Origin of the sequence: Paraburkholderia graminis C4D1M (genome assembly GCF_000172415.1) — a bacterium.
GTDB lineage: Bacteria > Pseudomonadota > Gammaproteobacteria > Burkholderiales > Burkholderiaceae > Paraburkholderia > Paraburkholderia graminis.
The window spans coordinates 56,936-158,681 of sequence record NZ_ABLD01000016.1; the positions used below are offsets into that span (position 1 = coordinate 56,936).

At 65.2% G+C, this 101,746-nt stretch carries 62 protein-coding genes and 1 tRNA gene (1 of these 63 only partly in view); 22 read left to right on the plus strand and 41 right to left on the minus strand.

Annotated elements, in window-relative coordinates; all coding sequences use genetic code 11:
- The 4 genes from hutU to BGRAMDRAFT_RS22470 form a co-directional block, all read right to left on the minus strand.
- Window positions 1-1,497: the 5' portion of a urocanate hydratase gene (gene hutU / locus BGRAMDRAFT_RS22455; protein WP_006051130.1), read on the minus strand. 192 nt of this gene lie to the left of the window's left edge; only the first 1,497 of its 1,689 coding nucleotides appear in the window; the start codon lies at window positions 1,495-1,497; its stop codon lies off the left edge, out of view.
- 65 nt (window positions 1,498-1,562) lie between these two features.
- Window positions 1,563-2,258: a histidine utilization repressor gene (gene hutC / locus BGRAMDRAFT_RS22460; RefSeq protein ID WP_006051131.1), complete on the minus strand. Its 696-nt coding sequence runs from the start codon at window positions 2,256-2,258 to the stop codon at window positions 1,563-1,565.
- 21 nt (window positions 2,259-2,279) lie between these two features.
- Window positions 2,280-3,803 (minus strand): histidine ammonia-lyase, encoded by a 1,524-nt coding sequence (gene hutH / locus BGRAMDRAFT_RS22465; protein WP_006051132.1) that lies wholly within the window; start codon window positions 3,801-3,803, stop codon window positions 2,280-2,282.
- Between the two features lie 300 nt (window positions 3,804-4,103).
- A complete protein-coding gene (locus BGRAMDRAFT_RS22470) occupies window positions 4,104-5,048 on the minus strand; it encodes a LysR family transcriptional regulator (RefSeq protein ID WP_006051133.1) in 945 nt (314 codons plus the stop codon).
- Between the two features lie 113 nt (window positions 5,049-5,161).
- Here BGRAMDRAFT_RS22470 and BGRAMDRAFT_RS22475 point away from each other — a divergent pair, with 113 nt between their 5' ends.
- Window positions 5,162-6,073 carry an NAD-dependent epimerase/dehydratase family protein gene (locus BGRAMDRAFT_RS22475; RefSeq protein ID WP_006051134.1) on the plus strand — a complete coding sequence of 304 codons (912 nt, stop codon included), beginning with the start codon at window positions 5,162-5,164 and terminating at the stop codon, window positions 6,071-6,073.
- 166 nt (window positions 6,074-6,239) lie between these two features.
- Complete coding sequence (locus tag BGRAMDRAFT_RS22480) at window positions 6,240-6,422, plus strand: hypothetical protein (RefSeq protein ID WP_006051135.1); 183 nt, start codon at window positions 6,240-6,242, stop codon at window positions 6,420-6,422.
- Window positions 6,423-6,494: 72 nt separating this feature from the next.
- Here BGRAMDRAFT_RS22480 and BGRAMDRAFT_RS22485 read toward each other — a convergent pair whose 3' ends face one another.
- Window positions 6,495-7,877, minus strand: a complete 1,383-nt coding sequence (locus BGRAMDRAFT_RS22485) for an NCS2 family permease (RefSeq protein ID WP_006051136.1) — start codon at window positions 7,875-7,877, stop codon at window positions 6,495-6,497.
- A 553-nt stretch (window positions 7,878-8,430) separates the two neighbouring features.
- Between BGRAMDRAFT_RS22485 and BGRAMDRAFT_RS22490 the strand changes: the two genes are divergently transcribed.
- Window positions 8,431-9,447 (plus strand): PRC-barrel domain-containing protein, encoded by a 1,017-nt coding sequence (locus tag BGRAMDRAFT_RS22490; RefSeq protein WP_006051137.1) that lies wholly within the window; start codon window positions 8,431-8,433, stop codon window positions 9,445-9,447.
- Window positions 9,444-10,700: an MFS transporter gene (locus BGRAMDRAFT_RS22495; RefSeq protein ID WP_029969112.1), complete on the plus strand. Its 1,257-nt coding sequence runs from the start codon at window positions 9,444-9,446 to the stop codon at window positions 10,698-10,700. Before BGRAMDRAFT_RS22490 ends, BGRAMDRAFT_RS22495 begins: the two co-directional genes overlap by 4 nt.
- Window positions 10,701-10,790: 90 nt before the next feature.
- Here BGRAMDRAFT_RS22495 and BGRAMDRAFT_RS22500 read toward each other — a convergent pair whose 3' ends face one another.
- Complete coding sequence (locus BGRAMDRAFT_RS22500) at window positions 10,791-12,149, minus strand: MFS transporter (protein WP_409372862.1); 1,359 nt, start codon at window positions 12,147-12,149, stop codon at window positions 10,791-10,793.
- A gap of 79 nt (window positions 12,150-12,228) precedes the next feature.
- Entirely contained in the window at window positions 12,229-13,401 is a 1,173-nt protein-coding gene (locus tag BGRAMDRAFT_RS22505; protein ID WP_006051140.1) for a M20 aminoacylase family protein, read from the minus strand.
- A gap of 116 nt (window positions 13,402-13,517) precedes the next feature.
- Here BGRAMDRAFT_RS22505 and BGRAMDRAFT_RS22510 point away from each other — a divergent pair, with 116 nt between their 5' ends.
- Complete coding sequence (locus BGRAMDRAFT_RS22510; protein ID WP_006051141.1) at window positions 13,518-14,468, plus strand: LysR family transcriptional regulator; 951 nt, start codon at window positions 13,518-13,520, stop codon at window positions 14,466-14,468.
- 14 nt (window positions 14,469-14,482) lie between these two features.
- Here the strand turns inward: BGRAMDRAFT_RS22510 and BGRAMDRAFT_RS22515 are convergent, their stop codons facing one another.
- Complete coding sequence (locus tag BGRAMDRAFT_RS22515; RefSeq protein WP_006051142.1) at window positions 14,483-15,376, minus strand: LysR family transcriptional regulator ArgP; 894 nt, start codon at window positions 15,374-15,376, stop codon at window positions 14,483-14,485.
- A 97-nt stretch (window positions 15,377-15,473) separates the two neighbouring features.
- Here BGRAMDRAFT_RS22515 and BGRAMDRAFT_RS22520 point away from each other — a divergent pair, with 97 nt between their 5' ends.
- On the plus strand, window positions 15,474-16,094 hold the full coding sequence (locus BGRAMDRAFT_RS22520; protein WP_006051143.1) for a LysE/ArgO family amino acid transporter: 621 nt from the start codon (window positions 15,474-15,476) through the stop codon (window positions 16,092-16,094).
- A 77-nt stretch (window positions 16,095-16,171) separates the two neighbouring features.
- On the opposite strand, the gene BGRAMDRAFT_RS22525 is transcribed toward BGRAMDRAFT_RS22520, so the two are convergent.
- The 5 genes from BGRAMDRAFT_RS22525 to wecB form a co-directional block, all read right to left on the minus strand.
- On the minus strand, window positions 16,172-17,107 hold the full coding sequence (locus tag BGRAMDRAFT_RS22525; protein ID WP_006051144.1) for an alpha-amylase family protein: 936 nt from the start codon (window positions 17,105-17,107) through the stop codon (window positions 16,172-16,174).
- 35 nt (window positions 17,108-17,142) lie between these two features.
- Window positions 17,143-19,803, minus strand: a complete 2,661-nt coding sequence (locus BGRAMDRAFT_RS22530; RefSeq protein WP_006051145.1) for an NfrA family protein — start codon at window positions 19,801-19,803, stop codon at window positions 17,143-17,145.
- Window positions 19,800-21,959, minus strand: coding sequence for a glycosyl transferase family protein (locus BGRAMDRAFT_RS22535; protein WP_006051146.1), 2,160 nt, complete (start codon window positions 21,957-21,959; stop codon window positions 19,800-19,802). The genes BGRAMDRAFT_RS22530 and BGRAMDRAFT_RS22535 overlap by 4 nt, the downstream gene beginning before the upstream one ends.
- Window positions 21,956-24,199, minus strand: coding sequence for a cellulose biosynthesis cyclic di-GMP-binding regulatory protein BcsB (locus BGRAMDRAFT_RS22540; RefSeq protein ID WP_006051147.1), 2,244 nt, complete (start codon window positions 24,197-24,199; stop codon window positions 21,956-21,958). The genes BGRAMDRAFT_RS22535 and BGRAMDRAFT_RS22540 overlap by 4 nt, the downstream gene beginning before the upstream one ends.
- A 276-nt stretch (window positions 24,200-24,475) precedes the next feature.
- On the minus strand, window positions 24,476-25,702 hold the full coding sequence (gene wecB / locus BGRAMDRAFT_RS22545; RefSeq protein ID WP_044021688.1) for a non-hydrolyzing UDP-N-acetylglucosamine 2-epimerase: 1,227 nt from the start codon (window positions 25,700-25,702) through the stop codon (window positions 24,476-24,478).
- Between the two features lie 734 nt (window positions 25,703-26,436).
- Between wecB and BGRAMDRAFT_RS22550 the strand changes: the two genes are divergently transcribed.
- Window positions 26,437-26,598, plus strand: a complete 162-nt coding sequence (locus tag BGRAMDRAFT_RS22550) for a DUF1328 domain-containing protein (protein WP_006051149.1) — start codon at window positions 26,437-26,439, stop codon at window positions 26,596-26,598.
- Window positions 26,599-26,776: 178 nt separating this feature from the next.
- Here the strand turns inward: BGRAMDRAFT_RS22550 and BGRAMDRAFT_RS22555 are convergent, their stop codons facing one another.
- Window positions 26,777-27,691: a LysR substrate-binding domain-containing protein gene (locus tag BGRAMDRAFT_RS22555; RefSeq protein WP_044021706.1), complete on the minus strand. Its 915-nt coding sequence runs from the start codon at window positions 27,689-27,691 to the stop codon at window positions 26,777-26,779.
- A gap of 98 nt (window positions 27,692-27,789) precedes the next feature.
- Between BGRAMDRAFT_RS22555 and BGRAMDRAFT_RS22560 the strand changes: the two genes are divergently transcribed.
- Window positions 27,790-28,680, plus strand: a complete 891-nt coding sequence (locus BGRAMDRAFT_RS22560; RefSeq protein WP_006051151.1) for an EamA family transporter — start codon at window positions 27,790-27,792, stop codon at window positions 28,678-28,680.
- A 50-nt stretch (window positions 28,681-28,730) separates the two neighbouring features.
- Here the strand turns inward: BGRAMDRAFT_RS22560 and rfbC are convergent, their stop codons facing one another.
- The 4 genes from rfbC to BGRAMDRAFT_RS22580 form a co-directional block, all read right to left on the minus strand.
- The gene (rfbC, locus tag BGRAMDRAFT_RS22565; protein ID WP_006051152.1) at window positions 28,731-29,282 is read right to left on the minus strand and encodes a dTDP-4-dehydrorhamnose 3,5-epimerase; all 552 of its coding nucleotides are present in this window, start codon (window positions 29,280-29,282) and stop codon (window positions 28,731-28,733) included.
- A 105-nt stretch (window positions 29,283-29,387) separates the two neighbouring features.
- On the minus strand, window positions 29,388-30,383 hold the full coding sequence (locus BGRAMDRAFT_RS22570; RefSeq protein ID WP_006051153.1) for a GlxA family transcriptional regulator: 996 nt from the start codon (window positions 30,381-30,383) through the stop codon (window positions 29,388-29,390).
- Window positions 30,384-31,114: 731 nt separating this feature from the next.
- On the minus strand, window positions 31,115-37,057 hold the full coding sequence (gene uvrA, locus BGRAMDRAFT_RS22575; protein WP_044021707.1) for an excinuclease ABC subunit UvrA: 5,943 nt from the start codon (window positions 37,055-37,057) through the stop codon (window positions 31,115-31,117).
- Window positions 37,058-37,248: 191 nt separating this feature from the next.
- A complete protein-coding gene (locus BGRAMDRAFT_RS22580) occupies window positions 37,249-38,145 on the minus strand; it encodes a LysR family transcriptional regulator (RefSeq protein ID WP_006051155.1) in 897 nt (298 codons plus the stop codon).
- Window positions 38,146-38,274: 129 nt separating this feature from the next.
- Here BGRAMDRAFT_RS22580 and BGRAMDRAFT_RS22585 point away from each other — a divergent pair, with 129 nt between their 5' ends.
- Window positions 38,275-39,018 carry an SDR family oxidoreductase gene (locus tag BGRAMDRAFT_RS22585; RefSeq protein WP_006051156.1) on the plus strand — a complete coding sequence of 248 codons (744 nt, stop codon included), beginning with the start codon at window positions 38,275-38,277 and terminating at the stop codon, window positions 39,016-39,018.
- 111 nt (window positions 39,019-39,129) lie between these two features.
- Here BGRAMDRAFT_RS22585 and BGRAMDRAFT_RS22590 read toward each other — a convergent pair whose 3' ends face one another.
- Together BGRAMDRAFT_RS22590 and BGRAMDRAFT_RS22595 are read right to left on the minus strand one after the other, a co-directional pair.
- Window positions 39,130-40,155 carry an aldo/keto reductase gene (locus tag BGRAMDRAFT_RS22590; protein ID WP_006051157.1) on the minus strand — a complete coding sequence of 342 codons (1,026 nt, stop codon included), beginning with the start codon at window positions 40,153-40,155 and terminating at the stop codon, window positions 39,130-39,132.
- A gap of 95 nt (window positions 40,156-40,250) precedes the next feature.
- Window positions 40,251-40,820: a DUF4142 domain-containing protein gene (locus tag BGRAMDRAFT_RS22595; protein ID WP_006051158.1), complete on the minus strand. Its 570-nt coding sequence runs from the start codon at window positions 40,818-40,820 to the stop codon at window positions 40,251-40,253.
- 369 nt (window positions 40,821-41,189) lie between these two features.
- On the opposite strand from BGRAMDRAFT_RS22595, the gene BGRAMDRAFT_RS22600 reads away from it, so the two are divergent.
- Entirely contained in the window at window positions 41,190-42,164 is a 975-nt protein-coding gene (locus BGRAMDRAFT_RS22600; RefSeq protein WP_006051159.1) for a chemotaxis protein, read from the plus strand.
- 61 nt (window positions 42,165-42,225) lie between these two features.
- Here the strand turns inward: BGRAMDRAFT_RS22600 and BGRAMDRAFT_RS22605 are convergent, their stop codons facing one another.
- The 3 genes from BGRAMDRAFT_RS22605 to BGRAMDRAFT_RS22615 form a co-directional block, all read right to left on the minus strand.
- Window positions 42,226-43,320: an asparaginase gene (locus BGRAMDRAFT_RS22605; RefSeq protein ID WP_006051160.1), complete on the minus strand. Its 1,095-nt coding sequence runs from the start codon at window positions 43,318-43,320 to the stop codon at window positions 42,226-42,228.
- A gap of 99 nt (window positions 43,321-43,419) precedes the next feature.
- Window positions 43,420-44,064 carry a pyridoxamine 5'-phosphate oxidase family protein gene (locus tag BGRAMDRAFT_RS22610; RefSeq protein WP_006051161.1) on the minus strand — a complete coding sequence of 215 codons (645 nt, stop codon included), beginning with the start codon at window positions 44,062-44,064 and terminating at the stop codon, window positions 43,420-43,422.
- 206 nt (window positions 44,065-44,270) lie between these two features.
- Window positions 44,271-45,542 carry an MFS transporter gene (locus BGRAMDRAFT_RS22615; RefSeq protein ID WP_006051162.1) on the minus strand — a complete coding sequence of 424 codons (1,272 nt, stop codon included), beginning with the start codon at window positions 45,540-45,542 and terminating at the stop codon, window positions 44,271-44,273.
- Between the two features lie 251 nt (window positions 45,543-45,793).
- Here BGRAMDRAFT_RS22615 and BGRAMDRAFT_RS22620 point away from each other — a divergent pair, with 251 nt between their 5' ends.
- Window positions 45,794-47,971 carry a TonB-dependent siderophore receptor gene (locus tag BGRAMDRAFT_RS22620; protein ID WP_006051163.1) on the plus strand — a complete coding sequence of 726 codons (2,178 nt, stop codon included), beginning with the start codon at window positions 45,794-45,796 and terminating at the stop codon, window positions 47,969-47,971.
- Between the two features lie 66 nt (window positions 47,972-48,037).
- On the opposite strand, the gene fhuB is transcribed toward BGRAMDRAFT_RS22620, so the two are convergent.
- The 14 genes from fhuB to BGRAMDRAFT_RS22680 form a co-directional block, all read right to left on the minus strand.
- On the minus strand, window positions 48,038-50,029 hold the full coding sequence (gene fhuB / locus BGRAMDRAFT_RS22625) for a Fe(3+)-hydroxamate ABC transporter permease FhuB (protein ID WP_006051164.1): 1,992 nt from the start codon (window positions 50,027-50,029) through the stop codon (window positions 48,038-48,040).
- The gene (locus BGRAMDRAFT_RS22630; protein ID WP_006051165.1) at window positions 50,026-50,994 is read right to left on the minus strand and encodes an ABC transporter substrate-binding protein; all 969 of its coding nucleotides are present in this window, start codon (window positions 50,992-50,994) and stop codon (window positions 50,026-50,028) included. The genes fhuB and BGRAMDRAFT_RS22630 overlap by 4 nt, the downstream gene beginning before the upstream one ends.
- Before the next feature lie 46 nt (window positions 50,995-51,040).
- Window positions 51,041-53,233, minus strand: a complete 2,193-nt coding sequence (locus BGRAMDRAFT_RS22635) for a TonB-dependent siderophore receptor (protein ID WP_006051166.1) — start codon at window positions 53,231-53,233, stop codon at window positions 51,041-51,043.
- A 206-nt stretch (window positions 53,234-53,439) separates the two neighbouring features.
- Window positions 53,440-54,054: a thioesterase domain-containing protein gene (locus BGRAMDRAFT_RS36150; protein ID WP_006051167.1), complete on the minus strand. Its 615-nt coding sequence runs from the start codon at window positions 54,052-54,054 to the stop codon at window positions 53,440-53,442.
- 20 nt (window positions 54,055-54,074) lie between these two features.
- Window positions 54,075-55,673: a condensation domain-containing protein gene (locus BGRAMDRAFT_RS36155; RefSeq protein WP_415857593.1), complete on the minus strand. Its 1,599-nt coding sequence runs from the start codon at window positions 55,671-55,673 to the stop codon at window positions 54,075-54,077.
- Entirely contained in the window at window positions 55,655-59,455 is a 3,801-nt protein-coding gene (locus BGRAMDRAFT_RS36160) for an amino acid adenylation domain-containing protein (protein ID WP_415857592.1), read from the minus strand. The genes BGRAMDRAFT_RS36155 and BGRAMDRAFT_RS36160 overlap by 19 nt, the downstream gene beginning before the upstream one ends.
- 330 nt (window positions 59,456-59,785) lie before the next feature.
- Complete coding sequence (locus BGRAMDRAFT_RS22645; RefSeq protein ID WP_006051170.1) at window positions 59,786-76,510, minus strand: non-ribosomal peptide synthetase; 16,725 nt, start codon at window positions 76,508-76,510, stop codon at window positions 59,786-59,788.
- Between the two features lie 103 nt (window positions 76,511-76,613).
- Entirely contained in the window at window positions 76,614-80,207 is a 3,594-nt protein-coding gene (locus tag BGRAMDRAFT_RS22650; protein ID WP_006051172.1) for a condensation domain-containing protein, read from the minus strand.
- Window positions 80,208-80,443: 236 nt separating this feature from the next.
- A complete protein-coding gene (locus BGRAMDRAFT_RS22655) occupies window positions 80,444-81,268 on the minus strand; it encodes an ATP-binding cassette domain-containing protein (RefSeq protein ID WP_006051173.1) in 825 nt (274 codons plus the stop codon).
- Window positions 81,269-81,284: 16 nt separating this feature from the next.
- A complete protein-coding gene (locus BGRAMDRAFT_RS22660) occupies window positions 81,285-82,931 on the minus strand; it encodes a cyclic peptide export ABC transporter (protein WP_006051174.1) in 1,647 nt (548 codons plus the stop codon).
- A 39-nt stretch (window positions 82,932-82,970) separates the two neighbouring features.
- On the minus strand, window positions 82,971-83,855 hold the full coding sequence (locus tag BGRAMDRAFT_RS22665) for a YqcI/YcgG family protein (RefSeq protein ID WP_006051175.1): 885 nt from the start codon (window positions 83,853-83,855) through the stop codon (window positions 82,971-82,973).
- A gap of 167 nt (window positions 83,856-84,022) precedes the next feature.
- Window positions 84,023-85,459 (minus strand): cupin domain-containing protein, encoded by a 1,437-nt coding sequence (locus tag BGRAMDRAFT_RS22670; protein ID WP_006051176.1) that lies wholly within the window; start codon window positions 85,457-85,459, stop codon window positions 84,023-84,025.
- Between the two features lie 70 nt (window positions 85,460-85,529).
- Window positions 85,530-86,408, minus strand: a complete 879-nt coding sequence (locus BGRAMDRAFT_RS22675; protein WP_006051177.1) for a thioesterase II family protein — start codon at window positions 86,406-86,408, stop codon at window positions 85,530-85,532.
- A gap of 18 nt (window positions 86,409-86,426) precedes the next feature.
- Window positions 86,427-86,660 carry an MbtH family protein gene (locus BGRAMDRAFT_RS22680; protein ID WP_006051178.1) on the minus strand — a complete coding sequence of 78 codons (234 nt, stop codon included), beginning with the start codon at window positions 86,658-86,660 and terminating at the stop codon, window positions 86,427-86,429.
- Between the two features lie 355 nt (window positions 86,661-87,015).
- On the opposite strand from BGRAMDRAFT_RS22680, the gene BGRAMDRAFT_RS22685 reads away from it, so the two are divergent.
- The 3 genes from BGRAMDRAFT_RS22685 to BGRAMDRAFT_RS22695 all read left to right on the plus strand — a co-directional run bounded on the left by BGRAMDRAFT_RS22685 (window position 87,016) and on the right by BGRAMDRAFT_RS22695 (window position 88,623).
- Window positions 87,016-87,639 (plus strand): nitroreductase family protein, encoded by a 624-nt coding sequence (locus BGRAMDRAFT_RS22685; protein ID WP_006051179.1) that lies wholly within the window; start codon window positions 87,016-87,018, stop codon window positions 87,637-87,639.
- 214 nt (window positions 87,640-87,853) lie between these two features.
- A tRNA-Ser gene (locus BGRAMDRAFT_RS22690) sits at window positions 87,854-87,944 on the plus strand.
- Between the two features lie 376 nt (window positions 87,945-88,320).
- Window positions 88,321-88,623, plus strand: a complete 303-nt coding sequence (locus BGRAMDRAFT_RS22695) for a hypothetical protein (RefSeq protein WP_232292337.1) — start codon at window positions 88,321-88,323, stop codon at window positions 88,621-88,623.
- A 127-nt stretch (window positions 88,624-88,750) separates the two neighbouring features.
- Here the strand turns inward: BGRAMDRAFT_RS22695 and BGRAMDRAFT_RS22700 are convergent, their stop codons facing one another.
- From BGRAMDRAFT_RS22700 to acs, 3 genes are all read right to left on the minus strand, one after another.
- A complete protein-coding gene (locus BGRAMDRAFT_RS22700) occupies window positions 88,751-90,769 on the minus strand; it encodes a sodium:solute symporter family protein (RefSeq protein WP_006051181.1) in 2,019 nt (672 codons plus the stop codon).
- A 4-nt stretch (window positions 90,770-90,773) separates the two neighbouring features.
- Window positions 90,774-91,229, minus strand: coding sequence for a DUF4212 domain-containing protein (locus tag BGRAMDRAFT_RS33865; protein WP_006051182.1), 456 nt, complete (start codon window positions 91,227-91,229; stop codon window positions 90,774-90,776).
- A 170-nt stretch (window positions 91,230-91,399) separates the two neighbouring features.
- The gene (gene acs / locus BGRAMDRAFT_RS22710; protein ID WP_029972064.1) at window positions 91,400-93,382 is read right to left on the minus strand and encodes an acetate--CoA ligase; all 1,983 of its coding nucleotides are present in this window, start codon (window positions 93,380-93,382) and stop codon (window positions 91,400-91,402) included.
- A 714-nt stretch (window positions 93,383-94,096) separates the two neighbouring features.
- Between acs and BGRAMDRAFT_RS22715 the strand changes: the two genes are divergently transcribed.
- The 8 genes from BGRAMDRAFT_RS22715 (at window position 94,097) to BGRAMDRAFT_RS22750 (ending at window position 100,652) form a co-directional block, all read left to right on the plus strand.
- A complete protein-coding gene (locus BGRAMDRAFT_RS22715) occupies window positions 94,097-94,663 on the plus strand; it encodes a TIGR00645 family protein (protein WP_006051184.1) in 567 nt (188 codons plus the stop codon).
- 51 nt (window positions 94,664-94,714) lie between these two features.
- Entirely contained in the window at window positions 94,715-96,238 is a 1,524-nt protein-coding gene (locus tag BGRAMDRAFT_RS22720; protein WP_006051185.1) for a fumarate hydratase, read from the plus strand.
- A 179-nt stretch (window positions 96,239-96,417) separates the two neighbouring features.
- Entirely contained in the window at window positions 96,418-96,897 is a 480-nt protein-coding gene (gene bfr / locus BGRAMDRAFT_RS22725) for a bacterioferritin (RefSeq protein WP_006051186.1), read from the plus strand.
- A gap of 144 nt (window positions 96,898-97,041) precedes the next feature.
- Window positions 97,042-97,929 carry a glutamate racemase gene (gene murI, locus BGRAMDRAFT_RS22730; protein ID WP_006051187.1) on the plus strand — a complete coding sequence of 296 codons (888 nt, stop codon included), beginning with the start codon at window positions 97,042-97,044 and terminating at the stop codon, window positions 97,927-97,929.
- 239 nt (window positions 97,930-98,168) lie between these two features.
- Window positions 98,169-98,402, plus strand: a complete 234-nt coding sequence (locus BGRAMDRAFT_RS22735; RefSeq protein WP_029972066.1) for a (2Fe-2S)-binding protein — start codon at window positions 98,169-98,171, stop codon at window positions 98,400-98,402.
- 313 nt (window positions 98,403-98,715) lie between these two features.
- The gene (locus BGRAMDRAFT_RS22740; protein ID WP_044021691.1) at window positions 98,716-99,450 is read left to right on the plus strand and encodes an energy transducer TonB; all 735 of its coding nucleotides are present in this window, start codon (window positions 98,716-98,718) and stop codon (window positions 99,448-99,450) included.
- A gap of 27 nt (window positions 99,451-99,477) precedes the next feature.
- The gene (locus BGRAMDRAFT_RS22745; protein ID WP_006051190.1) at window positions 99,478-100,206 is read left to right on the plus strand and encodes a MotA/TolQ/ExbB proton channel family protein; all 729 of its coding nucleotides are present in this window, start codon (window positions 99,478-99,480) and stop codon (window positions 100,204-100,206) included.
- A gap of 26 nt (window positions 100,207-100,232) precedes the next feature.
- Entirely contained in the window at window positions 100,233-100,652 is a 420-nt protein-coding gene (locus BGRAMDRAFT_RS22750; protein ID WP_006051191.1) for an ExbD/TolR family protein, read from the plus strand.
- A gap of 159 nt (window positions 100,653-100,811) precedes the next feature.
- Here BGRAMDRAFT_RS22750 and BGRAMDRAFT_RS22755 read toward each other — a convergent pair.
- Window positions 100,812-101,746: reverse transcriptase domain-containing protein (locus tag BGRAMDRAFT_RS22755; RefSeq protein ID WP_044021693.1), on the minus strand; the 935-nt coding region annotated here is incomplete at its 5' end.

Here is a 101,746-nt window from a genome sequence, read left to right on the forward strand (position 1 = left end):
GACACCGCCGCCGTGATGCAGCGACACCCACGACGCGCCACCCGCCGTATTCAGCAGAGCGTTGAGCAGCGGCCAGTCGCTGACCGCGTCCGAGCCGTCTTTCATCGATTCGGTTTCGCGATTCGGGCTCGCGACGGAACCGGTATCGAGGTGATCGCGGCCGATCACGATCGGCGCCTTCAGTTCGCCGTTCTTCACCATTTCGTTGAACGCCTGGCCGAGACGATAGCGATCCTTCACGCCGACCCAGCAGATACGCGCCGGCAAGCCCTGGAACGCGATGCGTTCGCGCGCCATGTCGAGCCAGTTATGCAGATGCGGATCGTCGGGAATCAGTTCCTTGACCTTCGCGTCCGTCTTATAGATGTCCTCGGGATCGCCCGACAGCGCGACCCAGCGGAACGGCCCCTTGCCTTCGCAGAACAGCGGGCGGATATACGCCGGCACGAAGCCCGGAAAATCGAACGCGTTTTCAACGCCCATTTCGAGCGCCATCTGACGAATGTTGTTGCCGTAGTCGAGCGTGGCCGCGCCGCGCTGCTGCAACGTCAACATGGCCTGCACCTGTTTCGCCATCGACTGCTTCGCCGGCACGACGATCGAATCGGGCGCGGTCTTCATGCGCTCGCGCCAGTCTTCCACGCTCCAGCCTTGCGGCAGGTAGCCGTGAATCGGATCGTGCGCGCTCGTCTGATCGGTCACGCAGTCCGGCGTGATGCCGCGCGTCACGCACTCGGCGAACACGTCGGCGGCATTGCCGAGCAGACCGATCGACACCGGCTTGCCCGCCTGCTTCGCTTCGTCGAGCATGGCAAGCGCTTCGTCGAGCGTCTTCGCTTTTTTGTCGACGTAGCGCGTCTTCAGACGGAAGTCGATGCGCGTCTCGTCGCACTCCACTGCGATCATCGAGAAGCCGGCCATCGTGGCCGCGAGCGGCTGCGCGCCGCCCATGCCGCCGAGACCGCCCGTGAGAATCCAGCGGCCCTTCGGATCGCCGTTGAAATGCTGGTTCGCGACCGAGAAGAACGTTTCGTACGTGCCCTGCACGATGCCCTGGCTGCCGATGTAGATCCAGCTACCCGCGGTCATCTGCCCGTACATCATCAGGCCCTTGCGGTCGAGTTCGTGGAAATGTTCCCACGTCGCCCAATGCGGCACCAGGTTCGAGTTCGCGAGCAGCACGCGCGGCGCGTCGGCATGCGTGCGGAACACGCCGACCGGCTTGCCCGATTGAATCAGCAGAGTCTCGTCTTCGTTCAGGTCCTTCAGCGATGCCAGGATCTGATCGAAGCAATCCCAGTTGCGCGCCGCGCGGCCGATGCCGCCATACACGACGAGCGCATGCGGATGCTCGGCTACTTCGGGGTCCAGATTATTCTGGATCATCCGATACGCGGCTTCCGCGATCCAGGTCTTGCAGGTCTTTTCGGCGCCGCGCGGCGCGCGGATCGTGCGAGTGGGATCGAGACGCGGGTCGATGTGTTTCGGGTTGTTCATGGTGGCCCTCGGAATGCGTAAAGATGATCAGAATGTGTCGGGGAAAATCGCTCGGAAAAAGCGGATCAAAAATGTCCGGTGAAACGGTAGCGGCTGCCTGGATGCCATAAATTCGCGATCGACGCGACCTGGCTTTGCGACCACGTTCGCCGATGCAGCACGAGACAGGGTTCGAGTTCGTCCATGGTCAAAAGCTCGCGCGTGTCGCCGTCCGCCGCCAATGCCTCGATCCGGTATTCAACGCGCTGCAGCGGCGCGACGCGAACGAGGTACTGATTCGGCGTGGTGTTCGTGAAGTCCTGCAATGCATACTCGGGCGCGACGGCCGGATTGACCCAGCGCTCCTCGAGTTGCACGGGTTCGTCGTTTTCGAAATGCAGCACGCGCGAGAAAAACACCGGACTGCCCGCGCTAACCTGCATTTCCTCGGCGAGCGCGGCGTCCGCAATGCTCGCGCCGATGTGCAGCACCTTCGCCTGATAGCGATGCCCGCGCGCGACGATTTCGTCGGAAATACTGCGGATCGCCACCAGCGTCGACTCGTACTTCGGACGTGCGACGAACGTGCCGGAGCCCTGCACACGCGTCAGAACCTGCTCCGAGGTCAACTCGCGCAACGCGCGGTTAACCGTCATGCGCGCGACGTTGAATTCGCGTGCGAGCTCGTTTTCGGACGGCACCTGGTCGCCTTCACCCCATTCGCCCGCATGAATGCGCGCGAGAATAAAGTCCTTGATGCCCTGGTAGGCCGGTGCGTTCATTGGCTGCCGCTCGCTGTCCGCTTACTGTTCGGAGACGAAGGAGAACGGGCTCAGCTTCGCGATCGTGCCGTTCTGCACGAGACGCGTCACCGCCGCGATGTCCGGCGCGAAGTAATGATCGAGCTCGTAATGCGCGACGTCGTTGCGCACCGCGTCCATCACCTTTTGCAAGCTCGGGCTGGTCTTGTGCGGCGCGCGCAGATCGACACCCTGAGCGGCGGCGAGCAATTCGATGGAGAGAATATTTGCCGTGTTTTCGGCGATGTCGCCGAGCTTGCGCGCGGCGAACGTCGCCATCGAAACGTGATCTTCCTGGTTGGCCGACGTAGGCAGCGAATCGACGGAAGCCGGATGCGCGAGCGTCTTGTTTTCCGACGCGAGCGCGGCAGCGGTCACGTGAGCGATCATGAAGCCGGAGTTCACGCCGCCGTCGCGCACGAGGAACGGCGGCAGGCCCGACAGCGTGGCGTCAATCAGCAACGCGATGCGGCGCTCGGCCAACGCGCCGATTTCCGCGGCGGCGAGCGCGAGATTATCCGCGGCGAAAGCAACCGGCTCCGCGTGGAAGTTGCCGCCCGACAGCACTTCGCCGGTGTCGGGAAAAATCAGCGGATTGTCGGAGACGGCGTTCGCTTCGAGCAGCAGCACGTCGGCGGCATGACGCATCTGATCGAGACACGCGCCCATCACTTGCGGCTGGCAGCGCAGGCTGTACGGGTCCTGCACCTTGTCGCAATCGGCGTGCGATACGTTGATGCCCGAGCCTTGCAGCAGCGAGCGATACGCCGCGGCGGCGTCGATCTGTCCTTGATGGCCGCGCAGGTCGTGAATGCGCGCGTCGAACGGCTTCACGGAGCCAGCCGCTGCATCCACCGACAACGCGCCCGCCACGAGCGCGGTGCGGTACAGGTCTTCGATTGCGAACATGTTGTAGAGCGCGAGCGCCGTGGATGCCTGCGTGCCGTTCAGCAGCGCGAGACCTTCCTTCGCTTGCAACGTGAGCGGCTTGAGGCCGACGAGCGCGAGGCCTTCGGTGGCCGGCAGGCGTTCGCCCTTCGCGAACACTTCGCCGACGCCGAGCAGCACCGCCGACATATGCGCGAGCGGCGCGAGGTCGCCCGATGCGCCGACCGAACCCTTGACCGGAATCACCGGCAGCACGTCGGCGTTGTACAGCGTGATCAGCGCTTCCATGACTTCGCGGCGAATGCCCGAATGACCGCGGCCGAGGCTCGACAGCTTCAGCGCGATCAACAGACGCACGACGGGACGCGACATCGGCTCACCCACGCCGACCGCGTGCGACAACACGAGATTGCGTTGCAGCAGTTCGAGCTGATCGTGCGGAATGTGCGTGCTGGCGAGACGCCCGAACCCCGTGTTGATGCCGTAGGCCGGCTCGCCTTTCGCGGCGATGTCCGCGACGGCTTTTGCGCAGGCGTCGATGGCGGCGTGGCTGGCGGGATCGAGCTTCAGCGGCACGTGGGCACGCGCGATCTGGCGCAGTTGCGGGAGGGTCAGGTGGCCGGGCTTCAGAGTCATCATGGTTGTTGTCCTGTCTATACAATTTCAGAAAGTCTAGCGGCTGCGGCTTGTATATACAACTTGTTTTTAAGATTCGAGGCCCAGGGCTTTCCACTAAGGCAATGCTGGCAGTTGATGTAGGCGTCAGGCCCGCCGTACCGCAGGCGAAGCGACTAAGAGCGCAGCGCGCTCAATCGCGTATAGCTTGTATATACACCTTCATAATTTACGCCGCCACATGGACAAAACACCCACGTAAAAAAGCCCGCGCGCTCGTCAGAGCCGCAGGCTTTGTTTATGGCGGTGGCGTCGAACGCGCCGCTACAGGCGCACGCGCACCGCGATGAAATCCAGAAAACACTGCACGCGCCCGGCAAGCGACGCGCTCTGGTAATAGACGGCGCTGACCGGCTGACGCTCATCGAGCAGCACATGGCCGAGGATCGGCACGAGCCGTCCATCGCGGATGTCGGCGGCGGTCATGAAATCGGCAAGACAGGCGATGCCCCAGCCGGAGAGCGCGAGTTGGCGCAGCGTCTCGCCGCTCGACGCAGTTATCGACGGCTCGATTTTCAGCGGCTCGGGCTTGCCGCCGGCACGACCGGCACGGCCGCTAGCACTCGTGCCTTTGCCCGCCCGCTTGCCGCGCTCGCGCAACGGCCAGCGGTTCAGATGCTCGGGCGCCGTGAAGCCGATCAGCCGATGTTCGCGCAACGCGTCGACCGATTTCGGCTCGCCATGCTCGGCGAGATACGCAGGACTCGCGACCACGCGCAGCTTGCTGCTGCCGAGCGCACGCGCATGCAGCGTCGAATCCTGCAACGCGCCGATGCGGATCGCGATGTCCACCTTCTGCTCGAGCAAATCGACGATGCGCTCGCTACTGGTCAACTCCAGCCGGATCTCCGGGTACAGCGCGGAAAACGCCGTCATATGCGGCGCGATGCAGTGGAGCATGAAGGGCGACGCCGCATCGACACGCAGACGCCCCGACGGCCGCCGACGCTTGCGCGCAACCGATTCCTCCGCTTCTTCCATCGCGTCGAGAATCGCGCGGGCGCGCTGCAGGAAGCCTTCGCCCTCCTCCGTCAATTGCAGACGGCGCGTGGTGCGCCGCACGAGCGCGGTGTCGAGCTTCTTTTCGAGGCGCGTGAGCGCGCGGCTCACGCCGGAAACCGTCTGCCCGAGTTTCTCGGCGGCCGCCGTGATCGAGCCGCTGTCGATCACGCTGACGAACACCAGCAACTCGTCCGTGGAAGTTTTCATTATTGATTTCAAGTCAAGATTGATTTGAGACTAACACGCTTTTTGCGAGAATCAAGACGGCGGATACTGCATGCCTGTCATCGTGTTTCCACTCAGGCACTCAGGAGAACGTCTTGAAGATTTTCATTACAGGCGCAAGCGGTTTTATCGGCGGTTCGATTGCAGCGCATCTGGTGCGCGCCGGTCATCAGGTGCGCGGTCTGATCCGCAAGCCCGAACATCGCGACGAGTTGAAGCGGCTCGGCATCGAACCGGTTATCGGCACGCTCGACGACCGCGCGTTGCTGATCGCCGAAGCGCAAGCCGCCGACGCCGTCATCAACGCGGCAAGCAGCGATCACGAAGGCGCGGTGAGCGCGCTGATCGAAGGACTCGCCGGCTCGGGCAAACCGTTTCTGCATACGAGCGGCTCGAGCATCGTCGGCGATGCGTCCGGCGGCGAAGCGGCGCAGGCGCGCATCTATCACGAAGACGCGCTGCCCGAACCGACCGCGGACAAAGCGGCGCGCGTCGCGATCGACCGTCAGGTGCTCGAAGCGGCACAGCGCAATATCCGCTCAGCGGTGCTCTGCAATACGCTGATCTACGGACACGGCGCGGTGGCGGGCAGCGCGAGCGTGCAGTTGCCGCGCCTCGTGCGGCAGGCGCAAAAGAGCGGCGTGGTGCGCCATGTCGGCAGCGGCGGCAACACGTGGTCGAACGTGCATATCGACGACGTCGCGGAACTCTATCGGCTCGCGTTGGAGAAAAGCCCTGCCGGCATGTTCTATTTCGTCGAAAGCGGTGAAGCGTCGTTCCGCGAGATGAGCGCCGCCATCGCCCGCGCGATGAAGCTCGGCGAGCCGCAAGACTGGCCGCTCGACGAAGCGCAAAAAGAATGGGGTTACGAAATGGCGTCGTACGGACTCGGTTCGAACAGCCGCGTGCGCGGCGAGCGCGCGCGCAAACTGCTGGGCTGGCAGCCGAAGCGCACGTCGGTGATCGAATGGATCGAGCGCGACATGATGGCCGGGCTCGCGGCTTAAGCGGCTTAAGCGGTGTATTAAGCGGTGTAAGTTGTGTAAGCGCCGGCGTTGCTAATCCGTAAGCTCAACTCGATAGAATCGCGCTCAGCTAAACCACGCAGTTTTGCGCGTGAAGCTGAGCCCCGCGGTTCGACATTCGAGCCGCCCATGAGCCCGGATTGGATCGATGACTTTGGCGCTGAATTTCGACTGGCTGACGAATCTGCTGGCGATTCTGTTCGTCGTCGCGTGCCTTTACGATGCACGCTACGACGAGTACGGCACGTTGACCTTGTCGGCGGCCCTGATGAGTCTCGCCGTGATGGCGATCGAACTGTTTCTCAAGCCTGCATTCGACATGGCGTTGTGAGCGCGGCGCGCGGCATTCGTTAGCACGGGCCGCACGCGCGCGCTGCATCAACTATCACATCATGCGATCAGCTCAGATCGCCCAGCCGCCCAGATAAAACCCCACCAGCACGAGCGCAATCGCCACTGTTCCCACATTCAGCTTGCGATATTCGCCGCTCACCACGCGGCCGATCACGAGCGTCGCGAAGCCGAGCATGATGCCGGTCACGATGTTCGCCGTGAGCACGATAAAGACCGCGCACATGAGACCCGACATCGCGTCAACCATATCGTCCATATGCAGCTTGCTCACGTTCGAGAGCATCAGGAGTCCGACATACATGAGCGCGGGCGCCGTCGCGTATGAAGGCACGAGGCCCGCGAGCGGCGAGAAGAACATCACGCCGAGAAACAGCAGGCCGACCACCGCCGCCGCCATGCCGGTCTTCGCGCCGGCCGCCACGCCGACCGTCGATTCGATGTAGGCCGCAGCCGGCGCGCCGCCGAGCAGCCCCGAGAAAATCGAACTGACCGAATCCGCCGTCAGCGCGCGTCCGCCGTTGATGATGCGGCCGTTTTCATCGAGTTGACCCGCTTGTCCGGCGACCGCGCGGATCGTGCCGGTCGCGTCGAACACCGCGGTCATCACGAGCGCGAGGACACTCGGCAGCACCGCCATCGAAAGCGCGCCCTTGATGTCCATCGCGCCGATCAGCGACTCGTGTCCCGGCGCGCTCAGCGACGGCACCGCGAACACGCCATGAAACGACACGGCCGGATCGACGAGCAGCGCGATCGCCGAAATGGCGACGATGACGATCAGGATCGAGCCCGGCACGCGACGGCGCACCAGTCCGAAAATCGCCGCGAGTCCCGCGACCGACATCAGCGCCGGCAACGCGGTGATATTGCCGAGCGCGACCGGCAAACCGGCGCCCGGATTCTTGACGACGAGACCGACTTCGTTGGCGGCGATCAGCAGCAGGAAGAGACCAATGCCGATGCCCGTGCCGTGCGCGATGCCCGTCGGCAGATTGCGAAGAATCCACGAACGCACGCCGGTTACGGAGATGCCCGTGAACACGACGCCCATCAGAAACACCGCGCCGAGCGCGACCGTCGGATGCAAGCCTTTGCCGAGCACGAGGCCGAACGCCGTGAACGCGGTCAGCGAAATGGCGCAGCCGATCGCGATCGGCAGACGCGCCCACACGCCCATCAGCAGCGAGCCGAACGCGGTCGTGAGGCACACGGCGACGAACACCGCGCTCGTGTCGAAGCCCGCCTTGCCGAACATGCCCGGCACGACGAACACGGAATAGACCATCGCGAGAAAGGTCGTAATGCCCGCGACGATTTCCTGGCGCTGCGAACTGCCGCGCGCGGAAATCTGGAAGTAGCGGTCGAGAAAGCCCTTGGTGTCGAATGACTCGGCGCCGGCTTCGGAAAGCGGCTGGGCGTGGGGTTCCATCATGATGAGTGCCTCCTTTATCAGCATGCTGAAACGGCCGTCGAAGTGGCCGTCATCAGGTTCGTCTCGTTGCGTTGGTTTAATTGATGTGTGCGTGCGATGAAGCGCGTTGTCTGCGTCGGCCCGCTTTGTGTTTTTTGTGTCTCGTTTTGTGTCTCGAAATGTAGGCCAATGCAGATATATCTCCCATCGCATGGATGGCATGCCCGGCATGTCGCGATGCTTATATCGTTTAAGCGACGGCGAAGGTCGTCGTCGATCCGCGTGTTTACACCTACCGCCTGGCTGTCTGTCTTCGCGGCTGAGATAGGACAGATGAAAGCCTTTTGAGAGCTTTGGACTCTGCAATGTCTGTAAAGCAGGAACGCGTGGGCGAACATTCAGCCTTGCATTCAGCCGCGTACCTTTGCAGCGCGCTGCGGCACGAAGCGTGCTTGCCGCATCGCGCTCGCCACGCCCCGAAAACGGGCCCCGCCGACGTCGCGGGTTAAACTCTTGGCCGTACTGTCCAACCGCGGCCCCTCGAAAGCCGCACCGGTCCATGGAGTTTTCCCCGATGAGTGGCGGCTTTTCGCTTCCCGCATGGCGTCAAACCCTTCTCGCCGCGTTCGCGCTGCTGGCGCTGCTCGCGCTGTCCGGTTGCAGCAGCCTGCTGTGGGGCACGCAGCAGGCGCCGATCGTCGAAGCCACGGTGATGCCGGTCGAAGCCGCGAGCGCGCCGGTGGCCGCATCGGCGCCGGAGCCCGTCGAAACCGAAGCCGCCGAGCCCGAGCAGCCGAAGAAGCCGAAGAAGCCGGTCGTCAAGCCGCACAAGGTCGAGCCGCCGCCGCCCGTCGTCGCGCCGCCTCCCCCGCCGCCGCCTCCTCCGCCGCTGATCCTCGTGCGCACGATCGAGCGCAACGACGCGCATACGCTGCTCGACAGCCAGGTGCAGAAGCCGGACGGCAAGGTCGTCGGACGGGCGGTCGACATGATCGCGGACGCGAGCGGCAAGCCGCGTGAAGTCGTCGTGAATCTGCAAGGCTTTTTGGGTGTCGGCGACCGCAAGGTCAATTTCGCGTGGAACGCGTTCCGCTTCACGCCGGCAGCAAAGACCGCGCCGATCACGCTGAATCCGTCGGCGGTGCCGGTGAATCCGGCCAAGTCGAATGCGGCGATGCAGTTGCCGCTGATCGACGCGACCGTCGAGCGTTCGAACGGCGCGAAGGTGGGCCGCGTGATCGACGTGCTGATCGACGCCAGCGCGCAGCCGCAGGCGGTCGTGCTCGACGTCAACGGCATGGTCAGCACCGAGCGGCGCACGATTGCCGCGAACTGGTCGGCGCTGCGCTTCGTCACGAAAGACAAGGAGCTGCATCCGCTAATCGATTTGAGCGATGCGCAGATCAACGCGGCGCCGCCCTACGCGAGCGATAAGCCGATCCGCGCGGTGTCGCCCGCGCCGCCCGCCGCTGCTGCTGCGCCTGCATCCACAGCGACCGCGCCTGCGGCTGCAGCGGCGGCGACGCCCACTTCGGCTCCTGCTTCCGCGGCAACCTCCGCGGCCGGTTCAAACGCACGGGCGGTCCGATGACAGGCCGCACTATGGTTACCGCGCGAAGTCTGCGCGCACTCGACTGGCTGAACTTCTTCGTTGCAAACGTGCAGACGGGCTTCGGTCCGTTCATCGCGTCGTATCTAGCGTCGCACAAGTGGACCCAGGGCGAGATCGGCATGGCGCTTTCCGTGGGCACGATCAGCGCGATGGTGAGCCAGGTGCCGGGCGGCGCCGCCGTCGACGCGTTGCGCAACAAGAAAGGCGCGGCCGCCTGGGCGATCTTCGCGATCATCGTGAGCGCGGTGCTGCTCGCCACGAGTCCGACGGTGCTGCCGGTGATCGCCGCCGAAGTCTTCCACGGATTCGCGAGCTGCATGCTGACGCCGGCGCTTGCCGCGATTTCGTTCGCGCTCGTCGGGCGCGCGAATCTCGGCGACCGGCTCGGGCGCAACGCGCGCTGGGCGTCGATCGGCAGCGCGGTCGCGGCCGGCCTGATGGGCGTGTTCGGCGAGTACTACTCGCCGCGCGCGGTGTTCTGGCTGACCGCGGGGCTCGCGGTGCCCGCGCTGGTCGCGCTCTCGATGATCCAGCGCACCGACACGATCCAGTTGCCGAAAGCCGCGCCGACGCCGGAGCAGATCGAGCGGCGCGAAAGTCTGCGCGAGCTGCTGCGCGACAGGCGCATGCTGCTGTTCGCGGCCTGCATCGTGCTGTTTCACTTGTCCAACGCGGCGATGCTCAATCTCGCCGCCGGCGAAGTCACTGCGGGCATGGGCGACAACGTGCAGCTCGTGATCGCGGCGTGCATCATCGTGCCGCAAGCGATCGTCGCGATGATGTCGCCGTGGGTCGGTCGTTCGGCGGAACGTTGGGGACGCCGGCCAATCCTGCTGCTGGGCTTTTCCGCGCTGCCGATCCGCGCGCTGCTGTTCGCCGGAATCAGCAGCCCGTATCTGCTCGTACCGGTGCAACTGCTCGACGGTCTGAGCGCTGCCGTGTTCGGCGTGATGCTGCCTCTGATCGCCGCCGACGTCGCCGGCGGCAAGGGGCGCTACAACCTGTGCATTGGCCTCTTCGGGCTGGCAGCGGGCATCGGCGCGACGTTGAGCACGACGGCGGCCGGTTTCATCGCCGATCATTTCGGCAATGCGGTCGCGTTCTTCGGACTCGCTGCCGCGGGCGCGCTGGCCGTGCTGCTGGTGTGGGCGGCGATGCCCGAGACGCGCGATGCCGCCGCGGAGGAAGATGGCGAAGCGGTAGCGGGCGGCGGCGGCTCGGCGGTCAGATAAAGCGAAGCCGCGAACGAACGCGGCTGAACGCGGCTGAAGAAAACCACCCGGTCTGCGGCGCGCGATGCGCCGCAGACCTCACGCTGTACATCAATCTATCGCCCGCCCCGCCGTTTCGCGCATGAACGGCAGCGGCACCAACGACACCAGTCCGCAGCCGATCAGATACCACGCGGGCGCAAGGTTGCTGCCGGAAAGCTGAATCAGCCACGTCGCGAAAAACTGCGCGAATCCGCCGAAAATCGACACGCCGAGACAATAGACAATCGACATCCCCGTCGCGCGGATTTCGCGTGGAAACAGCTCCGGCAGCATCACGATATTCGGCACCGCCGTGAACGCGACCAGCACGGCCAACGCGGCGACCACGGCGAGCAGCACCGGCACCGTCGGCGACGCGTTGATCGCGATGAACGCCGGATAGACGGCTGCAATCAGCAACACGCGCGAGACCAACAGAACGGGTTTGCGTCCGACGCGGTCCGACAACGCGCCCGCGAACGGCGAGCACACCACCGTCACCGCCGCGGCGGTCCATGCGGCCCACAGCGCCGACGACATCGGCAAATGCAGGATGCGGATCGCGTAGGTGGACAGATAGAACAGCACGATGTAATTCGCCGCGGTCCCGCCGATCGTCGTGACGACGCCCGCGGCGATCGCGCGCGAATGGTCGCGAAACAGCTTGCGCACCGGCTGCGTGGCCGCGTCAGCGTTCACGGGCGCGTTGCCGTCTTCGACGCCGGGCAGCGTCTCGTTCAGATGACGCCGGATATAGATGCCGATCGGCCCCATCGCCATGCCGATCACGAACGGCACGCGCCAGCCCCAGCTTTCGAGCGCCGCGGTCGACAGCGCGGCGGCGAGCGCAACGCCCAGCAGCGAACCGCAGACCGTGTTCATGCCCTGGCTCACGAACTGCCAGCTTCCGTAGAAGCCGCGCGTTTTATCGCTGCCGTACTCCATCAGCAGCGACGTCGAGGCGCCGACCTCACCGCCCAACGCAAAGCCCTGAACCAGACGCGCGACGATCACGAGCACGGGCGCGGCCACGCCGATCGCGGCATAGGTCGGCGCGAACGCGATGATCGCCGAGCCGAGCGTCATCAGCCACAGCGTGAGGCTCATCGCCGCCTTGCGGCCGGCGCGGTCCGCGTAAGCGCCCAGCACGACGCCGCCCACCGGACGCATGATGAAGCCCACGCCGAACGTGCCCACCGCGAGCATCAACTGCGCGAGCTGTCCTTCGACCGGAAAATACAGCTTGCCGATGATCGTCGCGAAGAAGCTGTAAATCGTGAAGTCGAAAAACTCGAGCCCGTTGCCGAGCGTGATCGCGGCGATTGCCTTCGCGCGGCTCGCGCGCTGCGTGTCGTGGGCAGGTTCGTCGCTGGACGCGTCGTGCGCGGCGGGGTGCTGTGCGGCTGAATAGTCCATCCGTGTCTCCATGATTTCTTTACGTCGATGCCGATGCGCGGCAAGCTGGCCTCAGCGCCTCAGCGCCTCAGCGCCTCAGCGCCTCAGCGCGTCAGGCGAGGAACGTCTGCGCAAGCCGAACCCAATAAGCCGCGCCCGTCGCAAGGCACGCGTCGTTGAAGTCGTAGCCGGGGTTATGGACCATGCAACCGCCCTCGCCGTCGCCATTGCCGATGATCAGATAGCTGCCCGCACAGCGCTCGAGCAGGAACGCGAAGTCCTCGCTGCCGGTGAGCGGCTGCATGCCGTCGATCAATCCTTCTTCGCCCAGCCAGTCGAGCGCGACCTGGCGCGCGAGATGCGTCATTTCCGTATCGTTGACGAGCACCGGATAGCGGCGCTGATAGTCGACCCGCGCCCGCGCGCCGTAGACGGCCGCCTGTCCGCAGGCCACCGCCGTGATCCGCTCCTGCAGATGGTCGCGGACCTCGGGCCTGAGCGCACGCACCGACAGGCGCATCTCGGCGGTTTCGGGGATCACGTTCGGCGCGTCGCCGGCGTGAATCGCGCCGACGGTGATGATCGCCATATCGAGCGGCGCGATGTTGCGCGACACGATGGACTGCAACGCCAGCACGATCTGCGCGCACACGACGACCGGATCGACCGCCTTGTGCGGCATCGCGCCGTGCCCGCCGCGCCCGGTCACGGTAATGATCACCGTATCCGATGAAGCCATGAACGAACCCGGCAGGAATCCGAACTTTCCGGTCGGAAAGCCCGGCATGTTGTGCATCGCGAAGACGCCGTCGCAGGGAAATTTCTCAAAGAGACCGTCTTCGAGCATTTTGCGTGCGCCGGCGAGGCCCTCTTCGGCCGGCTGAAAAATCAGATTCAACGTGCCGTCGAAGCACTTCTCGCGCGCCAGATGCTTCGCGGCGGCGAGCAGCATGGCCGTGTGGCCGTCGTGACCGCATGCGTGCATCTTGCCCGGCACCTTGCTCGCGTACGGCAGACCCGTCGTTTCGTGGATAGGCAGCGCGTCCATGTCGGCGCGCAGACCGAGCCGGCGCGTCCCGTTGCCGACTTTCAACTGGCCGACAACGCCGGTCTGTCCCAGTCCGCGATGCACGGTGTAGCCCCACTCCTGCAAGCGTTCGGCGATGAGATCGCCGGTCGCAAATTCCTCGTACGCAAGCTCCGGCTGCGCGTGGATGCGATGCCGCAGCGCGATCATCTCGTCTTCGAGTTCGGCAATGCCCGCTGGAATGGCCATGGTGTTCACGGTGCGTCTCCTTTATCAATGCGTGAACCCAGCATAGCGACGCGCTTTTTTGACAGGCAGGCGTAGAATCGTTGCGGCGGCAACTTCCGGTTGCCACCTCACTCGACGTCTCTTAGATGAAACTCCATCAGCTCAGCACCTTGGCGGCAATCGCGGATACCGGAAGTATCCGGGCGGCCGCGCGTTCACTCGGACTGTCGCCGGCCGCGGTGACCAAGGCGATGCGCGAACTGGAAGCGGATCTGCACGCGCCGCTCGTCGTGCGCAGCGCGAGCGGCGTCGCCTTCACCGAGTTCGGCCGCGCGCTCGTCGTACACGCGCGCGTCGTGCTCGGGCAATTGCAGCGGGCGGAGGCGGAAATCGAGGCGATGCGCGGCGCGGCCGCCGGCAAGCTGTCGATCGGCGTCACGCCGTGGGTCGCGTTGACGTTCCTGCCGCCCGCCGTGCAGCGCTTCCGCCAACGCATGCCTGAAGTGCAACTTGAGTTCTTCGAAGGCTTGCTCGCGGTCGTGCAACCACGGCTGCGCGACGGCAGCCTCGATTTCTCGATCGGCCGTCCGCCGCCTGCGTCGCCGGTATCGGAATTTCACAACACGCCGCTGTTCTCGACGCATTCGGCGGTGGTCGCGCGGCGCGATCATCCGAAAGCCGGTTGCCGCAGCCTGCTCGAACTCGAGGACGCCGAATGGGTGCTGAACTGGGACCCGGCGAGCCGCGAGTCGATCTCCGATAACCTGTTCCGCAAGCGCGGCATGCGCGTGCCGCACACGATCCATCTCGCGCATTCGCTCGCGGTCGTGCTGGGGCTCCTCGCGCATACCGACATGCTGAGCATCTTTCCGTGGCCGCTCGTCGAAGTGACGCTCGCGAAAGAGAATCTGTGGGCGCTGCCGCTGCGCGAAACGGTCGACGAAACGATGGTCAGCATCACCGCGCGCCGCGGTGCGCCGGAAAGTCCGGCGGCGACCTGTTTCCTGGGCTGCCTGCGTGAAGTCATCGACGAAGGCGCGCGCTCGCAAGATCCCGAGCAGCGCCGGCTTTTTCACTCGATCGAGTTGCTGCTGTAACGCGGCCTGCGCCTCTAATCGAGAAACTCAGCGGCGCGCTTGCGCAACACGGCGCTGAAATCGTCGAGCCAGCCAATCGACAGACGCCAGCTCTGCCAATAAAGATCGACGTCGATATGCTTGCCGGGCGCCATCTCCACAAGTTCGCCGCTCGCGAGATGCGCGGCGATCATGCGCTCGGGACACATGCCCCAGCCGAGCCCGGTCACGCAGGCACGCAAAAATCCCGCGACGTGCGGAATCCAGTGCAACGGCGGGTCCACTTCCGCCCGCGTGATACGGCGCATGAAGCGCTTTTGCAACTGGTCCTTCGGATTGAAATCCACGCACGGCGCGCGGCGCAGACTGTCGCGCGTGACGCCGTCCGCGAAATGACGCGCGAAAAGCGCGGGCGAGCAGACCGCGAGATAACACATGCGCCCAAGACGCGTGGAACGGCAGCCTTGCACCGGCTCCGCCTGAGTGGTCACCGCGCCCTGCACGCTGCCGTCGCGGATGCGCTGCGCGGTGTGATCCTGATCGTCGATCACGAGGTCGAGCAGCATTTGGCGCTCGGCGCAAAACGGCGCGACCGCATCGATGAACCAGGTGCCGACGCTGTCGTCGTTGACCGCGACGCGCAGCGTCGGCCATGCTTCGACGAGACCGCCCGGCAACGCGGGCACGCGGCCGGTCAGTTCGGCTTCGAGCAATTGCACGCGCTCGGTATGACGGCACAGCAACGCGCCGGAGGTCGTCGCGACGCACGGCTGGCCGCGCTTCACCAGCACACTCCCCACCCGCTCCTCGAGCAGCTTGACGCGCTGCGAGACCGCCGAGGGCGTGACGTTCAACTCGCTCGCCGCGCGGTCGAACGAACCGTGCCGCACCACGGCGGCGAGCGCATCGAGCAGCGCATAGTCGAGCATTAGCGTTCCTTAATCGACGTTAGCTAAATTAGCTTCTCTTATCCGGTCGGAATCCGCAGACTAGCCACATTCGCTTCTCCCGTCTACTGGATCGACTATGAACTGGCTGTCTTTTTCTCATGGCGCGGCGTTATGCGCGTCGCTGATCGTGACCATCGGCGCACAGAACGCCTTCGTGCTGCGACAAGGCATCATGCGCTCGCATGTCGGCAAGATCGTCGCGGTGTGCGCGCTGTCGGACTGCATTCTGATTAGCGCGGGCGTCGGCGGCGCGTCAGTGCTCGTCGAGCGCTATCCGGTCTTCGTGCACGTCATGCTGTATGTCGGGCTCGCCTATCTCGTGTGGTTCGGCATTAACGCGCTGCGCCGCGCGGTGCGGCCCGGGCATGCGGTCATGGACGCCGGCACCGGCGACGGCGCGCCGCCCGCGCAACGCGCGCTGCCGATCGTGCTGATGACGCTCGCCTTTACATGGCTCAATCCGCACGTGTATCTCGACACGTTCCTGCTGATCGGCACCGCGGGCGCGCGCGAACCGGACGGCGCACGCGTGGCGTTCGCGGTCGGCGCGATGGCGGTGAGCTGTGTGTGGTTCATCGGGCTGGGCTGGGGCGCGCGTGCGCTCGCGCCGCTGTTTCGCCGCGCGACTGCGTGGCGCGTGCTGGACGGCGCGATCGGCAGCATGATTTTGTTGCTGGCGGTGACGCAGTTCCGTTGAATCAGGTGCGTTGAATCAGTTGCGTGAAGCCATCGCGTCCAAGCGGTCACAGCCTGGCGCAACGCGCACCAGCGCCGTTAACTCCGCGGACGCTCGACAGCCAGCAACTCTTGCACAAGCTGAGCGGACACATAATGCGGACCGTCGAACAGATAGACCCGATGGCCGCGATACGCAAACAGTTGCGGCGCGAGTTCCGCCGCGCTCGCCGGCCGAAACTCGCCGCCCGTGCCGGGACGAAACGCCTCGGCGATGATCCTCACGCGGCGCTCGCCGAGCCGCGCCGCCAGCGCGTCCGCATAAGCGCGCGCGGCGGCCGGGCCGCGCGTATAGACGCCGCAACCGTCCTGGAAAAATACGCCGACGTCGTGCGGCAGCCAGCCGTCGAGCCACGCGGCAAGCGCTTCGCCGCCGCGGTTCGAATTGTCGTAGACGCTGATCCACAAAGGCCGCGGCAGCCGGTCGAGCAAAGGCCCGAGCGCCCTCGCGCCTTCCCACGTCGGATCGACTTCCACCGGAAAGTAATAGCCCGCGACGCGAACCGGCGGCCGCGCCGCGAGCAGCCTGCGCGATTGCTCGATCAGTTGCGCCGCTTGCGCGCGCGCGGACGTTTCGTCGAAGCGGCCCGCAAGACCGACGATCACATTGCGCGCCCACGGCTCGTCGGCAATGCGTGTCCAGTCGGGCAAACGGCGGGCGGCTTTCAGGCCATCCGACGCGTCCACGCCTGACAGATAAGCGGTGCCGTCCACCGCCGTCCACTGCACGAGCAACTCGCTTACGCCAAGACGCTGCCAGTCTCCACGCGGATCGAGATGATCCGAGTCCGGCTGCCACACCACCCCTTGCGCGAGGCTGTCCGCACCGCCGGGACGGTTCGTTGCACAGCCGCCGAACACCGCCGTCAACGCACCCGCGGCGAGCAGCGTGCGACGGCGCGGCGAGCGCGGACCCGCGGCCCGCGCACTGCCCTCGCGTGAATCCGATGCGTGTTTGTCGTCAGCCTTCGACATGCAACTCCATGACACTGGAACGGAACTGCGCTGGCTCAATACGCGAACACAGCGCCAAAGAACACGCCGCGAGCGCGATCGTCGCCGGAAATTTTCAGCCGGTACTGCACCGATAGATCGACATACGAGCGCGGCGCGTCGTACTGACTGTCGCGGAACCAGTAGCGCGTCGAGATGCCGACCCCCGCGCCGAGCGGAATGCTGTGATCGACGCTCGAATCGTAGTCGGCCCCCACCACCAGATACGGGAACACGGTCCACTTCGGACTATAGCTGTCCATCCGGAACGTGCGGCCCACTTGCACGTTGGTGGTTGCATACACGGAGCCGGCGTTCAGATACGCGCCCGTTTCCGCGTAAATGCGCGTAGTCCACCAGGCAGGTACATCCACGCGACGCTCGGTGCCGAAGCCGCCCGAATATGCGAGCCGCGCGAGCCAGTCCGGATTCACGCGCGAGCCGATCGGAATGATGCGCTCGAACGCGACGATCGCGTCGATCTGCGTGAACGGTTTGGCGCGCGCGCCGACCGTCGCCTGCAACGTATCGACGCCGCTCGCGCCGCCGTTCTTCACGCCGAAGCTTTCATAGCCGCGCGCATAGACTTCGAACATCCGCTCGCCGAGACTGCCGAACGGCCGCCAGTACGCTTCGACACCGCCTTGCCAGTTGTTCGACGTACCCGGCGTCGGCGACGATGCATAACCGGGCTGCATGCCCGCGCCGCGATAATTGAGCGACGCGTTAAAGCCCCAGTTGCGCGTGACGTCCGCGTGTGCGCTGCGTATGTCGTTCAGTTGGGCGGGCGTCGAAGTGGACGTTAGCGTGGGCGTCGGCGTCGCGACGCTTTCCGTGTCCGGCGACGGCGCCGCGCTCGCGTCGACGGCCCGCTCGAAGTACCGCGCGGCCTCGCGGTTGCGATGCGCGTGCATCGCGGCATAGCCGGCATCCGCGGTCGCGCCTGGCGGCAATGCGCCGGCCTTGTCGGCCATCGTAAAGCGCTCGTACGCAACGCGCCCATTGCCCGCGCGTTGCGCGACGTAGGCAGCCGTCATGTCGGGCAGCGCGTCGAGCATGCCCGCGTTCACCATGTAACGGGCTTGGTCGTTTGCTTCGCGCGCATCGCCCTTGTCGCCCGTGGCGGCCAGCGCGTTGATCAATCGCACGCGATGCTGCGGATCGTCCGGCGCGGCTTGCACTGCGTCGCGGGCATCGCGCAACGCGCCGGCTTTATCGTTCGCCGCCGATGCCTTCTGCGCTGCGCGCGCCGCGGCAAAGCCCGGATCGGCAGCATAGACATAGCAACTGGAGCCGTATTCATCGAGCAGACATTCGATGATCGGCCGCCGCAGCGGATCAAGCGAACTCGCGACCGGATGGCTCAACGAAGCTCGCGCCCGCGCGCGACGCAGCGCGATCGCGGCATCCGTATCGTCGCTTTTCGTCGGCAACGGCGCGAGCAGATCGAGCGCGCGTTGCGGCTCGGCGGCGGCGATCCATACATCGGCGATGATCGTGCGCGCCACACGCTGGTCTCGCTCGCTTGCCTGGTTCACCCTCAACGCGCGAGCGAAGTCCGCGTCGGCATCGGACGCGCGGCCTTGCGCGGCGAGTGCGTAGCCGCGCAACGTGAGCGGCATGAGCGACGCGCCATCGGCCGGAAAATCGGTGATTGCAGCGCTTGCGGCGGCCTCGACAGCCGGCAGATCGTTCGCGGCAAAGAGCGCGTCGATCAACTGCATCCGGTAGCCGACGCGATCCGGCGCATACGACACCGCATCGCGTGCGAGCAACGCGGCGCGTGCGTCATCGTGCTGCCGGCGCGCTTCATACGAGGCGGCCGCGGACTTCGGCGCGAGCCTGCTGCCGATAAAGCCACGACGCAAGCGCAACTCGTCGTTATCGCCGAAACGCTTCATCGCATCGAGGTAGGCGGCCCACGCATTCGCATCGTCGCCGGCCGCGCTGGACGCGTCGATCAGCAGCAAGTGCAGACGCAGCAGATCGGGACGCAGCGCGAGCGCGTCGTTGGCATACTTGACCGTGGCCGCGAAGTCCTTCGACGCATACGCCTTGTACGCATGCTGAGCGGCGTTCAGCGCCGCGCCGCTCAGCGCATTCGGATCGCCCGCCTGCTGACGGCTGCCGCGTGCGACGGCGCGGGTCGACACACTCAAAGCGTCGATCTGCTTGCGCCGCGAGGTCAACGCGGGGTCGGCGCCGAGTTGCGCGATCGCGTCGCCGAGCGAGCGGCTCGCTTCGCCATAACGACGCTGCGCGGCGAGCGAATTGGCCAGCAATACGCGCAGCGAAACGAGATCGGGCCGCTGGCGAATGGCCTCGCGAGTTCGCGCGACGGCGCCCGCATAATCGCCGCGAGCGTAAGCGGCATAGGCTTCCTGCGCGACACGATAGGCGGCGCCGCTTAGCGGCAGCGCGTTCGGTGCGTTCTGCGCGCTTTGCGCGTTCGGTGCCGAAGCGGCTCCGCTCTGCGCATACGCATTCGACGCCGCGCCTGATGCACCGACAAGCACCACCGCAGCAATCGCGTGCAACACGAATGGCGTCGCGCATGCGCTGAGCCGACGCTCGCGCACATCGCGCGTTGCCGCAAAAAGTCCCCGAAAACGCAGCGAAACAGCAGCCGCGTCCACGCACAGCGCGTCTGCGCGCCGCATAAAAATCGAGTCGATCATTGTGTTGCCGCCAACGCGGCCTGCAGGCGGCGCTGTTCCTGGATGACGTTGTCGAGTGCGGCAAGCGAGATCACCTCGCGCGCCACCATATAGTCGCCGATACGGCCGTGGCGGTCCGGACGATAGTGCTGCATCGCGGCTTCGAAAGCCTCGCGGCGCACGTGCCCATGTTCGATCAGCAGATCGCCGATCAACGGCACGCTGCGCACGGGCGTCGCGCCCGCGTCCACGTCTGCCAAAGCGGCCACATCGACGCCGCGCAGCAGGCGCAAACCCGCCGCAACCTCGCCCTCGCGAACGATTTCCTGAACCATCGGCCCAGCGATCAGCGCGCCGAGTTCGGCGAGCACATCGTCGGCGAGCGGACTCGCGCTCAGCAGCTTCGTGCGTCCCTGTGCCGCGTCGATCTGCGGCAGCACGCGATGCCGCACGATCGTCTCGAGCGGCAGACACGCGGCATCGTCGTGAAGCTGGACGGGGTTCAGTCGACCGCGCGGCAGATCCGTCTGAAACGCGATCGCCTCGGCAAGCGTCTCCTCGTCGAGCCAGCCCTTCGCCATCAGCACGCGGCCAAGCGGCGCCTCGCGCGCATGACTCTCGCCGAGCGCCTGCTCGAGCCGGTCGGGATCGATCGCCTGCCACGACAGCAGCAGCTCGCCAAGACGTTGACGGCGATTGTTAAAACCATCCGCCGACGGAAAATCGTGCATGGTCTTGTCCCATGCGAGCCGCTTGCCCGTCACGAGATGCACGATGAACATCTTCCACGCCCGCGCAACGGCCATGAAATTGATGAAGTTGCCGACCACCATGCGCGGCACCGCCAGCACGCCGTGCTCCCAGCCATACAGACGCGTGACGAAGTAGATGCGCTGCACGACGCGCAACACGAGCGCCACCGCGTTGGCCCACAGCAACGCGCGCAGCCACGGCGAGTCGGCGAACGGCGAGGCGATCAGGCCGGGCATCAGGCCGAGCAGATCGGCGCCCGCGAACAGCAGGAACTGGATCACGAGCCCATACGCGATCATGCCGACGAACGCGGTGACGATTCCCTTGCGGTCGCGAAACAGCAGATAGCGATTCGCGAGCGAACCGCTCCAGCCGGTCTGCTTCCACCCTTGCAAGCCGATGCCGAGCGTCCAGCGCGCGCGTTGCCGATAAGCGGTACCGAACGTATCGGGGAAAAACTCGCGCACGCATAAAGGCATCGTCACCGTGATGTCGCGTTCGCGGCCGAAGCCGAACCATGCCTTGCGGCGTGTCGCGAACTGCACGGGAAAGCGCGCGAAGATGGATTGCATGCCCATCTTCGCGAGACGCGCGCCGACGTCGTAGTCTTCGGTGAGACTCTCGGTGTTGAAGGGCTGGTTGTCGGTCTCGGCGATCAGCGAAAGCAGCGCGCGCCGCGAAAAGCAGGTGCCCACGCCGGCCGACGGCACCGAGCCCACCAGGCTCTCGCGCACCACGAGGTCTTTGGCGTGCCACTCGGCGAATTCATCCATATAAGTGCCGGCCACAAGCTCGAACCAGTTGCGTTCGAGCGATGCGACCGGCAACTGGATCATGTCCTTGCGCGGCAACAGGTAATTGAAAAAGCGCAGCTCGACCGGATGCAGCACGTCTTCGCTATCGTGCAACACGACGCCCGCGAATTCGATGTCCGCTTCCTGCTCGTAAGCGAAGATCGCCTGAATCACCCAGTTCAGGCAATCGGCCTTGCACGTCGGCCCGTCATGCGGCACTTCCACGCGGCGCAACTGCTTGTAGCGGCGGCGCATGCGCTCGACTTCGGCGATGGTCTGCGGATCGTTCTGATACGTGCCCACGAACACGACATAGTTGCGGTAGTCCATCACGCGCACGAGATCTTCGATCATCGCCGCGACCACGTCATACTCGTGCCACGCGGGCACCATGATCGCGAGCGGCTGCTCTTCGCGCTGGTAGAGTTGCGCGGCGGTCAGCGGCTTATAGGTGCGCTCCACCGTCACGCGGCGATAGAGCATGCGGCTCCAGTACCAGAGATCGATGAAGAGATCGTCGATGCTCGAGAGCACGATCAGGAATGCCACCAGCGCCGCGAAGTATTCCAGGCCGTGGTAGTAGTGAGCGACCGCGTAGCCCGCATACCATTTGATTAGCGCGATGCTCACGGCTTGTTCCGCGAGTTGTCGCGGCTTCTGCGGCGCGCGCCGTTGGCGATCAGCACAAGCAAGATCAACAAGCCGATCAGCGCGGCGGGCAAGCCCCAGCGCACCCAGCCTCGCATGAACCACGGACCTTCGATGTCGCTCGCGTCGACCACCTGCCCCGGATGACGCGCATCGAACTGGCGCAGCGTGCCGCTGCCGTCGACAATCGCCACGTCGCCGCGCGACAGTTGCAGCGAAGCCGGCAGCACGGCCGGCGCGTCGCCGACGCTCCGGTAGGACACGCCTTGCACGCTGCCCGAACTCACCACCTCGATCACGCCGACGCGGTTCAGACCCGACAGATCCGCGAGCATCTTGCCCGACGAATCGGTGAACGACAGGCGGTCTTTGGCCAGACGCGCGAGGCTCTTTTCATCGGCGAGCGCGACATCCGCGGCGAGAAACGCGCCTTGCGGCTTGACCGCCTCGCCGTCGCGGGCCACGCTGAAAGTTGCACGCGTCGGCGCAATGCCGTTCGCGTTGGCAAGACGCGCGACGCGCGGCAGCGCGCCGGTGGCGTCGCCGAGATAAGCGGCGGGCACGATTACTTCGGCCTGCGATGCAAAGCGCGCCACCATGCCGGTGAAGTCGTCGCTGAGCGTGGCGTCGGCGAGGCGCAAGTGGCTGCTCGCGAGAACCGCGATCGGATGGCCCGGATCGCGTGCACGGCAACCGCCCTCCGGCGGGCGCTGAAATTCGACCCGCAACTGGTTGCGCGGCGCGAGCGCGAAACGCGGCACGTGCGCGGTGATGCGCTGCGGCTTGCCGTTGGCGTTGAGCAGTTGCGAGCCGATCAGCACGTCGTTGAAATAGACCGAAGCGGTCTGCGCGGAATTGTCGACGGTCGGCGCCGCGCTCACGTCGAGCACGACGGCGTCCGGCAGCTTGCCGTCACGCGAGGCCGCGCCGAGATCGAAGCTCGCGTCCCAGCTTGCGCGCCCCTGCACGTCGAGCGTGCGGGGCTCGCCGCCGAGCAGCGACAGCGCGATCTGCTCGCCGCGCGCATCCGGCGCGTTGTCGATCTGATGAACCACGAGGCGGCTCGCGACGTCGATGGAACGCCACGTATGCGCGAGCACCGCGACGCCGTCGTTATCGCCCACCACGATCGCCGCCTGGCCGCCCACGTGCGCGACGCGCACTTCGCCGGCCGCAAGCGGCTTCGCGACCGGATCGATGGCGCGTGCGCGCCAGGCGTCGAACGCATCGGCCGCGGCCGGCGATGCGCCCGCCACCTGTTCGCGCAACGCGTCGAGTGAAGTCTTCAAGCTCGCACGCAGCGTGTCGTCGACGACGATCACGTCGGGCGCGAACGCAGCGCCAGGCGCGACAGCGATCAACGCGCCGGCTTCGGCAGCATTCGCGAGCTTATGCGAGCCGCCCGCGGCGAGCGCGGCGAAAGCGGGAATCGCGCGCAACGGCGCAGGCACGTCGATGCCGCTCAGATCCACCGTATCGCCGGCAGCGGGCCACGCGCGCGTGAGGGGCGCGCGGCCTTCGCGCTGCAGCAGCGCCTCGACGCGCCAGCCCGCGTCGAACGCGGGCGCGGCGACGCTGCGCGCGCCGAGCATCACGACCGGCTTGTGCGGCAACGCGCTCCATGCGCCGCGCAGATCGACGATCGCGTCGGGATCGTAGCGATAGGTCAGGCGCGAGGTCGGCGCAACGCGCCATACGTTGCCGATCGCGGTTTGATCCGTGCAGACGTTGTCGTTGATCACCGACGACCAGTCGAGACCGACGCGCACGAAGCCGCTCGGCCGCGCGGCGCCGTCCACGCCGAGCGTCGCCGAGCCGTCGCCCTGTTCCTGCGTGGGACTGCGCGACAGCACGGGCGAGCCGTCGAGCGAAACCAGCATCGTGACGCGGCCGCCGTTGCCGTGCAGATAGCCGCCGTCGATCTGCAGGCTTGCGTCCGTGAGCGGCACGCCGGCCGGCACCGGCAGATAGAGTTCCTGGCGGGCGTCCGGCGCGCGCAGCACGAGCGGATCGCGCATGCCGAGTTCGGCCAGCGATATGCTGCGGCTCGCGAGACGGCCGTGGCCGAGTTGCGCGAAGCTGCCGGCGATGTCGGCGGGCTGCTGCGCATGAGCACTGCACGCGAACAGCAGCAGGCCGGCGAACGCGGTGAGCCGGGGGCTTGGGACGCGGGTTTGGCGGCCATCGCGGGCCTGGATTCGCAGCTTGGTAGTGAGCATCATGTTGTCTTGACTCGGATCGGCCAGCGGCCGGCAAAGCCGGGATTGCCCGGCGTGGGTTGAATCAGCAAGGAGTGACGAGTGAGGCCGCGATCTGCCGTGGGCTGCGCGATTTGCCGGAGTTCGACGGCGCCGCGGAGCATGCCCCGTTGCGTCAGTCGTGCTATCTGCAAGATCGGCATCGCGGCGTGTCCGCGGACCGCGCCCTGAAGCCGCGCCGTGCGTAGGCGTGCGCTGCTCCGGTGAAAAACCGCTGCCTGCTCGCGCGCGGCTTTGGCTTTATTTCGCGAACTCGGTCTCGGCGATGCGAGGCGCCGCATTTGCCGGTGAGTTGACCAACGAACTGGCCGACGAACCGCCCAACGCTTCGGGCGAAAATTCGTCGAACGGACGTCCGGTCAGCGCGGCCACGATGCGCCGCGACGCCTGTCCGTCGCCATACGGATTCATGCGATGGGCGAAACGTTCGCGCTCGGATGGATCGTCGACCAGCGCGCTGACGGCCCGCACGATCGCCGCGCGCTCGGTGCCGACGAGGCGCACGGTGCCGGCCGCGACCGCTTCCGGACGCTCGGTTACGTCGCGCATCACCAGCACCGGCTTGCCGAGCGCCGGCGCTTCTTCCTGCACGCCGCCCGAATCGGTGAGGATCAGCGACGCCCGCTGCATCAGGCGCACAAAGCCGAGGTAGTCGAGCGGATCGATCAGATGAACGTTGCGCCGCGCGCCGAGCGATTCCTGCACGGGGCCGCGCACATTCGGATTCAGGTGAACGGGATAAACGATCTGCACGCTGCCGCCGTCGGCCAGATCGCCGAGCGCCGCGCAGATGTTCGCGAAGCCCGCGCCGAAACTCTCGCGCCGGTGGCCCGTCACGAGCAGCATGGGCCGCGCGCCGTCGATCGACGGCAGGCGCGCGTCGAGCGAAGCGCGCAACGCCGGATCGCTGTCGATGCGCGCCGCGGTCAGATTCAGCGCGTCGATGACAGTGTTGCCGGTGACGACGACACGCCCCTGCAGCGTTTCCTCCGCGAGCCGTTCCTTCGAACTGGGGGTCGGCGCGAACATCAGATCGCTCATCACGTCGACGATGCGGCGGTTCATTTCCTCCGGCCACGGCTGCGTCAGATCGCGAGTGCGCAGACCCGCTTCGACGTGAGCGATGGGAATGCGGCGGTGAAACGCGGCGAGCGCCGCGGCGGATGCGGTGGTGGTGTCGCCGTGCACGAGCACGCGATCGGGCTGGACGGTGGCGAGGATCTCGTCGAGCGACGCGATCAGACGCGACGCGAGGCCGTTCAAGGTCTGGTTGGCCGTCATGACCGCGAGATTGTGATCCGGCTCGATTGCAAAGAGCTCGAGCACCTGGTCGAGCATCTGCTGATGCTGGCCGGTCACGCACACCACGGAGTCGATTCCGGCATCGGCCTCCATCTGTTTGACAAGCGGCGCCATTTTTATGGCTTCCGGCCGCGTGCCGAAAATCGACAAAACTCTAATTGACATAGCCACCCCGGCCTTTATTTGATTTTATGCGTCACCCCGCGCCCGCCGCGAAATCGGGAAAATGCAACCCACCGCAGCGTGCGTTTCTTTTTTTTGATTCGTTTATCCCGGAGCCGATTTTCCGCGCAGGCTCCTGCGGATTTTTCCGGCCTCCGTTTTCGCCTCAAACTTTTTTAATGATGGCGGCGAAGCACTAGCGGAATCTGTCTAGCGACGCATTCTGGCTTGGCACTCAAGCGCTTGGCAAGGAGGTTCGCGGGATTTTTTGCAGTTGTTTGCAAACGAACGGCTCATTAAAGCCGTAAAAGCATTACATGTTTAGACTTTTAGCCGTCAAATGTTAAAGCTTAATTAACGTTTTCAGATTTGAGCAGCGCCCTTTTATCCGGCAAAGTATATTTGTAACGATGAAATTGTTTAATCCAGCGACGTTATTCATGCGCGCAAACGTTGCCGTCAAAGCAAAAGCGCATAGGTGAGTTTTTTCGGTCGGCGACGCATTACAAATTAGTCAGCGTCGCTTTACCTTGCAATTGGATTTCATGCGGCCTGGGCAGCCGGAGCGCGCGTTGTTGCACGGAAGCGACAACTCGAGGCCGCTTGCGCGTGCTTTACCCGTGGGCACACGTATTGCTCGACTTCGCTCGCCGGCAGATCGCTCGCGGCAGGTGCGCCATACCGTCTGCGAGCCGCCGTTTTACGTCAATCCAGCATTTCTATCGGTGGGAGGCCTCATGCTTCGATACGCTGCAATCTTCTTCGTCATCGCAATCATCGCCGCGGTATTCGGCTTTGGCGGCATCGCCGCCGGCGCGACGGAGATCGCCAAGGTGCTGTTCTTCATCTTCGTGGTGATTTTCCTCGTCACCTTGCTGATGGGCGTGATGCGGCGCTGATCGCCGCATCGCTATGTAAGCGGAGGAATACCCGGCCCGGCGCGCGTACCGGCAACCTGTTGCAATAGCTGCCACGGTCTATTGCAATAGTTGCCGCCCGGCCGGGTCTCCCGCAACGCAGCACATCTGTTTTTTGCTCGTCGCGGTGCTGTCCGTCAAAGACAACGTCAAACGCTCGTCATTCCGCCGATTGCAGATGCACTTCGCTTTCGCGCGTGAATGTCCGCGAGCCAAGATGCAGTTCCTCGCATAGAAAGCGTTGCAATGTCTGCACCGCCGCCGCATGCGCGCCCCCGACGTCGCGCATGAACAGGCCGAAATCCGCAACGGGCGCATCCGGCAAGCCATCGGCGTGTCCGATTATCCTCATGGACTCCGAACGAATATTGCCTTCGAGCAATACCGATACACCCAACCCCGCTTCGACCGCCGACTGCACCGCCGGCAAGCTCGTGCTCGTGCAGACGACCCGGCAGCCGATGCCGGCCCTGCGCAGCGCCGTCAAGACGTTCTGTTGCCACAGACAGGTTTCGCCGAACGCGACCAGCGGCAACGGGGCGCTGGCCTCGCGCAGATAGCCGCGCGCGCCGACCCAGAACAGCGGCTGCGTCCATGTGAAGAGCGGCGTGCCGGTCACGAGCGCGGGATCGGCGACGACGACGTCGAGGCCACCATCCGCGAGACGCTTTGACAACGCGGCGCTGCTGTCCACGACGATTTCCAGCGCAACGCGCGGATACGCAATCGAGAAGCGCCGCAACGCGCGCGGCAAACGCCCCACGGCGATGTCCTCGAGCATGCCGAGCCGCACCGTGCCCGAGACTTGCCCGGCGCTCAACGCGCGCCGCGCATCGGCGCTCGCGCCGAGAATCGCGTGCGCATAGGGCAGCAGCAGATGACCGGCCTCGGTAAGCTGCACGCCGCGTGGCGAACGATCGAGCAGCCGCTGGCCGAGATCCTCTTCGAGACGGCGCAACTGCATGCTCACAGCGGCCTGGGTGCGCGCGAGGCGGCTTGCCGCCGCGCCCACCGCGCCGGTCTCGGCCACGGTCACGAAGGTGCGAAGCAGACTGCTGTCGAGGTCACGGGTCATCACGATTCTTGAAGCCTGCATAAGAAATATCAACTTATCTTAGTAGCGTGCGAGCCGATAAGATAGGTGGACCTTTCCCATCGACGCGAAGATGACCCATGCAGGACACGACGATCAAGTGCGCAGCCGACCCGACGCCCAACGTGACGAAGCCCACGCGCGCGGCAGCCGGCGCCGCGTTGCTGTGCGTGCTGTCCATGTCGAGCGTGCAATTCGGCGCCGCACTGTCCGAACCGACGATGGCCGTCTACGGTTCGCTCAGCACGACATGGCTGCGTCTCGCCTGGGCCGCGCTCGTGCTCGCGGTGCTGGTGCGCCCGCGCTTTCGCAGCTACTCGCGCGCGCACTGGTTTGCCGCGGGCGCGCTCGGCGCCGCGATGGCCGGCATGACGTTGTGCTTTTTCGCGGCGCTTCAGCGCATTCCGCTTGGACTTGCGGTAGCGATAGATTTTCTCGGCCCGCTGGCGGTCGCGACGTTCGCGGTGCGCCGCGCTCGCGCGCTGCTGTGGCCGGCGCTCGCGATCGTCGGCGTCGTGCTGCTTTCGCGCGATGGCGCCGGCTGGGTCGGCGAACCGCTCGGCGTCCTGCTTGCATGCGCCGCGGCCTGCGGCTGGGGCAGCTACATCGTGTTGATGAAAAAGACCGGCAAGCTGTTTGCCGGACTCGAGGGCTTGTCGGTTTCGCTGATCGCGGCGGCGCTCGTCGCCACGCCGTTTGGTCTCGCCGAAAGCGGCATGCACGTCGCAGTTGGCCAACTCGTGGCGACGGCGGGCCTCGCGATACTCGTTCCGCTCTTGCCGTATGCGCTGGAAATGGTGGCGCTGCGTCATATGCCGGCGGGATCGTTCGGGATCCTGATGAGTGTCGAGCCGGCGATCGGCGCGGTGGCCGGCTTCATTGTATTGCATCAGCCGATGGGCGTTTTGCAGATTACCGGGATGGTGCTCGTGGTCGCCGCGAGCGTCGGGGCGGTGACGACTGGGCGTTAGATGTAGATGGACTTAGGGCTGCGGTTGCGGGGTGGCAACCCCCGCTGCCCTTACACCATGTTCTCCGCTTCGTACAAACGCCGCCCGCCGGCATCCTTCGCGCCGACGATCGGCTCGAAGCCGATCGGCCATTCAATGCCGATATCCGGATCGCTCCACAAGATGCAGCGCTCGAGTTCCGGGAACCAGTATTCGGTCGCCTTCCACAGACATTCGGCGACCTCGGAAAGCACGACGAAGCCGTGCGCAAAACCAGGCGGCACCCACACCTGCCGATGATTTTCCGCGCTCAGATAAGCGCCGCACCATTTGCCGAAGTTGGGCGACTTGAGCCGCACGTCGACGACCACGTCGAAGATCTCGCCGACCACAACCTGCATCAGCCGGCCTTGCGGACGCTGCACCTGATAGTGCAATCCGCGCAGCACGCCGTGCACCGCACGCAGATGCCGGTCCTGCACGAACTCGAAGCCGCGCGCGACGTCGTCCATGAACTCGTCCGCGCTGAAGCTCTCGTAACAGAAACCGGATTCGTCGCCAAACACCTCGGGTTCGATAAGTTTCACTTCCGGTAGTGCCGTTGCCAACACCTGGTTGCCCATTGCCACTGTGCCCGTAAGAAGCTGCTCGACAAACACCCGGATGCCGCCGCGCTCGCGCGTGGCGGTTGTAAAACGCGCGTGCCTCAAAGGCGCGCTGATTGATTGTCAGAGCTCGGACGCGGCGAGCCGGCTGCGGGCGCGATATTCGGTGGGCGACAACGCCATGCGCTTGCGGAAGATCTTGGCGAGACGGTCGCCGTTGCCGGTGCCGCTGCGACGCGCGATCTTGTCGACCGGCAGTTCGGTTTCGGTCAGGAAGTTGCATGCAATGCGCAGCCGCACCTGCAGCAGATAGTCGGACGGCGTGACGTGCATTTCATGCTTGAAGCGGCGCAGGAAATTGCGCTCGCTCATGGCGGCGACCTGCGCGGCGTCCGCGACCGAGACCGGGCGGTCGCAGTTCGCTTCCATCCAGCGCGCCGCCGCGCGAATCTTCTCGGCGACGCTCAGCGTTCCGCCCTCGGACGGCAGCGGCACCCACGTCGCGGCCATGCCGGGCATCACGCGCTCGGCGACGCTGCGCGCGAGTTCGGCGCCCAGATCGCGCTTGATGAACATCAGCGCGCTGCGGGCGCAGTCGTTGCGATCGTTCGCCGCGCTGAGGATGGCGTCCGCAGCGCCGTGGCCATAGCGATTGATCTGCAGCGCTTCCGGGTCGCCGGGGTTCGCCGCCTCGAGCACGAGCCGCCCTTCCCCGATGGTTTCGATCGCCCGCGTGCGCGCCTGCACCGTGCGCAGCCAGCCAAGCAGCCGCTGGTCGCGGGCCGCCTGATGCGCGCCGTGTCCGCCGGCGATGAAGAGAACGTCGAAGCCGGTTCCAAAACGCGTGTCGATACGGTCGGTCCAGATGCGCGCCGCCGACGAACTCGGCACGCTGCCGCCGTCGAGCGACAGGAACTGCACTTCATACGGCGGCTCTTCGCCGGGCCGCGTGCCGGCCAGTTCGTTGGCGGTCTGGAACATTTCGACGACCGTGCCGGGGCCCAGCAGCCAGAACCCGTCGAACAGCAGCACGCCGATGCGGCGCGCGGCAGTGCGAACGTTGACGGTCGGCGTGTGTAACCAGGTAACCCTCGCGGAATCGACGTGAATGTGGGACATGGTCTTCCTCAAAATGTCTACATGGTTGGACGAGACGCGCGTTGCTCCGACGATATCAGTGAATTGATAATCGCAATTCGACATCGGCAAACGCCGCTTCAGAGATTATCAGCGATGTTAGCCGAATGAACCGCATTAGTAAATTTGAAAACTATCGAAATGATCATCGAATAAAAGTACGACGAAAAATATTCTCATTTGATGCAAGTAATAAGTGACAATGCATTCACATGCAGCGGAAAAACATACCGTCCGCGCCGGCGGCGGGCCCGCGCAGCCGCACACGCCGTGCGTCTCCGCGCCGCGCTGTGGTAACGTGTCGATTCACCGCGCATCAGCCGCTTCAGGCCGCATTCGGGCGATGACGAAAAATGTTTCAAAGCTGAACACACGGGCCGCCGACGTTGGCCCTTTTAATTGCATCGGTAATTCGCGAGTCTCGAATCAGCGCCATTTCTATTGGCAATTAGGCGCGCGGCATTCCACTCGTGGAATTAACGCGTTAATATGCGGCGCTTCGACGCATCAAAAAATGTTTCACTTTTGAAACATCAATTTTGATTCGTCGGATTAATAACGCGCAAAGTCCTTCATTTCGCTTTCGGGATTCGTCGGAGTTAATGCCCGGTCGGCGGAGCGGTTCGGGACGCAATTAGGGACACAGACAGGCGGCAACAGTCCCGCGTCTCTCCATCGAGACGCGAGACCGTTGTGCAGCAGGAAACGGCGCGCTAGCCGTTCGTACCTTCGCCCGGTTCGCGCACAGCGCCGACGCCTGCGCCGCTGCCGGCGCCTGCGTTGGCCACGCGCTCGAGCACCGGCCTCAGCGCGGCTCCGGTGTGACTTTCGCGGACCTGCACGATGCCCTCGGGGTCGGTGGCCGCGACGATCGCACCGCCGCCCACGCCGCCTTCCGGACCCAGGTCGATGATCCAGTCCGCCTCGGCGATCACATCCAGATCGTGTTCGATGACGACGACGCTATGCCCGCCGTCCGCGAGACGATGCAGCACGCGAATCAGCTTGGCGACGTCGGCCATATGCAGGCCGACAGTCGGCTCGTCCAGCACGTACAACGTATGCGGCGGCTTCTGACCGCGCCGCGTCACGTCGTCGCGCACCTTGCTCAACTCGGTGACGAGCTTGATCCGCTGCGCCTCGCCGCCCGATAACGTCGGCGACGGCTGACCGAGCGTGAGATACCCGAGCCCCACGTCCTTCATCAACTGCAACGGGTGCGCGATGTTCGAGATCGGCGCGAAGAACTCGACTGCCTCGTCGATTTCCATGGTCAGGACGTCGCCGATATTCTTGCCGCGCCACGTCACCGCCAGCGTTTCCGGATTGAAGCGCTGCCCGTGGCACACGTCGCACGGCACCTTGACGTCCGGCAGGAAACTCATGCCGATGGTGCGCACGCCCTGCCCTTCGCAAGCGGGGCAACGGCCTTCGCCCGTATTGAACGAGAAGCGCGACGCGGTGTAGCCGCGCGCCCGCGCTTCGAGCGTGCCGGCGAACAGCTTGCGGATTGCGTCCCACACGCCGATATACGTGGCGGGACACGAGCGCGGCGTCTTGCCGATCGGCGTCTGATCGACCTCCAGCACACGGTCGATGCTTTCCCAACCCGTGATCGAATCGCAGCCCTGCCAAGCATGCGTGACGTTCAGCGGCGCACGCGGCGCGCTGCGCGCGAGCACGCTCGACCGGCGCGCGGCCTGCTGATTCGCGGCCTGCTTGTCCTGCGCCGCGGCGCGCGCCCGCCGCGTAGCCGGCGACGACAACACCGAACGCCCGACCGCGTCGAGCAGGTTGGCCATCAGCACGTCGCGCGCGAGCGTGGACTTGCCCGAACCGCTGACGCCCGTCACCGCGACGAGCCGCGACAGCGGGATATGCACCGTCACGTTGCGCAGATTGTGCAGCTTGCCGCCATGCACGGTCAGCCAGTTCTCCGGCACCGCCGCCGCGCGCTTGCCCGGCGCGACGACCTTCCGGCGCGGCTGCAACGGATGCACGATGGGCGAGGCCAGGAACTGCCCGGTCAGCGATTCGGGCTGCGCCGACAGGTCGGCCACACTGCCCTGGGCGATCAGCGTGCCGCCGCGCTTGCCCGCGCCGGGACCAATATCGATGATGTGATCGGCCCGCCGGATCGTATCTTCGTCGTGCTCGACGACCACGAGCGTATTGCCCTTGTCGCCGAGCTTGCGCAGCGCGTTCAGCAGAATCTGGTTGTCGCGCGGATGCAGGCCGATGGTCGGTTCGTCCAGCACATAGCAGACGCCTTGCAGATTGCTGCCCAACTGCGCGGCAAGCCGGATGCGCTGCGCCTCGCCGCCCGACAGGCTCGGCGCCGCGCGGTCGAGGCTCAGATAACCGAGCCCGACTTCTTCGAGAAACTGCAAGCGGCTGCCGATTTCGCTGACCACGTCGCGCGCAATCTCCGCATCGCGCCCGGTCATGCGCAGACCGTCGATCCACGCACGCGTGTCCGACACCGTCCACTGCGCGACGTCGGTGATCGCATGCGCGTCGAACGTGACCGCGCGCGCGGTGAGATTAAGCCGCGTGCCCGCGCAATCCGGACACGGTTCGTCGACGAGACCCTCCGGTTCCTGCTCTTCCGACGGCAAGCTCTGTTCACGGCCGCGATTGTCGTCGACGACGATCGTGTCGTCATACGCGGCGCGTTGCTCGCGCGTGAGCGCGAGGCCCGTGCCGACGCAGGTCGTGCACCAGCCGTGCTTGCTGTTATACGAGAACATGCGCGGGTCGAGCTCCGGATAGCTCGTGCCGCACACCGGACACGCGCGCTTGGTGGACAGCACTTTCACGGCGCCGAGTTTCGCGGTGGGCAGCCCGCCGTTCATCGCGTGGTCCAAGCCGTCGAGCGGCGCAAGCAGATGCATCACGCCCTTGCCGATTTCGAGCGTCTGGTCGAGCGCATGACGCAATTGCGCTTCGTCGTCCGCCGATACCACCAGGTCGGCGACCGGCAACTCAATGGTGTGTTCGCGGAAGCGGTCGAGCTTCGGCCACGGGTCGACCGGCACGAATTCGCCGTCCACCCGCAGATGCGTATTGCCGCGCGCCTTGGCCCACTTCGCCAGATCGGTGTACACGCCCTTGCGGTTCACCACCAGCGGCGCGAGGAAGCCGACGTGTTGCCCCTTATGGTCGCGCAGCAACTGCGCCGCGATCGACTCGACGCTCTGCGACGTAACCGGTGTGCCGTCGTGAATGCAATGCTGCAAGCCGAGCTTCACATAGAGCAGACGCAGGAAGTGCCAAACTTCGGACGTGGTCGCGACGGTACTCTTGCGACCGCCGCGCGACAGGCGCTGCTCGATCGCGACGGTCGGCGGAATGCCGTACACGGCATCGACCTCGGGCCGCCCCGCCGGCTGCACAATGGAGCGTGCATACGCATTCAGCGATTCGAGATAACGGCGCTGGCCTTCGTGGAAAAGAATGTCGAACGCGAGCGTCGACTTGCCCGAACCGGACACGCCGGTGATCACATTGAACTTGCCGTGCGGAATGTCGACGTCCAGCGCCTTCAGGTTGTGCTCGCGTGCGTTGACGATGCGCACCACGTCCTCGCCTTCGATCGCACGCCGCGCGCGCGCCGCGCTCAGCGCCTTCTGCAACGGGATGCCCTGCGAGGCCGCGTCTGCAGGTTCTGCCGCCGCGTTCATTGCGCGGTCGTACTGCAGCAGCGCCACACCGGTATGCGATTCGGCACAGTGCTTGACGTCCTCGGGCGTGCCCGCGCACAGCACGCGGCCGCCGCCGTCGCCGCCTTCGGGACCGAGGTCGATGATCCAGTCGGCCGCGCGGATCACGTCGAGGTTATGCTCGATCACGATCAGCGAATGGCCGCTTGCGAGCAGTTTGCCGAACGCCTGCATCAGCTTGGCGATGTCGTCGAAATGCAGGCCCGTGGTCGGTTCGTCGAACATGAAAAGCCGTTTGGCGACGGCCTGCTTCGCGCTGCGCGCACTGCGCGCCTGGGCCGATTCGGCGAGAAAGCCGGCGAGCTTGAGCCGCTGCGCTTCGCCGCCCGACAACGTGGGCACCGGCTGACCGAGCTTCACATATTCGAGGCCGACGTCGACAATGGGCTGCAGCACGCGCAACACTTCGGCGTCGTTCGCGAAGTACGCGGCGGCTTCGCTGACGGTCAACTCCAGCACGTCGGCAATGCTCAATGCGCGCGCCGGTTCGCCGCGCTCGATCTTCACCTCGAGCAGCTCCGCGCGGTAACGGCGCCCGTCACAGTCCGGACAGCGCAGGTACACGTCGCTCAAAAACTGCATTTCGATGTGCTCGAAACCCGAACCGCCGCAAGTCGGGCAACGTCCGTCGCCGGAATTGAAGCTGAACATGCCCGGCCCGTAGGCGCGTTGTTGCGCGAGCGGCGCCTTCGCAAACAGCTTGCGGATTTCGTCGAACGCGCCGACGTAGCTGGCCGGATTCGAGCGCGCGGTCTTGCCGATCGGCGACTGGTCGACGAACACCACGTCGGTAACCTGATCCGCGCCGGTCAGGTTGCGGAATGCGCCCGGCGATTCGGTGGCGAGGCCGAAGTGCCGCGCCATGGCCGGGTACAGCACGTCTTGCAACAGCGTCGACTTGCCCGAGCCCGACACGCCCGTCACGCAGACGAGCCGCTGCAACGGAATTTCCACCGTGACGTCGCGCAGATTGTGTTCGGTCGCGCCTTCCAGCACGATGCGCGGCGTGCTCGCGTCCACAGGACGCTGCGACCAATGCGCCGCGTCCGCGACGTGGCGGCGCCCGCCGAGATACTCGCCGGTCAGCGTGCCCGACGAACGGATCAACTCGGGCGCGCCGTCGAAAATGATCGAGCCGCCACGCTCGCCCGGTCCCGGCCCCATGTCGATCAGCCGATCCGCCGCGAGCATCACCGACGGGTCGTGTTCCACCACCACGAGCGTATTGCCCGCGTCCCGCAGACGATGCATGGCCTCCACGATCCGGTTCAGATCGCGCGGATGCAGGCCGATGCTCGGTTCGTCCAGCACGAACAGCGTTTTCGTGAGCGATGTGCCGAGCGCCGTGGTCAGATTGATCCGCTGCACTTCGCCGCCCGACAACGTGCGGCTTTGCCGGTCAAGCGTCAGATAACCGAGCCCGACGTCGCACAGATATTTCAGGCGCGTGCGCACTTCGGCGAGCAGCAGCTTGAGCGCGTCGTCGAGCAGCGCGCTCGGCAAACTGATTTCGTCGAAGAAGCGGCGGATGCGCTCGATCGGCATCAGCATCAGGTCGTGCACGGTGAGGCCCGGCAGCGCCTCGAGCTGCGCGCGATTCCATTCGACGCCGCGCGGCATGAAGCGCTGCGCGGGCGCCAGCACCTGGTCCGCATTAGCCTTGCTGCCGAGACGCCACAGCAGCGACTCCGTTTTCAGACGCGCGCCGCCGCAGGTTTCGCACGGCGTGTAGCTGCGGTACTTCGACAGCAGCACGCGAATGTGCATCTTGTACGCTTTCGATTCGAGATATTCGAAGAAGCGTTTGACGCCGTACCACTGGCTTTGCCACTTGCCGTTCCAGTCCGGCGAACCGTTGATGACCCAGTCGCGCTCCGCGTCCGTCAGTTCGCCCCACGGCGTGCCGCGGCGGATGTCGGCCTTCGCCGCGTAGCGCATCAGATCGTCCTGACACTCCTTCCACGCGGGCGTTTGCATCGGCTTGATCGCGCCGTCGCGCAGCGTCTTGCGCGCGTCCGGGATCACGAGGCCGAGGTCGACGCCGATCACGCGGCCAAAGCCGCGGCAGACGTCGCACGCGCCGTACGCCGAGTTGAACGAGAACAGCGCCGGCTGCGGATCGGCATAACGCAGGTCGCTTTCCGGGCTATGCAGCCCGGTTGAGAAGCGCCAGATTTCCGGCTCGGCCGGCTGCGCCTTTGGCGCGAGCGGCGCGTCTGAAGCCGGCGGCAACACGTAGATATTGACGCGCCCGCCGCCGCGCTTGAGCGACGCCTCGATCGCCTCGACCACCCGTTGCTTGTCGGCCTGCGCCACGCGGAAGCGGTCGGCGACCACGTCGAGCAGCTTGCGCTTGCCGGTGAGCGAATCGACCTCGCGCTGTGCCTGCACGCGCGTATAGCCGCTTGCCGACAGCCATTGCTCGACTTCCTGCTCGGAAGCCGACTCCGGCAACTCGACCGGAAACGTGACGACGAGCCGCGGATCGCTGCCGGCCGTGCGTTCGAGCAATTCCGCGTAAATGGTCTCCGGCGTGTCGTGACGCACCTGGCGCGCCGTCTTGCGGTCGAACAGCTCGGCCGCGCGCGCGTACAACAGCTTCAGGTGGTCGTTCAGCTCCGTCATGGTGCCGACGGTGGAGCGCGAACTGCGCACCGGATTGGTCTGGTCGATCGCGATGGCGGGCGGCACGCCGTCCACCCGGTCGACCTGCGGCCGGTCCATGCGGTCGAGGAACTGCCGCGCATAGGCGCTAAACGTTTCGACGTAGCGCCGCTGCCCTTCCGCGTAAAGCGTGTCGAACACGAGGCTCGACTTGCCGGAACCGGACGGCCCGGTGACGACCGTCATTTCGCCGGTTTTGACGTCGAGATCGACGTTCTTCAGGTTGTGCTGGCGCGCGCCGCGAATCTTGATAATGCCGTTGGATGACAATTTTTCGACCGTCTGAATGAGTGGACCACCTCTCACGGACGCCTCGCGACCGCGCAAGTTCGGTGCAAACGGAGCGGCGGCGTTCGCGCCGCGGCTCGCGTGCAGTTGGACACTATACTGTATATCTATACAGTTTTCCACGAGCCGCGCATGCGCGTTTGCGTAGGCGCACGGGCCGCGAACTACGCCGCTTACGCGGTGGCCGCCGTCTCGAAGATGTCGCGCAGCCACTGCGCGAACACGCGCACCCGCGACGACAGTTGCCGGTTCTGCGGATACAGCACCGACACCGGCAGCGACGGCGGCGGGAAGCCGGCGAGGATGATCTTCAGGCGCCCCGCCGCGAGTTCGTCGCGCACGCGGTAGCGCGGCACCTGCACGATGCCGAGCCCGGCGAGCGCCGAGCCCGTGTAGAGTTCGACGCCCGTCACCGACACCGCGCCCGGCAGCAGCATCGGCGTATTGCGTCCTTCGATGCTGAATTCCAGCGGCACCGGCTTGCCGGTCGCGCTCGACACATAGTTGACGGCGCGGTGCGCCGCGAGCGCCGACGGGTCCGCGGGCTCGCCATATTTTTCCAGATAGGCCGGGCTCGCTACCGTGACTTGCGGCAGTTGCGCGACGCGCCGTCCGACCATCGACGAATCCTGCAGGTTGCCCGCGCGCAGCACGCAGTCGACGCCCTCGCGCACCAGATCGACCAGCCGGTCGTCTTCGCCGATCGTCAGTTCGATGTCCGGGTAGCGCGTCAGAAACGCCGGCAAGGACGGCACGACGAAGTGGCGCGCGAGCGTGCCTTGCAGGTTCACGCGCAGCAGGCCCTTCGGCGCGAGGTTCGAGAACGAGCCTTCGGCGTCCTCCAGATCGGCGATCAGCCGCACGCAGCGGCCGTAGTACGCCTGGCCGTCCGGCGTCAGACGAACCGTGCGCGTGGTGCGCTCGAGCAGCCGCGCGCCGAGCCGCTCCTCCATCCGCTTGACGAGATTGGTGACGGTGGCACGCGGTATCTGCAGGTCGTCGGACGCCCGCGTGAAGCTCTGCCGCTCGGCCACCCGCACGAAAACGCGCATTTCCTCGAAACGGTCCATGTTTGGCGTGCCCTTTGATTCGTTTTGTTAAAGCAAGTGGAATGATGATGGTGAGGCCGGCCCGATTATCTCAGAACAGAAAGCGTTCATCATTCACTCACCGATCCACTACCGACAAGGAAACGCATCATGAACACGACAACAAACGCCCAGATCGCCATCGTGACCGGCGCCTCGCGCGGCATCGGCGCGGCCATCGCACGCCGTCTGTCGAACGACGGTTTCGCCGTCGTCGTCAATTACGCGGCAAGCTCGAACGAAGCCGAAGCGCTCGTCGCCGAACTGAAGGCGGCGGGCGGCCGGGCGATCGCGGTCAAGGCGGACGTGTCGAAAGCCGGCGACGTGCGCCGCATGTTCGAGACAGCCGAGCAGCAACTGGGAAAGGTCGACGTGCTGGTCAACAACGCGGGCGTGATCCAGCCGACGCCGCTTGCCGACACCAGTGACGAGCTGTACGACCGCACGTTCGACATCAACGTGCGCGGCACTTTCAACACGCTGCGCGAAGCGGCGGGCCGCATGAACGGCGGCGGGCGCATCGTCAACTTTTCGAGCACGACCGTCGCGCTGAACATGCCGGGTTACGCGATTTACAGCGCGACGAAGGCGGCGGTCGAAACGTTCACGCACGTTTTCGCGAAGGAACTGCGCGGGCGCAACATCACCGTGAACGCGGTCGCGCCGGGGCCGGTCGCGACGTCGCTCTTTTTCGACGGCAAGACCCAGGAGCAGATCCAGCACTTCGCGAAGATGCCGCCGCTCGAGCGCCTCGGGCAACCGGAGGATATTGCTTCGGTGGTGGCGTTCCTCGCGAGTTCGCAGGCCGGCTGGGTCAACGGCCAGGTATTGCGCGCGAACGGCGGGCTGGCTTGAGGATTGGGCATTGAGGGTTGAGCATTGAGGGTTGAGGCGCGCGTTGGTTTCGGGCGCTGCGGAAGCGGCGCCGGCAACCAACGCACCTAAAAAGCGCCCCGACTCGCCCGCTTAAACCGCTTTCGGATTGCGCTCGGCGAATCCTTCCTGATGCCAGTACGGATAAGCGGGCCGCACCGCGCTCGCCGCATCGAGCCGCGCGACCTGCTCGGGCGTCAGATTCCAGCCGACCGCGCCCAGGTTCTGCCGCAACTGCTCTTCATTGCGAGCGCCGATCAACACCGTCGACACGGTCGGGCGCTGCAACAGCCAGTTCAACGCAATCTGCGGGACGGTCTTGCCGGTTTCGACGGCGATCTCGTCGATTGCGTCGAGCACCCGGAACAGGTAGTCCTCCGGCACCGGCGGGCCCATGTCGGCGGTCTTGTGTAAGCGGCTCTGCTGCGGCAGCGGCTGGCCGCGCTTGATCTTGCCCGTCAGACGTCCCCAGCCGAGCGGGCTCCACACCACCGCGCCCACGCCCTGATCGATGCCGAGCGGCATCAGCTCCCACTCGTAATCGCGGCCGACGAGCGAGTAATACGTCTGGTTCGCGACGTAGCGCGGATAGCCGTAGCGGTCGGCGGTATCGAGCGACTTCATCAGATGCCAGCCGGAAAAGTTCGACACGCCCGTGTAGCGGATCTTGCCCGCGCGCACGAGGTCGTCGAGCGTGGACAGCACTTCGGCGACCGGCGTACGGGCGTCGAAACCGTGCAGCTGAAAGAGGTCGATGTAGTCGGTTTGCAGGCGCTTGAGCGCCGCGTCGACCGCCTGAATCAGATGAAAGCGCGACGAGCCCACGTTGTTCGGGCCGTCGTCGAAACGAAAGGTCGCCTTGGTCGAGAGGATCGCCTTGTCGCGCTTGCCCTTGAGCGCTTCGCCGAGCACCGACTCGGATGCGCCGCGCGAATAGATGTCCGCGGTGTCGAACATCGTCACGCCCGCATCGAAACAGATGTCGATCAGACGGCGGGCTTCGGCGACGTCGGTCGCGCCCCACGCCTCAAAAAATTCGCCCTTGCCGCCGAACGTCCCCGTGCCGAAACTCAGCACCGGCACCTTGAAACCGGAAGCACCCAGATGTCTGTATTCCATTGATGAATCTCCGTGGCATAGCCGTCGTTTGAACGGAGGTTCAGTTTACGCCGGTCGGCGCGGACGCGTCGCCGGCGTCGCCCGCCTCCGCAAACTCAGTGCGCTGCTGCCGGCAGATGCTTGCGTTGCGCCAGTTCCTGCGCCATCGCGTAATGCTCCTGCAGAACAGGCAACGCCTTCTTCGCCGCATCCTTCAACTGCGGATCGCGGCCCGAGGCGATTTCCGCCTGGAACGCCGACAGCGCCTTCTGCTCGCCGGCCAGCGCGACCTGCTCGATATAGGTCTTGTCGAACTCGGCGCCGCGCAGGTTGTTGATGCTCGCCAGCACTGCCGTGTCCGGGTCGTTCTTCGGCACGTCGACGCCGCGCGGGCTGGCCGCGCGCAGTGCGTCGGTGATTTTGGCGTTGTCGGCCGAGACGCGCTCGGCGAACGCCTTCACGTCGCGGTCGGTCGAGCGCGACGTCGCGATGCGCGCGGCATCGCGTTGCGTGGCGACGGCCTGCGTGCCCTCGGCGATGAACGTCTGGTCGGCGGCGTGCAGACGGCCCGCGTCCGGCGCGGCGGCGGGCGCCGTCTGGGCGCTGGCCGTCGTGGCGGAAGCGGCGAGCATCAGCAGACTGGCCATGCAGGCGCTCGTGATGGTGGCGAGAGGCAAGCGGGTCATACGTTCTCCTTGGATTGGAAGCGAAACGGCAACGATGCGGCGCGCGAGGACATGTGAGCGCGAGATGCCGCGGCCGGCTCGTCTGCTGCCGTGAAGCGCCGCAAAGCGCCGCATTCGATCGTCGGAAAAAATTCTAGAAGCCGCGCCCGATGCCATGTGATACGACGCTGTCGCTTGTGTAACGTTAGGTAACCTTCACACGAATGCCGTCCGCTTGTGAGCGAAAACCGCGTGCACCCAGGGATTGCCAGCAAAAGCCGGCGAGCCGCTGAATTTTTCGGCAGCCGCGCCGATAACAGAAAGTAAGAAGCGCGTCGGCATCAACCAACGCAAGCGCGCGCCCACGCACCGCAATCCCGGAGAGATTCGATGGCAGTAGATAACCGCGCGCACGACGAACGCACCAACCTGACCAGTTCCAACAAATTCGAGTTGCTGCTGTACCGTCTCGGCTCGGTGCCCGGCAGCGACGCGCACGAGCTTTACGGCATCAACGTGTTCAAGGTGCGCGAAATTTCGACGATGCCGCCGGTCACGCCGATCGCCGGTTCGTCGCCGTTCGTGATGGGCGCCGTCGATATTCGCGGGCAGATCATTCCCGTGATCGACCTGCCGCGGCTGATGGGCTGCGAGCCCACGCGCGGCCTGAACATCCTGCTCGTCACCGAATTCGCGCGCTCGACGCAGGCGTTCGCGGTCGAGGAAGTCGACGACATCGTGCGCCTCGAATGGAATCAGGTGCTGTCCGCGGAAGGCGCGGCCGGCGGCAATCTCGTCACGAGCATTGCGCGGATCGACGGCAATACGGGCGACTCGCGGCTCGCGCAGGTGATCGACGTCGAGCAGGTGCTGCGCGACGTGTTCCCGTCGCAGCATCCGAGCGTGGACCCGACGTCGGTGGGCGATGCGCTGGGCATTCGCCCGGGCGCGAAGATTCTTGCCGCCGACGACTCCGGCTTCGCCCGCAAGCTGATCGAGCAGGCGTTGACCGCGATCGGCGCCGAGTTCGTGATGACCAAGACCGGCGAAGAGGCGTGGCAGACCTTGCAGCAGGTCGCGGAAGAAGCCGAGGCCAACGGCGTGCGCGTGAAGGACAGCATCGCGCTGGTGCTGACCGACCTCGAGATGCCCGAGATGGACGGCTTCATGCTGACGCGCCAGATCAAGGCGGATGAGCGGATGCGCGACGTTCCGGTGATCATCCATTCATCGCTGACGGGCGCGGCGAACGAGGCGCATGTGAAGAACGCCGGCGCGAACGGCTATGTCGCCAAGTTCCAGGCGGGCGAGCTCGCGCATGCGATACGTACTGCGCTGATGTCCGCGGCTGAGGCTGCTGCGTGACGATGTGAGGCGGCCGCGCGGCCGCGCCGCGCCGAGCCAGCACTAACGACGCGCACCCGCCTTATCGAGCCGCTGCGAGCGCAACCGAAAACACGACGCGGCTCGTCGCGACGCCCATCGTGTTGAGCGTTCTGGGCGCATGAAAAGCGTCGAGCTTCGCGCGCTGTCCGGCCGTGCCGATATCGAGCAGCGCGAGCACTTCGGCGACCACCGCGTATAGCACGCTGACGTTGCCATCCTCGACTTTCACCGCGATGCCGAGCGCGCCTTGCGCGCCCTCCTTGCCTGTGTGCGCCGCCGTCTGCTTCGACGCGCGCACGCCGATCGCATAACTGCCGTCTGCACCGAGCTTGCCGACCAGCGCGCCTTCGAACGCGTTCATCAGCAGCGTGCAAAAGCGGCCCTCTCCTGCCACCAGTTCCGGATAAGCCGTCATCGCACGATAGATGCGCGCGAGCGCCGCTGTGCGCGAAGTAGGCTCAGCGATGGACGCGCCGGAGGACACTTCATCCTCGGCAGCGGCCAGCTTGACGAAGAGTCGCGCAAGACGGTCCAGCGCGAAGGCCGGCGTGGGCAGATTGCATCCGTCGATCGCCCATTGCACGCCCTCGTCCGGCAGATCGCAGACGTTGGCGACCGTGTGCTTCACGCGCACTTGCAACGGGTGATCCGGCTCTTCGTAACCGCTCAGCGCGGCGCCGATCGAACGCGCGCCGGCGAGCATGCCCGCGTGCTTGCCCGAACAGTTGCTGCACACCGCGCCCGGCTTGAAATCGCGTTTGATCCAGTCCGCGTACACGGCATCGGAGAGCGGCGGATGACCGCCGCAGCGAAGATCCGCTTCGCTTGCCTGCGCCTTGGCGAGCATGCCGCGCGCACGTTCGATGTGACGCGGCTCGCTGCTGTGCGACGCGCACATCAGCGCGAGGTCCGCATCGTCGAAACCGAAGCGCTCCAGCGCGCCGGTTTCCAGCACCGCGAGCGCTTGCGCCGGCTTGGCCGCGGAACGCGCCAAGGTCACGCGCGACGGATCGCCGAACGAATACAGCAGGCGGCCGGCGGCATCGACAACCGCGACATGCGCGCGGTGCGTGTTTTCAACAGAATTGCCGCGATAAACGGTCGCCGCGATCGGCTCCGTGGTGTGCAGACTCATGCGCATTCTCCTCGTGATCGCGCGAATCGTTGCGCTTGCAAGCAAGCGTCATATGTCACGCGCTAAGCGCCACGATTCTACGGAACGAGTGCGCGCGCATCAATCGCCGCGAACCGCTGCCTCGCGTTTAAGCTCGGCCACTTGCGCCTCGAGTTGCTGGATGCGCTCGTCGCGTTCCTGCAGCGCGGCGGCTACATCCGCCGCTTCGAAACGCTGCGGAATATGCTTCGGACAATTGACGTCCCACGCGCGCACCGTCATCACGATCACGCGTTCGCCGCGCGCCTTGTAACCCTCGGGCATGAGCTTCGCGAGCAACGCGGGATCGTCGTCGACCACGCGCGCCTCGCCCCAGATCTTGATGCGCCGGCGATGCGCATAGTCCATCAGAAACAGATGCGCCTTCGGATTTTCCGCGAGATTGCCGGCCGTGATGTACTGCCGGTTGCCGGCGAAATCCGCGAACGCAATGGTGTGATCGTCGAGCACGCGCAGAAAACCGGCGGGACCGCCGCGATGCTGGATATACGGCTGCCCTTCCGAGCTGACGGTCGCAAGAAACACGCTCGTCTGCTGCTCGATGAAACCCGCGACGTCGGGCGTGAGACGCGTCTGCCAGCCGTGTTCTTCTTCCATGCGCGCGTACGCGTCGCGCGAACCGTTGCGGCTTTGCAATGCCTTGACCGTGGGCGTGAACGCGATGTCGCTCGGATAAGCGTGCTGGTGCGAGTCAGGGTGTGTCATGAAGCGGCTCCTTGGCGGGCATTCCCGCAAGTGACGCGCTCAACCTTACGCGCATGAGCCGTGGCGCGGTAGCCGGCCTGAACGAGAAGCCGGTTCTCATCGAACGAGAATAGCGCGTCGTGCCAGGCCGCGTGCCGTGCAAAGCCGCGTGCCGTGCCAGGCCGCGTGCCGTGCCAGGCCGCGCGCCGTGCAAAGCCGCGTGCCGCTCAGGCGCTCGGCGCCAGTTCCTCTTCGCGTTCGAGCGAACGCGTGTTCCTCAGTTCGGGGAAGAGCTTCATCCACAGCAAGGCGACCGTGATCGTCGCGATGCCGCCGACCAGCACCGCCGTTCTCGCGCCCCACCAGCCGGCGGTGATACCCGATTCGAATTCACCCAATTGATTCGATGTGCCAATGAAAAGCGAATTGACCGCACTCACGCGTCCGAGCATTTCATCCGGCGTGCGAAGCTGCACGAGCGACAGACGCACGACGACGCTGATGGTGTCCGACGCGCCGAGCGCCATCAGCGCGAGCAGCGACACGATGAACTGATGCGACATGCCGAACACGAGCGTCGCCACGCCGAACGCGATCACGCCGCCGAACATCGCCGCGCCCGGCCGGTTGCGCAGCGGAAAATGCGCGAGCCAGATGGTGCCCGCGAGCGCGCCGATCGCGGTGCCCGAGCGCAACAGGCCGAGCCCGAGCGGCCCGGCATGCAGCACATCGCGTGCGAACACCGGCAACAGCGCGGTCGCGCCGCCGAACAGCACCGCGAACAGATCGAGCGACAACGCGCCGAGTATCACCGGTTGCTTGCGAATGAACGCGATGCCGGAGAACACCGATTCGAGCGTGACGGGCGCGCGGCTCGCCGGCTTCGCGCGCAGCGGAATGCCCCACACGGCTGTGGCCGCGGCGGTGAACGACAGCGTGCACGCGAGATAAGCGGCGCCCGGACCGATGCCGTAAAGCAGACCGCCGAGCGCGGGACCGGCGATCTGCGCGGTCTGGTTCGCCGAGGTCGCCCACGCCGTCGCCTTCGGCAATTGCCCGCGCGGCACGACGCCGGGCAGCAACGACGCGACCGCCGGCGATTCGAAGGCGCGCGCCGCGCCCACGCAGGCAGCGAGCACGTAGATCACGGGTGCGCTGATCCATCCGCCGAAGGTGCCCCACGCGAACAGCAATGCCGCGACGCTTTCGAGGCTTTGACAGATGGCCGCGATGCGCCGGCGATCGTAGCGGTCCGCGAAATGGCCGACGACGAGCGTCAGCAGGAACATCGGCAGGAACTGCGCGAGTCCGACGAGGCCGAGCGCGAACGCGCTGTGCGTGAGCGCGTAGATGTGCCATCCCATCGCGACCGCGAGCATCTGAAACGACAGCGACGAGAGAATGCGCGTGCACCAGAAGCGTTGAAACGCCGGTTGCTTCGGCAGGCTGACGGTGGAGGAATCGGCGGTGTCGCTGGAGTCGGTTGGAACGGGAGGCATCGAGGTCGTGAGTGTTGGCGTGGCTGACGTGACTGGCGTGGCTGGCGTGAGCGGCGGCTAGTTTAGAGCAACGCAGCCGGTCTTGCTGGCGCGGTGGGCATCCGCGAGTCCGCGTCATTATGTTTTGATTTGATAATCATTCTCATTTACATTATCCTCTCGCATCCTTAATAACAACCGACGCCGCTGAGCTGCCCGGCCGCTCTGGTGCGGGATACGCGTCGTCCAGGAATCTGTCGTTCAAACCATCCATGCGCTTCGTCAAAACCTCCGTGCCGCCAGGCCGCTTTCGCCGCCGCGGCCTCCGCATTCCCCTTTCGATGTTGATGTACATGGCGACCGCGCCCGCCGCGATGGCCGCTGCCGCTTCGCCGGATGTCGCGAGCGCCCCGCCCGCCGCCTCGACCGCCGCCCCCACCGAACTGCCGGCGGTCGCCGTGCAGGCCGCCGCGCTCGCCGACCCGACCGCCGGTTATCGTCCGCGCACGAGTGAAACCGCGAGCGGCATCGCGACGAAAATCAGCGACATTCCGCAGTCCGTCGCGGTGGTCAGCTCGAGCGTGATGCAGGACCAGCAGGCGCGCACGCTCGACGACGTGCTCGGCAACGTGAGCGGCATCACGCAAACGAACACGCTCGGCGGAACGCGCGATGCGTTCATCAAGCGCGGCTTCGGCTCGAACGACGACGGCTCGATTCTCGTCGACGGCATGCGCTCGCCGACGCTTCACAACTATCTCGCGACGATCGACCGCGTCGAAGTGCTCAAGGGCCCGGCTTCGCTGCTTTACGGCATTCAGGAGCCAGGCGGCGTGATCAACCTGATCACGCGCAAACCGGAAGACACTTTTCACGGCTCGGTCTCTGCGAACTACACGAGCCATCGCGGCAGCGGCACGAGCTTCGACCTCACCGGACCGATCGGCGAAGCGGGCCAGGTCGCGGGCGGCACGCTCGCGTTTCGCCTGACCGGCGAGTACAACACCGCGCGCTACTGGCGCAGCTTCGGACGCCAGCGCGACGCGCTGATCGCGCCGTCGCTGTCGTGGCACGACGCGAATACGTCGATCGACGTGAGCTACCAGTACGTCGACTACACGACGCCGTTCGACCGCGGCACCGTCCTCGTCAACGGTCATCCCGACGATGCGCTGCGCTACACGCGCTATGAAGAAGCGTGGGCACAAAACTCAGGCGAGCAGGAAACGCTGCGCGCGAAAATCGAACACCGCTTTTCCGACGAATGGCGCGTGCGCGCAACCTACGGATGGAGCCGCGACCGCTACGACCAGTACATCACGCGCGCGACGGCGTTCAACAGCAAGACCGGCATCATGAGCCGCTCGTCGGATGCGAATCTGCAGCGCAACGATTCCGACGAGATCGCGACCGTCGGCGTGCTCGGCAATCTGAAGCTCGGCGGCATGCGTCACGAGTTGTACGTCGGCGGCGAGTACGAGCGTCAACGCAGCTTCCGCGGCGACACCATACGCGGCAAGGCGGTGTCGGGCTTCGATCTGTTCGACCCCGTCTATGGACAACTGTCGCCGGGCGGCACGCCGAGCGCGACGCAGAGCGACAGCTTGTCGAAGGTGCATACCTATTCCGTCGTGACGCAGGACACGGTTCATCTGACGGACAGGCTGATCGCGGTCGGCGGCCTGCGTTGGGAGAACTGGCAGCAACTGTCGGGCGTGGGCCGTCCGTTCGTGATTGCCGGTCACTCGCATGGGCAGGTGTGGTTGCCGCAATTCGGCCTCGTTTACCGGCTCACGCCGGCGCTGTCCGCGTACGCGAACTTCAGCAAATCGTTTGTGCCGAACGTCGCCACGCAAGTCAGCGAGCCGCTCGCGCCGGAGCGTGGACGCGTCTATGAAACGGGCCTCAAGTTCGACGCGCACGGCATCACGGGCACGCTCGCCGTCTATCAGATCGACAAGAACAATGTGGCGGTCACAGTCGGCGATACGACCGAGACGGTGGGCAGCGCGAGGTCGTGCGGCATCGAACTCGATGTGGCCGGACGGGTCACGCAGCACGTGAGCGTGATCGGCAGCTATGCGTACACGAACGCAACCGACCGCGACAACGGCACGCGCCTCGTGAACGCGGCGCGCCATACCGGCAGTGTCTTCGCTGTCTACGACACGATGCTGCCGTATCTGCCGGGGCAATGGCGTTTTGGCGGCGGCGCGCGGCTAGTGAGCAAGCGTCCGGGCGACACGGCCAACAGCTTCACGTTGCCGGGTTATGTCGTGGCAGATCTGTTCGCCGCTTATGACACGAAGATCGGCAAGATCCCGACGCATGTGCAACTGAATGTGAAGAACGTGTTCGACAAAACGTACTATCCGTCGAGCAACAGCAATCTGATTATCGCGGTCGGCGAAGCGCGGCTCGTGATGTTGAATACGACGTTTTCGTTCTGACGCAGCGGGGTTCGTCGAGAGTCATGAGGCGCGCGATGCGCGCCTCGGCTCAACTTGTTCGACGCATCAACGACGCAGCAACCACATCAGATAAGGCCCGCCCAGAAGCGTCGCAATGACGCCGGCCGGCAGTTGCTGCGGAAAGATCATGTTGCGGCCGAGCCAGTCCGACAACACCATCAGCAAGCCGCCGATCAGCGCCGCGACGAGCATCTGCGAACGCGCGCGCGGAAAGCCGAGCAGCCGCGCGAGATGCGGCGCCATCAGGCCGACGAACGACATCGGGCCGATCACGACCGTCGCGCCCGCCGTGAGGATCGCGGCCAGCGCGAGCAGCATGAGCCGCGCGCGTTGCGCGCCGACGCCGAGCGCATTCGCCACGTTCGCGCCGAGCGGCAGGATCTCGAGCCAACGCGCGCCCAGATACGCGACGACCACCGCGACGACCGTGCACGCGCCGACGGCGATTGCCGTCGCGGGCGCGATCAGGTAGGTCGAGCCATATTGCAGCGGACGCAGCAGGTTCGCGTACGCGCCGCCGCTCGCCGTCGCGAGCATCACCACGGCCTGCGAAAACGCGCTGAGGGCGATGCCCGCGAGCAGCACATGCTCCGGCGCAAAACCGCTGCGGCGGCCAAGGGCGACGATCGTCACGAGGCAGATCAGCGCGCCCGCCGACGAGCCCGCGAGCAGCACGGGCGTCGACGGCGCGCTCGCCATGACCGCCGCGGCCAGCATGCCGAGCATCGCGCCGCCGCTCACGCCGAGCAGATCGGGGCTTGCCATCGGATTGCCGGTGACGCGTTGCAGGATCGTCCCCGCGAGCGCCACCATCACGCCCGCGCCGAGCGATGCGGCGAGGCGCGGCACGCGCCAGAACCACACGTCGCTCCATTGCTGCGCGCCGGTCCATTGCCAGCCGTGCAGCGTCGTCGAAAAGAGCAGCGACACGACGACCGCGGCTACAAGCAGGCCGCCGAGCAGCAGTGCGGGCATCGTTAACGCACGACGCGGCGGCGCGTTCTCCGCAGACGCGGGACGCGGCGCCTCGATATGCACGCGGCGCAGCATCCACAGCAGCAGCGGCCCGCCGCAGAGCGCGACCGCCGCGCCCGTCGGCAGCAGTTCGCCGAGTACGCTCGGCAAACTCTGCACGGCCTGATCGGCGATCGCGAGCAACAGCGCGCCGACGAACGGCGCCCATAGCAACTGATCGCGCACGCGCCGTGCGCCCATCAGACGCGCGAGCACCGGCCCGCCGAGTCCGATGAAGCCGATCACGCCGACCGCGCTCGCCACGAACGCGCTCAACGTGACGGCGACGCCGAGCGCGAGCGGACGCGTCCATTTCAGCGACATGCCGAGCTGGCTCGCGCTGCCGTCGTCGAGTGAAAAGAGCGTTAAGGGACGCACCAGCAGCGCCGTGGCGACGCCGCAGGCGAGCACGCGCGGCAGCAGCCACACGACGCTCGCCCAGCCGTTTTGCACGAGCGAGCCGCCGCCCCAGATGAACACCGACGTCAACGAACGCTCGAACACAATCGTCAGGATCACTGACAATGCGCCGCAGTACAGATTCACGATCATGCCCGCGAGCACGATGGAGACCGCCGCGAAGCCCTTGCGCCATGTCATCGCCATGGTGGCGAACATCGCGAGCGCGGCGCCTGCCAGCGCGACCGCGAAGCGCATATCGACGGCGAGCGCGGGCGCGGCCACCGCGGCGATCGTCAACGCGAGATACGCGCCCGCCGACACGCCGAGCGTGAGCGGCTCGGCCAGCGGATTGCGCAGCACCTGCTGAAAGACCACGCCCGCCAGCGACAACGCCGCGCCGGCGATCAGCGCGATCGCGAAGCGCGGCAGCCAGCCATAGCGCACGACAAGCTGCGGCAACGTGGCATCGGCACGAGGCAGCAGCGCGCTGGGCCATTGCGCGACAGGCAGCCGCGCGGACAGGGTGTGATAAACGAGCCACGCGGCCAGCATCAGCAGCAGCGCGGGCAGCCGCCACGCGCGCGGCGCGGCCGCGGTGACAGTCGCCGTCGAGCGGTTCATTGGGTGACTCCTTGCAGCGCGCCGGCGAGGCTGTCGGCGAAACGCATCGACGCGACGAGGCCGCCGAGCGCCGGCAACGGGCCGATGTGCCGGACGCGGTTTTGCCGCACGAACGGCAGCGCGCCCCATAACGGGCTGCGCGCGAGTTGCGCCGCGACGCCGGGCGGCACGCCGATGGTGACGACTTGCGCATCGGCATGTCGTGCGAGCGCGCCGAGGTCCGCTTCGGTCATGCCTTGCGGATCGGCGAAGTCCTGCCACGCGTTATCGATTCCGAGCGCGTGGAGCACGCCGCCGAACAGGCTGTTTCTGCCGAATACGGCGATGTGACGGTCGTCGATCGGACGCAGTAGATAGACGGGACGCCGCATCGCGCGAAAGTCCGCGAGACGCGCGGACGCATCGGCGACGCGGGCATCGGCTTGCGCGAACAGCGCATCGGCCGCCGCGTTGCGGCCGAGCGCGTCGGCGAGCTTGCGGGTCGCGGCGTGAACGGCCGGATAGACGTCGATGCCGGGGCCGAACAGTTGCACCGTCAGCGTCGGCGCGATGCGTTCGAGCAACCCGCGCAGCGGCGCATGCCACGGCGTGATGACGATAAGCTCGGGCTTTAGCGCAGCGAGCACTTCGAAGTTCGGCTGATACAGCAAGCCGGTATCGACGACCGACGGCGGCAACGCCGGAACGCCGTCGAGCTTCGCATACCACGCGGGACGCGACACGCCGACGGGCACAACGCCGAGCGACAACACGACTTCCGTCAGCGGCCAGTCGAGCACGACGACGCGAGCGGCGGGCGCCGCTGCGGAGCCTGCGGCCGAGCCTGAAATCGAAGCGGCCGCAGAAACGGCACCCGCCGCATCCGCCGCGCGCGCCGACCGTGCGCCCGCCGCCATAAGCGCGGCCGCGCCCAACCCCGCAAGCGCGAGGCGCCGCTTGCCGTTAAAGCGCACGCCTGTCGTCATGGCAACGTGTGCCGCATGCGATCCGCCGGGCCCTTCGTCATGCCGATCACCATTGATAGCGCGCCGTGCCGAGCACCGTGCGCGTCGCGCCCCAGTAGCACACCGAGGCGGTCGTGCAGTACGAGATGTACTCGCGATCGAACGCGTTGTTCAGATTGAGCGACAGGCGCCAGTTCTGAATGTCGTAGTGCGCGCCGAGGTCGACGAGCACACGCCCCGGCACCGTGAAGGTGTTGGCTGCATCGCCCGCCGAACTGCTCATATAACGCACGCCGGAGCCGACGCCGAAGTTGCGCAGCGGTCCGCGGTGGAACGTGTAATCGGCCCACAGCGAAGCGGTATTGCGCGGCGCGATGGTCGGACGCTTGCCGAAACTGGTGGGCGTCGTGGTGCTCGTCACCTGCTGGTTCAGATAGGTGTACGACGCAATCACTTTCAGATCGGCGGTGACGTTCGCGTGGGCTTCGAACTCGACGCCGCGTGAGCGGACCTGGCCGGTCTGTATCGTGTAGCCCAGATTATTCGGATCGACCACCGACACATTGTCCTGCGTGAGCGTAAACGCCGCGAGCGAGAAGAAGCCGTCAAACCATTTCGGCTGATAACGCACGCCCGCTTCGACTTGCCGGCCCTTCGTCGGCGAGAACGGAGCGCCGGAAAACGTCGCGCCCAGGACCGGTTGGAACGACCGCGAATAGCTGACATACGGCGCGATGCCGCTTTCGAATTGATACGCGAGGCCCGCGCGCCACGTGAACGCATGATCGTTCGTGTGGTAAATGCTGCCCTTTCCCGTCGTGAGCAAGGTGGTCTGCTGATTGCCGCCCGTCCAGTCCTGGCGCACGCCGAACGTGAGCACCCAGTTACGCCAGCGCGCTTCGTCCTGCGCATACACGCCGACCGTGCTCAACGAATAATCCAGGCGCGTGTTGGCCTGCTGCATCGGCAGCGACGAGAAGTTCGGGTTGTACAGATCCACCGTACCGAGGACGGAGTTGCCTTCCGTGTCGCCGAGCATCGAGCGCTGATAGTCGAGACCGAACAGCAACGTGTGCTGAACGGCGCCCGTCGCCACCTTCGCCTGCGCGTGCGTGTCGACCTGGAATTGCGTGTAGTGCTCGTTGTCGACGTTGCCCCACATCGACACCGTGCGCTGATCCGCGCCGAGCGCACTCGTCACCGAGGTCTGGTAATAATGCTGGTCGATATGCAGATAACGCAGATTCTGCGACACGCTGATCTTGTCGTTGATCGCGTGATCGAACTGATAACCGAACCAGTACTGCGTGCGATGCATGCCGTCGCGATCAGGATCGCCGAAATATTTGTCCGGCCCGAGTTGACCGTTCGGGTTACTAAACAACGTCGCGCCGGCGGGCACCGGGTTGAACAGACCGCCGTTCGGGTCGCGCTGGAAGCTGCCCTGCAGCGTGAACGTCGTGTCGCGGTTCGGCCGGATCGTGACCGACGGCGCGATTGCAAGGCGCTGGTCCTTGATGTCGCTGACCTGCGTCTCCGCAGTGCGCGCGACACCCGTGAGCCGATACAGCACGGTGCCGTTCTTGTCGACGGGACCGCTCAGGTCGAAGCCCAACTGATAGTTGTTGTGGTTGCCGATCTGCATCATCACTTCGTGATAGGGCTGCTCCATCGGCAGCTTGCTCACGTAATTGACGAGACCGCCCGGACTGCCCTGCCCGTACAGCACCGACGCCGGGCCATGCAGCACTTCCAGGCGCTCCATGAAGTACGGGTCGATGCGCGGCGTGGCGAAGCGCGGCGACTGATACAGATGCAGTCCGTCCAGATACGAGTCGAGCGGAAAACCGCGGCCGTAAAGCTGATCGAAACGGATGTCGGTGCCGTCCTGCGAATAGACGCCCGGCGTGTAGCGCAGCGCCTGGTCGACGGTCTGCGCGCCCTGGTCGTCCATCTGCTGGCGCGTGACGACGGACACGCTCTGCGGATTCGTCAGCAGCGACGAATCCGTCTTGGTGCCGGTCATCGAACGTTTGGCGACATAGCCGACGCCCGGCCCTAGCGGATCTTCAGCAGAACTGCGCACCTGAACGGCAGGCAATTCCTTCGCGGCGTCCGTGCCCGATGCAGCGGCCGGCGATTCCTGCGCGTGCGCGCCGAGGCTGGCCAGACCCAGCATCAACGCGACGTAAATCGGACGCGGGTGCGGCAAGCCGCGCTCCCGCAAAGCAACGCATTTCCCGGCTTTCTCAACCTTCATTCTTCTTGATCCCCTTTCTTCTATCCCCGAATCAAGCCAGACGCGCGGACGCCGGCCTGGTGCCCGGTGATTCTCTCAAGACGGGATAGTAATGTAAACAATAATCGTTCGCATTCAATGCGAATAAAACTGTGGGGAACGGGAGACACAGCCGTTGGCGCGATGCGGGCGAAAACGCGTGCCCGCCGCGCCAGCGGCTGGGGGTGCTAGCGGTGAAGATCGGCGACGGGATCGGGCTGAGTGCGTGCCGTCGCCTCGCTTTGCGGCGCCGATGGTGCGAACCACTGCTCAAGCTGCGCGGCAAGAATCGGATGGTGGACGATGCTCGAGTGACTCGCGTCGACGTCGAACTCGTGCAGCCGGCCACGCGTGCGGTCCGCCCACGCCATCCTGCGACGCGGATCGGCGATGCGCAGCGCGCGCCACACATGCAGATCGCAGGCGATGCGCGGCAGCACATGCCGCGACATCAGATCGGCGTGCAACGCGTCGGCGGCGAGCGCGTCGCCGAGCAGCGACGGGCCCGCGTTGTCGAGCAGCGTAAGCGCGGCGGCCGGCCGACTGTCTTCGCCTTCGTCTTCTTTGACGGTGGTGGCAGAGCCGGCGCCCTCCTCCCGATGCGTCGCCGTATCGACGATACCGACGAACGACACGCGCATGCCGCGCCGCTCGAAATGATCTGCGATGGCGATCGCGAGCCGGCCGCCGAACGACCAGCCGAGCAGCGCGTAGTCGCCGTGCGGCTGGAGCGCTCCGATGCTGTCGGCGTAGTGCGCGGCGAGCGCTTCGAACGTCTCGCCTTGCCACGGCTCGCCGCGCACAGCCGGGGCCTGAATGGCGATCAGCTCACGCGGCCGTTCAGCGCCTGCGCGAGCGTGCGGTATTCGCCGACCATGCCGTAGCCGGGGTGCAGACAGAACAGCGTGGCCGGCGCGCCGAGCGCGTTGAGCGGCACGGCCGGCGATGGTGCGGCCAAGGGGCGAGCGTTTGCAGCTTGCGGCCGGCGTCGCGCGAACCAGGCGGCGAGCGCATCGGCAGGAGGCACGGGCAGGCTGGCTTCGTAGACGGCGCGCGCGGTCCAGCTTGCGGCGATGGTGTCGCGCTGCGCCAGCGTTTCGACGGAATCGGGAACGGGTGGGCGCGGTTTGGGGGCTTGTGGTTGTTGTGGCTGTTGCGGTTGCTGTTGCGATGTGGCGGTGCGCAGATGTTCGACCAGCGCGACGAGCGACGACTCGAACGACGCCAGCAATTTTTCGGCGAGCGCGTCCGACGCGAACTGCGGCGCGTAGCCCCAGTTGAGCGCGAGCGAATCGCCGGAAATCCAGCCGTTGATGTCGAGCGCACGGTCGGGCAGCCGCGCGCGGGGTGCGATGGCGTCGCCCGGCGTTTCGGCCGCGAAGCCGAAGCGGCTTGCATCGTCGAAAGTTTGATCGAAGCGGCCCAGATAGTTGAAGCCGATCTCCGGCGTGGGCAGCGCGCGCAGCGCCGACCGACTCGCGGCGTCCGCGCAGCACGAGAGCAGGCCCCAGCCGAGGCCACGCAACGGGACGGCCGCGAGACGCTCGCGCACCTGCAGCAGCGCATCGGCAGGGTCGGTGCCGCGCGGCAACGCGAGCGGATACTGGCTCGTGAACCAGCCAACGGTGCGGCTCAGCTCGGCACCATCGATGACATCCTCGCGACCGTGGCCTTCCAGTTCGACGAGCACTTCATCACGCGACACCGCATCGCCGATGGCGCGCGCGAGCGCCGCAAGCAGCACTTCGTCGACGCGCATCCGGTACACGCGCGGTGCTTCATGCAGGAGCGCCGCGGTGAGTTCGGGCGAGAGCTTTTTCAGCAGCGTCTTTTGCGGCTGCGGATGCGGCTCGATGGCCGGAAACAGCGGGCCGGCGCGCAATGCAGGCGCGTCGAGCGCGGTTTGCCACCATGCGAGTTCAGCGACACGCTCCGATGATTCGGCATACTGATGAAGTTCACGGACCCATACGCGCCAGGGCATCGACGGGACTGGTAGGTGGATGGGCTCGTTGCGTTCGGCTTGTTCATAGGCGGCTTGCAATTCGTCGAGAAGCACGCGCCAGGAGACGCCGTCCACTGACAGGTGATGGATCGCGATTAGCAGACGGGTTTCGTTTGGAGTCTCGAAGCAGCCGATGCGCCAGAGCGGGCCGCGCTCGATGTCGAGGCTCGACTGGATGTTGGTGCAGGCGGTTGCAAGGTCTGCGAGCGACGAGAGTTTTTCGTGGCGGACGATGGCGGTGGCGGGCTGCGATACGTGTGTGGTCCGCGGTTCCTCTGACGACAGCGATACTTGTGAGCCTTGCGACGCTTGTGACGGTTGTGAATCGTGCGTCGCTCCTGTCAGTGTGTCCGCAGACTCTCCGCTCGCTACGGTCTGCTTCCACTCGCCCGCCTCTTTTACGAAGCGCAGACGCAGCGCGTCGTGGCGCGCCTCCGGGCAGCGACCGCGCGCTCGAGCGCCTCAGGCACGAGCCGCCCCTTCACCTTCAGCAGCACCGCCTGGTTCCAGTGCGATTCCCCTTGCGGATAGCGCTCGAAGAACAGCCGCTGGATCGGCGTCAGCGCGAGCGGCGCGCCGTCGTCGGCCTCATGCGCGATATGCGAATCGAGCCGTTGCGCGCGCTGCGCGAGACCGCTCACCGTCGGATGCTCGAAGATCTGCCGCGGTGTCAGCCGCCAGCCCGCCTCGCGCGCCCGCGCGATGATCTGCAGGCTCTGGATCGAGTCGCCGCCAGCTTCGAAAAAGTTGTCGGTGACGCCCAGATCGTCGCGTCCGAGTACCGCGCTCCAGATCGACAGCAGCACCGATTCGATCTCGTTCGATGGCGGCACGCACTCGCGTGCGCCCGTCTGCGGTGCGGGCAGTGCGGCGCGGTCGAGCTTGCCGTTCGGCATCCACGGCAGACGCGCGAGTATCGTCACCGATGAAGGGACCATGTAGGCCGGAAGCTTGTGCTCGAGTTCGCGGAGAAGGCGTGCGGTGTCGAGGGTGGGTGATGTGGTTGTGGTGGTCTTTGCTATCTCTGCACCCGCTACGCCGACCTGCGCTGCATCGGTACTCGCGACGCCCGTCGCCGCCACGTCAGCCTCTACCGCGCCACCCTCGCCCGCCACATACGCCGCCAACCGCTGCGTCTGCCCTTCGCCGACGACAATCACCGCCGCCTCGCGCACACCCTTGCACTGACGCAACACCGCCTCGATCTCGCCAGGTTCGATGCGCTGCCCGCGCAGCTTCACCTGCTGATCGAGCCGTCCGAGAAACTCCACGGTGCCGTCCGCGCGCATGCGGCACAGGTCGCCGCTGCGATACATGCGTGCGCCCGGCGCGCCGTGCGGGTCGGGCACAAAGCGCTCGGCAGTGAGACCCGCACGGCCAAGATAACCGCGCGCCACCGTCGGCCCGCCGATGCACAGTTCCCCGAGCCCGCCGACCGGCGCTTCATCGCCGAATGCATCCAGCACGCGCGCCGTGCGGCCCGGATACGGATGGCCAATCGGCACCGTCACGTCGTGGACGTCCGCGGCCACAGTGCGGCGGCATAACGCGGCGACTGTCGTCTCGGTTGGTCCGTACAGGTTATCGAGCCGGATGTCCGCGAGCGGTCCGTCGCACCAGCGCGCGAGCGCGTCGCCAGGCAGCGCCTCGCCGCCGACCGTCACCTGACGCAGCGCAAGCTGCGCGCGCGGCGGCGCATGACGATGCCACTGCTGCCACAGCGCCGTCGGAATCCGCGCGAACGTCACGCGGCGCTTGACCAGTCGCTCGCTCAGGCTTTGCAGATCCCACGGCTGTACGCCGCGCATTTCCACCGTCGCGCCGCGCAGGAGTGCGGGCAGCGTTTCGTGCAACGCGACGTCGAAATTGATCGTCGATGAGTGGAGGACTGTGTCGTCGTCGCTGATTCCGTAGGTTGTGAGGAAGTCCTGCAGGTGGGTCCATAACGCGCCGTGGCTCACGCCGACACCCTTGGGTCTGCCGGTCGAGCCCGAGGTGTAGAGCACGTAGGCGAGCTGGTCGGGGTGCAGCGCGATGTCGGTGTGCGGCTTCGACTCTTGCTCGGTGGCTGTGCTTATCATCGTTTCTGCGTCAGAGTGTTGCGGTGTCTCAGTGCCCATCAGTGACTCGCGCGCTGCGCCCGTCCGTGGCGCCGCTGAAGCAACGTTCGACTGCGACTGTGACTGCGCCTTCGCGTGCGCTTCCGCAGCAGCCGCAGCTACCGCCATTGCCCCTACCTCCACTACTTCACACCCCGCAAGCACCTCAGCAACCCGCGCCGCGCTCGCCGCATCCGCCACCACCTGCACGATCCCGGCATCGCCGATCATCTGCGCGAGGCGCGCGGCCGGGTAATCCGGGTCGAGCGGCACGAACGCACCACCGGAGCGAATAATTCCAAGCAACGCCGCAATCAGCGCCGGTCCTCGCGCAACACACAATCCCACGCGCCGCTCAGCACCCACACCTCGCGCGACAAGCCGTGCAGCCACCGCCGCCGACCACGCATCAAGTTCAGCATACGTGAGCGACTCATCTTCGCAGCGCAGCGCAATCGCCTGCGGCGTACGCTTTGCCTGCGCCGCAAGCGCCATCCCAAGCGACTCGAATGCATAGGACGTCAGCGGCTTCGCTTCATGCTGCAAAGGCAACGCCAACGAGCCAACCCGCCGCCGCACATCATCAACCATCTGCTCAAGCACCGCTTCGTACTGCGATGCAATCCGCTCCACAGTGCCAACATCGAACACATCGGCCGCATAGTTGAACATCAGGCGCAAGCTGCGCCCATCGTCGACGACGTTCAGCACCAGATCGAAACGCGCCGTATCCGTGCCGCCCGCCTCCGGCTCAACGACGAGACCGGGCATCGCAACCGATGCCTCGCTCGTCGCCTGCTCGAGATTGAACATGACCTGGAACAGCGGCGAGCGTCCGAGCTCGCGATCGATCCGCAACGCGTCGAGAATGCGGCCGAACGGTATCGAGTGATGCGCATGCGCCTCGAGCACGCGCTCATGCAGTCGCGACAGCAACGTCGCACACGGCATGGTGCCGTCGACGTGCACATCGATCACAAGCGTGTTGACGAAAAAACCGATTAGCCCTTCGCTCTCGCTGCGCTGCCGTCCCGCCGACGGCACGCCGATCCGCAAGCCCGGCTGACCGCCGTAGCGGTACAGCAGCGCGGCATAAGCGCCGAGCAACACGGTGAAAAGCGTCGTGCGCTGTGCGCGCGAGAGTTCGCGAAGACGCTCGGCAAGCGCCGGGCCGACATCGCGCCGCACGCGTCCGCCTTCGACGCCACGCACCGCTGCTCGCGGCCGGTCCAACGGCAATTCGAGCGCGGGACGCTCGGCTCCAAGGCGCTGTTTCCAGTACGCGAGGTCGTCGGCAAATGCGCCGTCTTGCCATTCGTTCTGCCACGCCGCGACATCGCCGAAATGAATGTCGAGCGGCGGCAGTGCGCAAGTCAACGCGTCATGCTGACCATCGAGCGCCGCGCGATACAGCGCCGCCAGTTCGCGAACGAAGAGCGCCTGCGACCAGCCGTCGGACACGATGTGATGCACGACGATCGACAGCGCGTGACATTGCGCATCGATCGCGATGAGGTCGACGCGCAGCAGCGGCCCTTGCTCGAGATCGAACGGTTCGCGCGCGGCGGCACGCAGCATGTCGCGCAATTGCGCGGGATCGTCGAGCGTATGTTCGCGCCACAGGTAGCACGCGTCCGCAGCGATGCGCTGGGCCGCGACGCCGCGCGTCTCGACGAAGCGTGCACGCAACGCGCCGTGGCGAGCGACGAGCGCATCGAACGCACGGCGCAATGCACGCACATCGAGATGCCCCGTCAAACGCAGCGCGCGCGACAGGTTATACGCGGGGTTCAGCGGATCGAGCTTCCAGAGGAACCACAGACGTTCCTGCGCGGGAGCGAGCGGATAAGTTGCCGCGCGCGAAAACGAAGAAGACGCATCGGCGCTCGACGCCTCTGCGTCTGCTGATTTAGTTGCGTCATCAACTTCGCGCGACAACGGCACAATCGGCAGACGCGCGGGATCGATACCCTGCTCGCGCGCCTTCTCGCGAAACCGCCGCCGACGTTCCGGCGACAGCGCCGCGTACTTGCGCGCAATCGCCAGCGCCTGGCTCGGCGCTTCGCTCCCGGTAGCGTTAGCGGTAGCAGAAGAACTCATAGAAGCAACCGTCGCAGCCGGTTCGTTGCGAATCGTAGTCAGCATAGTGGCAATCTGAATAGGTCAACGCGGCTTCGCGGCCGCGGGTGATGTTTGTCTTTGAGCAATGATCGGCTTGAGTCGTTGAGTTCGAGCAGCGCAGTCTCGTCGTGCATGCGCTTGCTTGCGCGAGGTGATGGCGTGACGCTGACATATCGACGGCACGGCTTCGCCCACGCGCGATTCGCGTCGAACGCTGAACAAGCGATGCATTCGACGCGGACCATGCAACCGTGCGCGCGCCGACCTGGCGAACAGCGCCATTGCGCAACCGCCATTCCCTCGCGGATTTCAATCGAGTCCATCGAACAACCCATCGAGCGCCTGCAGTTCATCGTTCGGCGAAGCCCTGCCAGAAGCCTCTGCATCGACGCAATCGTCAAGCAACGCGGCCAAGAGCGCCGGCGTCGACTGCTCGAACAGCGCGGCGAGCGCAACCTTGCGGCCGAGTTGCTCCGACAGCCGCGCAACGACGCGCACAGCCGCGAGCGAGTGTCCACCGAGCGCGAAGAAATCATCGTCCGCACCGACCCGCTCGAGCCCAAGCACATCGCCAAAAAGCCGCGCGATAAGCATTTCCATTTCGCCCGACGGCTCGACCCACGACGACTCGGTTGCAGGCGTCGTCTCGAAGCGCGCCAGCGCGTTGCGATCCAGCTTGCCGTTCGCGGTGCGCGGCAACGCGTCGATCGCATAGAGCGCCGCCGGAATCATGTAGCCGGGCAGCCGCGCGGCAAGCATCTGCCGCCAGCCGGCCGGCACCGCGCGCGCTTCACGATCGAGCTCATTAACAACTGCACCGACGACATACGCGACGAGCCGCGCCTCGGCATCGCCCGCACCCGGCACGAGCGCGACGGCCGCGTCGAGCACGCCGTCGCACTCGCGCAGCGCCGCCTCGATCTCGCCGAGTTCGATCCGATAGCCGCGCAGCTTCACCTGCTGATCGATCCGGCCGAGACATTCAAATTCGCCGTCGGTCCGCTCGCGGCACAGGTCGCCAGTGCGGTACATGCGCGCGCCCGGCGCGCCGTATGGATCGGGCACGAAGCGCTCGGCGGTGAGACCCGCGCGGCCCAGATAACCGCGCGCAAGATTTTCGCCGCCGATGCACAGCTCGCCGACGCCGCCTTGCAGCGTCAACTGCCCGCTCGCGTCGACGATGCGCAGCGCGTTCGCATGCAACGCGCGACCGATCGTGATAGGTCCACTCCCAGACACGCGAGCGCAACTCGACCAGATCGTCGTCTCCGTGGGACCGTACAGGTTCCACAACTCGACGCCGCGTTGCGCAAGCTGCGCCGCGAGATCGGCCGGCAACGGCTCGCCGCCCGCGATGCCGGTAAGCCGCCCGCGCGACGCCCCCTGCCAACCGGATTCGATGAGCAGACGCCAGCCGCTCGGCGTCGCCTGCATGAACGTCGCGCCGCTTTCGTCGATAAGCCGCGCAAGCGCCATGCCGTCCGCCACCGTTTGCGCGTCGGCCATTTCGACACACGCGCCTCGCGTCAACGGCAAGCAGAATTCGAGCAGCGAAATATCGAACGACGGCGTCGTCACCGACAATAGTACGTCATCCTTATGAAGTCCCGGCGCGATGCCGATGCTTGCAAGCAGCCGTGCCAGCGCGCCGTGCGAAACCGCAACGCCTTTCGGCCGGCCCGTCGAGCCCGACGTGTAAATCACGTAGGCAAGCTGTGAATCCGTGGACGGCGATATGGGCGGCAGTGCGCTTGCTGCGTCGTGGACCAAGGCATCTTCACCGCTTCCCGCGTCGAGCACAATGCGGTTATCGAGCGCGCCACCGAGTCGCGCGCGGCCCTCCTCATCCGCGATGACGCGCGCAACGCCCGCATCTTCCAGCATGCCCGCGAGGCGTTCGGCCGGGAACGACGGATCGAGCGGCACATAAGCCGCGCCGCTTCGCCACACGCCGAGCATGCTCGCGATCAGCGCGGGCGAGCGGCGCATGCAGACGGCCACGCGCTCCTCTCGCGCGACGCCGCTCACGCGCAAGCGTGCATCGATTGCGACGGACCAGCGGGCGAGCGTCGCGTAGTCGAAGGCCTTGCCGTTCTGGCGCACCGCGACGCGCTGCGGCACGCGCGCGGCTTCGACCGCAAAGCGCTCGTGGCAGGCGCGCAGCGCGGGCGGTGGCAATAGCAACGGCTCGGCTTGCGGCGCACCGCGCCGCGCCGCGAGTTCGCCGACGAAGCGCGGCGCGCGCTCACCTTCATCGGCGAGTTGATCGATGAGCGCGAGGTATTGCCGCTGCAACTGCTCAACCTGCGTGCGCGCAACGCGCCGGCTGTCCCACTGCCATTGCAGTTCGATGCGCGTGGCCGGCAGAATCGTCAGCGTCAGCGGATAGTGCGTGCGCTCGAACGAATCGACTGCATCGACGCGCAGCGCGCCCGCTTGCGCCGACGCCGCGCGCGTCGCAACCGGATAGTTCTCGAACACGATCAGACTGTCGAACAGCGCGTCGCCGCTGCGCCCGGCCCACTGCTGCAACGACGCGAGCGGCGTATGCTCGACCTCGCGCATTTGCAGGTTGTACGACTGCAACGCGTCGAGCCACGCGGCTATCGTGGCGTCGCCGCGCACCGTCGAGAACACCGGCAGACTATTGATAAACAGTCCGAACATATCCTCGGCGTGAGGCAACGATGCGGGGCGCCCCGCCACCGTCACGCCGAACGCGACCGACTGCTTGCCGCTCAGCCGCGCGAGCAGCACGGCCCACGCTCCCTGCATCAGCGTATTGAGCGTCACGCGATGCCGCTGCGCCGCGCGGCGCACGCGCGCATCGAGCGGCGCGTCGAGTTTCAGCGCGATCTTGCGCGCAGCGCTCGCGGGTTCGCTCGAAGCCGTGTCGAGCGGCGCGGCGAGGCTCGCGGTCAACGTGCCGGCATCGTCGGCGGCTTTCAGGCGCTCGCTCCACCAGTCGCGCGGATCGGGCTGCGCGGCGAGCCATTCGACGTAACGACGATACGACGGCGGTGTATGCGCGGGGGCGTGTGCAGCGGCGTGCGCAGCGGCGTGCGTGACGCCCAACGCGCGCTCGTAGTCGTCGAAGACTTCGGCGAGAAGCCGTGCGCCGCTCCAGCCGTCCGTCAGGACATGATGGTGCGTGCGCACGAGATCGAAGCGGCCATCGGGACGCCGGAATACGTTCACGCGCATCAGCGGCGCGTGCGACGGGTCGATGCCGGCGGCGACATCCGCCGAGCGCCGCTCGGCAAGACGCGCATCGTAGTCCTGCACATCGCGCCAGTCGTGCACTGCGAACGGCAGCGCGGCTTCGCGCTGCACGATCTGCAATGCGGCTTCACCATGCCGCCACTCGAAGCGCGTGCGCAACATGTCGTGCCGCGCGATAGCGGCCTGCCAGGCCGCGCGCAGCGCGTGGGCATCGAGGCGGCCGTCGAGCGTCAATTGCAACTGATTCACGTAGACGCCTTCGCCACGCTGCAACTCGCTGTGATAAAGCAGACCCTGCTGCAAGGGCGTCGCGGGATAGATGTCGGCGATGCCGCCAAGCGCCAGGTTCAGCGCGCGTAGCTGCGTCTGATCAAGGCCCGACAGAGGGAAGTCCGATGCCGTCGCGCCTTGGGGCGCGGCGACGCAATGCGCGATCATTGCATCGACGTGCCGGCCGAAAGTATCGACGATGCGCTCGACGCTCTCGCGATCGATCCGCGCCGGGTCGAAACGCCAACGCAGCAACAGCGTGTCGCCAGTGACGATGCCGTTCAGGTCGAGCGCGTAATCGAGGCGTGCGCCGGCGCCGTGGCTGCTGCCGGCATCCTCCGAGCTAAAGGCGAAACGCGACGCTGGATCGAACGACTGATCGAAGCGCCCCAGATAGTTGAAGCTGATCGCGGGGCGCTGCCGCGTGCGGCTCGCGTCGAGCAATCCCCAATGCAAGCCCTTGTTCGGCACGGCGCGCACGCGTTCCTTGACGGCGATGAGCGCGTCGCCAGGCGCGGCGGGCGACGCGGGCAGCGCGACCGGGAAACGCGTCGTGAACCAGCCGACGGTGCGGCTCAGGTCCGCGCCGTCGATCACGTCTTCGCGGCCGTGGCCTTCCAGTTCGACGGCGATCTCGGCCGCGCCGCTCCATGCGCCGAGCGCCTGCGCAAGCGCGGCGAGCAGCAGTTCGTCGGCCCGCGTCCGATACGCGCGCGATGCGTTGTGCAGCAGTTCGCGTGTGCGGCGTGCATCGAGTGTCCAGTCGATCGTTTCGCTTTCGGCGACGCGCGTGCCTGCGGGTGCGCGAAGTGGAAGATCGGGAGCAGCGTCGACGACGCTTAGCGCTTCGCGCCACCAGTTTGCTTCGGACTGGACGCTGTTTGATTCGGCATACTGATGAAGTTCACGGACCCATGCGCGCCAGGGCATCGACGGGGCCGGCAGGTGGATGGGTTCGTTGCGTTCTGCTTGGTCGTAGGCGGTTTGCAGTTCTTCGAGAAGCACGCGCCAGGAGACGCCGTCCACTGACAGGTGATGGATCGCGATCAGCAGACGGGTTTCGTCTTGAGTTTCGAAGTGGCCGACGCGCCAGATTGGGCCGCGCTCGATGTCGAGGCTCGACTGGATGTTGTTGCAGGCGGCTGCGAGGTCTGCGAGCGACGAGAGTTTTTCGTGGCGGACGATGGCGGTTTGCGAATCCTTCGTCGCTTCCGTCACCGCGATCTGCTTCCACTCCCCGGCCTCTTTTACGAAGCGCAGACGCAGCGCGTCGTGGCGTGCCTCCAGTGCCGCGACCGCGCGCTCGAGCGCCTCAGGCACGAGCCGCCCCTTCACCTTCAGCAGCACCGCCTGGTTCCAGTGCGATTCCCCTTGCGGATAGCGCTCGAAGAACAGCCGCTGGATCGGCGTCAGCGCGAGCGGCGCGCCGTCGTCGGCCTCATGCGCGATGTGCGAATCGAGCCGTTGCGCACGCTGCGCGAGACCGCTCACCGTCGGATGCTCGAAGATCTGCCGCGGTGTCAGCCGCCAGCCCGCCTCGCGCGCCCGCGCGATGATCTGCAGGCTCTGGATCGAGTCGCCGCCAGCTTCGAAGAAGTTGTCGGTGACGCCCAGATCGTCGCGCCCGAGCACGGCGCTCCAGGTCGACAGCAGCACCGATTCGATCTCGTTCGATGGCGGCACGCACTCGCGCGCGCCCGTCCGCGGTGCGGGCAGTGCGGCGCGGTCGAGCTTGCCGTTAGGCATCCACGGCAGACGCGCGAGTATCGTCACCGATGAAGGGACCATGTAGCCGGGGAGCTTGTGCTCCAGTTCGCGGAGAAGGCGTGCGGCGTCGAGGGTGGGTGATGTCGTCGTGGTAGTCGTTGCTGCGCCTGTCTTTGCAGCGGTACTTGCTGCATCCGTCGTCGCCACGTCAGGCGCCACCGCGCCACCCTCGCCCGCCACATACGCCGCCAACCGCTGCGTCTGCCCTTCGCCGACGACAATCACCGCCGCCTCGCGCACACCCTCGCACTGACGCAACACCGCCTCGATCTCGCCCGGTTCGATGCGCTGCCCGCGCAGCTTCACCTGCTGATCGAGCCGTCCGAGAAACTCGACAGTGCCGTCCGCGCGCATGCGGCACAGGTCGCCGCTGCGATACATGCGTGCGCCCGGCGCGCCGTGCGGGTCGGGCACAAAGCGCTCGGCGGTGAGACCCGCGCGGCCCAGATAACCGCGCGCCACTGTCGGTCCGCCGATGCACAGTTCTCCGAGCCCGCCGACCGGCGCTTCATCACCGAATGCGTCGAACACGCGCGCCGTGCGGCCCGGATACGGATGGCCAATCGGCACCGTCACCTCGTGAACATCGTCGGCCACAGTGTGGCGATACAATGCGGCGACTGTCGTCTCCGTCGGTCCGTACAGGTTATCGAGCCGGATGTCAGCGAGCGGTCCGTCGCGCCAGCGCGCGAGCGCGTCGCCAGGCAGCGCCTCGCCGCCGACCGTCACCTGGCGCAGCGCAAGCTGCGCGCGCGGCGGCGCATGACGATGCCACTGCTGCCACAGCGCCGTCGGAATCCGCGCGAACGTCACTTGCCGTTTCACCAGCCGTTCGCTCAGGCTTTGCAGATCCCACGGCTGCATCCCGCGCATTTCGACCGTCGCGCCGCGCAGGAGTGCGGGCAGCGTTTCGTGCAACGCGACGTCGAAATTGATCGTCGATGAGTGGAGCACTGTGTCGTCGCTAGAGATGCCGTAGGTTGTGAGGAAGTCCCGCAGGTGCGTCCATAACGCGCCGTGGCTCACTCCCACACCCTTTGGCCGGCCGGTCGAGCCCGAGGTGTAGAGCACGTAGGCGAGCTGGTCGGGGTGCAACGCGATGTCGGTGTGGTTCGCTGACTCCGGCTCCATCAGTGACTGCGAACCCACGTCCAGTACTTCACATTCAGCAAGCACCTCCGCCACCCGCGCCGCACTCGCCGCATCCGCCACCACCTGCACGATCCCGGCATCGCCGATCATCTGCGCGAGGCGCGCGGCCGGGTAATCCGGGTCCAGCGGCACGAACGCACCACCGGAGCGTACGATCCCAAGCAACGCCGCAATCAGCGCCGGTCCTCGCGCAACACACAATCCCACGCGCCGCTCAGCACCCACACCTCGCGCGATGAGCCGCGAAGCAATTGCCGCCGACCACGCATCAAGTTCAGCATACGTGAGCGACTCATCTTCACAGCGCAGCGCAATCGCCTGCGGCGTGCGCTTTGCCTGCGCCGCAAGCGCGATCCCAAGCGACTCGAACGCATAAGACATCAGCGGCTTCCCTTCACGCTGCAAAGGCAACGTCAACGACCCAACCCGCCGCTCCACATCATCAACCATCTGCGCAAGCACCGCTTGATACTGCGCTTCGATCCGCTCCACGGTCTCGCGGTCGATGCGCTCGCCGTCCCACGCCCATTCGAGCGAAAGCGTCTGCCCGCGCGGAATGATCGCGAGCGCGAGCGGGTAATGCGTCGGGTCAATTGAATCGACGGACGCGACCTTCAGGCCCGCGTCGCCGTTTCGAGCGGCATCGACGGGATAGTTTTCGAACACGACGATGCTGTCGAACAGCGCATCGCCGCTGCGCCCGCTCCACTGCTGCACGCGCGCGAGCGGCGTGTGTTCGTGCTGGCGCAGCTCGGTCAGTTCGCCTTGCAGTTTGCGCAACCATGCGCCGAGTTCAGCGCTCGCGTCCACATCGACGCACACCGGCAGCGTATTGATGAACAGCCCGAGCATCCGTTCGACGCCCGGCAGATGCGCCGGCCGTCCCGCGAACGTCGTGCCGTAAGCGACACCGCGCCGATGTCCATAGCGCGCGAGCAGCACGGCCCACGCGCCCTGCATCAGCGTATTGAGCGTGATCTCGTGACGACGCGCCGTCGCCTGCAAGCGCGCGACGAGCGTTTCGTCGAGCGCGCGGCGCCGCGCATGCGCGCCGGGCTCGGCCGCGCGCGGTTCGCCGAGACTCGCGGTGAGCGTCGCGGGATCGTCGGCGCGCGCGGCCCACGCGCGCCACCATGTCTCGGTCGCGGGATCGTCGGCGGCCTCGCGAATCCATTCGACGTACTGACGATATGGCGGCGCCGTTTCGAATGCCGCAGCAGCACCGCTCGCGCGCATCCGATAATCGCGCAGAACTTCGGCGAACAGCAGCGACACGCTCCAGCCGTCGAGCAACAGATGATGGTGCGTCCACACGACGTCGGCGGTGTGCGCGTCGCGAACGAAGAGCGCGATGCGCATCAGCGGCGCGGCGTCGGGCGCAATGCCATCGGCGAGGTCGCGCGCGCGCCACTCGGCGAGACGCGCGTCGTAGTCCGCGGCGGCTGACCAGTCGTGCGTCTCGAACGGCAGTGCGATCTTGCGATGGACGATCTGCATCACCGCACCGCCGTGCTGCCACGCGAAAGCCGTGCGCAAAATCGCGTGACGTTCAAGCGCGGCCTGCCACGCGGCCTGCATCGCGGCGACGTCGAGCGCGCCGGACAGCGTCGCGCGCATCTGATTCAGATACGCGCCCTGCCCCGCGTCGGCGAGCGTGTGATAGAGCAAGCCGGCTTGCAGCGGCGTCGCCGGATACACGTCCTCGATATGCTCGGGCGTGAGGCCGAGCGCGCGCCACAAATCGGACGATGACGAACCGTTCGCGCCAGGCACGGCGTCCGCAGCCGTGGTGGACGTGAACGTGGACGTCGATGTCGACCCCGACTCAGCGGCCAACGGTCGCGCCGCGCGCGCGAGCTGCTGCACGGTCGGCGCTTCGAACACCATGCGCGGCGTGACCAGAAAACCGGCATCGCGTGCCTTCGAGACGATCTGCAGACTCAGAATCGAATCGCCGCCGATCACGAAGAAATTGTCGGTCACGCCAATGTCGTCGCGCCTCAGCACCGCGCGCCAGACGGTCAGCAAAGCAGCCTCGGCGGGCGTCGATGCGGCGACGGCCTGCGCCGCGTTGGCGACGTCCTCGGGCGCGGGCAACGCACGTCGATCGAGCTTGCCGTTGCGCGTCAGCGGAAAGCGCTCCATCTCCACATACGATGACGGCACCATGTGCGCCGGCAAACGCGCGGCAAGCCATGTCTGCCAGCGCGCGATGTCGCGCGTATGCGGTTCTTCGCGCGGCACGACATAGGCGACGAGGCGCTGGTCGTTATCGCCTCCGTTCGCACCGCCGCCCGACACCAGCACCGCCGCCTCGCGCACTTCGGGATGCGCAAGCAGTGCCGACTGAATCTCTCCGAGTTCGATCCGGAAGCCGCGGATTTTCACCTGATCGTCATTGCGGCCCAGGTATTCGAGGTCGCCATCGGGCAGCCGTCGCGCGAGGTCGCCCGAGCGATACAGACGCGCACCCGGTGCGCCGTATGGATCGGGCACGAATCGTTGCGCCGTCAACTCAGCACGGCCAGCATAGCCGCGCGCGAGACCCGCGCCGCCTACATACAGTTCGCCCACCGCGCCCACTGGCACGCGGTTCATATCGGCATCGAGCACATGCAGCGTGAGATCGTCGAGCGGCGCGCCGATCACGCTGCGTGCATCATGCAGCGCTGCGTAATCGAGAGTGCGATGCGTGACGTGAACCGTTGTCTCGGTGATGCCGTACATGTTCATGAGCGACGGCAGTACGCCCTTGCGACGTGCGCCGTCCGCCCATCGCGCCAATGACGCAGGCTCGAGACGCTCGCCGCCGAAGATCACCACGCGCAGCGACTGGAGCGTGTTGTCATCGTCGGCGTGCGTCAGTTGCATGAAGGCCGACGGAGTCTGGTTCAGCACCGTCACGCGCTCTTTGCGCAGCAGCGCATGAAACGCCGCGGGTTCGCGTGCGCTCCAGTGCGGCACGATCACGAGACGCGCGCCATGCACGAGCGCGCCGAAGATTTCCCATACCGAGAAGTCGAATGCGTACGAATGGAACAGGGTCCAGACATCGGATGAATCGAATGCGAAGCGGGATTGTGTTGCGTCGAAGAGGCGTGCGATGTTTTCGTGTGTGATGCCCACGCCCTTTGGCACACCCGTCGAGCCCGAGGTGTAGATCACGTAGGCAAGCTGTTGCGGACGCGGATACATCGCGACGTCGAGCGGCTCATCATTCGGCAACGTATCGCGCAACGCTAGAGCATCAAGCGTCGGCCGCGTGCCGAACAACGCCGCATGCTGCGCGAGACTCGGCGCATCGGTGACGATCAGACGCAACTGCGAGTCATCAACGATATGCGCAAGGCGCTCCGCCGGATACGACGGATCGAGCGGCACATAAGCGGCACCCGCGCGCAACACGCCGAGCAGCGATGCAACCAGCGCCGCCGAGCGCTGCATTGCGACACCCACACGCACTTCAGTTCCTGCGCCGAGACGAATCAACTCACGCGCAATCGCACCCGACCACGCATCGAGTTGCGCATACGTCACCTCTTCATCGCCATCGATCAGAGCAACAGCATCGGGCCGCGCACGCGTCTGCGCGGCAATGCGCGCGGTCACAGGCTCGTATGCAAACGCGGCGGGCATACAACGCGCCGCGTCGTCACGCAACTCACGCAATTCGAACGACGCAAGCCGTGCCTGCGGCGCCGCGCTCCACTGCTCGAGCAATCCCGTGAAATTGCGCGCGAGCCGTTCGATAGTCGACACGTCGAACACATCGGTCGCGTAGGTGAACGTCAGGTCGATCGCGTCGCGGGCACTCTCAGCGATGTTGAGCATCAGATCGAACTGCGCCTCGCCGTTGTCGACTTCCTGCAGCGACACGCGCAAGCCGTCGCCAAACGATGTGGTCAGATCGTGGCGCTGCTGCTGATTCACGAGCACCTGAAAAAGCGGCGTGTGCGTGAGATCGCGCTCGGACTGCACCGCCTTGACGACGCTCGCAAACGGCACGTCCTGGTTGGCATATGCGTCGAAGAACCGCTCGCGCACATCGTCGATGAGTTGCGCCGCGCGCATCTCGCCGCGCGGCGCGGTGCGAATCACGACGGTGTTGACGAAAAAGCCCACGACGTTCGCCGTATCCGGCAAATCGCGGCCCGCGAGCGGCACGCCGATGCGAATGTCGGATTGGCCCGAGTATCGATAGAGCAACGCGTCGAACGCAGCGAGAAGCGTCATGAAGAGCGTCGCGCGATGCGTGCTCGCGAGCGCACGCAGCGCATTCGCGGTGGCGGCCGGCACACGTGTGCGATGGCGCGCGCCAGGCGCGTGGCGCGTGCCGGTGCGAACGCGGTCGTAAGGCAGCGCGAGGGTCGCGGGCGAATCGTCGTCGGTGGCGAGCGTGGTGCGCCACCATGCGAGTTGTTGGGACTCGCGCTCGGGTGTGAGTTGCGCGGCACGTGCGGCAACGATGTCGCGATAGGCAGCCGCTGATTCGGCTGCGTCGTTCGCATCGTTAGTGGCGAGTTCGACGGAACCCGTGAGCGCTGCCGCGCAATGCTCGCGATACAGGCGCGAGAAGTCGGCGAACAACAGGCCGATCGACCAGTCGTCGCTGACGATGTGATGCAGCACCAGATGCAGCGCGTGATGATTTTCGTCGATGCGCACGAGCGTTGCGCGCACCGGCGGCTCGGCGGTCAGGTCGAAAGGCATGCGAGCGAGCGCTGAAAGACAATCGGCCAGTGCTTTGTTGTTGGGGTTGTCTGTGTCATCGGACGCGGACTTCTCTTCTGTCGGCGGCAGTTCGAGCAGGCGGATTTCGCTGTGGCTCGCGGCATCGATATGTTGAAACGGAACGCCCTCTACTTCGGCGAAACGCATTCGCAGTGCGGGGTGTCGTTCGACCAGCGCACGGAACGCGGCACGTAGTGCATCGACATCGAGGCGGCCGTCAAAACGCAGCGCACCGTTCACGTGGTATGCCGCGCTTTGCGGGTCGAGCTTCCATAAAAACCACAGGCTTTGCTGCGATGGCGATAGAGGGATCGGTGCGGTTAGGGTGGATTGAGTGGGTGTGTTGGTGAATGGTTGTTCTGTGGTGGCTGGCACTGCGCGCGCATCAGACGAACTGGTGTCCACAGTAGCAATAAAAGCGCCGACTACTTCCGACGCCTGCGCCAGCGCATCACCGCTGGAAATTTGCGCGCCGCGCAGCAGCGTCGCAAAGTCGTCGAGCCGCGGATGCTCGAACAACGCGCGCAATCCTGGCGCATCGCCGAAGGCCGTCCGCACCGCCGACACGACGCGCACCGCCAGCAGCGAATGCCCGCCGAGCAGGAAGAAATCGTCGAGTGCGCCGACACGCTCAACCCCGAGCACCTGTTGCCAGATCGCTGCAAGCCGCGCCTCGGTTTCGTCGCGCGGCGCGACGTAAAACGCACGGCCCTCCGCGTTGGCCACGGTTTCAGGCGCGGGCAATGCGCGTCGATCGAGCTTGCCGTTGGGCGTCAGCGGAAACCGCTCCATCTCCACATACGATGACGGCACCATGTGCGACGGCAAACGCGCGGCAAGCCATGTCTGCCAGCGCGCGGCATTGCCCGTGTTCGGTTCGCCGCGTGGCACCACGTAAGCGACGAGGCGCTGGTCACTGGCGTTTGCGTTCGCACCGCCTCCCGACACCAGCACCGCAGCCTCGCGCACTTCGGGATGCGCAAGCAGTGCCGACTGAATCTCTCCGAGTTCGATCCGGAAGCCGCGGATTTTCACCTGATCGTCATTGCGGCCCAGGTATTCGAGGTCGCCATCGGGCAGCCGTCGCGCGAGGTCGCCGGAGCGATACAGACGCGCACCCGGTGCGCCGTATGGATCGGGCACGAAGCGTTGCGCCGTCAACTCAGCACGGCCAGCATAGCCGCGCGCGAGACCCGCGCCGCCTACATACAGTTCGCCGACTGCGCCCACCGGCACGCGGTTCATGTCCGCATCGAGCACATGCAGCGTGAGATCGTCGAGCGGCGCGCCGATCATGCTGCGTGCATCGCGCAGCCCTGCGTCATCGAGTGCGCGATGCGTGACGTGAACCGTCGTCTCGGTGATGCCGTACATGTTCACGAGCGTCGGCAGTACGCCCTTGCGACGCGCGCCGTCTGCCCATCGCGCCAATGACGCAGGCTCCAGACGCTCGCCGCCGAAGATCACCACGCGCAGCGACTGGAGCGTGTTGTCATCGTCGGCGTGCGTCAGTTGCATGAACGCCGAGGGCGTCTGGTTCAGCACCGTCACGCGCTGTTCGCGCAGCAACGTATGAAAGGCCGCGGGTTCGCGTGCGCTCCAGTGCGGCACGATTACGAGCCGTGCGCCATGCACGAGCGCGCCGAAGATTTCCCATACCGAGAAGTCGAATGCGTACGAATGGAACAGCGTCCAGACGTCGGATGAATCGAATGCGAAGCGGGATTGTGTTGCGTCGAACAGGCGTGCGATGTTTTCGTGTGTGATGCCTACGCCTTTTGGTGTGCCCGTTGAGCCCGAGGTGTAGATCACGTAGGCGAGTTGTTGCGGACGCGGATACATCGCGACGTCGAGCGGCTCATCATTCGGCAACGTCTCGCGCAACGCCACAGCATCGAGCGTCGGCCGCGTGCCGAACAACGCCGCATGCTGCGCGAGACTCGGCGCATCGGTGACGATCAGACGCAACTGCGAGTCATCGACGATATGCGCAAGGCGCTCCGCCGGATACGACGGATCGAGCGGCACATACGCCGCGCCCGCGCGGAGCACGCCGAGCAACGACGCAACCAGCGCCGTCGAGCGCTGCATCGCGACACCTACGCGCACTTCCGCTCCCGCGCCGAGACGAATCAACTCCTGCGCAATCGCACCCGACCACGCATCGAGTTGCGCATAGGTCACCTCTTCATCGCCATCGACGAGTGCAACAGCGTCAGGCCGCGCATGCGCCTGCGCAACAATGCGCGCAGTCACCGGCTCGTATGCAAACGCGGCTTTAGCAACCGCGACCGAATCCGCAGCAAGACCACTCGTCAAATCACGCAGCCGCACATCGGTGCCATTGCTGTCGCCAAGCGCCTTCGCGAGGTCATCCAGCATCCGCTCGAAATACCCGGCGACGCGTGCAACGTCTTCCGCCCGCACACGCGCCGCATGCCGATGCCACTCGAGCCTCAGTGCATCGCCGCCGCCGACGTGACGCGGCGCGACGACGAGCATCAGCGGAAAATGGCTGCGGTTGTGTGCGTCGACGGCGCGCACGCGCGGCACGCCGCCGATCGCATCGAGCGCGTCGTCGAGCGGATAGTTTTCGAACACGATCAGGCTGTCGAACAACGCATCGACGCTCGAGTCCGCCCACTGCTGCAAGCTCGCGAGCGGCGTGTGCTCGACTTCGCGCAACTCCGCGTTATGCCGCTGCAACGCGGTGAGCCACGAGCGCAACGGCGCATCGGATTTCACATCGACCCACAGCGGCAAGCTGTTGATGAAGAGACCGACGATCGACTGCGCATTCGGCAGATCCACGGGCCGACCGGACACGGTCATGCCGAATGCCACTTGCGTGCGCCCCGAAAAACGCGCGAGCACGAGCGCCCACGCTGCCTGCACGAGCGTGTTCAGCGTGACCTGTGCACGCTGCGCGGCGCGCTTCAGGCGCGCGTGTGAGTCGCCGTCGACTTCGCGGATCAGTGCTTGCGCCACCGAACCGTCGACACCGTTCGACGACGATGACCGCAACGCACTGCCGAGCGCGTCGGCAAGGCGCGCTGGGTCATCGCGCGTCGCGAGCCGTGCACGCCAGAACGCCTCGGTGTCGGGTTGGTTGCGCAGCCAGTCGACGTAATTCGCATACGGCGCGCCAAGCGACGCATCGGCCGCGCGGCCTGCGTCGAGCGCGGCGTACGCGCGCGCCACTTCGGTGACGACCTGTGCGGTGCTCCAGCCGTCGGTCAGCGCATGATGGTGAGTCCACAACAGATCGTGCGCGCCGTCGGGACGCTCGAATACATCGACGCGCATCAGCGGCGCAACGCTCGGCTCGAAACCGCGCGCGACGAGCGCCGTCCGCGCGGTTTCATATGCGTCGTCGTACTGAGCATTTATCGACGTGGTATCCGACGAACCAGGCGCAACAGGAACGATGCACGCATGGACTTCGAACGGCATACGTACGCGCCGCTCGACGACTTGCAACGCCTCGCCGCCAGCAGGCCACACGAAACGCGTGCGCAAAACCGGATGACGCGCGATCACCGCCTGCCACGCCGCGCGCATCGTGTCGAGGTTCAGCGCGTCGATCGTCAGACGCAATTGCGATACGTACATGCCGGGCTCGCCGTCGAGCATCCCGTGAAATAGCAGACCCTGCTGCATTGGCGTGGCCGGATAGACGGCCTCTACTGACTCGCGGGAGGCGCCGGCTTGTGCGAACAAGAGGTCGTCGCCGGCCGCGAGTTGCGCGGTGGGCGATGGATGTGTGGTGGCGTTCGTGGCTTGCGCTGCCGCGGTTGGGGTGGCGTTGGTTGCGTTGGTTGCGTTGGTTGCGTTGGTTGCGTTGGTTGCGTTCGTGGCGCTGCTGGCGTTGTTGCCGGCGTTGGTGCCGACGCGAGTACCCACGAAGTCATACGCAGACGCACCGCCCGATGCGCCAACGCTTCCCCCACCGCTCGCCTGCATGCCCGCCCCAGCATTCGCACTCGCATTCCCCACCACCGCCACCGCGACCCGCGCCGCGGCCTCGATCGTCGGATAGTCGAACATCTGCTTCGGCGTCAGCTTGAGCCCTGCGCTGCGCGCCTTCGCGATGATCTGCAAGCTGAGAATCGAATCGCCGCCGATCTCGAAGTAGTTGTCCGTTACGTCGATGTCCTCGCGTTTCAGCACACGTTTCCAGATCCCGGCAAGCGTGCGCTCGGTGTCGTTGCGCGGCTCGACGCGCGCGGCATTCGCGGCCTCGTGTTCGCGCGGCGCGGGCAACGCGGCGCGATCGATCTTGCCGTTCGCGGTGAGCGGCAACGCGCCGAGCACTTGCAGCGACGACGGCACCATATACTCGGGCAGTTCCGCGGCGAGACGCGCGCGGATCGCGTCAACGTCGAGCGCCTCGGCGGAACTCAGATAGGCGACGAGGCGCGGCGCGCTGCTGGCCGCGCCCTCGCTATCCGTGTGCGCGATCACGATGGCGTCGCGCACGCCATCCTCGGCACGCAGACGCGCGGCGATCTCTTCAGGCTCGACGCGAAAGCCGCGGATCTTCACCTGGTCATCGAGACGGCCGAGAAACGCGAATTCGCCGTCCGGCAGACGGCGGCTGCGGTCGCCCGTTCGATAAAGCCGCGTGCCCCGACCGTCGGGGTCGGGCACGAAGCGCTCAGCCGTCAGCGACGGCCTGTTCAGATAACCATACGCGACACTCGCGCCGCCGATGCACAGCTCGCCCGCCGCGCCCTTCGGCACCGCGTTGCCGTCAGCATCGACGATGCGTGCGTCGACGTGCGCGAGCGGTTGCCCAAGCGGCAACGTCGCCGCGCGGCTTTGCGCGCCGCTGCGCGTGAGCACGCCGACAGCGGTCTCGGTCGGCCCATAGTGATTGATCAACCGGCATTCGGGACGCAGCGCCTCGATGCGCTCGGCAAGACGCGTCGGCGCCGGCTCGCCGCCCATCACGAGGCAACGGCGCGGCAGCACGCGCTCGGGCAACTGCGCCTGCAACAGCGCGTCGAGATGGCTCGGTACGATCTTTAGGAGCTCGACGGAATGCGTGTGCATGTAGGTGGCGAAGGCATCGGGATCGGCGGCGATGTCGGCGTCGATCAGATGCAGCGTCCAGCCGTGCCAGAGCGCGCCGAACAACGACGTGTGGCCGAGATCGGCGGCAGGCGTCGACAGATATGCGGCGCTCGCGATGTCCCCGGGCAGCCGCTCGGAGACGCCGCGCAGATATGCAGCGAGCGCGGCATGGCTTTGCACGACGCCCTTCGGGCGGCCAGTGGAGCCCGATGTGTAGATCACGTAGGCGGGCCAGACGAGGATGCCGTCGGTGCGTTGCGGATTGGCGGCGGCATCGCCGAGATGAGCGGCGAGTGCGGCGCTGTTAGTAGCGTCGCGTAGCGTGTGTGGGTTCAGCGTCGCGATGCCGTCGGGTAGCCATGAGGGCGCGGCTGATTTTAGTGCCGCGTTAGCGCCTGAGTTCGTGGCGGCAGTTGTGAAGAGATTCGTTGAAGCGTTCGCTGCGGGCTTCGCGTCGCCCACTACCCCCAAAGCCCCGCCCATCACAACCACCCGCGCGCCGCAATCCTCAGCCTGCCAGCGCAGCCGCGCTTGCGGCGACGCCGGATCGAGCGGCACGTAACACGCGCGCAATCGCCACACCGCCAGTATCGCCGCGACGAGCGCCGAGCAGCGCGGTAACGCGAGCACCACGTGGTCTCCCGGCCGCACGCCGTGATCGGAGAGCGCCGCGGCAAGCCGCCCCGACCACGCCCACAAATCGTGCCACGAAAGCGGCCCGTCGCTATCGACAAGCGCAACGGCGTCGGCCCGTTCGATGGCAAACCGCGCGACGCGGGCGGGCAAAAAATCGGTATCGAAATGGATAGCTTGCATGGTGTCCGTGAAGGATGCAGATGTATTCAGATGTCTGACGCCCGCGCGCGTAAGCGCGGGCCGAGATGATTCGATGCGCGTCGAAACGCGATAAGCAGCGCGCTCAGAGCGCGTACGCGCCCGCAACCGGCGACGCACTGTTGGCCGCTTCTTCGTCATCAAGACGCAATTCGCCGATCGCGCAACGCGGCGTGTCCACGGCCTGTTCGAGCAGCGAGACGTAGTGCCGCGCGAACTGCGCGACGAACGCATCGTCGTAAAGCTCGGCCGCGTACGCGAACACGCAGCGCAGTCCGTGGTCGCCCTCGCGCAGCACGTCGAGCGCGAGTTCGAAGCGCGCGTCGCTTGCGTCCGCATCGATCAACGCGCAATGCACGCTGTCGAGGTCGAGCGCGGTGTCGAACTCGTCGTGCAGCACGAACTTGATCTGCGCGAGCGGACTGCCGCCCGCACGGCGCCCCGAGTGCAACGCGGCCACGACGCGCTCGAACGGCACGTCCGCATTCGCCTGCGCGTCGATGCTGTCGTCGCGCACTTCGCGCAGCAATGTGGCGAACGGCTTCGCGCCCTTCACCGACGCGCGCATCGCGAGCGTGTTGACGAAGAAGCCGATCAGCGGCTCCGTTTCCAGCCGGTCGCGGCCGGCGACGGGCACCGCGATCGCCACGTCCTGCGCGCCGCTGTAGCGCGAGAGCAGCGCGGCAAACGCGGCGAGCAGCACCATGAACAACGTGGCGTTTTCCGCGCGCGCAAGCGACTCGAGACGGCTCGCAAGCGCAGCCGGAATGTGTGCGCCGACGCGCGCGGCGCGAGGCTCATAAGGACGGCCGCGTTCGTGCAGGGTCGGCAGATCGAGCAAAGTGTCATAACCCGCGAGACGGCCGCGCCAGTAGTCGAGTTGCGCGTCGAGTTGCGCGCCGCCGTGGATCGCGAAACGCTCGCGCTGCCACGCGGCGTAATCGGCGTATTGGATCGCTAACGCAGGCAGCGCGTTTAGTGCCTGCTCCGCGCCCTGCTGCGCCGCGCGATAACAAGCAGCGAAATCGCGCAGCAGCACATTGATCGACCAACCGTCCCCGACGATGTGATGCATGACGAAATGCAGTACATGTCGCTCATCGTCGCGGATGAACAGCGTCGCGCGAAACAACGGACCGCGCGTCAGATCGAACGGCTCGCGGGCAAGGCGGCGCAATTGCGCGTTGAAGGCGTCGTCGGTTAGGTTGCGTGCGTCGACGGTTTCCCAATGCCACGCGTTGCGAACAGCCGCCAGGTCTTCTACCGGCGCAATCAGTTGACGCGGCGCGTCGCCGCTATCGTCAAAACGCGTGCGCAACATCTCATGACGATGCACCAGCGCATCGAGCGCGCTTTGGACGGCGTCGCCGTAGAGCGGACCGTTCATCGCGAGTGCGGCCGAAATGTTGTACGCGGGACTATCCGGGTCGAGTTGCCACAATACCCATAGACGTTCCTGCGGCAACGAGAGCGGCGCCTCGCCGCGCTCGCCTTCAGCGCGGCGCGTGAGAGCGGCAACGGTTGACGCGTCGTGCGACGGGACCACCCAGCGCTTATCTAGCGCATCCGCCAGAACACAAAGCTTCGGATGGCTAAACAAGAGGCCAACCGGCACTTCGCGCCCGAACTGCGCGCGCAACCGCGACGCAACCTTCGCGGCCAGCAGCGACCGCCCGCCGAGCGCGAAGAAATCATCCGATGCGCAAGGTGTCGGCACGTCGAGCACCTCGCTCCACACGCGAGCGATGACTTGCGCGGTCGGCGTTAATGCACCGTCCTTCGTGTTTGAAGCGAGTGCACCCATCGCGGCACCTTGCGTCGGCGCAAATCTCGAATCACGTACCGCAAACGGCACCAACGCACCGCTTTGCCATGCGGCAACGCACGCGCTGCGCTGCAGTTTCCCGCTCGAAGTACGCGGCAAATCGCCGGGTTCGAGCAGCAGAATCAACGCGGCTTCGTAATGAAATGCGTCACCGAGCGCGGCCGCGATCGCATCGAAAATCGTCTCCGGCGACACCTGCCGCGCTCTCCCACGCGGCACTTCCGCCGCGACGCCGATCGCTTCGGCGCCATCCGCTGCTTCAACCGGAAACGCGGTGATGCGCCCACGGCGCAGCCACTCGACGCGATCCGCGAGCATTGTTTCGAGATCCTGCGGATACACGTTCTCGCCGCGCAGCACGATCATGTCCTTGCGCCGTCCGCAAAAAAACAACTGACCGCCGTCGACGAAACCCAGGTCGCCGGTGCGCAGCCAGCGTCCGCGGAAACCGGGCGCGTCTTCGAGAAACACGGCGGCCGTGGCCTCCGGGTTTTGCCAGTAACCGTGCGTGATGCTCGGGCCGCCGCACCATATCTCGCCGACATGCCGCTCCGGCAAGCGCTCGCCTGTGCGCGCGTCGACGATTGCAAGCTCGTGACCGAACGCCGTCACGCCGCAACCGACGACGGCCTTGCTGTCGTCATCCCTCTCGTTGTTCGCAGCGACGGCCCGCGCAATCGGCGACGGCTGCGCGAGCGCCGATGCCGAAAAGCGCGTCTCAGGTGAACCCGTGCCTACCTCGACGCCAGTCAGAAACAGCGTTGCTTCAGCGAGTCCATAGCAGGCGTACATCGCGCGTGGATCGAGACCGTGCGCGCTGAAGCGCGCGGCGAAACCGTCGAGCGTCGTCTGGCGAATCGGCTCCGAGCCGCAGAACGCCACACGCAGCGACGACAGGTCGAGTCCTGCAAGCTGCGCATCGCGCACGCGGTCCGTGCAGAGTCGATACGCGAAGTCGGGACCGCCCGTGACGGTCGCGCGTTCTCGTGCGATACCGGCGAGCCAGCGCGCCGGCCGCTCCAGAAAATGCAGCGGCGAAATCAGCGTAACCTGGAAGCCGCACAGCACCGGCATCAACACACTGCCGATCAGTCCCATGTCGTGATAAAGCGGCAGCCACGAGAACATGCGGTCGCCGGCGCGGCAACCCATGCCGCGCGACATTGCACTCACGTTCGCACATAAGTTGGCATGACTAACGATGACGCCTTTCGGCGACGCGGTCGAACCGGACGTGTATTGCAGGAACGCAATTCCGTCGGGTTCGGCGCGCTCGATGCAGAAGCCGTCGTCGCTGCTTTCGTCCGGCGACACGAGCGTCGCGCTGTTCAAGCCAATCTCGTGATTCAACGCTGCAAGCGACGCCTGCGATGCGCGCTCGACCACCGCGAGACGCGCCATGCAGTCGCCCGACATGCGCCGCAGCCGTTCGATGTGCCCGCTTTGCTGCGCTTCCGGCGGATACGCGGGAACCGCGATCATTCCCGCATACTGGCAGGCGAAGAACGACACGACGTAATCGAGCCCGCTCGGCAGCATCAGCAGCACGCGGTCGTTCGGCGCACCGTGTTGGCGAAGGACCGCGGCAAGACGCCGGGCGCGCACGTCGAGCGCTGCGTAGGTGAGCTCGTGCGCGTCGGTGTCGCCGTCGACGAGAAAGCGCACTGCCAGTTGATCGGGGCGCTCGGCAACGTGCAGCTTCATCACCGAGACAAGGTCGTTCGCGGGCGCCGCCGCGGTCTGGAACGGCGCGTCATCGAATGCCGCCGTATTGCTTACCGCGTGTTCGTGAGCAGCGCAATTCGCCGCGTGCTTGTCCGCGCCATCGTGGCGCGGCGTATTGATAACAGACATCCTCGCCTCCCGAGATTTGCCGCGCGCCGCGCGGCCGTCGTCGCGCTGGACCGCATCGCGCGGCGCACAGCGATCGCCGCCGTCGCATGCGTTGCGACGGCGGGCGTCAATTTCGTAGTCATTGCGGGGAGCAAGGCGTCTCTTGGGAACGCCGTTATGTGATGCGGGTCATGCGGTGCCGGTTACGGTGCATCACAGCGATGCAAACGCGGCCCGGCACATGACCGGTCAATCGATCAATACGCGAAACTGATTGGCGTGCCGCCGCGAGGATGCGCAACCGTGCCCATCGGCACGCCGTAAATCGCGCCGAGCATCTCTTCTTCGATCAGCTCGTGCGCGCTGCCGCTCGCAAGCAGTCGACCGCCCTTCAATGCAATCAGGTCGTCGCAGAAACGCGCGGCCATGTTGACGTCGTGCAATACGACGACCACGCCGAGACCGCGCTGCTGACTCAGCGTACGCACGAGGTCGAGCACTTCCAGTTGATGCGCGATGTCGAGCGCCGAGATCGGCTCGTCGAGCAGCAGGCACTGGCTGTCCTGCGCGACCAGCATCGCGATCCACGCGCGTTGCCGTTCGCCGCCCGACAGACTGTCCACTGCACGGTCCGCGAAACGCGTGATGTCCGTCAACTCCATCGCCTCGTGAACCTTCTCGCCGTCGACGCCGGTAAAGCGGCCAAGCGCGCCGTGCCACGGATAGCGGCCGAGCGCGACGAGTTCGCGCACCGTCATGCCGCTCGCCGCGGGCTGCTGCTGCGGCAAATACGCGACCTGGCGCGCGAACTCGCGGTTCTCCCACTCGCGCAACGGACGGCCCGCGAAACGCAGCGTGCCCGCACTCGGCGACTGTTGACGCGCGAGCAGCTTGAGCAGCGTCGATTTGCCCGAGCCGTTGTGGCCGATCAGACCGCACACGCGTCCCTTCGGCAGCGTGAGCGCAAGCGGATGCAACAGCATGCGTTCGCCGATGCGAAACGACACGCCGTCGAGTTCGTACATCGGCTCGCCATGCGCGAGCTGCGCGGACGCGGAAATAACGGACGGATTGGCATTCATGAGCGGTGAATCCTGATCAGTGATAAGCGGACGCGAGGCTCGCGGCATGCGCGGCGCCCGATCCGTCTTCGACGATCTGGCCGAAATCGAGCTTGATAAAGCGCTCGGCGAGATGGAAGTAGCGGTCGTCGTGCGTGATGACGAGCACGGTCTTGCCCTTGGCCTTCAGCTCCGGCAGCAGACGCTTGTAGAAGACGTCCTTGAAAAGCGGGTCCTGGTCCGCGGCCCATTCGTCGAATACATAGAACGGCCGGTCTTCCAGATACGCGACGACAAGCGCGAGCCGCTTGCGCTGCCCTTGCGACAGATCGAGCGTGGAGAACTTGCCGTCCTTCACGCTGACCTTGTGATCCAGTTGCAGATCGGCGAGCAGTTGTTGCGCGAGCGCATCGAGTCCGTCGGCGTGCATGCCGAGCAGCGTGTCGAACAGAAAGAAGTCGCTGAATACGACCGAGAAATGTTGACGGTAGGCGTCGCGCCGCGCTTCGTCGACGGGCTCGCCGTTCAGCAGCACGCGGCCGCTTTCCGGCACATAAAGTCCGACCAGCATTTTCGCGAGCGTCGTCTTGCCGCTGCCGTTGCCGCCGATCAGATACACGAGTTCGCCGGGCCGGAACGTGAGATCGATCGGTCCCAGCGTGAACACCTCGTTTTCTTTTTCGCGGAAGTAGCGATGCGTGGCGCCGTCGAGCGCAATGCTTTCGAACGATGCCGCGACAGACGGCTCGAGCATCACCTCGCTCGGTAGTTCGGCATTGACCTGTTCGATGCGCTCTAGCGCGACGCGCGCCGAACTCAGGCTCGGCATCGCGGCGAGGACGGCTTCGATCGGCATGATCATGTAGACGAACACGATCGCGTAGCCCGACATCACATGCGGATCGACGCGGATGTAGCGCGCGAACACGAAGAGCGTCAGGCCGATGAACGCGAACAGAATGAAGTTGCCCCAGCTCGACGCCGCCGCGTACAACATGTAGCCGCGCGTGCGCTGCACGCGCACCGCTTCGACGTTGCTCGCAAGCGTGTCTTCGACGAACGCGTGCTTGCGGGCGCGATGCAGCTTCAGTTCCTTCGCGCCGTCAAAGAGCGCGCGGAAGTGCTTGACCAGATCGTCCTCGCGCTTGCGCGACGCGCGCAGATGAAACATCGCGCGGCTATGCGCGTAGCGAAAACCCGTCATGCCGAGCACGATCGTCACGATCGCGACGATGAGAATCGGCCACGACATATAGCCGAGATACGCGAGGCAGCCGACGATCACCGCGCTTTGCATCGCGAGCGAAGGCAGGCTCACGAAAAACACGACGATGGTATCGAGGTCCTGCGTGAGCACCGCGAGCGATTTCGCCGCGCCCTGCTTTTCCAGATGCGCAAACGCGGCGTCGCCGATGCGACGAATCGTGCGCATGCGCAGCGTCGCCTTCGCCTGCTGACCGAGCCACATGAAGAGCGACTGCGCGAGCGCGCGCATCGCGAGCACGCCAAGGCCCACCGCGAGAAACTGCAAGCCGAGCCGCGCGAGGCCATCGGGCGTCGCGACCAGCGCCTGGTTGATGAGGGCGAGCAGCGCGGCATTGCCGAGGCCGCCCAGCACACTCGCTATCAGCGCGACGGCGATCATCCAGCGCGATTTGCTGACCAGTTGCAAAAGTACGGACATGAAGCTCCTTTCGTCGCGGCGTCAATGCAAGGGGCCGCGTCAGTTATCGGCGCCCCGCGCATCGTCCCAATGCGCGAAGGCTTTGTCGTGTTCGTTACGCGCGCCGTGCGCGGGCACATGACGGCGCGCCTGCGCCGAATGTGCCGCGGCCTGCGCGCGGCGCTTCAAGAACGGACAGCGTTCCTCGATGGGCGCGTTTGCGTCGTCCAGAAAGTACTGCTTCCATTCAAGGTTGCCCGGATCGCCGTAAAAGCCGAGATCGGGATGCGCGGGAATGTCGTCCCATGTTTCCAGACGCTTGCGCACCTGATTGCGTGCCTCACGGCCAATCACCTTGTTCGTGATGGTATCGACAAATACCGAACGCGGCTGGAACAGCAGCACCATTCCAGGACCTAAATTACGGCTATGGCGCGCGCGAAACGACGGACACGCGCACACCACGAACATCTGCACACCCGCATATGAAAACTCCCACGCTTCATCCATCGGGTCCGGCTGCTGGTCTGCCGCCGGGTCTGGGTCGATGTCGTGCAACCGCTGCAGAATGCCCCAGAAAAGCGTTCGATATGCATCGTGCGAAAGCGGCTCCGGGTCCGGCTCGAAGAATACCGCGATGTTATTTCTCCTGTACTCCGGCCGCACCGCGAGCTCCGCGAAAGTTTGCATCGTCGCGGGCAGATCGCGCAGATCGCGGCCGTTCACGAACGAATAGAACATCTCGCCGCGACGCTCCGCCATCGTGCCGAAAAAGCACGGATACGCCGGATCGAGCACCTGCTCGCGCAGCGTCGCGTATGAAGCGTCCAGCCACGCGGGCGCGGACACCGCCGCGCCCGTCGCCTTGCCGGCAATGATCCGGCTCTTCCAGTCGCTGACCTCGAATCGATCGGCCTCTCCGACAGCACTGTTGCCTGCTTGCATCGTTCGCTCTCTCTTCCTGACCCACTGTTGTGCGCGCCGAGCGCGCGAGGCATCCCGGACCGCGTGGCCGGGACGTCGATACTGTCGTGGGGAAGAGGCACCTCTGTTGTCGATCTTCGCCGTGGGCGCCTGCATGGTGCTGCGGTTTTCTTCTTGTTTGTATTCGCTTACGTCGTGGCCGTCGCCGGTTCGTCGAGTTCGGCGACGAGGGCCTCGATCCACGCATCGGGAATGATCGGCTGGTGATACGTGCACTCGTTCGACACCACCGTCGAGCCATGCAGACGTCCATCGGGAATCAGCACCATGTCGCCTTTGTGCATTGCGTGCTGCATGCCGACGTTGCCCCAGAAGAGCATGTCGCCCTCCTCGATCGTGACGAGGCGATGATCGTTGTGCACGTGCGTCGTCGAACACATTTCGTGCGGTTCGACGAACGTCTCGCGGTCGATGCCCGGGCACTCGGCGTCGATGCGCGCGCTGATGCGATGCGCGAACGCAACGTACTCGCGAATCGATGCAAGCCAGCGCAACTGCTCGCCGAGATCCCAGCGACCACGCGCGGCAAGCCGCTCGCCCGCGACGATGCCTTGCACATACTGCGCACGCGCCGCCGCACCGAAATTATCGGCCACGCGCCGCAATGCTCGCGCGCAGCGCTGTTCGAGCGCGCTTTTCAATGCTTCGGCATCCGTATGATTTCGGCCAGCCGGCTGCAAGTGCGCGCAGGCGCGTTCGAGCGCGAGACCGAAGGCGAGCCATTCGGCTTCGGCCGCGAATGCCGCGCCGATCAGGCCAAACGCGCGATCCGGCCGACGCGCGAGTGCGTACAACAGGTTGCATTTTGCGGTGCTGGTCGGCAGATAGAACTGCCAGTACGCGTGCTGCCGGCGCGTTACGCCGCTCGCCGACGCGACGCGTTCGAACAGCGCATCGTCGGGCGTTTCGCGATGAAGGCTGGGCCGCTCATCAGGCGGGAGCATGTCGAAGAAACCGCTTGCGCCGGCGCGCGCGAGCGCGCGGCGCTTCGAGACCGCGAGCGCCCAGCGCTGAACCATGATGAAGCGCAGCCCTTCTTCGAGGTAGTCGTTGCGCATGAGCCGCTCGAAGGTGTCGCTCCAGAACGCAAGCTCGTCGTCGACAATGCGCGTGATGCGCGCGCTCGCAGCGCCGACATCTTCGCTCGTGTCGACGTCTTTCGTCAGGTACTCGAATGCGTACGCTTCGAGAAACGGCGCAATCTGCGCGCCCAGTTCGCGTGTGTCTTCGCTATAGAAATCGGTGAAGCGTTGCCAGTCGGCAGGCTCCGCGCTCAGCGGCGGACGCGCGAGATCGAGCTCGTAGATCGACATCAGCGTGCGCCCGGACGCGAGCGCCGGAAGACGGCTCACGTTGTGCTCGCGCACCGGCTTCATGAACTTGAGGAACTCGAAGTCCTCGGGACGCAACGGGCGGCGATGGAAATCGTCGTCGAGCAGCAACTCGTCGACCGTCGCGCTGCGAAACGGCTGCGCCGCCGCGAACTGCTTGATGAGCGCGACGTAGCGCTCGCTGTGGCCAACGAACGGCGAGAAATCGAAGATCGGCAGCGAAGCCTGGCTCATGGTCATTCGGTCCTTATCCGGGTTGCCTCAAACTGCGAGTGTTGGTTGCTGGGCGTTTCGCGCGAGTGAGTCACGCGAGGGCCCGGTGCAACGGTTGCGTCGTGGTGTTGGCGGGCTGCGGGTCTTGTGCGGTTTGCGGTTGATGTGTTCGTTGCGCTTCTTGCATTCGTTGTGCGAGCGACTCGGCGACCGCTGCAAGTACGGCATCGCGCGCCGTGTCGATGAAAAAATGCCCGCCGTCGAACCAGTGCACCTGGCATGGGCCGCGCGTCTGTTGTGCCCACGCATCGACGTCTGTGCTGTTGGCCGTGGCGGGATCGTCGCGGCCGACGAATACGTCGATCGGACAGTCCAGCGCCGCGCCGCCAGCCGACGTGCCGGCGCGCGCCGCCATATACGCCGGATGCGTGCCGCACAAATGAAAATCGGCGCGCAGCAGCGGCAACATAAAGTCGATGAAATCCGCGTCGTCGAGCAGTTCGGCCGGCGTGCCGCCGCGCTCGCGCAGGCATGCAATCATTTCGTCATGCGAACAATCGAGCCAATGCGTTTCGTGTTTGCGGCGCGCCGGCGAGATCGTTGCCGATGCACCGAACCAGACGGGCGCCGGCTTGCCCCGCTCGCGCAGCGCATGCATGAGTTCCAGTCCGACGAGCGAACCCATGCTGTGGCCGAACAACGCAAATGGAGCGCCGCCATCGACGAGCGCGAGCAGTTCGTCCGCGAGTTGCGCGACGAGCGCCGGCCAGTCGGTATGCGGCGCTACCGAGCGGCGCATGCCGTGACCCGGCAGCTCGAGTGTGCGCAGCTGCACGAACGATGGCAGCCGATGCTGCCAGTCCCGATACAGCGCCACGCTGCCGCCGGCATGCGCGAGACAGAGGAGCGTCAGCGTGGTGGGCGCGTCGTGCATCTCAGGCACATTCGGCATGCGATTCGGCGAGCTCATCGGTTCAATGCTCGCGCATCACGAGTTGGTCACGCGGTCGGCCGCTGCGCTCTCGGCCATCGCCTTGCGCAAGCTCAGCGGACGCATATCCGTCCAGACCTCGTCGATCCATTGCAGGCATTCGTCCTTTTTGCCGGACTTGCCCGCTTCGCGCCAGCCGGCGGGAATGGCCTTGTAGTCAGGCCAGATCGAATACTGTTCTTCATCATTTACAACGACAACGAAAGTGCTGTTTTCGTCACCCCAGCTCATCGCGGCTCCTTGCTGAACGAAGTTGTGTACGTCTGGTTGATCGGGTGAAGGCGTCGGCGGCCCTTCTGTGCCTTCAACATCAAAGCACTGCTGCTTCACTTCGATCGACGGCTTATCCGTTTCGCATTTAAATGCGAATCATTTGCATTTAAATTTACTCGTCGGCCGCTGTGAATGTCAAGGCCGGCGACGTCCTGCTTTTGGTCGCCGTTCTCGCAGCCTCACGCAAACGTGTGCGCCAGCGGAGAAGCAGCTTAAGCCAAAACGTTTCATCAGACAAGCAAATAAGAATCATTTGCATTGTCATGCGTTTGTCGCCATCATCGGCGATGATTGGAAACTCGAGGCACTCGTCATGGACAACTCGCAAAGCGGCAACGTAGACGACACCGCGTCACGGCCGCAGCACGCTTTTTTCGACACCCTGCTCTCGCGTCAGTCGCACTGGCCGCTCGCCGAGCCGGGGCCCAGCGAGACGGAGCTGGGTCTGATCTTCGATGCCGCGATGCGGGCGCCGGATCATGGCGCGCTGCGTCCGTGGCGCTTTGCACTGATACGCGACGACGCGCGGGCCGAGTTTGGCGATGTGCTCGTCGATGTCGCGGCGCGTCGCGAGCCTGCGAAGCCTCGCGCGGAGTTGGAGCATCGGCGGCAGCTTGCGTACACGGCGCCGCTTATCATCGTGATCGCCGCGGCGCCTTGCGCGGACTCGCATGTGCCGGAAACGGAGCAACTGCTGTCGGTCGGCGCGGCCGCGATGAATATGCTCAACGCGATTCACGCGCTCGGCTACGGCGGCTTCTGGGCGACGGGCGCCGACGCCTACGATCCGAATCTGCGGGCCGCGCTCGACTTTGAGCCGTCCGAGCGCGTGCTGGGATTTATTTTCGTTGGGACACCGAAATCTCGTGAGCCTTCGGCGGTGCGGGCGTCGCATTCTCTTTATGTGCGTGAGTGGTTGGGGCGTGCGTCGATTTGAGGTGGCGCGGGGAAGCGGTGAGGAGCGCTCGGCCCTGCCGCCGATACGGCGGTGTGTGTACTTAAGGCGAACTTTGCTGCGCCGACCGCCGTTCGCACGTGCCAGGCGCGTCGGCAACCTGACGCCCCGTTCGTCGGCCTGTGCGCCGGTCAAATGCGATTCTCGCAAAGGGTCTGGCGGACGGCCCGAAGTTTGCTATAATTCGGCTCCCCGCGGAGAGATGGATGAGCGGTTTAAGTCGCACGCCTGGAAAGCGTGTATAGGTTAATAGCCTATCGGGGGTTCGAATCCCCCTCTCTCCGCCAGAAGTTCGCGCAAAACCCCGCAAATCGATGATTTACGGGGTTTTTGTTTTTTCGGCTTGCGATCGGAGTATCAAACAAACGATAGTCGGCACATCCTAGGTCGTGCGACGCCGCCTTTACTCGGGCGCATGTGCTATCGCGAGCAAAAGCTGGGCGATTTCCGCGGATCTGTGGGACTCATCGTTACATTCGATCAACGACTGACCTTCGGCTGATCGGGTCGCACGGCTACCCGCGAAGAATTACGTAGGTTCAAATGCTCATAAAGTCCACCTTCGCCACAGCGCTTTTCCTTCTGCCTCTCGTCGCGAGCGCCGAAGTAACGAGCGAGACATTCTGCTTCACGTCTACTAGCGGAAAACCGATCAACCTCGAGATGCGCACCTACTACGACGCATCGAGCAAATTCTCGTCTGCGTTCGTTAAATACCAAAACTCAAAACAGCCGATTCCGCTGGTCCTCGCCAACTCAGAAGGCGAACCGCTCAGTAAGGATGCGCCCGATCAGGAAACTACAACCTGGATTGAGATATACAACGGACAGGCGACCGGGCAATACGAAATGATTACTCACGGAACCGACGTTTCCTCCATGGTCTACACCAATAAAAAGAAAAATCAGACGACGGGATTTTTACTCAACACAAATGCAATCGCTCAAGGCGTCTGCAAGTGGTGATGCTGCAACATGATCCGAGCAGTCGATTGATTGCGACGGGAAACGCAAGCTTGGAAAAAGCATCCCACGATGCCAAAGCAGTCTTTCTGACTACTTCACCGTCTCCGCATGTTAAACAGCAACGCCCCTACGGATGCCGAATATAATCCACCAACGCCCTCGTATAAGCATCCGGCTTCCGATCAAAAAGACTCACACCCACCGCCACCAGAAAACCCGCCGGTACGCCGAACACGCCCGAGCTGATCGGCTCGATGCCGAACCAGCGCGGTCCCGCGAAGCCCGTCATCTGCGCGAAGAACGGATACGTCGACACGATGTAGTAGATGCACACGAGCAGCCCCGCCAGCATGCCGGCCACGGCGCCGAGGCGCGTCGTGCGCTTCCAGAACACGCCGAGCACGAGCACCGGAAACAGGCTCGATGCCGCGAGCGAAAACGCCGCGCCGACCAGAAAGAGAATGTTGCCGGTATTCAACGACGCCACATACGACGCAAACAGCGCCACGCCCAACAGCAGGATCTTCGAAATCGTCACACGCCGCTGACTCGACGCGCCCGGGTCGACCATGTGGTAATACACGTCGTGCGATAAAGCATTGGCGATCGTGAGCAGCAAACCGTCGGCTGTCGAGAGCGCCGCGGCCAGCGCGCCCGCAGCAATCAGCCCGGACATCACATACGGCAAGCCCGCGATCTCCGGCGCGGCCAGCACCACCATGTCGGGCTGCATCTGAATTTCGCTCCATCGCACGATGCCGTCGCCGTTGGTGTCGGCGAGACTGATCAGCGTCGGCTCGACCTTGCGCCATTGCGTGAGCCATTGCGGCAAATCGGCGAAGTGATGACCGACGAGATTCGTCAACATCTCATACTTGATCAGCACCGCGAGCACCGGCACGGTCACGTAGAAAAGCGCCACAAAAAACAGCGTCCAGCCGACCGAGCGACGCGCCGACGCCACCGACGTCGTCGTGTTATAGCGCGTCAGAATATGCGGCAGACTTGCCGTGCCGAGCGACAGGCACAGTAGCAGTGAAAGAAAATTGCGCTCGTGCATGCGCCGGTCTTCGTCGCTTGCTGTGGGAAACGGCTCGTGCATCGGCAGCGGCGCGGCCGCGCGCATCAGCATGTCATCACGCTGCTGAGTCCACACGACCTGCGCGGCGGCGGCATCGCGTGGAAACTGCTCGAGCGCTTTTTCGCGCTCCTTGATTTCGCGCAGCGGACCATTGCGCCGCCGCAAATCGGCCACCTGCTGCGTGAGCCGCAGTTTCTCCTCGACGAACGAATGCGGCAGCATGTCGAGCCGCTGCTGCATCAATGCGGCACGGCGTCGATAGTCGTCGCGCACGGTCTGCTCGAGCGGCTCGTCGCGCACCTGCTTCTCGAGACTCTCCATGCGCTCCATCAACCGGCCGTAACTCAATTGAGGCACCCAGCCGAGTCCGTCCTTGTGCGCGATCATCGAAACAGGAATCAGGATCGCGGCGATCAGAATGATGTACTGCGCAACCTGCGTCCACGTCACCGCGCGCATGCCGCCGAGAAACGAGCACACGAGAATGCCCGCGAGTCCGCAGAAAATCCCGACAGCGAAGTCGACACCGATGAAGCGCGTCGCAATCAGGCCGACGCCCTGGATCTGCGCGACGAGATAGACGAACGAACACAGAATCGCGGACAACGCCGCGAGCCCGCGCACCGCATTGCTCGAAAAACGCGTGCCGAGGAAATCGGGAATCGTATAGCGCGCGAGCTTGCGCACGTACGGCGCGAGCAGAAACGCGACGAGGCAATAGCCGCCGGTCCAGCCCATCAGGTAAGCGAGGCCGTCGTAGCCCGTCGCATAGATGGAGCCGGCGAGCCCGATGAACGACGCCGCCGACAGCCAGTCGGCCGCGGTCGCCATGCCGTTGAACGCCGACGGCACGCGCCGCCCGGCAACGTAGTATTCGACGAGATCGGACGTGCGCGACAGCAAGCCGATCACTGCATACACGGCAATCGGCACGAACAGAAACACGTAGCCGATCCACATGCCCGGACCGGTTGTGCGCTCGATGCGCCACATCACATAGATGAACAGCAGGAAGCCGAGCGTGTAGAACGCGTATGCGCGGATCAGCCGGTTCGTGAGCTTCATCGGCTTAGAGTCCGCGCGTGCCGGAATCGGCGGCAATGTGGTTCGCGGCGGCGTCCGTTGTGCGATTTACAGGATTTACAGCGCTATTCTCGACGTCGTTCGCATCGGCAACAGCAGCGGCAGCAGCATCGGCATCCGCAAGAAACGCGCGCTGCAACCGGCGATCCGCGCGCTGCATCGACAGGATATAGACGACGATCAGCGCAAGGTAGATCAGGATCGCGCCTTGTGCGCCGAAGTAAAACGGCAAGCTGAAGCCGGCGATCCGCACATGCGCGAGCATCGGCGCGGCGAGCGGCAACAGGAACGACACCGCGAAGCCAACGCTCATCAACGCGGCGATCAACGTGACGTTAAAGCGCCAATACTTTTGATGCGCGCGCGCCAACGCCTCCGACACCGCAGGCGGTTCGGGCGGGGGATTGTGCGTGGCATGAGAGGTGGAGTGCGGCGCGGCCATGCGCCTATGTATCAAAAAGGCACCGCGCAGGCAATCGGGATTGTCCGCGCGATGCCGGATCGCGGATCGCCGATCGCGGGATCGGGCGAGAGGCGCATCGATCGACACGCCTCGGCCCTTCATAGGCGCCGGAATGATCCCAGCGTGATCCCAGCGCGAGCAGAGCAGCCTTACAGCGACTCGCCGAGCTGATCGAGAATCGCCGGGTTCTCCAACGTGGACACGTCCTGCGTGATCGCCTCGCCCTTGGCAAGCGAGCGCAACAGACGGCGCATGATCTTGCCCGAACGCGTCTTCGGCAGATTCTCGCCGAAGCGGATGTCCTTCGGCTTCGCGATCGGACCGATTTCCTTGCCGACCCAGTTGCGCAGTTCATTGGCGAGCTTCACCGCCTCTTCGCCTTCCGGGCGCGCGCGCTTCAGCACGACGAACGCGCACACCGCCTCGCCGGTCGTTGCATCGGGACGTCCCACGACCGCCGCTTCAGCGACGATCGGATTCGACACCAGCGCCGATTCGATCTCCATCGTGCCAAGACGGTGACCGGACACGTTGAGCACGTCGTCGATGCGGCCCATGATCGTGAAGTAGCCGGTCTCCTTGTCGCGCACCGCCCCGTCGCCGGCGAGATACAGCGTGCCGCCGAGTTCCTCGGGGAAATAGCTCTTCTTGTAGCGGTCCGGATCGCCCCACACATTGCGCAACATCGAGGGCCACGGCCGCTTCACGACGAGAATGCCGCCCTGCCCGTTCGGCACGTCCTGACCCGTTTCGTCGACGACCGCCGCCATGATGCCCGGCAACGGCAGCGTGCATGAACCGGGTACGAGCGGCGTGGCGCCTGGCAGCGGCGTGATCATGTGGCCGCCGGTTTCCGTCTGCCACCACGTATCGACAATCGGGCAACGGCCGCCGCCGACGTTCTCGTGATACCACACCCACGCTTCCGGATTGATCGGCTCGCCAACGGTGCCGATGATGCGCAGCGTGGACAGGTCGTAGCTTTTCGGATGCACTTTCTGGTCCGCTTCGGCGGCCTTGATCAGCGAGCGGATTGCAGTCGGCGCCGTATAGAAGAGCGTCACCTTGTGCTTCGCGATCATGTCCCAGAAGCGGCCGGCATTCGGATAAGTCGGCACGCCTTCGAACACGACCTGCGTGCCGCCGAGCGTCAACGGACCATACGTGATGTAGCTATGACCCGTGATCCAGCCGATGTCCGCGGTACACCAGAACACGTCGTTGGCCTTCCAGTCGAAGGTCCACTTCATGGTTTGCGCGGCCCACAGCAGATAGCCGCCGGTGCTGTGCTGAACGCCCTTGGGCTTGCCCGTCGAACCGGACGTGTAGAGGATGAAAAGCGGATGTTCCGCGCCGACCCACTCGGGCGCGCATTGATCGGACTCGGCTTGCATGAGTTCATGCATCCACAGATCGCGGGCTTCGTCCCACGCGATCTTGCCGCCCGTGCGCTTGTAGACGATCACGCTCTTCACCGCGTCGCAACCGCCCATTGCAAGCGCTTCGTCGGCGATATTTTTCAGCGGCAGCGCCTTGCCGCCGCGCATCTGTTCGTCCGATGTCACGAGCGCGACCGCGCCCACGTCGACGAGCCGTTCGTTGAGCGACTTCGACGAGAAGCCGCCGAACACCACCGAGTGCGTCGCGCCGATACGCGCGCAAGCCTGCATCGCGACAATGCCTTCGATCGACATCGGCATATAGATGACCACGCGGTCGCCCTTCTTCACGCCGCGCTTTTTCAGCGCGTTCGCAAAGCGCGATACACGTTGCAGCAGATCCTGATAGGTGACGTTGGTGACGGTGCCGTCGTCGGCTTCGAACACGATCGCGACGCGCTCGCCGTTGCCCGCTTCCACATGACGGTCGATGCTGTTGTACGACGCGTTGAGCTGACCGTCTTCGAACCACGTATAGAACGGCGCGTTCGATTCGTCGAGCACCTTCGTAAAGGGCTTGTTCCAGCTTAGCGTCTCGCGAGCAAGACGCCCCCAGAAGCCTTCGTAATCCCGCTCCGCCTCGGCGGTCAGCGCATGGTAAGCGTCCATGCCGGAGATCGTGGCGCCGGCCGCTGCTTGCGCGGATGGCGGGAAAACACGGCGTTCCTGAAGAACCGATTCAATCGCAGACATCGACAACCCCTTGGTGAAGATGAAAACCTGTGCCGGCGCACGTTCGTGCGCCATGTCATGTAGACGCCGCAATCGAAGCACGATTGCGGCGCGCTGTCTCCCGCCCTCGCGCGAGCGACCCGCGATGGATCGCCGCGCCGCGGCCGGCCCGCCTCTCCTTTACTCGTACGGCAATGCAGCACGAATGGAGGCGAGGCCGCGTCCGCTCTCATGTTGAACCATAAGCGGTGCAACTTACCAGCCACTTACGCGAGCCGCATCGGCGTGCCCGCAAAAACCCTTATGCGATTCGTACGACGCTTTGCACAAAACAGCATGCTGTTGACGCTCGTTCGCGCAACGAGGCGCTTACGGGGGGCCCACGGCGGTGCTCACTTAACCTCGCGTTCAAGCGGCTAACACAATGCTAACTGAACTAGCCGCCCGCATTCCAGTTCGAATCGCGCGTCTCAGGATGACGCGCCGCCGCCCTGCCCGCCGCACCGCAGCAAGTCCGGCCGACGCTGTACAATAGCGCGCGCTGATACGAGCGCCGCGGCTCACATCTTGTTGTGCGCCCGCGCCGCGCCGTCCGCGCCTCGCTTTGCGTGCCGACCCGCGCGCGTGACCCGCACGCTGGCCCGGCGCATTTGGCTCACGTTCCGTCACCTGCGTTAGATCCGACTCTTGCCTATGTCCGCTTCGCGACCCGACTCCGCGCGTTCACGCCGCCCCATGCGCCCGCTGCCCGCCGTCATCTTCATGAGCCGCTGGCTGCAGGTGCCGCTCTACCTCGGCTTGATCGTCGCCCAGGGCGTGTATGTGGTGCTATTCCTGAAGGAAGTCTGGCATCTGGTCACAGCGTCGATGACGCTCGACGAAACCAACATCATGCTCGTGGTGCTGGGCCTCATCGACGTGGTCATGATCTCGAACCTGCTGATCATGGTGATCATCGGCGGATATGAGACCTTTGTGTCGCGGCTCGGTGTCGAAGGTCATCCTGACGAACCGGAATGGCTCGATCACGTGAACGCGGGCGTGCTGAAGGTGAAGCTCTCGATGGCGCTCATCAGCATCTCGTCGATCCATCTGCTTAAGACGTTCATCAGCCCGGACCAGAACACGACGCACGCGATCATGTGGCAGGTGATCATCCACGTCGCGTTCCTGATTTCCGCGCTCGTGATGGCCTTCGTCGACCGCCTCACCACGCATACGCATCCCACTCATTTTCAGGAACCCGCGGATTTGCAGCCGCTGGGTTCCGCCGGTTCCTCTCCCCTGAAAGCGCACGACTGACCGCATAGCCTGCGAACAGAAAGAAGCGCACTGTCCCCACCGAGCTTAGCCATGACCGTCATCAAACAGGAAGATCTGATCCAGAGCATTGCTGATTCGCTTCAGTACATCAGCTACTACCATCCGCTCGACTACATCCAGGCGCTCGGCCGCGCATACGAACTCGAACAGAGCCCGGCCGCGAAAGATGCCATCGCGCAGATCCTCACCAACAGCCGCATGTGCGCCGAAGGCAAGCGCCCGATCTGCCAGGACACCGGCATCGTCACGGTGTTCGTGAAGGTGGGCATGGACGTGCGTTGGGACGGCGCGACGATGAGCGTCACGGACATGATCAACGAAGGCGTGCGCCGCGGTTATCTGAATCCCGACAACGTGCTGCGCGCGTCGATCGTGAGCCCGCCCGAAGGCGCGCGCAAGAACACGAAAGACAACACGCCGGCGGTGATTCACTACGAGATCGTGCCGGGCGACAAGGTCGACGTGCAGGTTGCGGCCAAGGGCGGCGGCTCGGAGAACAAATCGAAGTTCGCGATGCTCAATCCGTCGGATTCGATCGTCGACTGGATTCTGAAGACCGTGCCGACCATGGGCGCGGGCTGGTGTCCGCCGGGCATGCTTGGCATCGGCATCGGCGGCACGGCTGAGAAAGCCATGCTGATGGCAAAAGAATCGCTGATGGACCCGATCGACATTCAGGACGTGATCGCACGCGGCCCGCAAGACTGGATCGAGGAACTGCGCGTCGAATTGCATGAGAAGGTCAACGCGCTCGGCATCGGCGCACAAGGTCTCGGCGGTCTCGCCACCGTGCTCGACGTGAAGATCATGGCCGCGCCGACGCACGCCGCGTCCAAGCCGATCGCGATCATTCCGAACTGCGCGGCCACGCGTCACGCTCACTTCACGCTGGACGGCTCGGGCGTCGCGAAGCTCGAAGCGCCGTCGCTCGACGCATGGCCGAAGGTGCAGTGGGAACCGAATACGGAAACCAGCAAGCGCGTCGATCTGAACACGCTGACGCCCGAAGAAGTCGCCGCATGGAAGCCGGGCCAGACGCTGCTGCTGTCGGGCAAGATGCTGACGGGCCGCGACGCCGCGCATAAGCGCATCGCAGATATGCTGGCGAAGGGCGAAAAGCTGCCGGTCGACTTCACGAATCGCGTGATCTACTACGTCGGCCCGGTCGATCCGGTGCGCGACGAAGCAGTCGGTCCGGCAGGCCCGACCACGGCCACGCGCATGGACAAGTTCACCGAGACGATGCTCGCGCAAACCGGCCTCATTTCGATGATCGGCAAGGCCGAGCGCGGACCGGTTGCAATCGAGGCAATCAAGAAACACAAGGCCGCGTATCTGATGGCCGTGGGCGGCGCCGCTTATCTCGTGTCGAAGGCGATCCGCAGCGCGAAGGTGCTGGCATTCGAAGACCTCGGCATGGAAGCGATCTACGAGTTCGACGTGCAGGACATGCCGGTCACGGTCGCGGTCGATTCGAACGGCACTTCGGTGCACCAGACCGGCCCGAAGGAATGGCAGGCAAAGATCGGCAAGATTCCAGTCGCAACAGTCTGATTGGCCGCCTGACGCGTCAAGCGTACCGAGAAGCCGGGGCCGCGGTCCCGGCTTTTTTCATGGGCGGCATGCGTCACATGCAAAGCCGGGAACCGCGTCAAGATGTTCTGTTCTCTTGGCTTTTTCAGGCATGGCGTTTATTGTTGTTGAAAAATTGAAGTCCCCACCAAGGAAAGATCATGCAAGGCGACAAGAAAGTTATCGAGTATCTCAACGCTCAGTTGAAGAATGAATTGACCGCGATCAACCAGTACTTCCTGCACGCGCGGATGTACAAGCATTGGGGTCTCGAGAAACTCGGCAAGCATGAATACGACGAGTCGATCGGCGAAATGAAACACGCCGACTGGCTGATCGAACGGATTTTCATGCTTGACGGTCTGCCGAATCTGCAAGACCTGCACAAGCTTCTGATCGGCGAGGAAACCAAAGAGATTCTCGAATGCGACCTGAAGCTCGAGCAGATTTCGCAGAGCACCTGCAAGGAAGCTATTGCGTATTGCGAATCAGTTCGCGATTTCATCTCGCGTGAAATCTTCGTGAAGATTCTCGACGACACGGAAGAGCACATCGACTGGCTCGAAACGCAACTCGACCTGATCGACAAGGTCGGCATTCAGAATTACCAGCAAACCGCGATGGGCTCGGTGGAGTCCTAAGCGGATCGCATCGCAAGGCCACGCACCGGCGCATGAGCTTACCCACTATTCATTGGGGATAGCATGCGCCGCGCTGGCGATATACTTGGCCGCTTCCCTTTCCCCCGATTTGCCTGACCGCAGCGCCGCGCGTCCCGATCGCCCATGCCAGCAGAATCGCCGTGTTCGAATGCATCAATCGCTCTGCCGGGTGTGGCTTCGCGCGCGCCGGTCGGCATTTTCGACTCGGGTCTCGGCGGCTTGTCGGTGTTGCGGGCGGTTCGGGCGCAATTGCCCGACGAGGCGCTGCTGTACGTCGCCGATTCGTTGTACGCACCCTACGGCGAGCGCGACGACGACTTCATCGCGGACCGGACGCTCGCCATCGGCGAGTGGCTCGCGAGGCAAGGCGCGAAAGCGCTGATCGTGGCCTGCAACACGGCGACCGCGCAATCCATCGCGCTGGTTCGCGAAAAGCTGAGCATCCCGCTTGTCGGCGTCGAGCCGGGCATCAAGCCCGCCGCGCTGCAATCGAAAACGCGCGTCGCAGGCGTGCTCGCCACCCAGGTTACGTTGCGCAGCGCACGCTTCCAGGCGCTGCTCGAACGCTACGCGGCCGATTGCCGCTTCATCTGTCAGCCCGGTCACGGGCTCGTGCAGGCCGTCGAGCGCTGCGACGTCGGTTCGACGGAGTTGCGCGCGCTGCTCGCAAGCTATCTTGAGCCGATGCTCGCCGCCGGCGCCGATACCCTCGTGCTCGGCTGCACGCACTATCCGTTTCTCGATGCGGCGATCCGCGACATCGTCGGCGACCGGATGGCGCTGATCGACACGAGCGTGGCGATTGCCCGCCAGCTCGAGCGCGTGCTCGAACAGCACGGCGTGCGCGCGACGCCCGAAACGGCAGGCGCCCCGCCGCCGCGCTTTTATTCCACCGACAACGGCACGCATCTGCGGCAGCTTGTCGCGACGCTGCTGAACATGGACGCGCAGGTCGAGCGCGTGCTGATTCCGTCGCGCCGTACCGCTGCGCTCTCGTCGCAGCCGGCGTAGCGCCCTTTTCGGCGCGGTTTCCGACGCCGTTTCCGACGCCTCTTCCGACGCCACCGCGCGCGTTTTTATGCGGTTTAAGCACCCTCCGCAGCGCCGCGCGCCGCCAGCCCGCGCCGTCGCGTCATAGTCGAAACCCTTCTAAGAGTCTGGTTTTGTTACAAAAAACCACCTGAGACGCTTGCCAAACCGGCCAAACAAAATGATAATAATTCGCATTAACGTTAGCTATGACGCCCGCCATGATTGTCTGTGTCTGCAAGTCTGTTTCTGACCGAAAGATCCGTGCCTCGATCGCGGAAGGCGTCGACTCGTTCGACGAGCTGCAATTCGAGCTCGGTGTCGCCACCTGCTGCGGCAAATGCGCGGACTCGGTGCGCGACGTGATGATGCAAAGCGGCGTGTGCTCGAGCCGCTGCGGCTTCGAGCATCAGCAGGCCATGCCGGTGACGTTTTACGAACGCAAGGCGGCTTAAGGCAAGTTCACGACACGCGGCGCGAGGCGCACAACGCCCCTGCGCCGTCTTGTTGCCACACTGCCGGCACCGCTTCACGTTGAGATGCGTTTTTGATGCTCATCATTCGGCGCTTTCGAGCGCTTTTTAGTTAGTCCACTGCCGTCAGCAAGCCAGTATTCCTGCCAGCCAGCGACCCGCTCACCCGTCAAAGGAGCCCGAGATGGAATTGCTGATTGGTTTCGTGACCACATTGTGTATTTCGCTGCTGATCTTCCGAACATGACGAAGTATTGTCAGGCGTGCTGCATCGACAGCGCGCCGCCACGCTAACATGCAGGCTTCGCATACCGTTTCAGCCGGCGCCGCACCGGCTTCGTCCAACCGAATGAATCCCCGCGTCCTGACCGCGACCGCCTTGGTCGCGGCGGTTCACGTCGCGTTGCTCGCCGTGATCCTGACACTGCGTCACGACCCGGTGCAGCCCGCGCTCGAGTCGCGCGTGATGACCGCGCAATTGCTGCCGCCCGCGCCGGTTGCCGCGCCGGCCGCGGTGCAGTCGGTCGCGCCGCCGCCGCCCACGCCCACGCCGCCGGTCCACAGCAAGCCGAAGGTGCAGCCGAAGCCGACGCCGAAGTCCGCCCCCGCGCCGCTGCGCGAGGCGCCCGCGCCGTCGCCCGTGACGGTCGCGCCGCCGGAGCCGGCCGCGCCTGCCGCTCCCGCCGCGCCGCCGACGCCTGCCGCACCGGCCGCGCCCGCGATCGGCCGTCAGACGATGGAAATCTCCGCGCCGAAGAACGTCTCGCACCTCGACTGCAACATCGCCAAGCCCGACTACCCGGCGCTGTCGCGGCGCCGCGGCGAAACCGGCACCGCCTATGTGAAGTTCGTGGTCGGCCTGACCGGCAAGCTCGAGAACATCGAATTGAAGAAGAGCAGCGGCTTTAGCCGTCTCGACGACGCCGCGCTCGCCGCCGCGCATGCGAGCGCGTGCAAGCCGTATCTCGAGGACGGCCAGCCCATTCGCGCCGCCTACACCCAGCCTTACAACTTCAATCTCGAAGATTGAAGCGGATTTCAAAATAAAGGAATTGCAATGCAAAACTACGGATTGGCGCACGTCTGGGCGCAAGGGGATTTCGTCACGCGCGGCATCGCGCTCGCGCTGCTGGTGATGTCGGTGATGTCGTGGAGCGTAATCGTCATCAAGGGATGGAACGTGATGCGGCTGAACCGCCTCACGAAGAACGCGGAGCAGGCGTTCTGGCATTCGGACGATCTCGCCGACGGCGTGAAGAAGCTCGGCGCCGGCGCGTCGACGCCGCAAGACAATCCGTTCCTCGCGCTCGCGCTGTCGGGCCAGGAAGCCGCCGATCATCACCATCAGACACAGCCGCATCTGCATGACCGGATGGATGTGTCGGACTGGGTCACGCGTTGCCTGAAGGACACCATGGACGAAAGCGTCGCGCGCATGCAAAGCGGTCTCGCGATTCTCGCGTCGATCGGCAGCACGGCGCCGTTCGTCGGCCTGTTCGGCACGGTGTGGGGCATCTATCACGCGCTGCTCGCCATCGGCGCGAGCGGCCAGTCGTCGATTGACCAGGTGGCCGGTCCGGTCGGCGAAGCGCTCATCATGACCGCGTTCGGTCTCTTCGTTGCGATTCCGGCCGTGCTCGGCTATAACGCTCTCACGCGTGCCAACAAGGCGATCGTGGCGAAGCTGAGCCGCTTCGCGCATGGCCTGCACGCATTCTTCGTGACGGGCGCGCGCCTGTCGTCGACCAAGCGCGACGGCCTGCGTCTCGCCGCTCGCGCCAATTAAAGCGCACTGAACGACGAGGCACACCGATGGCAATGAGCCCCTTCGCCGGCGACGATGACGACGGCCTGATGAACGAAATCAACATGACGCCGCTCGTCGACGTCATGTTGGTTCTCCTGATCGTTTTCATGGTGACGATTCCCGTGATCCGCCACGCGGTGAAAATCGATCTGCCGCACGCAAGCAGTCAGAAAGAAGACACGAAGCCCGCGCAAGTCACCGTCGCGGTCGACGCTGACGGCAACGTGCTGTGGAACGACAAGAAGGTCGACGAAGCGCAGTTGAGCGCGAAAATTGCAGAGGCCGCGCAGGCAAATCCGCAGCCGGAACTGCATCTCGACGCGGATCGCAAAGTGCCTTACGAAAAGGTCGCGCAGGTGATGTCGGCCGCGCAGGCAGGCGGCCTGACGAAGATCGGTTTCGTTACGCAGCCCAAGGGCAAGTGAGCGCGTTGAAACGCTGGCCGAGCATGCCCGGCATCGTCGGAAAATGAAGAAAAGCCCTTGAAACAGGGGCTAAATCGGCATAGGGGACGGCCATGAGGCCGTACCCCTGCCACACCACCCGGCATGCGGGTCCGCACCGGGCGGTTCGGGAAGTTGAGGTTATGAGAGTCGGGGTACGCCCAGTTGGTCGAAGTAGGCGATGGTCAGCACGCGCTTGAGCGCACCGTCGCTATTGCGCCACCAGCAACGACTGTTCGCCGCCACTTGTCGCGCCACAGCGGCCGATGCCCCCAGCGCACGCAGTTCCCGGTAGATGGTGGTGCCACGGCGCCAGTGTTTGAGATGGATCGCGCGCAACCGGTGACGCAGCCACTCATCCAGTGCCAACCACACACCGGGTGTTTGCGCCAACCTGAAGTACGCCTTCCAGCCTTGCACGTAAGGCCGTAGCTGTTCCACCACTTTCTTCATGCTGCGCCCGCCAGAGCGATGGGTCAGTTCACGGATGCGGTGTTTGAACGCCAGCAGCGGTTTGGCCGCCACCTTGCGTTTGACCACCCCACCCGCAGCCACCCACAGGCTGTAGCCCAGAAACTTGCGACCAAACACACTGGCCACCGCGCTTTTGGTCTCGTTGACCTTCAGCCGCAGTCGCCCATACAGACGCCGCAGCAGTGCCATCACCCGCTCACCCGCCCGGCGGCTACGAACATAGACATTCGCGTCGTCGGCGTAGCGCGCGAAGCAATGACCCCGCCGCTCCAGTTCCTTATCCACTTCGTCGAGCAGCACGTTGGCCAGCAACGGGGACAGTGGTCCGCCTTGCGGCGTGCCCTGATCCCGTTGCTGGACCACTCCGCCATCCATGATGCCGCTGCTCAGATACGCCCGGATCAGCCGGATTACGCCGGCATCATCGATTCGCTTCTGTAGACGGTCAATCAGGATGTCGTGGTTGACCCGGTCAAAGAATTTCTCCAGATCAACGTCCACCACGATTCGCCGACCCGACTGCACGTACGACTGCGCGGCTAACACCGCGTCGTGCGCACGCCGTCCAGGCCGGAAGCCGTGGCTGTGCTCGCTGAAGGTAG

Bases quoted from the DNA above. Each gene is read 5' to 3' on its own strand.
- BGRAMDRAFT_RS22585 (WP_006051156.1), top strand. From the start codon at position 38,275: ATGAACACGACAACAAACGCCCAGATCGCCATCGTGACCGGCGCCTCG.
- BGRAMDRAFT_RS22685 (WP_006051179.1), top strand. From the start codon at position 87,016: ATGGACAACTCGCAAAGCGGCAACGTAGACGACACCGCGTCACGGCCG.
- BGRAMDRAFT_RS22650 (WP_006051172.1), bottom strand. From the start codon at position 80,207: ATGTCTGTTATCAATACGCCGCGCCACGATGGCGCGGACAAGCACGCG.
- BGRAMDRAFT_RS22595 (WP_006051158.1), bottom strand. From the start codon at position 40,820: ATGACCCGCTTGCCTCTCGCCACCATCACGAGCGCCTGCATGGCCAGT.
- BGRAMDRAFT_RS22675 (WP_006051177.1), bottom strand. From the start codon at position 86,408: ATGAGCTCGCCGAATCGCATGCCGAATGTGCCTGAGATGCACGACGCG.
- murI (WP_006051187.1), top strand. From the start codon at position 97,042: ATGCCAGCAGAATCGCCGTGTTCGAATGCATCAATCGCTCTGCCGGGT.
- BGRAMDRAFT_RS22520 (WP_006051143.1), top strand. From the start codon at position 15,474: ATGAACTGGCTGTCTTTTTCTCATGGCGCGGCGTTATGCGCGTCGCTG.
- BGRAMDRAFT_RS22570 (WP_006051153.1), bottom strand. From the start codon at position 30,383: ATGTCCCACATTCACGTCGATTCCGCGAGGGTTACCTGGTTACACACG.
- BGRAMDRAFT_RS22540 (WP_006051147.1), bottom strand. From the start codon at position 24,199: ATGATGCTCACTACCAAGCTGCGAATCCAGGCCCGCGATGGCCGCCAA.
- rfbC (WP_006051152.1), bottom strand. From the start codon at position 29,282: ATGGGCAACCAGGTGTTGGCAACGGCACTACCGGAAGTGAAACTTATC.
- BGRAMDRAFT_RS22605 (WP_006051160.1), bottom strand. From the start codon at position 43,320: ATGAGTCTGCACACCACGGAGCCGATCGCGGCGACCGTTTATCGCGGC.
- BGRAMDRAFT_RS22735 (WP_029972066.1), top strand. From the start codon at position 98,169: ATGATTGTCTGTGTCTGCAAGTCTGTTTCTGACCGAAAGATCCGTGCC.
- BGRAMDRAFT_RS22615 (WP_006051162.1), bottom strand. From the start codon at position 45,542: ATGCCTCCCGTTCCAACCGACTCCAGCGACACCGCCGATTCCTCCACC.
- BGRAMDRAFT_RS22700 (WP_006051181.1), bottom strand. From the start codon at position 90,769: ATGAAGCTCACGAACCGGCTGATCCGCGCATACGCGTTCTACACGCTC.
- wecB (WP_044021688.1), bottom strand. From the start codon at position 25,702: ATGTCAATTAGAGTTTTGTCGATTTTCGGCACGCGGCCGGAAGCCATA.
- BGRAMDRAFT_RS22495 (WP_029969112.1), top strand. From the start codon at position 9,444: ATGACAGGCCGCACTATGGTTACCGCGCGAAGTCTGCGCGCACTCGAC.
- BGRAMDRAFT_RS22695 (WP_232292337.1), top strand. From the start codon at position 88,321: ATGCGCACCTACTACGACGCATCGAGCAAATTCTCGTCTGCGTTCGTT.
- BGRAMDRAFT_RS22490 (WP_006051137.1), top strand. From the start codon at position 8,431: ATGAGTGGCGGCTTTTCGCTTCCCGCATGGCGTCAAACCCTTCTCGCC.
- BGRAMDRAFT_RS22610 (WP_006051161.1), bottom strand. From the start codon at position 44,064: ATGACACACCCTGACTCGCACCAGCACGCTTATCCGAGCGACATCGCG.
- hutH (WP_006051132.1), bottom strand. From the start codon at position 3,803: ATGATGACTCTGAAGCCCGGCCACCTGACCCTCCCGCAACTGCGCCAG.
- BGRAMDRAFT_RS22485 (WP_006051136.1), bottom strand. From the start codon at position 7,877: ATGATGGAACCCCACGCCCAGCCGCTTTCCGAAGCCGGCGCCGAGTCA.
- BGRAMDRAFT_RS22550 (WP_006051149.1), top strand. From the start codon at position 26,437: ATGCTTCGATACGCTGCAATCTTCTTCGTCATCGCAATCATCGCCGCG.
- BGRAMDRAFT_RS22750 (WP_006051191.1), top strand. From the start codon at position 100,233: ATGGCAATGAGCCCCTTCGCCGGCGACGATGACGACGGCCTGATGAAC.
- BGRAMDRAFT_RS22510 (WP_006051141.1), top strand. From the start codon at position 13,518: ATGAAACTCCATCAGCTCAGCACCTTGGCGGCAATCGCGGATACCGGA.
- BGRAMDRAFT_RS22560 (WP_006051151.1), top strand. From the start codon at position 27,790: ATGCAGGACACGACGATCAAGTGCGCAGCCGACCCGACGCCCAACGTG.
- fhuB (WP_006051164.1), bottom strand. From the start codon at position 50,029: ATGAACCGCTCGACGGCGACTGTCACCGCGGCCGCGCCGCGCGCGTGG.
- BGRAMDRAFT_RS22630 (WP_006051165.1), bottom strand. From the start codon at position 50,994: ATGACGACAGGCGTGCGCTTTAACGGCAAGCGGCGCCTCGCGCTTGCG.
- BGRAMDRAFT_RS33865 (WP_006051182.1), bottom strand. From the start codon at position 91,229: ATGGCCGCGCCGCACTCCACCTCTCATGCCACGCACAATCCCCCGCCC.
- BGRAMDRAFT_RS22745 (WP_006051190.1), top strand. From the start codon at position 99,478: ATGCAAAACTACGGATTGGCGCACGTCTGGGCGCAAGGGGATTTCGTC.
- BGRAMDRAFT_RS22715 (WP_006051184.1), top strand. From the start codon at position 94,097: ATGCGCCCGCTGCCCGCCGTCATCTTCATGAGCCGCTGGCTGCAGGTG.
- BGRAMDRAFT_RS36160 (WP_415857592.1), bottom strand. From the start codon at position 59,455: ATGAGTTCTTCTGCTACCGCTAACGCTACCGGGAGCGAAGCGCCGAGC.
- BGRAMDRAFT_RS22740 (WP_044021691.1), top strand. From the start codon at position 98,716: ATGCAGGCTTCGCATACCGTTTCAGCCGGCGCCGCACCGGCTTCGTCC.
- BGRAMDRAFT_RS22660 (WP_006051174.1), bottom strand. From the start codon at position 82,931: ATGTCCGTACTTTTGCAACTGGTCAGCAAATCGCGCTGGATGATCGCC.
- BGRAMDRAFT_RS22580 (WP_006051155.1), bottom strand. From the start codon at position 38,145: ATGGACCGTTTCGAGGAAATGCGCGTTTTCGTGCGGGTGGCCGAGCGG.
- BGRAMDRAFT_RS22590 (WP_006051157.1), bottom strand. From the start codon at position 40,155: ATGGAATACAGACATCTGGGTGCTTCCGGTTTCAAGGTGCCGGTGCTG.
- BGRAMDRAFT_RS22655 (WP_006051173.1), bottom strand. From the start codon at position 81,268: ATGAATGCCAATCCGTCCGTTATTTCCGCGTCCGCGCAGCTCGCGCAT.
- BGRAMDRAFT_RS22620 (WP_006051163.1), top strand. From the start codon at position 45,794: ATGCGCTTCGTCAAAACCTCCGTGCCGCCAGGCCGCTTTCGCCGCCGC.
- bfr (WP_006051186.1), top strand. From the start codon at position 96,418: ATGCAAGGCGACAAGAAAGTTATCGAGTATCTCAACGCTCAGTTGAAG.
- BGRAMDRAFT_RS22480 (WP_006051135.1), top strand. From the start codon at position 6,240: ATGACTTTGGCGCTGAATTTCGACTGGCTGACGAATCTGCTGGCGATT.
- BGRAMDRAFT_RS22470 (WP_006051133.1), bottom strand. From the start codon at position 5,048: ATGAAAACTTCCACGGACGAGTTGCTGGTGTTCGTCAGCGTGATCGAC.
- acs (WP_029972064.1), bottom strand. From the start codon at position 93,382: ATGTCTGCGATTGAATCGGTTCTTCAGGAACGCCGTGTTTTCCCGCCA.
- BGRAMDRAFT_RS22530 (WP_006051145.1), bottom strand. From the start codon at position 19,803: ATGATCGACTCGATTTTTATGCGGCGCGCAGACGCGCTGTGCGTGGAC.
- BGRAMDRAFT_RS22525 (WP_006051144.1), bottom strand. From the start codon at position 17,107: ATGTCGAAGGCTGACGACAAACACGCATCGGATTCACGCGAGGGCAGT.
- BGRAMDRAFT_RS22670 (WP_006051176.1), bottom strand. From the start codon at position 85,459: ATGAGCCAGGCTTCGCTGCCGATCTTCGATTTCTCGCCGTTCGTTGGC.
- BGRAMDRAFT_RS22635 (WP_006051166.1), bottom strand. From the start codon at position 53,233: ATGAAGGTTGAGAAAGCCGGGAAATGCGTTGCTTTGCGGGAGCGCGGC.
- BGRAMDRAFT_RS22645 (WP_006051170.1), bottom strand. From the start codon at position 76,510: ATGCAAGCTATCCATTTCGATACCGATTTTTTGCCCGCCCGCGTCGCG.
- BGRAMDRAFT_RS22600 (WP_006051159.1), top strand. From the start codon at position 41,190: ATGGCAGTAGATAACCGCGCGCACGACGAACGCACCAACCTGACCAGT.
- BGRAMDRAFT_RS22515 (WP_006051142.1), bottom strand. From the start codon at position 15,376: ATGCTCGACTATGCGCTGCTCGATGCGCTCGCCGCCGTGGTGCGGCAC.
- hutC (WP_006051131.1), bottom strand. From the start codon at position 2,258: ATGAACGCACCGGCCTACCAGGGCATCAAGGACTTTATTCTCGCGCGC.
- BGRAMDRAFT_RS22555 (WP_044021706.1), bottom strand. From the start codon at position 27,691: ATGACCCGTGACCTCGACAGCAGTCTGCTTCGCACCTTCGTGACCGTG.
- BGRAMDRAFT_RS22680 (WP_006051178.1), bottom strand. From the start codon at position 86,660: ATGAGCTGGGGTGACGAAAACAGCACTTTCGTTGTCGTTGTAAATGAT.
- BGRAMDRAFT_RS22500 (WP_409372862.1), bottom strand. From the start codon at position 12,149: ATGGAGACACGGATGGACTATTCAGCCGCACAGCACCCCGCCGCGCAC.
- BGRAMDRAFT_RS22665 (WP_006051175.1), bottom strand. From the start codon at position 83,855: ATGCAAGCAGGCAACAGTGCTGTCGGAGAGGCCGATCGATTCGAGGTC.
- BGRAMDRAFT_RS22720 (WP_006051185.1), top strand. From the start codon at position 94,715: ATGACCGTCATCAAACAGGAAGATCTGATCCAGAGCATTGCTGATTCG.